The sequence below is a fragment of the Ruania alba genome (genome assembly GCF_900105765.1).
GTDB lineage: Bacteria > Actinomycetota > Actinomycetes > Actinomycetales > Beutenbergiaceae > Ruania > Ruania alba.
This window is the reverse complement of sequence record NZ_FNTX01000001.1, coordinates 1,599,940-1,712,655: the sequence shown is the minus strand read 5'-3', so window position 1 is coordinate 1,712,655 and position 112,716 is coordinate 1,599,940. Positions and strand designations below refer to the sequence as shown.

Genomic DNA, 112,716 nt, shown 5'->3' with positions numbered 1-112,716 from the left:
GCACGATTGACGGCTTGATCCAGTCCGGATCCACCAACCATTGAGGACCGGAGATTCCGAAGAAGCGCAGGAACTGGTTGATCGCACCTGAGTTGCCGTTCAGCAGGAGGAAGAAGATCGCAGCGGTCGCCACCATCGGCGTCATCTTCGGCAGGTAGAAGACGGTCCGGAAGAACCCGGCTCCCCGCCCGAGCCGGTTCAGCAGCGTGGCGAGGAACAGGGCGAAAGCGATCTCGAGCGGCACCGAGAGGAACGCGAAGAAGAGTGTGTTCCCGAGCGAGGTAGCCACCCGAGGGTCGGTGAAGAGCGACTCGTAGTTGGCCAACCCCACCGGGCTTTGGGCATTGGTCGCCAGGTTGTACCGGCTGAAGGAGAGCACCAGGCTCCAGATCATCGCGCCTGCGGTGAAGATGCAGAACCCGAGGATCCAGGGCGAGATGAACAGGTACCCGGCGATGGCCTCGCGCCGGTTGTACTTGCGCGCTTTGAGGGGTTTCGAAGGTGGTCCCTTCGTCCCTCCGGCGGTGTCCGCCGTGGTCTGTGTCATCGCGTCCTCCTGGGCGTCGACGTATCCGGTGCCCTTGAACACAACCACGATGTCGAGGGCCTGGTCCGGGCATGTGGCATCGTTACCACAACGCGGCGACTATAGCCGCGCTGCCCAGTTTGTGCAATAGCGAACATGGTGTGTCTGTCCTGCCGGTATCGAGGGTGTACACGTGGCTGCGCGGTGGCCGTCATTCGGCCACGACCACGTGACCGGCAGCGTCCCGCCAGCGGCGCACGGTGAGTTCGTCGATGCCACGGTCAGTGACCACGACATCGACCTGGTCCCAGCGCAGGAATCGCAGCGGTGCGCGGGCACTGGCCTTGGAGTGGTCCACCAGGAGGATGGTGCGTTCAGCCCGTTCGGTGAGGATCTGCTTCACCTCGGCATCCCATGCGGCTGTGCAGTACAGTCCATCGCTCGCCACGGCGACCGCAGAGAGGAGCGCCACGTCTGCGGCCAGGTCGTCGGCTCCGGCGCGCGTCGCCGGCCCGCCGAAGGATCGGGTCGGTGGGTGGTAGGTGCCGCCCAGTCCGATCACCTCCAGGTCGGTCCGGTGCTCACAGGCGCTCAGGACGGGCATGGAGTGCGAGATCACGCGCGTCCCGCCAGGCAAGAGTGGCGCTGCGGCGGCCACGGTGGTGCCGGCGTCCAGGGCCACCGTGTCTGCATCGTCGAGCAGCGCGACGGCGGCCCGTGCGATGGCCAGCTTGGGTGCCTGGGAGCGACGTTCTCGCCGATCGAAGGACTCCAGTCCGGTGTTGTCCTGGGCGGTGGCGCCGCCAGGAACGCGTCGGGCGAGGCCGTCGGTGTCGAGCTGGGTCAGATCGCGCCGGATCGTCATCTCGGAGACACCGAGCTCAGCGGCTACGTCCTTGGACGAGAGGTAGCCGCGGTCGCGCAGGCGGCGGAGCAGTTCGTCGCGTCTTGTCGGGGCGTCGGTGTAGCGCACAGGGACATTCGAGCCCGTCGCACACAATGTTGTCAATACCTGAACATTCTTGACGGATGTGTTCACAAGCAAACACGATGGCCTCGTGACTACACCGACGTTGAATGCCATCGCCCGTCCCAGCGGTGCTCTCGCCATGGTCGCCATGGATCAGCGGGAGAGTCTGCGCACCATGTTCGCCGACGCCGGAGCCGGCCATGTCGGCGACCAGGTGCTCGTGGACTTCAAGCTCGCGGTCGCCGACGCCCTCGGCACGCACGCCTCCGGCTTCCTGATCGATCGCCAGTTCGGCCACGACCAGGCGCGTGACCTGCTCGGCGGGCGCACCGGGTTCATCCTCGCCGCCGACGCGCTCACCCAGGTGCCCGGTGGACCGGTCGAGGAGACCGAGCTCGACGATGTCGTCCTCGCCCCGGAGTTCGACCTCGCCGGTGTAGACGCGATCAAGCTGTTGATCATCTGGCGCCGGGACGACAAGCGCGAGGCGAGGGTGCGGCTCGCCGAGCGGTTCATCGCCGCGGCGGCCGAACGGGGCATCCTCTCGGTGCTGGAGCCGGTGGTGCGCCAGTCGACCGAGTCGGATGCGGACTGGGATCAGACTGCTGCGATCCGGGAGGCCGCGCGGGAACTGTCGCCGCTGAGGCCCAGCCTGTACAAGGTTCAGGTCCCGATGGCGGGTGCAGGGGAGCCGGCTGCGCTCCGGGCGGCCTGCGAGGACCTGGCTCGCGACATCACCGGGCCCTGGGTGGTCCTGTCCCAGGGAGTGGCGCTGCACCACTTCCACGACGCCGTCGCAACCGCCTGTGCGGCCGGAGCCAGCGGGTTCCTTGCCGGCCGAGCGCTCTGGAGCGACGTGGTCGGCAGCGACGACGTACCCGGTCGGCTGCGGGAGGTCTCCGTGCCCCGACTGGAGCGCCTCATCGAGACCGTCGACACGACCGCTCGCCCGTGGACCGAGGCATGAGCGCCGTGCCGGCGCGTGCACTGCGTATCGGGTTCGTGCACACCGCCCCCGCGCTGACCCCCACCTTCGAGGACCTGCTCGCCGAATACACCACGCCGGAGCCGGCCGAGGCGCTGCACGTGGCGGACGCCTGGCTGCTGCGCACCGCCATGGCGACGGGCGTGGACGAAGGCGTGCACGAGCGGGTCAGCCGGCACGTGCAGCACCTGGCAGACCTCGGTGCGGACGCCGTCCTCATCACCTGCTCCTCGATCGGGGAGACCATCGCCTCGGCCGCCGAGCAGGTCGCCATCCCGGTGCTGCGGGTGGATGCGGCCATGGCCGAGCAGGCCCGCGACCTCGCGGCGTCCGGCACCCATCAGCGCATCGCGGCCCTGGCTACCTTCGAGTCGACGCTCGGGCCCACTCAGCGCCTGCTGGAGACGGCCGCCGGTGCGGGGATCGAGGTGACCGCAGAGGTGGTCGCCGGTGCCGCGGACGCCAAGGCATCCGGCGACGTCGCGGGGCACGACGCCGCCATCAGAGCAGCCGCGGAACGCGTGGCGGCCACGGCGGACGTGATCGTGATCGCCCAGGCATCGATGGCCCCGGCGGTGGCAGATGCCGACCTGCCCGTGCCGGCGCTCACCTCCCCACGTGGCGGGGTGCAAGCCGTGCTGGCCGCCGCACGCCGCGCCGGCGCCTCCTGAACCACCCGCACCGACCGCACGCCCGCCCGACCCGGAAGAGCCCATGCACCGCACCATCACCGACCTCGGGGCGCGGGTGGACCGCGCCCTGACCGAGCGCGTCACACCCGCCGTGCACTCCTACCGCACCCCCGTCGTCGTCGCCGCGCACGTGCTGGCCGGCGAGCCCGTCCCGTTCGCCGAGGCTGTGGCCGGGGAGTTCACGCCCTTCGCAGTCGGCACGGACTGGGGCCGCCCCTGGGGTACTACCTGGTTCCGGTTCACCGGGACTGTCGGCGAGGCGATACGTGCCCACGCCGAGGAGCAACGGATCGAGCTGCTCGTGGACCTCGGCTTCGGCCCGGGCGGACCTGGCTTCCGTTCGGAGGGACTGGCCTACACCGCCGACGGCACCATCCTCAAGGCGGTCGAGCCACGGACGGCGTACGTGCCGGTGGGCGGGGAGCGTGGTGCCCCGATCGCGGCGGACGGCACCTTCGAGGTCTACCTCGAGGCGGCGTCCAACCCCCGCTTCGACGGCACCGTGTCCAGTCTCGGCGACCTCGACACCGCCGGGGACACCCCGCTGTACCGGCTGGAGCGCGCTGAGCTCGCGTTGCGCGAACCCGAGGTGCACCACCTGCTGATCGAGGCACGGTTGCTGCACCAGATCGCGGCCACCACCCCCGAGTCGGACCCGCGCCACCATGAGCTGCGCTACGCCCTGGACCGGATGGTCGACGAGCTCGACGCCGGCGGGTTCGACCGGGTGGCCTCCTCCGCTCCTGCCGCCCGGGCTCAGCTGGCCGGCGTGCTCGCCGATCGCGCCCGCACGAGCGCCCACACGGTCAGCGCCGTCGGACACGCACACATCGACTCCGCCTGGCTGTGGCCGGTGCGGGAGACGATCCGGAAGTGCTCACGCACCTTCTCCAACGTGATCGCCCTGGCGCAGGAGTACCCGGAGTTCATCTTCGCCTGCTCGTCCGCGCAGCAGTATGCGTGGATGCGGGACCACCATCCGCAGGTGTGGGAGCGGGTCCGGGAAGCCGTCGCGGCCGGCACCTTCGTCCCGGTCGGCGGCATGTGGGTGGAGTCGGACACGAACCTGCCCGGTGGGGAGGCGCTGGTGCGCCAGTTCACCGCAGGCAAGCGCTTCTTCGCCGAGCATTTCGGCACCGAGGCCCGGGAGGTGTGGCTGCCGGACTCGTTCGGCTATTCCGGCTCCCTGCCGCAGTTGGCCCGCCTGGCCGGGTTCGACTGGTTCCTCTCCCAGAAGATGTCCTGGAACTCCACCAACCCGTTCCCGCACCACACATTCTGGTGGGAGGGGATCGACGGCACCCGCGTGTTCACGCACTTCCCGCCGTCGGACACCTATTCCTCGGAGTTCAACGGCCCCGAGCTCGCCCGATCCACTACGCAGTTCCGGGAGAACGGCCGCGCCACCCGGTCGCTGCTGCCTTTCGGGTACGGCGACGGCGGTGGCGGCCCCACCCGGGAGATGCTGGAGACGGCACGCCGGCTGGCCGATCTGGACGGCGCCCCGAAGGTGCACATCGAGACCCCGGAGGAGTTCTTCACCGCCGCGCACGCCGAGTACGGCGAGCACGCTCCGGTGTGGTCGGGGGAGATGTACCTCGAGTTCCACCGCGGCACCTACACCAGCCAGCGGGCGATGAAGGAGGGCAACCGCCGCACCGAGCACCTGCTGCACGAGGCCGAGCTGTGGTCCGCCACCGCCACGGTGCGCCACGGCACGCCGTACCCGGCCGACGAGCTGGACCGGATCTGGGAAGAGGTGCTGCTGCTGCAGTTCCACGACATCCTGCCTGGCTCGTCCATCGCCTGGGTGCACCGGGAGGCACGGGAGCGCTACGCCGCGCTGACCGCCCGGCTGGAGGCGCTCATCGACGGCGCCCTGGAGGTGCTGGCCGGCACCGGTGAGGTGCCGCTCGCGTTCAACGCCACTCCGCACCCCCACGACGGCGTCCCTCCCCTCGGAGGCGCCGCCCCCCGGCGGGACGCGACCGCCGTCCAGACCCACCAGGCCGACGGCGAGGTGCACCTGGACAACGGCCTGCTGCGGGTACGGATCGGTACCGACGGCACCGTCGTCTCGGTGTGGGACCACGGCGCCGACCGGGAGGTGCTCGCCGGCCCGGGCAACGCCCTCTGGCTGCATCCGGACACACCCAACCGGTTCGACGCCTGGGATCTGGACGAGTTCTACCGGCACACCGGGCACGCGCTCACCGCGGTGGACCGGATCGAGGTGGACAGTTCCGACCCCGCCCGTCCGGTCGTGCGGATCACCCGCACCGACGGCGGATCGACCTACCGGCAGGAGGTCGCCCTGGCCGCCGGATCGATCGCCCTCGAGTGCACCACCGAGGTGGACTGGCACGAGCGAGAACGCATCCTCAAGGTGGCCTTCCCTCTGGACGTCCATGCACGCGAGTCCACCGCTGAGACCCAGTTCGGCTACGTGCAGCGCCCCACCCACACGAACACCTCCTGGGACGCCGCCAAGTTCGAGATCCCGGCGCACAAGTGGCTGCACGTGGGCGAGCCCGGCTACGGCGTGGCGGTGACGAACGAGGCCACCTACGGGCACGAGGCCACCCGACCCGGACCCGGTGAGGCGCGCGGCGCCGGCGCCACCACCGTGCGGCTGTCGCTGCTGCGTGCACCCCGCTATCCGGACCCGCAGACCGACCAGGGCCGGCACGTGCTCCGCTACCAGCTCGTCTGCGGGGCCGACCTGCCGGAGGCGATCCGGGCGGGTTACCGTACCGGCCGGCCGCTGCGGGAACGTCGCGGTGCCGGAGGAGTGGAGCCGCTGGTCGCCATCGAGGACGGCCCCGTGCTGCTGGAGACCGTCAAGCTCGCCGATGACGGGTCCGGTGACCTGGTGCTGCGGCTGTACGAGTCCCGCGGCGGCCGCGGCCGGGCCGAGCTCACCGTGGCCGAAGACGTGCAGATGCGCGATGCGGTGGTCACCGACCTGCTCGAGCGGCCGGACGAGCAGATCGCCGCGCTGGCTCCGCTGGAGCGCGACGGCGACCGCCTCACCCTCGACCTGACCCCGTTCCAGGTGGTCACGGTCCGCATCACCCGATCGTCGGCCGGGAGGCAGTCATGAACGTCGAGACCCGCGACGGCGTGATCACCGTCGAGACCGCTGCCTACCGGCTCGAGGTGCACCCGGTGGGGGTGACCCCGCCGCGGGCGCTGCTGTTCGCACCGGACGGCGCCGAGGTTGCCCAACTCTCCCTGTTCGCCTCCCTGGACCGGGTGGGTGCCGCGGACGAGACCTATCAGGTGCAGGCGCCCGAGGTCCGCGGGCGGGCAGGTGCCGATGTCGATGAGTCTGTGGAGATCGAGGTGCGCCGGTCCTCGACCGCCTGGGACACCGCCGCCGTGGTGCTCAGCGCCGACGGCGACAGTGTGCGCCTTCGCGCCGAGGTCACCGGGACCGGAACGCTCACCACCGCCCGGGTGCTCGGCGGCTCCGCCGTGCTGCCCAGCGGGGCGTGCGGCGACTTCTTCTCCCGCTGCGCCGGAGAGTCGGTTTTCACCCCGAACCCGAGCGAACCGGTGCAGTGGGCGCGGCCCGCCACCTCGCCGTCGGTGCTCGGCATCCTGGGCGACGCCCACCCGGGCCGACTGCATGCGGTGTTCTCCCCACCGCCGTTGGCCGTGGCGATCGGCGTGCGGGACCGGTGGATGAGCGCCTGGGTGCGCGCCGGGATCGGCGAGTGCACCTTCACCGAGTGGCGCTACGAGCCGCTGGACTCTGGCTTCCGGTTCGCCTTCGACTATGACGCGCACACCGAGGTGGAGGGCGCCTTCCACACACCGGAGATCGCGCTACGCCTCACCGACGACCCGTGGGACTGCGTCACCGCATCCCGGGACGATCTGGTCGCCTCCGGCCTCGCGCCGCAGGTCCGCAGCCAGGACACACCCGCCTGGTGGCACGAACCGATCTTCTGTGGCTGGGGCGCCCAGGTCGCCCGCGCCCGCTGGGGCCGCCCCGGGGAGGAGCCCACCGGCGGAGTGAGCGCAGCGGACCTGGCCCGCCAGGACGTCTACGACGAGCTGCTCGGCACCCTCGCCGCCCACGACATCACCCCGGGCACCGTGGTGATCGACGACAAATGGCAGTCGGCGTACGGCACCGGCGCGGTGGACACCACCAAATGGCCGGACCTGACGGGATGGATCGCACAGCGGCACGCTTCCGGGCAGCGGGTGCTGCTGTGGTGGAAGGCATGGGACCCCGAGGGTCTACCGGCCGACGAGTGCATCCTCGACCCGGCCGGGCGCCCGGTGGCCGCCGACCCGTCCAACCCCGCCTACCGGGAGCGGCTGCGCCGGACGGTCGCCCATCTGCTCACCCCGGTGGCCGACGGCGGGCTCGGGGCGGACGGGTTCAAGGTGGACTTCACCCAGCGCGCCCCGGCCGGGAACCACCTGCGCGGCACCGATGGGGCACCGTGGGGGATCGCCGCCTTGCACGCCCTGCTGGCCGAGCTGTACGCGGCTACCAAGGCCGTCCGCGCCGAAGCCCTGGTCGTCACGCACACCCCGAACCCGCTGTTCGCCGACGCGACCGACATGGTGCGGCTCAACGACGTGCTCGAGCGCGACCCCGCCGGTACCTTCGTCCCGGTCGCGGACCAGGTGCGCACGAGAGCCCGGATCGCCGCCGCGGCGTTGCCCGGGCTCCCGCTGGACACCGACCAGTGGCCGATGCCGGACCGGGACCAGTGGCGTGACTACACCGAGGCCCAGCCCGCCCTCGGGGTGCCGGCCCTGTACTATGCCGAACGGATCGACGGCAGCGGCGAGCCGTTCACCGACGACGACTACGCCCTGATCCGGGACACCTGGAGCGCCTACCAGCGCCGTCGGGGGACGGACGAACCGCGATGACCGATGTGCTCGTCTACGGCGCCACCTCGGCGGGGGTGTGCGCGGCCGTCGCCGCGGCCCGCGCCGGTGCGCAGGTAGTGCTGGCCGAACCCGGCCGGCACATCGGCGGGATGACCTCCGGCGGCCTCGGCTACACCGATGTCGGGGACGTCCGCGCCCTGGGCGGCCCGGCCGCCCGGCTCCGCCAGGCGATCGCGGACCACTACGACGTCGGTGTCGGCCACTTCGCCGGTCCGGAGCCGCACGTGGCCGAGCAGATCTTCACCCAGTGGCTGGAGCAGGCCGGTGTGGACGTGCGACTCGGCCGCGGCCTCGCCGCGGCCACCACGGGCGAGGGCACGATCACCGAGGTCACCTTCGATCTCGCCCCCGATGACACTCACCTGGGCACCCACCCGCCGCAGGGGAGTGACCAGGTGCGCCCCGCCGTCGTGATCGACGCCTCCTACGAAGGTGACCTGCTCGCTGCGGCCGGGGTGAGCTACGCCGTCGGGCGGGACGCGGTGAGCACCTACGGGGAGGCGCATGCGGGCCGGCAGGAGCTGCTCCCCGGCCGGCACACCATGCCGGCCTGGATCTCCCCGTTCGCCGACGACCCCACCGGGCACGTCGAGAGCCCGCTGCTGGCGCAGATCAAGCCCGAGCCGATGGTCGGCGTGGGGGAGGCCGACTGCGGGGTGATGGCCTACGGATACCGGGTGTGCCTGTCCACGGCCGCCGACCGGGTGCCGTTCACCCCGAGCCCGGACTACGACAACGCCCACTGGGAGCTGTACCGGCGGGTCTTCGCGTACTGGGAGGCGCACGGTGGCGCTCCTCCGGCGGGCAAGTTGCTCGGGCTGGAGCCGAACCTGCCCGGCGGGATGGCCGACGGCAACTCCCTCGGCCCGATCTCGCTGAACGTGCTCGACGGCACCGCCTGGGAGTACCCGGACGCCACACCGCAGCGCCGAGAGCAGATCCGCCGCCATCATCTGCACCACGCCCGGGACTTCCTGCACTTCCTCAGCACCGACCCGGGCGTGCCGCAGCACGTGCGCACCGAGATGCAGCGCTGGGGCCTGCCGGCGGGGGAGTTCACCGACACCGAGCACCTGCCGCACCAGCTCTACGTGCGCGAGGCGCGGCGGATGCTCGGCGAGCATGTGCTCACCGCCCACGACCTGCTGGAGGCCCGCCCCGCTGAGGACGTGATCGCCCTGGGGTCCTACCACCTCGACGTGCGCGAGGTGCAGCGCAGTTGGCGGTGGGCGTATGAGCACCCCGACCCGGTGGCGATGACGGTCACCGAGGGGTACCTCTCCATCGGGGTGCCGGCCTACCCGATCCCGTACCGGAGCCTGGTGCCGAAGCGCGCCGAGTGCACCAACCTGATCGCCGCCGTGTGCATCTCCGCCTCCCACCTGGCGTTCAGCTCGGTACGGATGGAGCCCCAATACCAGATGCTCGGGGAGGCCGCTGGGCTCGCCGCCGCGGCCGCGGCGCGGGATGCTGTGCCTGTGCAGGACGTGCCGGTGCCCGCTCTGCAGGACCAGTTGCGCGCGGCCGGTGCCGTGCTTGCCCGCCCACGATGAGGAGCCAGAAGATGGCCGACGGCGTCCCGTCCGTTTCCGAGGCAGAGGTCACCGAGGTGGCGCCCGGGGTGTTCCGGGTGCGCGACACGTGCCACGTGTACGTGATCCGTGCCGAGGGTTCGGATCCGGGCCACCGCACCGGGATCGCGATCGACTTCGGCTCCGGCCGGGTGCTGGACCTGCTGGACGAGCTGGGACTGGACGCGATCACCGACGTGCTGATGACGCACCACCATCGGGACCAGGCGCAGGGACTGCCGCGCGCGGTCGAGGCGGGGATCGCGGTGCACGTGCCGCCGGTGGAGGCCGAGCTGTTCTCCGATGTGGAGGCGATGTGGGCGGCGCGGGAGGTGGGGAACAACTACAACCTGCGCACTGACCGGTTCTCCCTGCTGGAGTCGGTGCCGATCACGTCGACCGTGCCCGAGTATCGCAGCGCGAACTACGGCGGCATCGAGGTCCGCACCCTGCCCACGCCCGGGCACACCCCCGGGTCGGTGACCTACCTCCTTCAGAAGGGCCGCCGTCTGGCGTTCACCGGTGACCTGCTCTACGCACCGGGCAAGGTGTGGTCGCTGCTGTCCACGCAGTGGTCCTACACCGAGAACGAGGGCCCGACGATGGCGGTGCTCGCGTGCGACATCCTCGCCGCCGAGGAGCCGGACGTGCTGCTGCCCTCGCACGGGGAGGTGATGGATCCGGGTGCCGCGGCGCTGAAGCTCACCGGGGACCGGCTGCTGGAGTACGTGAACCAGCGCCGCCCTGAGCCGACGCGGATCCGGGAGAAGCTCGCCGACCCGTACCGGAACCTCACCGAGCACCTGCTCGTCAATGAGTCGAGCGAGTCCCGCAGCTATGTGCTGATCTCGGAGACCGGGGCCGCCCTGGTGATGGACTACGGCTATGACATGACCACCGGTCTGCCGCCCGGTCACGAGCGGGCCGCCCGCCGTCCCTGGCTGGCGAGCCTGCCGGGCCTGAAGGCGCATCACCCGGTCACCCACGTGGAGGTGGCACTGCCCACGCACTACCACGACGACCATGTGGCCGGGCTGAACCTGCTCCGGGAGGTGGAGGGCACGCAGGTGTGGAGCCCGGCGAACGTGGCCCCGATCCTGGCCGACCCGGCGCGCTACGACCTGCCCTGCCTGTGGCACGACCCGATCCCGAGTGACCGGGAGCTACCGATCGGCGAGGCGTTCACCTGGCACGAGTACGAGATCACCGTGCATGAGCTGCCTGGGCACACGCTGTTTGCCGCCGCCTTCGAGTTCGCGGTGGACGGGGTGCGGGTGCTGGTGACCGGTGACCAGCAGGACGGCCAGGGCGTCCCCGGGAAGACGCGGGAGACGCGCAACTACCAGTACCACAACAGGTTCCGGATCACCGACTACCGGGACAGCGCCGCCCTCTACCAGCGGGTGGAACCAGGGCTGATGATCACCGGGCACTGGCAGGAGAGGTGGGTCACCGACGACTACCTGCAGATGCTCGCTGACGAGGCCGAGGAGCTCGTGCAGATCCACCACGACCTGCTGCCGCTCGAGGACCTGGACACCGGCGCGGACGGCGTGTTCGCCCGGATCGAGCCGTACCGGTCCACCGTCTCCTCCGGTGGGACGGTCGCTTATCAGGTGTGGGTGCGCAACCCCCTGCGGGAGCCGGCCACGGCCCTCGTGACGCCGGTGCTCCCGGACGGGTGGACCGCCGTCGGGCCCGACCAGGTGACGCTCGAACCAGGTGGCACCGCGCGGGTGCCGTTCACTGTGACTGCGGCCGGTCCGCCGCGCCGGCGGGGGCGAATCGCTGTGGACCTCACCGTGGGTGACCTGCGGTTGGGCCAGCATGCGGAGGCACTGATCGATGTGCATACGTAGCCCGTACCGAGCTGACGGACATCCGGCAAGCCTCGCACCATGTAGCGAGCTCTGACGTATACCCGTCAGTTCGGCGCGATCCTGACTAGCAAGCCGCGTTGCCATGGCTGTACCGATCGCGTACCGTCGGATGTGGGAACGATGCCACGTTCGATGACGCACCCCGATGACCGCCCACTCTTCCCAGGAGCTGCTCTCCATGAGCGACGTCGCTGACCACGCGAGTCCCGCTACTGCACCGATCGCGAACGCACCCTCCGGCCCCCAGCCGGACGGTCTGAACGGTCGGCGCCCGCCTGCCACCCTCGACCGCACCCTGTATATGGTCGGTGCCACGCACCTGGACCCGGTGTGGCTGTGGCCCTGGCAGGAGGGCTACCAGGAGGCACGTGCCACCTTTCGCTCCGCACTGGACCGGATGGAGGAGTACCCCGACTTCGTCTTCACCTGCGACCAGGTGGTGCTGCTCGCTTGGGTGGAGGAACAGGACCCGGAGCTGTTCGAGCGGATTCAGGCCCGGGTGGCCGAGGGCCGGTGGGTGAACGCCGGCGGCTGGTGGGTCGAGCCGGACTGCAACATGCCCACGGGGGAGTCCTTCGCGCGGCAGGGTCTCCTCGGGCAGCGGTACCTTGCCGAGAAGTTCGGGAAGACGGCCACGGTCGGGATGAACGTGGACCCGTTCGGGCACAACGCGATGATCCCGGCGATCCTACGCGGGCAGGGGATGGACTCCTACACCTTCCTGCGCCCGGGACCGGCCGAGGACGGCCGCCTCGGCACGGCGTTCTGGTGGGAGGCACCGGACGGCTCACGGGTGCTCGGCTACCGCATCCCGCACGAGTACTGCAGCCCGCCCGGCGACGTCTCCGGGCACACCGACAAGGCGCTGGCGGCGCTGGACCGCTCGCTGGGCGACCTCATGGTGCTCTTCGGGGTCGGGAACCACGGCGGCGGCCCGACCAAGGCGAACATCGACTCCATCCACCGCTTCGACCGCATGGGATCCTTCGGAAGGCTGGTCATGAGCTCACCGCGGCAGTACTTCGACGAGTTCATCGCTCGCCGAGGGGGGATCGACAGCGAGGAGATGGCGCAGCTGCCGGTCTGGACGGACGATCTACAGCACCACTCGCCGGGCTGCTACTCCGCGCACTCGGGCATCAAGGCCTGGCAACGTCGCGCGCAGAACGCGGTGCTCTCAGCCGAGCGGTGGGCGGCCGTGGGCACCCGGTTGCACGGGCTGGAGCACCCGGGTGAGGACCTGCACCGCGCGTGGCAGCAGGTGCTCTTCAACCAGTTCCACGACATCCTGCCCGGCTCGGCGATCGAACCCTCCTACGACGACTCCCGCGACCAGCTCGGTGAGGCGATCGCGATCTCCAAGCGGATCATCACCAAGGTGCAGAACGTGATCGCCCGGAAGGTCGACGTGCCCTTTGCCGACGGCACGCAGCCGGTGCTCGTCTTCAACCCGCACCCGTGGCCGGTGCGCCAGGTGGTGGAGCTGCAGTACGGCGCCCAGCCGCTCGGTGTGCACGTGGTGGATGCGGCGGACCGTCCGGTGGCGTGCCAGAAGGTGCAGTCCGTGGCGACCACCGACGACAAGGGACGGGCCGCGTGCGCCTTCGAGACGGAGATCCCGGCGTTCGGGTACCGGCTCTACCGGCTGCTGCGCGGGCCGAAGGAGATCGACGACGCCGGCCTCACCGTGGCCGAGCACGCGGGCGCCACCGTGGTGGAGAACCAGCACCTGAGGCTCGAGATCGACCAGGCGGGTGGCTGGGTGCGCTCCCTGCTGGACAAGCGCACCGGTGCCGACGTCTTCGGCGGCGCGACCGGGCCGCACACCCAGGTGTGCGACGACCCCACCGACACCTGGGGCCACCGGGTCGTCTCCTACGCCTGGCCGGGCGAGGAGATGCCGGTGGTGCGCGCCCTGGTGCGGGAGAGCGGTCCGGTGCGGGCCCGGATCCGGGTGGAACGTGCGTGGGGTCGCTCCACGCTGGTGGAGGAGTTCATCCTCACCCGGGACTCCGACCACGTAGAGGTGCGCACGACCCTCGACTGGCGTGAGGAGCACCACCTGCTCAAGCTGCGCTTCCCGGTGGCCCTGGACGAGACCGAGGCCACCTACGAGATCCCGTACGCCGCGATCGACCGTCCGGTGGATGGTGCCGAGGAGCCCGCCCAGCAGTGGGTGAGCGTGAGTGGGACCCTGCGGCGGGGGGACCACCGCCGGGCCGGGCTCGCCGTGGTGACCACCACCAAGCACGGCTACGACGTGTCCCCGGCCGAGAACGGCGCGGACCCGAGCATCGGCGTGACGGCGGTGCGCAGCCCTGTCTACTCCTGGCACGACCCGCGGCTGCTCGACCCGGAGGGCTTCTACTCCTTCCAGGATCAGGGGATGCAGTCCTTCAGCTATCTGCTGGTTCCGCATGCCGGGGACTGGCGCGAGGCGAACCTGACCCGCCGTGGCAACGAGCTGAGCGCGCCGGTGCGGGCGATGCTGGAGTCCTTCCACGACGGCGAGCTGGCCCCGGTCGGCTCCTTCGCCGCCGACGGTGGCGAGCAGGTGATGATCACCGCGATCAAGATCACCGAGGCCGCCCGCGGCGGTGGCGCACCGGATCTGATCGTGCGGGCGGTGGAGACCACCGGCCGCCCGGCACGGGCGCGGCTGGAGCTGCCGCTCACCGGTCAGGTGCTGGAGACCGACTTCGGCGCGCACCAGATCCGCACCTTCCGGATCACCGCCGACGGGGCGGTGACCGAGACCGACCTGATCGAGTGGCCGCTCGCCGACGGTCCGGTCGCCGAGATCAGTACGCAGCCGCTGGGGGAGTGATGGCCGGCCCGCACCTGGAGGCGATCGTCGAGACTGCCGACGGCGTCCCGTCCGACGCATTCGAGGTGACGGTGGCCGTGGGGGAGCCGGGCGTGGCCGGGTTGCGTCCGGTGCGCCTGGACGTTCGGTACCTCGGCCCCGAGCCGGTGACCGCCAGCGTGCGACTGGTCGCTGAGATCCCCGGAGGGCCGGCAACCGAGGAGTCCAGCGAGACAGGCGACGCGGCAGGCAGTGAGGGAGGCAGTCAGGCCGGCAAGCGGGGAGGCGTCGTTAAGGAATGGCCGTGGTGGCTGATCCCGGGCGCCTTCTACGGAGAGAACCGGCCCGAGGCGTGCGACCGGATCTTCCCGCGTTTCGCCGTCGGGGAGGCGGACCCGCAGGCCATGGTGAGCTCGGCCTGGGAGTTCCGCGCCGACCGGGCCGCCACCCCGGCCGTGTTCGGGTGGAGCGACACCGGCGGTGTGGTGCTCGTGGCGCAGGAGTCCTCAACGCTGGGGATGACCGGACCGGGGCTCTCCGCCGGCGAGACGGGCGCCCGCGTGCACCTGCGGTTCCCCTACGCCGAGCACCCAGTCTCCTATGACGGCACCCAGGTAGCGGCGCCCGCCCTCCGGGAGGAACACACGTGGCAGCCCGCCGAGGAGCACACGCTCACTGCGTGGGTTGCCGAGCTCGACGGCGACCGGCACGGCTACGCCGAGGTGCTGCGCGCCGTGCACGAGCTGTGGGCGGACGAGGCGCCGGTCGAGCCGTGGGTGAGCGTGCCTGAGGCCGCCGACATCGCCGCCGAAGGACTGGTGCGCTGGCACTACGACCCCGACCCGGGCGTGCTGCTGGAGACGATCGGCTTCGACCGTGGCATCGGCGGCACCGACCGGCAGGCCATGCACATCGGCTGGGTCAGCGGCATCCCGTGGGCCCAGGCGCTACTCGGATACGGGCACAGGACCGGTGATGAGGCCGCGGTGGCCGCGGCGGAGCGGGTGATCGACTTCTGCACCGCAGAGCTGGCACCTTCGGGCACCTTCTGGGGCACCTGGTACCGGGCGACCGGCTGGGCGCAGTCCTGGTCACCGATCAAGGGGGCGTTGCACGCCCGCACGCTCGGGGAAGCGGCGCTGTTCCTGGTGCGTGCCCTGGGCACCCCCTCCGGGGTGCGTCACCCGCGGTGGCGAGCAGCCGCCGTCAGCAATCTCGACGTGATGGCGGGCCGGCAGCGGGATGACGGCAATCTCGGCACCCTGCACCACGCGCAGACCGGGCACGTGATGAGTTGGTCCGGCGCGGCCGGGCTCACCTGGGTGGCGGCACTGTGCGAAGCGGGGGAGCAGGGGCTCGATGGTGACGGGCGCTACCTGGCGGCTGCCCAGCGCGCGGGGGAGTACTACGCACGATTCGTGGACGAGGAATTCCTCTACGGCGCCCCCGAGGACGTGGACCTGGCGCCGAGCTCGGAGGACGGATACGCCGCCGTGCTCGCCTACATGGCGCTGCACCGGCGCACCGGCGAGGCACGCTGGCTGGACCTGGCCCGCCGGGCCGCGGACTGGATGCTCACCTTCCGGTACACCTACAACACCGGTTTCGATCCGCGCACCCCACTCGGGATGTACGGCTTCGCCAGCCGGGGCGCGGACAACGCCTCGCCCTCGAACCCGCACCTGCACGCCTACGGCATGGTGTGCACCGCGGAGATGCTGCAGCTCGCCGAGGCGCTCGGAGACGACTATTACGCCGACCGGGCGCTCGAGCACCTGGCCTGCTTCCGGCAGTGCGTGCCGCGGGTGGACGGGGAGATGAACGCCTACCGCGGCATGATCACCGAGCGGTATTACCAGACGGCCGCGTTCCAGCCGAAGGGGATGATCCTCGGGCTCTCGCACGCCTGGAGCGTCGGTGTGCTGCTGCTGGGTGCCGAGCAGGCGCTGGCCGCCGGGCGGGCGTGAGGTGCACCGCGGCGGGACGACCGGCCGGGTAGGTGCCGGTGGTTGTCGGTCTGGCGGCGGGGTGGCGACGGCGAGTGGCGCCTACCGAGTCGGTGGGTGCCGAGTGGGTGCCGGTGGTTGTCGGTCTGGCCGCGAGCAGACGACGAGGAGTGGCACCTACCGGGCGGTGGTGGCCGGCACCGACGTGGACATCGCCGACGGTGAATGGGCAGGAACGAGGGAGCACAGATGAGCAAGAGCACGACATTCCCGGACGACTTCCTCTGGGGCGCCGCCACCAGTGCGCACCAGATCGAGGGTGCCCTGGAGGCGGACGGGCGCGGGCGAAGCGTATGGGAGGACTTCGCTGCCCGGCCCGGAGCCATCGAGGGCGGGGTGGACGCGGCGATCGCATGCCGCTCCTACGAGCGGTGGTCGGAGGACGTGGCGCTGCTGCGCCGGCTCGGGCTGAGCGCGTATCGGTTCTCGGTCGCCTGGTCGCGGGTCATGCCCGAGGGCACCGGACGGGTGGAATCCCGGGCGCTCGACCACTATGAGCGGGTGGTCGACTCGTTGTTGGACGCCGGGATCGCCCCGGTGCTCACCCTGAACCACTGGGACATGCCCTCGGCGCTGATGGCCCACGAGGGCTGGGTCGGCCGGGAGAGCGTGGCCGCATTCGCCGAGTACGCGTCCGCCGTCGGGGAGCGCCTGGGCGACCGGGTGCCCTGGTGGATCACCCAGAACGAGCCGTGGATCATCCAGCTGCTCGGCTACCAGCTGGGCCTGCACGCCCCGGGGATCGCCGACCTCGGTAAGGCGGTGCGCGCCGGGCACCACGTGCTGCTCGGGCACGGCGCCGCTTATGACGTACTCCGTGAACTGACCGACGGCAGGATCGGTGCCGCCCCGAATCTGCTGCCGTGTGTGCCCGCGAGCGAGGACCCGGCCGACGTGGCCGCAGCAGAGGGCTCGGACGGGTACGTGAACCGGTGGTTCCTCGAGCCGTTGCTCGGTTCGGGGTATCCGGCGGACATGCGCGAGCACTGGGAGCGAGCCACGGGTGCGCCCCTGGACTTCATCCGCGACGGAGACGAGGCCGCGATCGGCGGGCGCAGCGACTTCCTCGCGGTGAACTACTACACGCACCGGGTGATGGCGGCTGCCGAACCGGGGCCGGGCACCCCATTCCCGTGGAAGGTGATCGGCAGCCGGGGCGAGGTGTCCCGTACCGACGAGGGCACCGAGATCGCGCCAGGTGCGTTCCGCGACCTGCTGCTCCGGCTGAGCGCCGACTACCCGGGGACGCCGCTCATGATCACCGAGAACGGTGCCATCTACGGTGACGGACCGGGACCGGACGGTCGAGTGCATGACGTGCGCCGGATCCGCTACCTGCGCGCGCACGTGGCGGCGATGGCCGAGGCGATCGAGGCCGGTGCCCCCGTGGTCGGGTACATGCACTGGTCCTTGCTGGACAACTTCGAGTGGGCCCTCGGGTACCGGCCGCGGTTCGGGCTCGTCTACGTGGACTATCGCACGGGGGAGCGCACCCCTAAGGACAGCGCGTGGCATTACGCACAGATCGCCCGGGCGAACGCCCTGGTTCCGTGGGACGAGAACGCGCCGGAGTCCGTCGTGGATGCCTCCGGCGAGTTCGGCTGAGGATCGGGCCCAGCCGGCCGATCAGCCGACCAGGTAGACGACGAGCAGCACCAGCCCCAGCGAGCCACCCAGGACGCTCAACAGGAACGTGCCCCGCTGCCAGCCCTTCGGCGGCCCGACCCCGGGCCCGGGGGTGCTGTGGTCCATCGACCCGTTCAGCGCCACCACACCGAAGACGAAGGCGGCAGTCCGCAAGTCGGCGAGGTCCAAGGTGAAGATGGCAAACCCGTCCGGGGAGGTGAGCCGGACGACCAGGCCGGCGACCCCGGCGCACGCACTGAGGATCGCGAGAGCGGTCACCAGCCATCGCGACCGGATGACGACGCCGAGCATGCCCGGCACGCGGCCGGCACGGCGGTCGCGGCCACCGGATCGCTCGGAACTCATGCCAGCGAGACTACCGGCGCTGCGCACCTCAGCCGCCCAGGTTGACCACCTCGAACGTCGAACCGTACGTCACGCCGAGGCGGGTGCCTTCGGCCGTGCAGATCTCGGTGAGGAACGCCTCCGGGTCGAACTCCCAGTTCAGCCCATCGATGTAGGCCGCGTGTTCCTTCAAGGAGGCGACGCCCTCGTCGAAGGTGTCGGTGACATCGACGCCGTGGGTGGGCGCGGGGGAGCCGGCCACCCAGACCTGGCGGACCCCGTTCCAGGGCTCGACGCCATCGGTGATCTGGTCGGGGAAGATCCACCGGTTCCCGGCGTCACGGACGGCGTCGATAGTGGCGCGGCCGGTGGCGATGTGGTCGGCCTGGTTGAGGAACCCGCCGGCGAAGGTGTCCCGGTGGTTGCCGGTGATGACGATCTCGGGTCGATGCTTGCGCACCTGGGCGGTGATCGCCTGACGCAGCGGCACGCCGTACTCCAGCACGCCGTCGGGCAGGCGGAGGAACTCCACGAGGTCGACGCCGACCGCGCGGGCCGAGGCGATCTCTTCCTGTTCCCGCAGCGGCCCGGACTGTTCCGGCGGGAGTGCGTCGATTCCGGCCTCGCCGGAGGTGACCATGCAGTAGACGACGGTCTTGCCCTGCGCGGTCCAGCGGGCCACGGCCGCGGCGGTGCCGAACTCCATGTCGTCCGGGTGGGCGACCACGGCGAGAGCCGTGGTCCAGTCCTCGTCGACGGTGGGCAGGGTGGGCTGGTCGGTCATCGTTGCTCCTGAGGGTCGAGGGCGGAGTCTGCGGTGAGCGGTTCATGATGGTTCGGTCCGCCGTCGACGGAAGGGCCGCCGTCGTGCGGGGCAAGCGGGGGAGGAGTGCTGATCCAGCGGATCAGCTCGGTACCCACCCGGCCGGCCAGCAGGGCCGGGCGAGCGGTCACCTGGGCGGGCAGGCCCAGCATGGTCCGTGCCCGAGCGGGCAGGCTGGCGACGGCGGCCCTCGCCAACAGCGCATAGCCCGGTGTGGCCAAGGGAGGCACGGGCGGATGGTGCACCAGGAACTCTGCCACCTCCCGCGCCTCGGGGGAGCCCGACAGCTCCGGCTGGTAGCGGTCGAGGGCCGCCCGCAGCCCGGTGGCCGTGGTGGGCACGTCGGCGGCGCCGAGACGGCGGGCGACCGATGCGGTCTGGTCGACGTAGGTGTCGGCGTCGGTGGGCGAGAGGGGGCGCCGGCCGAGCACCTGGTGCGCGGTGAGGAAGGAGTCGATCTCGGCGAGGTGCACCCACGTGAGCAGCTGCGGGTCGTCGGCGCGGTAGGGCCGGCCGTCAGGGGCTGTGCCGTGGATCCTCGTATGCACCGCATGAACGACGGCGATCGCCTGTTCGGCATCCTCGATGGTGGCGTAGGTGGTGGTGGCGATATAGGTGGCGGTACGGGCCAGACGCCCCCAGACGTCCTCGCGGTAGCGCGAGTGCTGTGCGATCGCGGCCATCGCGAGCGGGTGCAACGACTGCAGGAGGAGGGCACGGATCCCGCCCACGTACATGGACGCGTCCCCGTGCACGATCCCGATCGGGGAGTCCGGTGCGAACCAGCGCGGCCCCGGGGTCGCGTGGATGCGACGTTGGATGCCCACCGGGTCCGGCCCCGCGACGCGTAGCATCAGGGCCGCGTTGAGGCGCAGCCGGAGCGAGGTGAGCGGAGTCACGACGCCATTGTGACCCATGGTGCGGGGATGGGCTCTGCTGCCCATGGTTATCCGGCCCGTGGTGCTCGACGATGACTGCATGAGGACGCAGGTGACGGGCGCGGCGGTGGCCGGGCTGCTGGTGGTGATCGCAGCCGGCTGTGACCGGGGCGACGAGCTGCTGGTCGTCGAGGCGGACCATCTGCAGGAATATGCGGCCGGCGACTTCGAGGGCACGTGGGAAACACAGACCGATCCGGAGGAGCTGGAGCGGCTCGCCGAGGTGCAGCATGCGCACGGCATCACCGGTGATCGCCAGCTCACCTCGGACGAGATGGGTGACGGTGCGCTCACCACGACGGTGGTGTAGACGACGGAGGACGAGGCGTTCATGGTGACCGTGGGTCTGTACGACTCGAGCGGCGCAGGAATCGCGATCACGGAACTGGTGCAGGAGTGGCGGGCATGAGAGGGGATACAGCGATGCGACGTGTGGTTGGTGTGGTGGCGGCCGGGGTGCTGGCGGTCTCGGTGGCGGCCTGCGCCGAGGAGGAGACCGGTCCGGTGACGATCGTGGAGGCGACGCACACGCAGTCGCAGGCGATCGAGGACTTCGACACCTCCGAGCAGGTGCAGACCGATCCGGCCGAGCTCGAACGGCTCGCGGACGTGCTGGATGAGCACGACATCCGCGGCGATGCCGAGTTCGGTGAGGGCTGCCCGGGCGGGAAAACGACGCACCTGGAGTACGCGACCGAGGATGACCGGGCCACGATCGTGGTGGAGGGCTGCGACGCCGGAGCGACGGGCGAGGCGATCGAGGATCTGGTGACAAGCTGGCGGTAGTGCGAGCGCGTCTCGATTGGGAGGATCGGGCTCGGCTGCGGTACTCTCGTCGCGGCCCGTTCGCGGGCCCTCGGGCTGTGGCGCAGTTTGGTAGCGCACTTGACTGGGGGTCAAGGGGTCGCAGGTTCAAATCCTGTCAGCCCGACCGAGAGATGTCTGAAGGACATCGCCGACGGCCGAACCCGAGAGTGATGGGTTCGGCCGTCCTTGGCTCTCGTCGGGTTGCTCCGATGGTGTGGATGTACCAGCGAGCTACGCAGCCCCGCGGTCCTTCTTCCGGGCGAACCACGCGGGCAGGTCGGGACCGTCCCACACCTGGATCGCCGCCCAGATCGATGCCGCGATCGGGACCGCCAGCACGGCACCGGTCAGGCCGACGAGAACGGTGCCTGCGGTCAGTGCGATCAGGATGACGAGGGGGTGCAGGCTCAGCGTGCGCGCCATCACCACCGGCTGGAGGAAATTGCCTTCGAGCTGATTCACCAGCACGACGATCCCGATCACCACGAGCGCCTCGAGCGGGCCCAGGGCGACGAGTGCGACGAGTGCCGCGAGCGCCCCGGCGAGCGTGGCACCCACGAGCGGGATGAAGGCCAGCAGGAACACCAGCACCGCCAGCGGGATCACGAGCGGAACGCCGACGATGGCCAGCCCGATCCCGATGAAGATCGCGTCGGCCGCAGCGACGATGGCGGTTCCGCGCACGTAGCCACCGAGGGTGCGGACCGTGGATTCGCCGATGCGTCGGCCACGCTCGTAGCGCGCTCCCTCGAGCGGGCGCAGCATGAACTCCCAGATCTGTGGGCCGTCCTTGAGGAAGAAGAACAGCACCACCACGAAGATCGCCAGACCGGCGACGAAGTCGACCGTCTGTGAGGCTCCAGCGAGCGCACCCGAGCCGACGGCGTCGGATTGCAGCAGCTCCAGGGCGGAGTCCTGCAATGACTGGATCTGCTCGTCGGTGATGTCGAAGGGGAGGCGCTGGACGTACTCCTGGAGCTGGGCAAACCCGTCGAGGGCCTGGTCGCGCAGCATCTGCCACTGGCTCGCCACCGCCACGGTGACCAACCACACGACCCCGGCTAACACCGCAACGACCGTGAGCAGTGAGATGACGGTGGCCAGCACGGAGGGAACACCGCGGCGGCGCAGCAGACCCACGAGCGGTGAGATCGCCGCGGCGAGTACCAATGCAATCAGCACCGGGATGACCACGAGGGTGAGCCGAGTCAGCGCCAACACGGCCACGGTCACCACGGCCAGGATTGCCAGGACCTGCAGAGAGCGGGTCCCCACCCGGCCGACGCCGTCCGTCCAGAGAGCGGGGACGCTCGTCTTTTCGGTGTCGTCAGACGTCGCAGCCGACGCCTCGGCCGGGCGTGAGCGCGTTCCCCGTCGACGTGTGAACAACCCCATGGTGCCCCTTCTGGTCCGTTCGCTGGCGCCAGACTCCGTGCGTGGCCAGCGTTCCTACCAGCCTAATGGGAGTGCAGTCGCCGATTAGAGGTGAGGTCTTTCCTCGGGTGGGAGGCTGTTGGCCGAGCCGTCGGCCGGTGAGCACCGTCCTCAGCCTGAGGCATTGACCTCTATGGCTAGATCGTGCCCCGGTCGGCGGATAGGTCGCCCGTCGAGTGCTGATGGGGTGTCGTGCCCCGGCCGGTCCACCTGTGGTCGCGTGGTGAGCACTGATCCATTAGGTCGCTGCCTGGGCGGTCTCGGCTCCGCAAGAATGAACCGACACGAGGAGAGGAGGTGGTGGACATGATCTTCGTCGGGGACGACTGGGCTGAGGATCACCACGACGTGCACCTGATGGACGAGACGGGCAAGAAGCTGGCTACCAGGAGGCTGCCGGAGGGCATCACCGGGATCGGGGCCCTCCATGCCATGGTCGGTGCCCACACCGAGGACCCCGAGCAGGTGGCCATCGCGATCGAGACTGACCGCGGACTGTGGGTGCAGGCGCTCGTCGCGGCCGGGTATGTGGTCTACGCGATCAACCCCAAGGCCGCCGCCCGGTATCGGGAGCGTCACCACGTCGGCGGCGGCAAGTCCGACCCGGCCGACGCCAAGATGCTGGCCGACCTGGTCCGCACCGACGCCCACAACCACCGCCCGGTCGCCGGGGACAGCTCCCAGGTGGAGGGCATCAAGGTCTTGGCCCGGGCCCACCAGAACATGATCTGGTCACGCACCCGGGAGACCAACCGGCTGCGCAACGCCCTGCGCGAGTATTACCCGGCCGCGGTGGACGCCTTCGAGGACCTGGACGACCGCGACACCCTGGCCGTGCTGGGCCGCGCTCCCGACCCGGCCACCGGGGCCCGGCTGAGCATCACCCAGCTCAAGGCCGCGCTGCGCGCAGGCGGGCGCCGCCGCTACCTGGACGCCACCGCCGAACGGATCCAGGCCAGCCTGCGCACCGAGCAGCTGCGCGCGCCGCAGGAGATCGCCGACGCCTACGCGACCACCACCAGGTCCGCCGTGGCACTGCTGGTCACCCTCAACACACAGATCGACCAGCTCGAAAACCAGCTGGACCAGTCTTTTGAGCAGCACCCGGACGCCGACATCTACCTCTCGCTGCCAGGCCTGGGTGACGTCCTCGGCGCCCGGGTACTCGGCGAGTTCGGGGACGACCCCGAACGCTTCGCCGGCGCCAAGTCTCGCAGGAACTACGCCGGCACCTCACCCCTGACCAAGGCCTCGGGCAAGAAACGGGCCGTGGTGGCCAGGCTCGTGCGCAACAAGCGCCTCTACGACGCGATCGACCAGTGGGCCTTCTGCGCCCTGACCCACAGCCCCGGAGCCCGCGACTACTACGACGAACGCCGCGCCGCCGACTACAAGCACCACGAAGCCCTACGGGCCCTGGGCAACCGCCTCATCGCCATCCTCCACGGCTGCCTCAAACACGCCACCCCCTACGACGAGCACACCGCCTGGGCACACCGCCAGAGCACAGCCGCTTGACACGTTAGACCCCTGGGGTATCTAGCCAGCACGACGTCGCTCAGGGACCAGTATCTGCCGAGCACCACGTCGGCCTCGCCCACCGCTTGGTCGTCTCGGGGCGCTCCAGACGGAAGCTTAGTGAGTAGACACAGGTTCGTACTGGGTCTCGAACGCGGCGGGGCCGGCGACGAAGAAGGAGCCGTCGCGCGTCCGGTACACGTAGTCGCCGGGCATGGCTCTGATCGTGCCGTGGATCTGACCGAAGATGGTCAGCACCGGCGTCCTTGTGCGGGCGCTGCGCCGAGTGCCACCCAGGACGCCATCGCACCACCGTGCGACATCCTCGGCAGTGTCCGTCGTGAAGCGCATTGCCTCGATCCGGACGGGCTTCTGCTGGTGCAACGAGGGCTGGTGCATCGTTCATCTCCGCGGATGTAGGAGAGTGCGGGAAATAGTTGAGGTCGCACAGGTCACGGTGGTCTCGTATCTGGGGTAGGTGTGCCGGCTCGTCATCGCCACGCTGCGGTAACGCGCCAGGGAGGAGAGGGCGTCCGGGGGATTCGGACGACGCTCCCGCGGATCCACGTCCCGTGCCGTTCGGGTGCCTGAGGATCCGTCGTGCCCGCACCTGGGAGGGTGACGGGCCGTCTCACGTCGGCGGTTGGGCACCGGTACAGGGTGCAGGTCAGTCGGGGGTCGTCGGAGGCGGCGCGGTACGACAACCGACCGCGATGAGCACCATCCATGACGCGCCCCTTCCGTCGACCGTCGCACGGTCGCCGACCCGTGCCGTGGCCGACGCTTCTCGTCAGTGCTTCTGACCTCATCCCCAGTCTGCTTCTCGCAGTGCATCGTGCGGTGAAAGTTCCTGGGTGATCTGCGGGTGAATCGAGAACGGTATGACGAGGGTGAGGAGGAGGTGATGGCTCAGGCGAGGCTCCGACGCCATGACTCCAGATATCCGGTCAGGTCGTCGAACACGCTGATCTCGGAACCTGCGTGGACGACCCGCGGTTCCGAGATGTCGAACACGAAGTACGCCCGCTCGAACGGGGACTCCCGGTTGTCGAGCGCGAACAGTACGGCCGTTGACGGCGCCAGGCCAGGTATCTGCAGATCCTGGTGCGCGATGTCCGCGGTGATCATCTGCCGAACGGGGGGTTGGGCGACAAGTTCCGCGGAGTGCTGTGGGTCGCACCACTCCAACTCCACCGAGCAGTGCTTCCACCACAGAGCGTAGGCGTAGAACTCCGCGACCTGTGGTGATGTCGCCACCCTCGAGCGCCCGTCCACGCACAGCAGCTCGTGCACGGTGATGCCGCGCGGCCCCAGTTCGAGCGGTCCGAACTCCATGGCAGCGTCCAGATCGTCGCGATTGATCAGCTCGATCTGTTCCAGGAGGGTGACGAGACGCATGCCTCAATCCTGCCTCGGCTGGCGGAAATGCTGTCGCTAGACTGGCAGCAGTGCCGGTCCGAGGGTGCTTCTCGTCGGTGCGTCGCAGGCCTAGAGGAGGGGGAGGCATGAGGGGAATCGGGGCAGGGACACTCACCCTCGGACTGCTGGGAGTCGCGCTCTGCGCGCTGACCTTGTGGCGCGGTTGGTCGCCGGTGGCGTGGTGGTTCGGCGTCGCGATGCTGGCCGTAGCGATGATCACCACGGCGTGGCGCCGGGAGGAACGTCGTGCCTGGTGGGCGGGCGGTGCCGTGGCTGTCGCGCTGCTCATGGCGGCCGTACCGGTCGTCGAGCCGCTGGTGCGCCCCCAGGCGGAGGTGGCGTGGTCGCTGCAGGGGACCGAAGAACCTGTGGGTGCCACCGAGTCCCTCATCCTCACCGTGGACGGCGATCGACTGTTACGCGCTCGAGCAGCGGATGACGGTTCGGTGGCGTGGGACCACCCTGTTCCGATGTCCGAGGCGCACGACGATGCTCCGGTTGACGTCGTCGGTGATGTCGTTCTGATCGGGGCACACAGCATCGCCGATATGGATGAGGAAATGCTCGCCGTCGATGCTGGCACTGGAGCGGAGCTGTGGACCGGCCCGGCACGGATCGCACCGTTCGTCCACGACGGAACGGTGCTTGCAGCCTGGGCATACGACGACGGCGATGTGCACCGCGGTATCGACCTGAACACGGGCGAGGTCCTGTGGAGCAACCCCGGCTCGCGTGGGGCGTATCGGAGTGTTCCTGCCAGGACTCCCGGCGGCGGTGTTCCCGCCATGGGATGGTTGGTTGAGGTGCAGTCCATCGACGGTGACCGCAGTCATGTCGTCACCGATGTACGGACCGGGGACCAGATGACTGTTCCAGGATCCGAGCTGCCGACGGCGTTCGGCATCGTGGGCGACCAGCTCATCGTCCACGCTCTGGAGGACTCGCTGGAGGAACTGCGTGACGCCGAGATCCTGCCCTCGGAGGTCACTGCCTACGACCTCACCACCGGAGACAGGACGTGGAGCGCGCCGCTCCAGCTGGGCCGGCACGCATGGGGCCTCTTCGCGGACAGCACTCAGCTCACCACGGTCGACGGAACGACACTCCTCAGTTCTGCGGACGGTCTGCGGCTGGACGTGCTGCACCTCACCGACGGCGGCCAGGTCAGTGTCCCCTCGCCGTCAGGGCAGCCCTTCCTGCAGTTCCCGCAGAGCACGCGGATGATCTACGAGACCTGGGTGCACGGGAACACGGCCGTGGGTCTGATGGGTTCGCTCGAGCTTGCTGTCGTCGACCTCGAGGCCGGCACGGCCGCCCTCGTCCCGGATCCACCGTTCGGTTCGGTGGCTGGAACGACATGGATCAACGGCCGGCCGGCACCCGTCTGGGAGGAACCGACGCTGGCGCCCTTCGGGCGCGAGTATGACCAGTTGACGGCGGTGGATGTGCACGATCCGCAATCACCCGAGCGTGTGGACCTGGGTGCCCTTCCCGACGGAACCGTGGCAGGGACGTTCGCCGAGCGAGTCGTGGTGGTGGCATCGACCGACGAGGGATCTGCCGCGACGGCGATGCACGTGCTTGCGCCGTCGGAGCACGCACGCTGATCGGTCCGTGGTGCAGACTGGTGCCTGGTCGATCACCAGCACCGCCTGCTCGGCACGGTGCGTGGGAGATCCGTGACGTCGAACGGAGAAGTGATGCAGCACCGCCCACTCGGCCGCATCGGTCGAGAGATCTCGGCCATCGGCCTCGGAACCTGGCAGCTCGGCGGCAACTGGGGCGAGGTCAGCGAGTCCGCCGCCCTGGCAGTGCTGTCCGCCTCCGCCGACGCGGGTGTCACTCTGTTCGACACCGCTGATGTCTACGGCGACGGACGCAGCGAGCAGATCATCGGCCGCTTCCTTGCCGACCGGCCCGGTCACGAGATCACCGTAGCCACCAAGATGGGCCGGCGCGCCGACCAGGTCCCGGAGAACTACACCCCGGAGAACTTCCGTACCTGGACCGACCGCTCCCGCGCGAACCTGGGCGTCGACACGCTCGACCTGGTGCAACTGCACTGCCCGCCATCGCCTGTGATCGAGGCGGCCGCCACCTACGACGCCCTCGACGCCCTGGTGGCCGACGGCACGATCGCCGCCTACGGCGTCTCCGTGGAGACCTGCCAGCAGGCCCTCGACGCGATCGCCCGCCCGAACGTGACCAACGTGCAGATCATCGTCAACCCGTTCCGGCTCAAGCCGCTCGATGAGGTGCTCCCGGCCGCCGAGGCCGCCGGTGTGGCGATCTTCGCGCGAGTTCCGCTCGCCTCCGGTCTCCTCTCCGGAAAATACACGACGGCCACCACCTTCGCCGCGGACGACCACCGCACCTTCAACCGGCACGGGGAAGCCTTCGACAAGGGGGAGACCTTCTCCGGGGTCGACTTCGACGAAGGACTCACCGCAGCGCTCGAGCTCGCCGATGCGCTTCCCGACGGCGTCCCTCTCCCGGCCGCGTCCCTCGCCTGGATCGCCTCGCGCCCCGGAGTGACGAGCGTAATCCCAGGAGCACGCAACGTCGCCCAGGCCGCGTCCAACGCGCGCGCGGGTGCGCTCCTGGACGGCGGGTTCGATCTCGACGCCTTCGACGGCGCGGTCCGGGACGTGTATGACCGCCGCCTGCGGGCAGCGGTCCACCCGCAGTGGTGACCGTCGCTCTCTGACGCGACCACGAGACACCGTCGCGCTGGCGGCGACCGTGGCGGCGTCACGTGCCGTTCATCGAGTGTTCCAATCAGGTACTAGCGGTCTCGTAATTGCTGGTTACCTCGCCTCGCCACGATGAGTGAGTCCTCACCCGGGAATCCTGACCCGAAAGGCTCCACTCATGCGAATGAGCGCTCCACTGGCTGCGTGCGCCCTCGCCGCGGCGTCCGCCCTTGCTCTCGCGAGCTGCACCACCAGCTCCTCCGGCACCACTAGCGATGACGACGTCATCCGATTCGCCACCCTTCCGCTGACCGACGATCCGAGCGTCGAGACACCTGTCGACGCCATGCAGGAGCTCCTCGAGCAGGAGACCGGCATGCAGGTCGAGATCACCGACGTGCCGAACTACTCCGCCGTGATCGAGGCGATCCGGGCCGGTCACGAGGACATCGGCATCATGAGCGGCTTCCCCTCCGCACTGGCCGTCAACACCGGTGAGGTCGACTCGCTCGTGGCCTGGCCCGGCACCGACGAGCCGGTCTCGACCTGCCTCGTGCTCGATGACTCGCCCCTGCAGTCGCTGGCGGACATCACTCCGGAGACCACGATCGCGTTCGCCGATCCGGCCTCGAGCTCCGGCTTCTTCATGCCGACGCACATGCTGCACGAAGCCGGGCTCACGGCGGGGGAGGACTTCCAGGAGCTCTTCTCCGGCGGTCACGATCGCAGCTTCATCGCCCTCCAGGAAGGGCAGGCCGATGTGGCGTGCACGTCGACGATCTTCCCGACCATGGCCGGTCAGGGCGACCCGATGTTCCCCTTCGACGAGGGCGAGACCCGTTCGATCGGGGAGAGCATCGGGATGCCGATCTCACTCACCTTCCTCGGCAGCCAGTCAATGAGCGCGGAGAAGCGCGAGGCGCTTCTGGCGGCGATCCCCGCGGTGTTCTCGGACGAGAACCGTGACGTGCTCGGCCTCTACATGGAAGCCATGCCCGAGGGCCTCGAACCGATCGTGGAACCCGACCGCGAGCTGTTCCAGCCATTCGTCGACATCGCCGCGATCGCCGACGTCGACATCTCGGACCTCGAGTGATGAGCGCCGCCCCGGTGTCCGCCGCGGCCTCGATCACCACCGAGCGACGGGTCAGCATCCGCGACCTCCGCGTGCGTTACACCCCCGAGTCCCCCCTGGTGCTCGACGGTGTCGATCTCGACCTGCACCGCGGTGAGATGGTGGCGCTTCTCGGGTCCTCCGGATCCGGGAAGTCCACCCTGATGAAGGCCCTCACGGGCTTCGCGCCGATCACATCGGGCAGCGTGCGCGCGGACGAGTTCGACGTCGCACACCTGGGGCGGGGTGAGCTGCGCCAACTGAGATCCCGCGTCGGTCAGATTTTCCAACAGTTCAACCTCATCGGCCGTCTGAGCGTGCTGACGAACGTGCTCACCGGATCGCTGTACGCGGCCGGACCGGTGAACATGCTGGGCACCTTCCGCAGCGCCGATCGCAAGCGGGCGCTCGAGCTGCTCGACCGGGTCGGCATCGCACACAAGGCGGGCGACGAGGCGCGGACCCTCTCTGGCGGTCAGCAACAGCGCGTGGCCATCGCACGTGCACTGATGCAGAGCCCGACGCTGATCCTCGCCGATGAGCCCGTGGCCTCGCTCGACCCCACCATGAGCCGTGTCGTCCTGGAGCTGCTGCAGTCCATCGCCCGGGACGAGCAGATTCCGGTGCTGGTGAGCCTGCACGTGCTCCCGCTCGCGCTCGCCCACTCGGACCGGATCATCGGTCTGCGCCATGGCGAGATCGTGGTCGAGGGCACGACCGGCGAGCTCGATGCTGAGCGGCTCGCCCCGGTCTACGACACGCGCGACGGCGAGGAGGACAGCTGATGGCACTGCTGGACACGCGGACGCCGGACGAGGCCCGCAGATCGGGCTCGGCCTCCGCCCACCAGACCACGCTCGATCCGCAGGCGCGCGAGCGCATGGAGCGCGCGTTCCGGATCCCGCGTACACGGTTCGTGATCGGCGTGACCGTTGCCGTTGCGCTCTTCATCTGGTCGGCCAACGGGGCCCAGTTCGACTTCCTCAAGCTCGGCGACGGTGCGGCCAACATGGGGGAGTTCATCTCCCGCATGTTCCCGCCGGACTTCTCCAAGCTCGGCACGATCGTCCTGCTGCTGGTGGAGACGCTGCAGATGGCGATCGTGGGCACTGCCCTCGGCTCGATCCTCTCGCTGATCATGGCGTTCGGCGCGGCGAGCACGATCGCCCCGCGATGGCTGTACTACGCCTGCCGCTGGACGATGAACATCATCCGCGCGCTGCCCGATCTCGTCATCGCCCTCATGTTCGTCTCCGCCGTCGGACTCGGCCCGTTCGCCGGCATCCTGGCCATGACGATCGGATCCATCGGCACGATCGGCAAGATCTTCGCCGAGGCGATGGAAGCGGTCGACCGTGGCCCCATCGTCGCGATGGAGTCGGTCGGCGCCTCTCGGCGGCAGATCGTGCAGTACGCCATCGTTCCGCAGGCGCTCCCGATGCTCACCAGCTACACGCTGTTGCTGTTCGAGGGCAACGTGCGCGGAGCAACGATCCTCGGACTCGTGGGCGCCGGGGGCATCGGTCTCGAGCTCACCACCGCCATGAACCGCTACGAGTACGGCCACCTGTGCGCCATGGTCCTGTGCATCATCGTGCTCGTCACGATCATCGACCAGGCCAGCGCCATCATCCGGAAGAAGATCACATGACACTCGACATCATCGACCTGCCGCTCACCGCTCCAGTCAACCTTCGCGACCTGGGAGGTATCCCGATCGCCGGCGGCACGCTACGCACGGGATTCGCCCTCCGCGCCGACGACCTCTCGACCACAGATCACGCGAGCGCGACTGACCTCGTCGACACGGGTGTGGCCGCCATCATCGATCTGCGTTCGCACACCGAGGCCCAGTTCACCGGTCGTGGCCCCTTCGGCTCTCTGCCGGTCACCTATCACCACGTGCCCTTCCTGACTTCGCTCGACGACGCGTCGAACCAGGCCACCGGCGCAGACCTCACCGATCAGTCGCAGTTCGAGAGCCTCTACATCCGGATGTTCGAGACGGCGGCACCGAGGATCGTCACGGCGCTCGGCATCATCGCGACCACCCCCGGAGCAACGGTCTTCCACTGCGCCGCCGGCCAAGATCGCACCGGTGTACTGGCCGCCTCGCTGCTGCTGGCCCTCGGTGCCGAACCGGAGGCGATCGTCGAGGACTACGCGCGGACCGGTCCCAACTCGCCCGCGATCATGGAACGGCTTGCCCCAGTGATGGGTCCCGTGCTGGCCCAGCACGGGATCAGCCTCGAGGACGCGGCCCGCGCCGCCACCCGGCAGACATTCACCCCCGCACCCATGCGAGGCTTGCTCGCCTACCTCAGGCGCACCTATGCCGACCCGATCGACACCTTGCGAGCAGCGGGCCTGAGCGATGGTCTGGTTGCCACCCTCCGCGAGCGCGCCCTGGCATGATGGAGCAGGCGACAGCTGTCCGCCGGCCGGGACGCCCACGTGCCGAGGGCCTTGACGAACGGATCCTCGATGCGGTCCTGGAGTTGATCGACCGCGGCGGCGACGTCACGGTGAACGCGGTCGTCGCCGGTTCGGGGGTTTCCCGCGCAGCGCTGTACCGCCGTTGGCCGAGCATGACCGAACTGATGGCGGCCGCGCTCGACCGTGGCCGGGCGGCGATCGAGGTGGACCTCTCCGGTGACATCAAGGACGCCATCGTTCAGGTCATGTTCGGTGATCCGCGCACCGCACGCGGGCAGGGGTACACCGAGCGGCGATTCCGCACGCGCGTGGCATTGGTGATGGAGAACCCGGAGCTGCAACGGGCGTACTGGACCTCGCACGTCCACCGCCGCCGGGAGGCGATCCACGCGGCCCTGCAGGAAGCGGTCCGCCGCGGCGATCTGCGGCCGGACCTGGATATCGACGCGTGCATCGACCTCATCAACGGCGTCTTCTACTACCAGGTGGTGGTGCGTGGTGCCTCCGTCGACGCTCCCACCACGATCGCCCGCTGCCGGGAGGCGTTCGAGGTGGCCTGGCGCGGGATGAGCCGCTGACCACCACTCACACCGACAGGTCGGTGGCCCGGGTTGGGGCAACCAGCACGCGTCGTTCCTCCCGTACCCACCAGCAGTGCTGTGCCTTGAGCTCGGCCCAGGTGCTGTACCGGTAGCGGAACACCCGCGCCCGCACCCAGACCGGCCGGACGCCGTCGAACGGATCGCGGGCGAGCAGGCGGAGCGTGGCTCGATCCGCCTCCAGGAGCCGGCCCAGGAACGCGAGAAACCAGCGGTGCTGAGCGGACGAACCGAGGGCGAGGAACCACATGCCCCAGTCGAGCCGTAGGTGGTAGGGCGCTACCTGCCGTGGCCAGCGATCGACGGGGCCGGGCTTACCGCGGAAGACGTACTCCCGCCAACCCGAGCGACCCTCCGGGTCCGTCGTGCCCTCCACCACGACCTCGTCGCGTCGGCGCGTGACCGACCCGAACGCGCCATAGGACCCGCCCAGGTGCCAGCGGTTGTAGGAGGCGTTCATGGCCTGGTTCGGCGACAGCAGGTTGCGCGCCGGCCGCACGGCCAGCACCACGGTGACGGCGGCCATCACCCCCACGAGGATCACCCACCACAGGCTTCCGGTCGCCTCCGGGCCGGCCAGCACCGGTGCCAGCGCCGGGAGCACGGCCGTGAGCTGGTCGTCCCCGACGGCGGAGAACGCCAGCAACAACGTCAACGAGTTCAGCCAGGCGAAGTTCCCGGACAGCACCAGCCACAGCTGGGTGGCGATCACCAGGGCGGCGGCGATCGACGCCACCGGCTGGGGGAGGAACAGCAGGAACGGCACTACCAGCTGCACCACATGGTTGGCGGCCACCTCCACCCGATGCAGCGGGCGCGGCAGGTGGTGGAAGAACCAGCTCAACGGCCCCGGCATCGGCTGCGTCTCGTGGTGGTAGTACAGGGCGGTGAGGTCGCGCCACACCCGGTCCCCACGCATCTTGATCATCCCGGCCCCGAACTCCACCCGGAACAGCAGCCAACGGAAGGCGAGCAGCACCAGGAACGGGGGAGCGACGTCGTCCGAGCCCAGGAACGCGGCCAGGAAGCCGGCCTCCAGCAGCAGCGTCTCCCACCCGAACCCGTAGAACACCTGCCCGACGTTCACCACGGACAGGTACAGCCCGAACAGCACCCCGAACGCGGCGAACGGCACCCACGGCGGTCCCGTCTGCGGGAGCCCGGCCATGAGCGATGCCGCGACCAGGACCCCCACCCAGCCGAGCACCAGCACCAGGGCGTCCGAGTAGCGCCACCGGAAGATCGTCGGACCTGCCCAGGCGCCGACCCGTTCGAGGTAGCGGGGAACCGGCAACAGCCCGCGGGACCCGAGCAACGGCTGGAACTGGCGCAGCACGGCCACGAACGCCACCAGGTACATGAGCGCGATCCCGCGCTGCAGCACGAACCGGGCCGTGTGGTAGTTCTCTGCAGCGAACCACTCCACTGCGGTCCTCCCTCACGGTCCAGCAGACTGACCGTCCCAGTGTGCCGAGAGTGTTGGGCGTACGCAGCGCGGACCGGGCTCGCCCACGCTCTGGCGCGGACAACCTGCCTGGGCAGTCAGGGCAAGATGGTATGTGTCCTCCGTCGCGGTCGGCAGGAGACACTCCCGACCTTGGCGACCAGCTCTATGACGGGCCGTGCCTCATTCGCATCCGACTCCGTCGCGATCTCGGTCGAGGTGCGTGCCATACCCGGGGTCGCCGACACGAACTGGTGCCGCTCCAGCGGCACGCGCCGCATCGCAATTACGGTAGTAGACACTTGATGGTGCTTGAGCTGTTGGCTCCTCGGTTGCCCTCGCCTGGGAGTCGGCCTGACGGTTAGCCACCGCTTCGCGCTGTTCGATTTCTGTCTCACGCTCGTCAAGTGTTTCCGCCAGTGCCGTGACTTCGTCCTCCCGATCACTGACGGCTGCCTCCAGCGCTGTGACTTCGTCCTCGCGTTCCGCGATCGCCTCTACCTGCGCTTCGTGCTCGTCGAGCGCTTCCTGGGCGGACTGGGCTTCAACCTCCGCCGCGTCCATGGCCGAGACGACATCGTCCACACGTACCTCTAGCGCCGATACCTCCGAGGAAAGAGAGTCGCGGTCCGACAGGAGCGTCCGGTACTCGTTGCTGGTGGTCGGGTCTGTTCCACAGCCGGCGGCGAGACCCAAGAAAAACACGGCCGCGATTCCGAGAATCTTGAGAATGGTCCGACCCGGCGATGACCGCTGTCGCTGGGGGCCGACGGGCGTCCCCGTCTGGGGAGCGGCCGTGGCGGGTGATGACTCGCCGTGCCAAGGTGGGGTAGGCGCATGGCCCGGTTCAGGCCCAGTTGGTCCCATGGTCATCGCACTGACCTTCCTGTCGTACGGATGTCGTTTGCCAACCGCGCTGTATGGTCGTTCGGCAGGCAACGCGCCTGGCCAGTGCGATTCCTTGTACGACTGTGCAGCATAGCGGGTGGTGGCCGCTGTGTCACGGTTCGGGTGCCGGTCGACGGCGCAGCGCTGGTGGAGTTTGCCTCCTTACCCGAGCGTCGTCAGCACCGCCGTCGACGCGATCGTGTTGATGGTGACGTGCAGCACCAGCGGCCCCCAGATGGAGCGGTGGAAGATCCGCAGCAGACTCAGCGCGAACCCGAGCGTGACGTAGTAGGGGAGCAGGATCGGGATGCCGTGCGCGATCGCGAAGAGCAGGGCGGTCACCGCGGTCGCCACGCCAGTGCCCCACCGGGCACGCGTGCTGGTGAAGATCAGGCCCCGGAACAGGGTCTCCTCCCAGAACGGCACCAGCACTGCGAGCGTCACCACCAGCACCACCACCGTGGTCCCTGACGTGCCGGTGAGCAGCGAATCGATCGAGCCACCGGCATCTTCCGACGCTCCGGAGGTGAGGACAGACGTAGCGACCTGCACGAGCACCGCGACCGTGATGATGACCGGCACCTGCCAGAGCAGGTGCCACAACCGGGCGGTGGGCTTGGTGAACCCGATCGACCGGAACGTCGTGGGCGAACGCCGGACGATCACGATCAGGGCGGTGCCGGCGAGCACTGTGTGCACGAGCAGCGCCGGCACGACCACGATCGGGAGCCGCGCAGCCGGGTCGCCGGCGGTGAGCAGCAGCGCCAGAGCCGCACCGAACACCACCACGGTGATCGCGAGGATCACCACGACCCCCTGCACCGCCGTCCTCAGGCGAGGTGGCAGGTCCATAGGCGGCACCGGGGGAGAGGTCACCCGGTCACTGTGCCACGCGCCCCCGAGCGTTCCGTGACGCTTTGGTCAGGCGGGCGCAGGCGCCGTCGCTGCCGGCACCTCCGCGAGCACCTCCTGCATCACTACACCCTCAGCGTCGGGCAGCTCGATCCCGAGCACGGCGGCCAAGGTCGGCGCCTCGTCGAGCATGCTGCGCCGCCCGGCATCCACCCCGGGCGCGAAGTCCGGACCGGTCGCGATGAACACCGGCTGGCCACCGTGCCGCGGTGCGTGCCCGTGGCTGCCCTTGAGTGGCGGGAAGTCCTCGTCCCCGGCGCGCACCACGGTGCGACGATCCCACAGCATCCCCACGATCACACCCGGCTCGGACTCGACCACCCAGGTGAACGGCCCGTCCAGGCCGTAGTCACGCCTGGTCTCCTCCGCCGTCCAGATCTTCTCGATCCGGTACTGCGGGTCCGACTCGATCTCCACCAGCAGCGCCTCGATCTCCCGGCGCCGCTGCACCGGCAGGTCCTCGGCCAGGAAGAGCTGCCCGGACAGCCCGGCGCCCAGGCAGAAGACGTCCCAGTCGAGCAGCTCACCGTCGGCGCCGGTCCGGATGAACCCGCGCTCCACGAACAGGGTGTTCAGGTTGGTGTGCTGCTCCACGTCGAGGTGACCATGGTCGGAGACCAGGACGATGTTGGTCTGCTCCAGGTCGCCGTTGTCTTCCAGCGCCGTCAGGTAGGTGGCCAGGGTGGCATCGACTTCTCGCAACGCCTCCTCCACGTGCGGGCCGTACGACCCACCCGCGTGCCGGGCTGTGTCCACCTCCACCAGGTGGACGAACATCACGTCCGGGCGCTCGTGCCGCAGGATCAGCTCCGACACATGGTTGACGAAGTCGAAGTACTTCCCCTTGCGCCGGTCGGTGTGGATCATCGACAGGTGCGGGGCGATGTAGGTCTCGAAGGACCTGGCGTCGGTGGTGCTCAGGTACTGGTCCTCCAGCCCGTCGAACACCTGCGGGCAGGCGATCTCCGGGACGAGCCAGTCCACCCCGGGAGCGTTTCCGGTGACCGGCCACTGCACCGCCGCCGTCGTCAGGCCGGCCTGCTGCGCCGCCTCGAAGATCGTCGGCACCCGGAGCGCCCGCGCGTCCCAGAACCACTCCGAGGCATCACCGCCGCCGGGCTGGAACTGCAGGTTGTTGAAGATGCCGGTCCGGGCCGGCGGGCACCCCGTGGTCTGCGCCGTGTGGTTCGGGTAGGTCACCGAGGGGTAGATGCCCTCAATCTCAGCGACGGACGCCCGCTCCAGGATGCGAGCGAACGCCGGGAGGGTGCGAGCGAACGGGATGTCGTCGGTGTGCATCGCATCGACGGAGACGACCAGGAGCTTGTGAGCAGTGGAGAGTGGCACAGGGTGTCCTTCAGGGTCTCAGGCGGATCGGGTAGCGAGTCGGTGCAGTTCGTCGCGGCACCAACCCGGATCATCGGCAGTCATCATTGCCACCCCGGCCTCCAGGGCGGTACGCACGTCGTCGGTGGTGAGCACGGGCCACCCACACACGTCGACACCAGCCGCCTGCAGGCGCTGCACGAGTGCGGGGTCCAGGTGGCGCACCTGGAGGGCGAGGGAGACGGCGTCCAGCTGCCCGACGGCGTCCGTCGCCTCTGCCGTCGGAGCGGGGGAGATGACCCCGACCGCCACGGTCGGGGCCACCTCACGCACCTCCCGGAGAGCGCCGATGTCGAAACTGGTCATCGTCACCCGGTCGCCGAGGCCCGCATCGAGCACGAGCTCGGTGGCCGGTCGGGCAGCGGCTGGCGCCTTGATCTCCACGTGCACGTCCACGCCGATGGCCGTGAGTGCCTGGGCGAGCGAGGGGATGTGCTGCCCGTCCGGCAGCTCCACCTCCTGCAGCTGCGGCCAGGTCAGCTCGGCCACCGCACCGGTGGTGCGGCCGCCGACGGCCGTCCGGTCGACGCGAGCGTCGTGGATCACCGCCAGCTCACCATCCGCCGTCAGGTGCACATCCAGCTCGATGGCCGCTGCCCCGTCGGTCTCGCCGCGGGCGAACGAGGCGAGGGTGTTCTCCGGGCTGACGGCGGCTGCGCCGCGGTGACCGACGACGGTCGGGAGCGAGTCGGTCACGAGATACCCAGGGCCTCGAGGTCCTCGCGGTTGTCCTCAAGGACACCCTCGTACTCCCCGCGGAGGGTGTCGATGGCTTCCTGCACATCGCCGTTGTCCCCGGTGATGGTGTCGAATGCCTGCCCGAGTGCGGTCACCCCGGAGTGGAACCAGTTCACCGGCGCGACCGTCTCGGCGTTCTCGAGCTGATCGATCGCCACGGTGAAGTTCGGGTCGGTGGCGTGCAGCTCGACCACCTCCGGCTCGTCCGCGGCCGCCTGCACGATCGGCACGTACCCGGAGTCGATGTGCCACTTGCCGGACATTGCCGGGGTGGCGAGGAACTTCATCAGTTCGGCAGTCGCATCCTGGCGCTCCTGGGACTCGGTGCGGACCATCGAGAAGCCGGACCCACCCGTGGGCACGGTCGGGGGCTGGTTCACCTCACCCGGCATGAACGCGGCGCCGAGCTCGAAGTCGACCGCCTCGGTCAGCCCGCGCATCGAAGCTGTCGACCCGTGCACGGCGGCTGCCAGGCCCGTCTGGAAGTCGGTGTGCGAGGCCTGCGCCATGTACGCGTGCCCGTCCACGTGCACCCACTCGTTCGCGAAAGTCATCAGCTCGTGAACCTTGCCCTCGTCCGGCATCACGGTGAAGCCGTCGGACCACTCGCCGTCGAACGCCCACAGCCACGAGTTGGCGTACCAGGCGGGACCGGCGGCGTAGGCGAACGTCTTGATGTCCTGGCCGGCGTTCTGCACGGACGCGATCTCCGGCCCGAACTCCCGCAGCTGGGACCAGGTGTACTGCGTGTCCACCGGGAGACCGAGATCGTTGAACAGCGTTTTGTTGTAGTAGAAGAGCGGCGTCGATCGGGCGAACGGCACCACGAAGGTCTCGTCGCCTGCCGTGCTCTCACCGACGAAGTTCTGGCGGTAGATGTCCAGGTTCCAGTCGTCGTTGAAGTGCGGGTCGAGCGGGGCGAGTGCACCGGCGAAGTAGAACTGCAGCCACTGCATCTCTGGGAAGCAGACCATGTCCGGCACAGCCCTGGCCTGCAGCGCTGCCGTGAATGCGGTGTTCAGATCCGCATAGCTGCCCACCGACTCGAGGGCGGCGTAGATCTCGGTCTGGGACTCGTTGAACATGGCGAACTGCTCGGTGATGGCATCGAACAGCCCACCGGTCCACGGCGCCCAGAACAGGATGTTGGTCCGCCCCTGATACTCCGAGGGGATGTCGCCGAGGGCGGCCTGGCTGAAACCGCTGCGCAGGTTGCTCTCCGCGCCGCCGCCCCCGCCGTCGGCAGACACGGGGCCGGTGCACGCGGCCAGGGCCGCGGTGCCGGCGCCCAGGCCCACAGCGGAGAGCAGATGACGGCGGGTCAGGTGGAAGTTCTGCACGGAAGGTGCTCCTTGGAGGGTTGTGAATCGGGTGGGTTCAGGGAGGAAACAGATGGGCCGGCCGGCGCGCGGGCTGCCGTCAGCCCTTGATGGCACCGGCGGTGATTCCGCCGATGATGCGGCGCTGGGCGATGAAGAAGACGATCAGCATCGGGGCCGCGACGATGACGGTTCCGGCCATCACCGGACCCCAGGCGTCATAGCCCTCCTGGCTGCGCAGGAACATCAGCCCGATCGGGAGGGTGCGCATGTCCGAGGTGGAGGTGACGATCAGCGGCCACACGAAGTCGTTCCACTTCGTGATCAGCACGATCAGCGTGGCCGTCAGGATCATCGGCCGGCAGATCGGGATCACCACGGTGCTAAGCCGGCGCAGGTGCCCGGCACCGTCCATCTTGGCCGCGTCCACCAGCTCCTCCGGCACCTGCCGCATCTGCTGGTAGACGAGGAACATCGCGAAGGCTGAACCGATCCCCGGCAGGATCAGGCCTTGGTAGGTGTTCAGCCAGCCCAGGTTCGAGATGGTGATGTAGTTGACCAGCAGGGTGATGTGACCGGGCAGCATGAGCGAGCCGACCATCAGCGCAAAGACGAGCATCTTGCCGCGGAAATACACGAAGGCGAAGGCGTAGGCAGACAGCAGGGCGACGCCGATCTCCAGGCCGGTACCGACCACGGTGGTGATGATCGAGTTCTTCAGGAAGGCACCGAACGGGGCCGAGGTCCATGCGTCGGCGAAGTTGCTCCACTCCAGTTCGGTGGGCACCCAGGTGAGCGGGTAGGTGTAAATCTCGTGCTCGGGCTTGAGCGCGGAGCTGAACAACCAGTACAACGGGATCGCGAACAGGGCGAACGTGGCGGTGATCAGCACGTACAGCCCCATGGTGGCCGGCAGCGGCCGGCGGGGGCCCCGACGGCGGCCCTTCCGTTCGCCGTCCGAGGCGCCCTGGCCCCAGGATCGGGGTGGTTCCTCCGGTGGGGTGGTGGGAGCCGGGGTCGCCGGGTCGTCCTTGCGGTCGAGAGTGAGGCTCATGAGTAGTGCACCTGCTTGCTCGCGTACTTGGTCTGGACGAGGGTCACCAGCAGGAGCAGCGCGAACATCACGGTGGCCGTGGCAGCAGAGGTGCCGATGTTGAAGTCCACGAACGCCTGGTCGTAGATCATCCACGGCAGCGTGGTGCTCGAGGTGCCCGGGCCACCGTTGGTGAGGGTGGCGATGATGTCGAACGTCTGCGCGGCGGCGATGATGCCGGTGACGGTGAGGAAGAACGTCACCGGGCTGAGCAGCGGGAGCGTGATGTAACGGAACAGTCCCCAGCCTCGGGCACCGTCCAGCGCGGCCGCCTCGTAGATGTCCTTCGGCAGGTCGAGGATCGCGGTGTAGTAGATGATCGCGACGAAGCCCAGGCGCTGCCAGGCATAGGCGATGGTGATCGCCCAGAGCGAGAAGTCCGAGGTGGTGGTCCAAGAGGGCGATTCCATCCCCACCATCGAGAACAACCACCGGCTCAGGCCGTAGTTCGGGTCGAACATGAACAGCCACAGCACACCGATCGCGGCACCGGGCAGCATGTGCGGAGCGAACGCAATGGTGCGTACCAGTCCGGAGAATCGCAGCCGCTGCGCGAGCAGTGCGCCGATCGCCATCCCGCCGAAGAGGGTGCCGATCACCGCCACCAGAACGAAGATCGCCGTGTTCCGCAACGCCTCCATCAGCATCGAACCGGACTGGAACAGCTCCTCGTAGTTGTCCAGCCCGACGACCACTGGGGCCGGCTGCACGAAGTCCCAGTCGGTGAAGCTGAGGACGAAGTTGTAGACGGTGGGGTAGTAACCGAAGACCACGATCGCCACCAGGTTCGGCAGGATCAACGCCCAGAAGAGCAGTCCTTCGTTGCGGTTGCGGCGGCGGATCTGCGGTGACGTGCGCTGCGGGACTGCGGTTCGGGATCTTCGAGGACGCAGACCCTCGATGGGTTGGAGCAGCGTGGTCATCGTTCTCAGTTCTGTCGTCGGGGACGTGCATGGTCGAGCCCGCGAACGGCGCTCGAGCGCGTGACGGCTCTAGCCAAGCGAATCGGATTGACCCTTCGCCCATCAGTGCATGACGTGCGGGCGTCAGTCAGATGAACGCCGTTCGGGGCGGCACCCACCCGTTCAGCAGGTCGAACGCGACCGAAGATGACGAACGAGTGAACGATCAACACGCACGAACGCCCGCCGCCGGCTGGTTCCCGGCGACGGGCGTGTCGTGATTGCTGAATGCAGCGCTAGCTGGTCTTCCTGCGGTAGATGACCGTTGCAGCGGTGGAGGCGACGGCGAGGATCCCGACGAGCCAGGCAAGGGCGATCCAGATCTCGTTCCCGACCGCCTGCTGGGTGAAGAGCGCGCGGAGCGTGTCCACGATGGCGGTCACTGGCTGGTGCTCAGCGAACCAGGCCACCGGTCCTGGCATCGAGGTGGTCGGGACGAACGCCGAACTGATGAACGGCAGAAAGATCAGCGGGTAGCTGAACGCGCTCGCACCGTCCACGGTCTTCGCGGAGAGCCCGGCGATCACGGCGACCCAGGTGACGGCAACAGTGAACAGCACGAGGATGCCGGCGACGGCGAGCCACGCACCCACTGAGGCTCCGGTGCGGAACCCCATCAGCAGGGCCACACCGGTGACGATCACGATCGAGAGACCGATCGCGGCTACCGAGGTGAGCACGTGTGCCCAGAGCACGCTCGACCGGGCGATCGGCATCGACTGGAAGCGCTCGACGATGCCCCCTTGCATATCGAGGAACAGTCGATATGCCGTATAGGCGATCCCGGAGGCGATCGTGATGAGCAGGATGCCGGGGAGGAGGTAGGTGACGTAGGACTCCTCGGATCCGGTGGTGATCGCGCCGCCGAACACGTACACGAACAGCAGCATCATGGCGATCGGCATCACCGCGGTCGTGATGATCGTGTCGGGGCTGCGGAGAATGTGGCGGAGCGACCGGCCGGTGAGCGCGCGGGTGTCGCTCAAGGCATGGGTGGTCATCGGAGTTCCTTTCCTGCGGTCGCGCTGTTGTCGGCGGGTGTCTCGGCGCGGGCACCAACCAGGGCGAGAAACACATCCTCGAGAGAGGGCTGCTTCTCGACGTACTCCACCTCAGTGGCCGGGAGCAGCTGCTTCAGCTCGGAGAGGGTGCCGTTGGAGATGATCGTGCCCTGGTGCAAGATCGCGATGCGGTCGGCGAGCTGCTCGGCCTCGTCGAGGTACTGCGTGGTCAGCAGGACGGTGGTGCCATCGGCGGCCAGCTTCCTGATCGTCTGCCACACCTCGATGCGGGCTTGTGGGTCAAGGCCCGTGGTGGGCTCGTCCAGGACGATGATCGGCGGGCTTCCGATCAGGCTCATCGCGATGTCCAGACGGCGCCGCATCCCTCCGGAGTACGTCCCTGCCCTGCGAGCACCGGCGTCGGTCAGCGAGAAACGAGCAAGCATGTCGTTCGCGATCTTCCCGGGGTTTCGCAGGTGGCGCAGGCGTGCGACCAGTTCGAGGTTCTCCCGGCCAGTGAGCACCTCGTCGACGGCGGCGAACTGCCCGGTCAGGCTGATCGACTCCCGCACCTGGTTCGGTGCGGACGTGACGTCGAATCCGTGCACCGTGGCGGTCCCGGAATCTGCCTTCAGCAGGGTCGAGAGTATCCGCACGAGTGTGGTCTTGCCGGCACCGTTGGAGCCCAGGAGGGCGAAGATGTTCCCCGCCTGGACGTCGAAGTCGACGCCACTCAGCACCTGCACGTCCGTGAACGCCTTCGTGATGCCCCGCACCTGGATCGCGGGTTCGCGGGCAGTATCGGAACTCATGCGCCCGTCCCCTCGTCAGCACGAGCGGCGTCGTCGATCGCCTTCGTCAGGCGGGTACGCTCCTTGTCCAGCCATTGCTTGCCCGAGTAAGCCCGTGCGAACGTCTCCGCAAAGTCCACCGGATCGGCTCCCACCACGTCACGCACAGGAGTGCCGTCCACTGCTGCGCGCTCCCAGAGGTCAGCGTGATCGCCGATCATGGTGATCAGTGTGTCGCCGTCGGTGAATCCGCCGTAGTACGTGAAGTACCGGTTGAGCGCTTTCGCGGCACTGCTGTACGGCTCCGGCAGCGCCTCGACGCGCGCCATGTGCTGCTTGTACTGCTTCTTCTGCTCGAGAGAGCCGGTGAGGGCTTCGATCCACTTCGCTGCCATCGTCATTCTCCTTCGTCTTGCTGATCGTCGATGTGGTGGAGCTGTTCGATGCGCTCCGAGAGGAACGTCCAGGTGGACCAGAACTCGTCGAGCTGCTGGCGACCGTGGGCATTGAGCGAGTAGACCTTGCGCGGCGGGCCCTTCTCGGAAGGCACCTTCTCCACGTCCACGAAGCCCCTCTGCTCGATCCGTACGAGCAATGCGTAGACGGTGCCCTCGACGAGGTCCGAGAATCCCTGCTCGCGCAGCCGCGCCGTGATCTCGTACCCGTAGGCAGGGCGTCCCGCCAGCGTGGCCAGCACGATCCCGACCAACGTGCCCTTGAGCATCTCCGTCATCTGGTTGCCCATCGAGGCCGCCTCTCTACTCAGTACTGCTGACTACCACTAGATAGTAGCGGTATGTACCGGTAGATAGCAACAGTGAGTACCGCGCTAGTCGGCTGCGGGCATAGCAGCGTCCACGCCAGGGCGCCCTGGCGTGAATCTGTGGGGGAGCGCGGCTCTAGCGCTCGAGAAGTCGGGCGAGATTGTCCAGGGACGATGCCAGACCTGCGGCGTGATCGTCGGCCGAGATGCCGGCTGGGACGTCCTCCGCTCGGATCTCCACGAGCGTGCCGTCCTGCTCGGTCGTGACCGACCACGTCATGGTCATGGTGCCGGAGTAGGCCGGATCGTCGGAGACGAAGTCGATCGCCTGCACCACGAACGACCCAGGAACGAGGTCCACGAACCGGGCTTCGACCACGTCTTCCTCGGCCGAGGTCTTGCCGTGTGCTGCGTGGCTTGGGTAACGGAGCACGAGTCGGTACGTCCCGCCGGGCTGGGCGTCGAAGTGCTCGAAGTGGCCCGTCATCCCGTCCGGGGGCAACCATGCCAACAGGTCGTCCGGATTGACGAAGGCGGTGTACACCCGTTCCGGTGCCGCGGCGATCGTGCGGGAAGCGCTGTCAGTTCGTCCCATACCTGCTGAGCGTAGAACATCCCGCGCGCGAGTGTCGTCAGCGTTCCAGCCAGGTGAGGTACGCCGCGCCCCGCGGCGAGAGCTCGTACCCGACATCGTGACTGATCGTCAGGCCGAGGCCCTTGAGCGTGCGGATGTCCGCCTTCATGGGCAGCAGCTCCACGTCCCGCAAGGCAGCCAGCTCCTTGGAGACCACCCGCGGGTTGTCTCGGATCCACGTGAGGATCTCCTGGGTCCACGGACCCGTGGGGCGGGCGTCCAGGCGGGACAGCCGCTGCGCGATCGTGGCGAGCTCATCGGCGTCCGGAAGCCGTTCGCGCAGGGCGAGCCGTGGATCCTCACCGATCCAACGCACGTGCACCCGATAGACATGCGCCCCTCCGGCCGACCCGCGTGGTCCGCGAGGGCGCTCTCGGGGGCGGAGAGCTCGCCGGAGTGTGTTGGCATCCTTCATCCCCGCGGCACGTGCCGCGCGATCGGTGAGCCGCTGCAGATCGTTCACCCGGGTCACCCGCGTGAACTCGATCACTCCTGCCGCCGTGACCTGTTGCCGACCGGCGCGGACCCGTGGCACGTCCCATCGCCGGTACTGGGTGGTGATCCGACCGGCCCGAATTCCCTCGGCCACGGCACGCGAGATGAGCATGGGTCACATCCTGGCAGAACGTGTCGACCTCACCACCGGGGGTCTGGATGAGCTCACAGCGCCCGCAGGATCACCCGCAACGAACCCTCGACCGCCGTTTCCCTGGGCCGGAGCACCAACCGAGCGATCTGGTCTCCCCACACTGCCGTCAGGATCGGGTCGGTCAGGTCGATCGGCTCGACGGCGGCCTCGACATGGTCGCCTATCTCCAGCCTGGCACGCCCGCGCCCGTCGGCGTCACGCAGGTCGAACGAGCCGTCTCCGTTGTCCTGCGGTGCGTGGGCGAGCATCAGATGCACCCGGGCGTCGGACGTGGCCGGGATCCAGGACTCGGTCAGCTCGAGCACGGCGCCCGGGCGGACCTCGCGCTGCCACGAGGTGATTCCCACCGAGGGGGGATACGCCCCGGCGAGCTCCATGCGCACGTGATCGGCGGACTGCTCGAGCACAGCGGCGCGGAACCGTTCCCCGACGCCCTGCTCTGCGCCGTCGGGGGCCGGGACCGTGTGAAAACCGGACTGGGTGAACCAGGCTGAGTACCGATCGGGCCCGAAGCTGGCGGCGGTGTACTGGCCGGCGCCGACGTCGATGAGCACCGGCGCGCCGTCGACGGCCACCACGACAGACCCGACGTCGAGATGGTTGTGCGGTTCGTCGTTGTGCCCGCCCTTGGCCACGACGCGCACCCGGGCGTCGTCGGTCGACGCCGCGAAGACCTGGGTCTGATCCAACCAGTGAGTGGTGGCTGCAGGCTCAGCGGTGCGAGCACTGCGGGTCCATCCCGGGTCGAACAGGGTGACCAGGCTCCGGTACATGGCCTGATACGGCACATAGGATCGGTCGAACGAGGCGGCCAGCGCCGCGACCTCCGGTACCTGCGCGGCGGTGGCGAACCGGTGCAGCAACGCCGGCGGGTGCTGGTCCTTGTCGATCTCCAGGTCTGGGCCGGGTACTCGGGCGATCCCGTCAGCGAGGCTCGCCGACCACGCTCCGCCCAGGTGCACCACGAGGGGATAGCGGGCCATCCGCTGGACCAGCGGGTGGGTCAGGACGGCGGCTGAGCCCTCCGGAGACAGCCAGCCGAGCACGTCCAACGCCTCGTACAAGCGGGCTGCCGAGAGCCACCAGTACATGAGCCCCTCGGCGCAGCCGCCGTCCGACGGCGTCCGGTCCAGGTAGCCGTCCAGGCTCTCCAATGCAGCCGCATAGGTCGCTCGCGTGACGTCCTCGCTCGGTGCCAGGAGCGCGGTGGCCGTGAGCACGTTCGAGACGATCCATGGATTCCAGTTCATCCCCGCACCGAACCACCAGCTATTCGGCCCGTCGGCCACGAATGGACGGAACACCCGGTCGAGCACCGCATTCCGGACCTGGGCGAGGAGTTCGGGGGTGTCCGCGAGACGATCGGCGTGCAACCAGGTCACCCAGGTCAGGGTCGCTGCGGTCTCGGCGGCGAACAGATCCAGCACAGGTCGGTCGGGATCGGGGAGACGTCGCAACGCCCCACCGGGCGGGCTGTCGTGTGCCGGCAGGCACCAGCTGGTCTCCTCCAGGAGTACCCCGAGCCCGTCGAGCACGGCGTCGGCGTACTCCTCATCACCGAGCGCTAGCGCCAGGGCGGACATCATCAGGCGTCGCCGCCGGGCGAAGTACGGCGCCTCGAACGCCCGCCGTGACCCGCTCCGGGAGAGCTCGAGCCGCGCCGAGACGGTGAGCGGCGGCCATGGTTGCCCGCTCAGCGCCGCGGCACGCTCCAGAATTGAGGCACGGCTGACCGCGTCCACCCCGTCCCACGCCCGTCGATCGCTCGCCGGCGGGAACGGAACATCGACGCCACGTGCCGTCCGGCGGACGAGGTGATCGATGTCGAAGGCACGGCGCGTGCTCGGGCGAGGGACGTCGTCGGACATCTGGGCTCAGATCACGCCAAGGTCGAGCATCGTGTCGGCGACGCGGATGAAGCCGGAGATGTTCGCTCCGGTGACCAGATCGCCAGGGCGATCGTAGTCATCGGCAGTGACCACGCAGCGGTGATGAACGCCCTGCATGATCTCCTCGAGCCGCTGCTCGGTGTACCCGAACGACCAGGAGTCCCGCTCGGCGTTCTGCTGCATCTCCAACGCGCTGGTGGCAACGCCACCTGCGTTCGCCGCCTTCCCGGGGGCAAAGGCGACTCCGGCCTCGGTGAGGGCGTCCACAGCCTCGGGAGTGCACGGCATGTTCGCTCCTTCGGCCACCAGCATCGTGCCGTTGGTGATCAGCCGACGGGCCGCCACGGCGTCGAGCTCGTTCTGGGTGGCACACGGGAGGGCGATGTCGCACGGCACGTCCCAGATGCTTCCCTCAGAGACGAAGCGGACCGAGCCCCCGCGTTCCTCGGCGTACTCCGAGATGCGTCCGCGGCGCACCTCCTTGATCTCCTGGAGCAACGGCAGGTCGATTCCGGCCTCGTCCACCACGTACCCGCTCGAGTCGGACACCGCCACCACGGTGGCACCCAGGGCCTGCAGCTTCTCGGTCGCGTACTGCGCCACATTCCCGCTGCCGGAGACCACCACGCGGCGCCCGTCGAGATCCTGCCCTGCGGCGCGCAGCATCTCCCGGACGAAGAAGATCAGCCCGTAACCCGTGGCCTCGGTGCGAGCGTGCGAACCGCCCCAGGTGAGCCCCTTCCCGGTGATGACACCGGCCTCGTAGCGGTTCGTGATCCGCTTGTACTGGCCGAACATGTAGCCGATCTCACGTCCACCCACGCCGATGTCACCGGCCGGGACGTCGGTGTACTCACCGATGTGCCGGGCGAGCTCGGTCATGAACGACTGGCAGAACCGCATCACCTCGGCATCGCTGCGACCCTTGGGGTCGAAGTCGGACCCACCCTTGCCACCGCCGATCGGGAGACCGGTGAGCGCGTTCTTGAAGATCTGCTCGAATCCGAGGAACTTCACGATGCCCAGATACACGCTGGGGTGGAACCGCAGCCCACCCTTGTAGGGGCCGAGTGCGGAGTTGAACTCCACCCGGAATCCCCGGTTCACGTGCACACGTCCGCCGTCGTCGGTCCACGGCACCCGGAAGATCAACTGACGCTCCGGCTCGCACATCCGCTGCACGACCCCCGCATCGAGGTACTCGGGCCGACGCTTGATCGCCGGGGCGATCGACTCGAAGACCTCGCGGGCCGCCTGGTGGAACTCCGGCTCGTGCCGGTTCCGGGCAATGACGTCGTCCAGGACGGGGCGGAGATGATCGTCGAGCATCGCGGTTCCTCTCGTTGGGTAAGTGCTGCGCGCCAGGGAACATCGTGCCAGGTGCGCGGGCTTCCCCGGGCACGATGGGGGAGCGCGGAGCATCCCGATGGGCAGTTCTGCCCTTCGGACGAGGGCGTCTGGGCCGGTATGCTCGCGTGCGAACGCGATGAGATCGAGATGGCGCGATGCGCCTGGGGGAGCTTGCATGACCGTGCCCGCCGGCTGGTATCCGGACCCGCAGGACCAGAACACCCTCCGCTACTGGGACGGCGGGACGTGGACCGAGCATCGCGCGCCGGCCCAGCCCGACGGCGGTGCGCAGCCGAGTGCTGGCGACCAACCTGGTCAGACCGGACCGGCCCAGGCAGACGCGACGACCCCGTTCGGTGCACCCGGGCAGTTCGGAGCAAACTCCCAGGCAGGGCAGCAGGCCAGTCCCTACGGCAGCGCTCCCGCGCCGGGGACGTCGGACCAGACGGCGGCCTACGACCCTACCCAGGTGGCGCCTCAGGCCGGTGGCACCCCCACAGGTGAGCAGCCGTGGAGCCCATCCGGTACCGGTGGGCCGGGCGGGTACGGGGCTGCCTCCGGAGGTGGGTACGGCGCCCCCTCCACCGGTGGCTACGGTGCCCCGTCCGCTGGTGGCTACGGCGCCCCCTCAGCTGGTGGCTATGGAGCCTACGGACAGGCGGTGCCTCCTCCGACGAACAACTCCAAGACCGGACTCTTCATCGGACTGGGAATTGCTGCGCTGGTGCTGGTGGTGGTGATCTACTTCGCGGTGAAGCTGATCTCCGGTCTGGGCGGCTCCGACCCGGACCCGGATCCCACGGCCGACCCGACGACGCAGAGCGACCCGACCCCCACGCAGAGCGACCCCACTCCGACCCAGGATGACCCGACGGATCCACCGCCGGCCGGTGGCGAGACCTTCGTCTGGGGGGACACCGTCCAGGTCGAGGTCCCGGAAGGCGGGGAAGCGGTCTACACCTTCGTCGTCGAGCAGCCGGGTGTGTACTGGCTGAGCACGTTCAGCGAGCGCGGTGAGGCCGATCCCATCCTCCAGGTCACCGGCCCGGACGGGACCGAGTGGCGCGACGACGACGGATCCACCGAATCGGACAACACCTTCGACGCGAGCCTGACGATCGGGCTCGCCCCGGGGGAGTACCAGGTGCGGGTGACCGACTACGACGACGTCGCATCGTCCTTCGAGCTCCGATCCGGTGGTCAGGAGGCGGAGACCGTGCAGCCGGGTGAGCACGACTTCAGCGCGGCGGACGACGGCGCGTGGGTCGTGCTCGTGCCGGTCACGGACGGTCAGACGATCGCCGTCGACGTCACCGACGCGAACGAGGACGCCGTCGCCGGAATCACCACGCCGGACGGCGGCTATGAGGAGAACGACGACCGGCGGTCCTCGGCCCCCGACGGGGACAGGTTCGCCCCCTACGTGGAGGCGACTGCAGCGGGCGACGGTGAGGCCATCGTGATCGTGTGGGGCTACTCCAACGCGGCCGTCGAGGGCACAGTCAACATCACGGTGGAGTAGGAGTTCATCTCCCGTTCATCTCCGTGTGGTGCCGGCTGCGAGAGGCTCGTGGGCGGCACCACATAGAGTGAGGCCTCGTGCCGAGCCTTGCCCGACGCCTGACCACCACCGATGCGGTGGTGATCGGCCTGGCCTCGATGATCGGGGCAGGTATCTTCAGTGCCTTTGCCCCCGCCGCTGCCGCGGCCGGGTCGGGACTGCTCGTCGGTCTGGTCATCGCAGCCGTGGTGGCGTACGCGAACGCCACCAGTTCGGCCCAGCTCGCCGCTCAGTACCCCACCTCCGGCGGCACCTACGTCTACGGACGGGAACGACTCGGCCCCTGGTGGGGCTACGGTGCCGGCTGGTGCTTTCTCATCGGCAAAACGGCCAGCTGCGGGGCGATGGCACTCACCTTCGCCAGTTACGCCGTCCCGGAGCCGTGGCGGCGCCCGATCGCCGTGCTGGCCACCGTGGCGCTGGTGAGCGTGAACTGGCACGGTGTGACGCGAACCGCCCGGGTGGCCCGCGTGATCGTGACCGCCGTGCTCGCGGCCCTGGTGCTCCTGATCGCGGTGACATTCGGACGTGACTGGACCGCACCGTCACTGACCGGTGACGGACTGTGGGGGCATGCCGGAGCGCTCGGTGTGCTCCAGGCCGCAGGATTGCTGTTCTTCGCCTTCGCCGGGTACGCCCGGGTGGCGACCCTGGGGGAAGAGGTGCGTGATCCGGTACGGGCCATCCCACGGGCGATCCAGCTCGCCCTGCTGATCACGGTGGTGCTCTACGGAGTGGTCGCACTGGCGGTGCTGGGTGCGCTCGGCCCCGAGCGGTTGTCTGCTGCCGATGCACCCCTTGCGGCTGCGATGGAGCTGAGCCTGCCGGCCCTGACCCCGGTGGTCCGGGTGGCGGCCAGCCTCGCCTCCCTCGGTGCGCTGCTCGCTCTCGTCGCGGGGGTGAGCCGCACCGCACTGGCGATGTCACGCACCGGTGACCTCCCGCGATGGTTCGCCGCTGTGCACCCGCGGCATCACGTACCGCACCGTGCCGAAGCAGCATTGGGAGTGGTGGTGTGCGTATTGGTGCTCACCGTTGATCTGCACGCCGTGATCGGCTTCTCCTCGTTCGGAGTCTTGCTCTACTACCTGGTGGCGAACATGGCCGCGTGGACCCAGCACGGGCAGTACCGGCGCTTTCCACGCGTGCTGCAAGGGATCGGTGTGATCGGTTGCGGCGTGCTGGCGATCACGTTGCCCGCTAATGCCGCCCTCGCGGGTGCGGCAGTACTTGCGCTGGGACTCATCGTCCGCCTGATCCGGATCAGGCGGACGTGAGGGAGCTGCAGGGCCCAGGGCACCCGTGCGCTAGTGCATGATCAGTCCCCGTCGGCTGCGGTCTCGTTGAACCGCGCCAGCAACCCGGCCAGTTGGCGCACGTCCTCGGCGGGCCATGTTCCGAGCCGTTCGTGCAGGTGCGCACGTTGGTGGGCAGAGATCATCTCGAAACGGGACTGACCGTCGTCGGTCACAGCGATCTGCTGGGCGCGCCGGTCCCGCGGGTCCTGGCTGCGGTCGGCCAGACCCAGGTCAACGAGGTGGGTCACTGTTCGGCTCATCGCAGCCTTGTCCACGGACAACCAATCGGCGAGGTGGGACTGCTGCTGCGGCCCGCGACGCACCAGTGTGGAGAGCGTGTGGAAGCCGAGCACGGTGAGGTCAGGGTGGATGAGGGCGGCACGCTCCCGGATCGCCCGGCGCGCCTGGACGAACAGCGCGGCGAACTGCCGTTCCATCTCGGATACGGCCGCCGCGTGGTCGTTCTCGGTCGTGGGGGAGGGTGTCACCTGGTCGAGGTTACCGGCGCACATCGTCGCCCACCCGCTGCGGGTCCAGTTCAGGGCCCTGCGGAGGCGAACCCGCACGTTCGGCACTGGTCTGGCGGCTGAGCGGAAGGTTCGGCAAGAGGGCGGTGGCCACGATGGAGACCAGTCCCAGCGGGGCGGCAACCAGGAAGACGTGGGCCACCGCGTCACCGTAGATCGACTCGACCACGCCCCGGAGCGCCTCTGGCAGATCGCGCACAGCTGGGACTGTCCCATCGCTGAGCCGCTGCATTGCCGCGGCGCCGCCGCTGCCATCAGTGGCCACGGCGGCGAGTAGCTCGCTCTGTCGGCGCTCCATCTCGTTGACGACCGTATCTGCGAGGACAGAACCGAGGACGGCGATACCGACAGTTCCGCCCAGACTGCGGAAGAAGGTCACCCCGGAGCTTGCTGCACCGAGACGGGACGGCTCAGCCGTGTTCTGCACCACGAGCACCATGTTCTGCATCACCATGCCGACCCCACCGCCAAGCATGGCCATGTACACCGACACCAGGGCGAACGGAGTGTCGTAGTGGATGGTGCTCATCAGCACCAGGCCCACGGTGAGCAGCACCGAACCGCCCACCACATACCGCTTCCACGCGCCGGTGCGGCTGATCAGCCCGCCCACGATGGTCGAGACGACGAACAGCCCCGTCATCATCGGGATCGTCATCAACCCGGACTCCGTGGCGGTGGCTCCGCGGGCGAGCTGCATGTACTGGGAGAGGAAGACCGACGTGCCGAACATCGCGACGCCGACCGAGACGCTCGCGAGTACGGCCAGACTGAAGGTGCGGTCGCGGAACATCGACATCGGCACGATCGGCTCCGCTGCCCGCAGCTCGACCGCGATCAGGACAGCCAGGCAGATCACGGCACCACCGACCATGGCGAGGGTGGTCACGCTGGCCCACGCGAAACTGTCCCCGGCCAGGCTCACCCAGATGAGCAGCAACGACACGCCTATCGCGAGCAGCACCATCCCGAGGTAGTCGATCCGTACCCGGTCGCGTCGGACGGTGGACGTCCGGAGGGTCATCTGCAGCATGATGATGGCCGCGACGGCGAACGGGATGCCGATGAAGAAGTTCCACCTCCAGTCGATCGTGTCGGTGAGGAAGCCGCCCACGAGCGGTCCCGCCACAGTTCCCAGGGCCATCACCCCACCGAAGAGACCCATGTAGCGGCCCCGATCACGCGGAGAGATGATGTCAGCGATGATGATCTGGCTCAGCGCGGCAAGTCCGCCAGCGCCCAGGCCCTGGAAGACCCTGAGCGTGATCAGCATCGTGGTGTCCTGGGAGAACCCGGCGATTGCCGACGAGACCACGAAGATCACCAGCGCGAGCTGGACCAGGAGCTTGCGGTTGAACAGGTCGGCGAGCTTGCCCCAGATGGGTGTCGAGACTGCGGTGGCGAGCAGGGTGGCCGTGACCACCCAGGTGTAGGCAGTCTGGTCCCCGCCGAGGTCCGCGACGATCACGGGCAGGGAGGTGCTGACGACCGTGCCTGCCAGGATCGCGACGAACATCCCCATCAGGAGTCCAGTGAGGGCTTGGAGCACCTCGCGGTGGCTCATCGACCGGGTTGGTGTCGAGGCGCTGGGCGGTGCGGTGGTCATCAGGCTCCCGTCAGATAGTTGCTCGACGTCAACTATAGCCATCAGTTGACTTCGAGCAACTAAAACCGGGGTGGTCTCGACCACACGGCGACCGCGGCAGGTGTCGTCCGAACGTGACGACCTAGCTCTCCAGCCGGAACGCTTGCCGCCAGGTGAGAGCCGTCCCGCCCTGCATCACCGCGCGTTGGTAGATCCGTTCGCCGACCCGGAGCATGCCCCACGCCGCTGCACCAGTGAGCAGGAGAGACACGATCGGCTGCCAGAGGGGGACGTCCTCGGAGAGCATCCGGACCGGCATCGCCACCGAACTCATCACCGGGACGAAACTGGCAACCTGCAGAGCGGTTCCGGTGGCGAACAGGCCCACGAACAGCACGGCCATAATCACCATGATGATCGGTCCGGTGTTGGTCTGCAGATCCTCCGTGCGACTGGCCAACGAGCCGAGAACGGCCCAGACAGATGCGAGGGCGAGGAAGCCCAGCGCGAAGAACGCGATGAACCATCCGGAGGCGGCGAGGATCCAGCCGACGTCCGGGGCCAGGTCGGCGACGTTCACCGCGATCAGGCCCACGACGCCGTAAAGAACGATCTGCCCGAACGCGAGGATCGAGTTGCCGAGCACCTTGCCGTAGAGGATCTGTCGGATCGGGATGGCCGTGGCGAGGATCTCCACCACGCGGTTCTGCTTCTCCTCCAGCACCGAGTTCGCGATCGTCATTCCGTACATCAGTGCGGCCATGTAGAACAGGAAGGCGAACACGAAACCCGCGACGTATGCGGCGGCACCCCGGTCGGCGTCGGTGGCCAGCAGCTCGGTCGTCACGGTGCTGCCGGCCTCGAGCTCGGCGAGGGTGGTGCCTGCCGCACGGGCATTCTCGTTGAGCACCACTGTACGGACCGCGTCGTCGATGGCGCGCTGTAGATCGCTGTCGATCTCTTCTCCGCCGAGCAGCACGTACCCGTCCGAGGTCTGCAGCAGTGCGGAGTCCAGCTCACCCTCGACGACGGCGGTACGCAGCTCCTGCTCGGACTCCAGCTCAGTGATGAGCACGCTGTCTCCTGCGCTCTCGATGGTCTGGCTCGCGGAGCCGAGTACGTCGTCGACCGTTGCCTCGGCGGTCGCGACCGTCCCTACCTCGTGCTCGGTGGTACGGGCCGAGAAGAAAGCGGAGACCGCGACCGCTCCGATCAGTAGCAGCGAGGTGAAGAGCGTCGAGAGCACGAAGCTGCGGTCGGTGACCTTGACGAGGATCTCCCGCACGGTGACGGTGATCCATGGTCGCCGCAGCAGGGCGCTGTCCCGCTCGCTGTCAGCGGTGGCGCGGGGTTCTGTGGTGAGGGTACTCATGCGGTGACCTCGCGGTAGATGTCGGAAAGAGAGGGGACCAGGGGACTGAACTCCGCCAGTCCGCGTTCGACCGCACGGGCGAGCAGACCGTCCGGTGGCCCGGACGGCAGCTCGAGGATCGCCGTCGGGCCGTCCACATCGAGCACAGTGACGCCAGGCTCCTCGCGCACCCACCCGGCGTCCGGAGCAGTGGTCATCCGATAGCGCGCCGGTCCGGAACGGCGCAGCTCCTCGGCAGAACCGGATGCCATCACCACCCCGCCGGAGAGCACCACCAGGGAGTCGCAGAGCCGATCGACCAGGTCGAGCTGGTGGCTGGAGAAGAGCACCGGCACACCCTCGCGAAGACGGTCCGAGAGAAGGTCGACCATCGAGTCCACCGCCACCGGGTCCAGACCGGAGAACGGTTCGTCGAGCACGAGTGCCCGCGGCCCGTGCAGCAGGGAGGCGGCCACCTGGACTCGCTGCTGATTGCCGAGTGAGAGCGACTCGAGCTTGTCCTTGGCGCGGTCGGCGAGCTCGAACCGGTCCAGCAGGCGGGTGGCTTCGCGGGCGGCGTCGCCGCGGCGCATCCCACGGAGCTGCCCGAGATAGCAGAGCTGGTCGAGGATTCCCTGCTTCGGGTACAGGCCCCGCTCCTCGGGCATGTACCCGAACGAGGCGCGGTCGGCGCGCGTGATCGGACGGCCGTCCCAGAGGACCTCACCCTCGTGGATCGCCAGCACGCCCATGATCATCCGCATCGTGGAGGTCTTGCCCGCACCGTTCGCACCCACGAATCCGGTCAGGGTGCCTGGCTCGACCACGAACGAGACGTCATCGACGGCGGTCTTCTCACCGAACCTGCGGGTGAGGTTCCGGACCTCCAGGGCTGGTGCGTGGGACATGCGGTTCCTTCCGGGCGATGGATTGTCTGCCTCGAGCCTAGGAAGTTCGACTCGTCCGCGCCTCGCCCGTACGGGTGATTCGCCCTCCTCCCTCTCACGGGGGAGGGCTCCGCTCAGTCTGTCGGGGGCCGCACCAGACCGGCCCGATGGGCGTACACCACGGCCTGCACGCGGTCCCGCGCACCGATCTTGGCGAGCACGTGCGAGACGTGGGTCTTCACGGTCGACTCACCGACGAACAGCTCGGCGGCGATCTCCGCGTTGGACATTCCCTCCGCCACCAGCACCAGGACGTCCCGCTCACGCGCGGTGAGCGGTTCGACCGGCTCCGGTACGGCCGGCCACGCCGGCATCCCGTTCGGGGACGGCGCCTGGCCGGTGCCGGGGGAGACCAGTCGCGAGATCACCTTCACGGTCATCTCGGGTGCGAGCAGGGCGTGACCGCCCGCGACGGCACGGATCGCGCCGACCAGGTCGTCCGGGTCGGCGTTCTTGAGCAGGAACCCGCTCGCGCCGGCCTCGAGCGCGGCGAACAGGTAGTCCTCCCGGTCGAAGGTGGTCAGGATGACCACCCGGGCCAGGTCCTCGGCGACGATCTGCCGGGTGGCCTCGATACCATCGGTGCCCGGCATCTGGACGTCCATGAGGACGACGTCCGTGGGCGTGCGCCGGACGAGCTCCACGGCCGCTGCGCCGTCCGCAGCCTGGCCCGTGACCTGCACGTCCTGCTCCACGGACAGCACCATGGCGAAGCCGGATCGGACCAGGGCCTGGTCGTCCACGAGCGCTACTCGGATGGTCACGCGGTGCTCCTCTCGCCGGTGGCCCCGGCGGCCTCCCGGTAGGGGAACCGTACCCGGACGCGCCACCCGCTCGCGGTGGCTCGCGGCCCAGCCTCCACCTCACCGTGGTGCAGCGCGGCCCGCTCGGCGATCCCGCGCAGCCCGTAGCCGCTCCCGGACGTGCCCGGGCGGGGACGGCCGCCGTCGACCACCTCCACCTCGAGCCACGACGACGCCCCCTCGCCCCCGGTGCGTATCGTCACCGAGGCGCGTCGCGCCGTGGAGTGGGTACGCACGTTGGTCAGGGACTCCTGGATGCACCGGTACGCGGAGAGCGCGAGCGGGGCAGAGAGCCGGGACAGATCCCCGTCCCGCGCCTCCACCCGATCCAGATCCACGGTCAGGCCGGCGTCTGCGTGCGTGCGCGCGAGGGCGTCGAGATCGTCCAGCCCGGGTTCCGGATGGCGCCCCTCGTCCCCAGAGTCCTCGCTGCGGAGCACCTGAAGCAGGGCGCGCATCTCGCCGACCGCTTCGCGGCTGGTCTCCTCGATCGTGCGCAATGCCTCGGCGCTGCTCTCCGGTGAGACCGTCAGGACCCGGCGCGCGGCACCGGCCTGGACACCGATCACCGAGACATGGTGGGCGACCACGTCGTGCAGCTCGCGGGCGATCCGTACGCGTTCGTCCACCACGGCCCGACGAGCGAGCTCATCGGCCTGCTGGGCGATCTGCTGGGCTTGCTCGCGCACGCGGACGCGGTCCAGCGCGGTGCGCCACGAGGCACGACCGATGAGCACGGCACCACCGAAATAGGCGACGTTCAGCACCGCGGTGTACAGCAGGTAGGCCAGCAACGGGGGCAGCGGCCCGGCGGCGTCCTCGAACACCCGGGACATCTCGTCAGCCGCGTTCGTGATGGTCACCGAGATAACGATCCACAGGGACATCTCGGCGAGCACGACCGCGACCAGGATCCACAGCATCCGGCGATCCCTGGCCCACGCGATCGCCGTGTACAGCGCGGCGAAGTAGGCCACCTGGAACGGGACGGAGACGGACGCCTCCGGACTGAGGTAGCTGAGCAGCAGGAACAGGGCGGAGGCCGTGAGCAGCGTGATCACCGGGAACCGGCGCCGCACCGCCAGCGGGAGGGCCATCAGGGCGACGGCGAGATAGGCACGCCACCACTGCTCGCCCTCGAACACGAGGCCGTAGGACTTTGATGTCAGCACGACGCCGAGCGCCACCAGGATGTACGCGACCGTCCCGAGGACGTCCCGCCGCTGCTGAGCCCGGCTGGGTGCCGGTCGCTCCCACCACGGGTCGTCGGGATCGTTCAACCAGCCGAACAACCTGCGGACCGGGGGAGAGGCAGGGGACAGGGCAGGCATGGGGCCCGAGCGTAGCCGCCGTCGGGCGTGGAATGCCTCCCTCGCACGACGGATCTGTGTGGTCGTCCGGGCTCGTCGGTCCTCCCGGCGCACCGGTTGAATACATCACACCGGGCTCACGAAAGTGCGTCGACGTGGTTGACTAAGGCAATGCTCACCTCACCCTCGCTCCGTGACGCCGTGGTCAAGGACGACCGGCCGGCCTATCGCCCCTTCTCCGCACGGGTGCAGGGGATGGAACGGTTGGGACCGCACATCGTGCGCGTGACGTTCACCGGACCGCAGCTGCACTGGTTCGGTACCGACGGGGACGACCAACGCATCAAGATCGTGCTTCCCGAGGAGAGCACCGGGCAGGTCAGCGACATCGGGGCAGATGACGAGGAAACCTGCCTGGCCGGAACCTGGTACGAGCAGTGGCGCGCCTTGCCGGAGGCCTCGCGTAGCCCGATCCGGACCTACACGGTGCGGGCGGTGCGGCCGCAGGCAGCGGAGATTGATGTCGACATGGTCGCGCACGGCGACGCCGGTCCTGCATCGCGGTGGCTCGCGCGAGCGAGGGTTGGAGACTGGCTGGTCATTGCTGGACCGGACGAACGCTCGTCAGCGTCCGCCGGCGGTCGTGACTGGCACCCTGGCACCGCCGAAACCGTGCTTCTCGCCGGAGATGAGACTGCAGCCCCGGCGATCTGCGCAATCCTGGAGGGACTGCGCCCGGAATGTCGGGCGCGGGCATTCATCGAGATCCCGGAGGCCGCCGACGCCATCGATGTCGATCTCCCTGCGGGTGCGGAGATCACCTGGCTCTCCCGGGATGACGCCGCACACGGTGACCTCCTGCTTCCTGCGGTCGTGGACTGGGCGCGCGAGCACACCGCATTGATCGGGGCCGGCCGCGCATCGAGTCCTGAGCTGGAGGACGTCGACGTGGACACGCAGCTGCTGTGGGACTCGCCCGTGCTCCGTGCCGCACCGGACACGTGTGGCCGTGGCGAACGGTGCGGTGGCGACTTCTACGCGTGGTTCGCCGGGGAGGCATCGGTGATCAAGACCCTGCGCCGTGTGCTGGTCTCCGAGCTCGGTGTTTGCCGACGCCGGGTCGCATTCATGGGGTACTGGCGTGCGGGCAGGGCCGAGCCCACCTGACAGGCACGACCCGCCCCGAACTCCCTTCTCGGGCACAGCCTCGCCTACGGCGGTGCCGCCGTGATCAGTAGTCTCGATCCGGCCATCCCTGTCGGTCAGCTGACGTCTGCGGGATCAGTCCGTGAACGCCGGTCCCGGACAAGCGTCGCGCGAGGTAGCATCGACGAAGCGGTGGCCGTGCGTTGTCACTGCACTGCATGACAGAAACTTCAGTGAGGCCGCCTGGCACGTGTGTGAGCACCGTGGCGGAAAGTAGGTCCCGGCCGTTCGGGGGAGCGGTCGGGACCTACTGTCTCTGACCCGACGGAGGCTCGATGTTCCCGCTAGGTCCCGGTGACATCCCGACGACCGGTGCCGAGCTCGAGACGCGTCTGACCCACGGTCTGCACGCGCTGCTTCGGCCGACGGCGGGCGAGGCACGCGTGCGTGCCCAGGCTTGGGCGCCGTCCGACGACGTCGCGCCCCAGGGGAGCAGGATCGCTCGCCTGGACGTGGACATCACCGACGTCCACCTGCGCATGCAGGACAAGGTCGAGTTGCCGGCCCCAGTGGGATCAGGAACACCTGCCGAGGTGGACCATCTGGCGGTGCGTGGAGCGCCCGTCCGGGTCCAGGACCTGCCGGTCACCACCACCGCGGAGGTGCGCGACCTCCCGGTGCGGTATCAGCCACGCTCCGACGGGCAGTACTGGATCGAGGTGGACGAGCGCGTCGGTCACCAGACCGCCGGCCGGGTGCAGGTCACCGCGACCATCACCGATATCGAGCAGGCCGTGGCCGCCGAGGCCGGTGCGCGGCTCAGCTCGACCGGATTCGCTCTCGCGGATCTGCGGCTCCAGGTCGCGGCCGCCGGCCCTCGAGAAGCCAGCATCCAGGTGGACGCCACGCTGCGACGGGGCCTCCTTCGGGCGGGCGTCAGCGGATCAGCCACCGCAAGAGTCGGTGCTGACATGGTGGTGACACTCAGTGACCTCGAGGTCTCCAGCTCGAGTCCACTGGTCGGCATGGCGCTGACGGCGGTCCGGGGCCGTCTGGCGCAGTGGGAGGGCCACCAGGTCGACTTGCGCAGCCTCACCTTCGGTGGCCTCGCCGTGAGCGACGTCGAGCTGACGGTGACCCGGGACGTGGTCGGCGTCCGTGCCGAGCTCGGGACAGCGCCGGAGAACGACTGACCTGGTTCACTCGCCTCAGGGACTGAGCACGCGCTCGTCCTCAGCCGGCTGCGGCGCCGCGCGGATGAAGAACGACGCGACGATCACGGCGAGGGAGATGACGGCGCCGCACAGGAAGGCGGCTCTGGTCCCTGCCGCGGTCGCGTGGACGACGTCGGCCCCAGCGTGCGACGCGGCCACCCGATTGATAGTGAGCAGCACGACGAACAACGCCGTCCCAGCCGCCCCGGCGAGCTGTTGCATCGCTCCGACGATCGCGCTGCCGTGGGAGTACAGGTGCGGCTCGATCGATCCGAGAGATGTGGTGAACAACGGGGTGAACAACAGACCCAGACCGAGGCTGAGGAACACGTGCACGCCGAGAACCATCAGGCCCGGCGTCTCAGCGGTCAGGGTGGTCATCGTCCATAGCGCGGCACTGACGATGATCGCTCCAGGAGTGACCAGGACACGCGGACCGAACCGGTCATAGATCCGTCCGGCAACCGGTCCGAGCAGCCCCATGGCCAGACCGCCCGGCAACAACATCGCACCCACGGCGAGCGGTTCGAGACCGAGCACGTTCTGCAGGTAGATCGGCAACAGGATGATGGTGCCGAACAACGACATCATCATCAATAGCATCATCGTCAGAGCCACCGTGAACGTGCGCGAGGAGAAAACGCGCAGATCGAGCAGTGCGCGGTCGTCCCGCTGCAACCGGATCTGCCGCACCACGAAGAGCCCGAGCATCACCACCCCGATGCCGAGCGGCACCGGAGCCGGGACCAGCGGCTCGCCGTGCGCTGCCTCCCCGAGTGTGCTCAGCCCGTAGATGAGGCCGCCGAAGGCGAGCGCAGAGAGCACCACCGAGAGGACGTCGAGAGGGACAGCGCGCGGTGTCGTGACATTCGGCACCTTCACCGCGCCCAGCACCAGCGCCGCGATCGCGATCGGTAGCACGAGCCAGAAGATCCCGGTCCAGGACATCACGGACAAGATGGCACCCGAGACCGTGGGACCGACGGCGGGAGCCACAGCCATCACGATGGAGACGTTGCCCATCGTCTTACCACGCAGCGCCGGAGGGACCACGGTCATCAGCGTGGTCATCAGCAGCGGGAGCATCATGGCGGTGCCGCTGGCCTGGATGACGCGCCCCAGGACCAGCATCCCGAACCCGGCCGAGACCGCCGCGGTGAATGTTCCTGCGGCGAAGAGCGTCATGGCGGTCAGGAAGATGGTGCGGGTGTGGAATCGCTGCAGCAGGTAGCCGGTGACCGGGATGACGACGGCCATCGTCAGCATGAACGCGGTGGACAGCCACTGACCGGTGGTCTCGGTGACGCCCAGGTCGTCCATGATGCTCGGGATCGCGACGCTCATGATGGTCTCGTTCAGGATGACCACGAAGGAGGAGACGAGCAGGAGCCCGATCACGAGCTTCGTCTGCGAGTCCAGATGGGTGGGTGCAGCGCGACCGGTCGGCGCGTAGGGGTGTGGTGGATCAGCAGGTTCATTCACAGACGCAGTCCTTGCGGTCGAGGCGAGTGGCGGTGCGGTGGGGCAGGGGCGAGGAGTGACGGCCCCCGATCGGTCGGTCACGCCTGCGGCGGCCCCGTCCGACGACGACCCGTCGAGTGTGCCCGGGCGCTGGGCGGCGGGGCCAGTCAATACTCGTGGCGTGCAACGCTTCGCCGATCGTGAACCTTCCCCGGCTCAGCACGCAGCGGGAAGAGGACAAGCGTGCGATGAAAGAATGCCACGAAGCACCGTCACTTCCGCCCGACGAGGAGCGCCGATGGATGAGCTGCACCGCGCGGCGAGCGAGATCTACGCCGTACCGCCCGAGGAGTTCGTCGCGACTCGCGACGGATGCGCCAGGCAGTTGGATGCCTCGGGATCCCACGACGCAGCGGCCCAGGTGCGTGGCCTAGCAAAGCCCGTCCGGGCCGCCTGGGCGGTGAACGTCCTGGTCCGCCGTATGCCGGAGCGGGTGGCGCAGCTGACCGACCTCGGCCGGGCACTCCGTGAGGCGCACGAGCGGATGGACGCCGTCGACCTGCGTGAGCTCACCGTCCGCCGTCGCACTCTCGTCACGACGATGGTGCGCGAGCTGCGCTCCCTGTGCCGCGAGCTCGGCCCCGACCTGAGTGGGGCCACGTGCACTCAGGTTGAGCAGACCCTGGTGGCTGGTGTCGCCGACGAGCAGATCGAAGCGGCGGTGCTCTCGGGCCTGCTGGTGCGACCGTTCGGACCAGGTGGCGCGAGCACGGCGCAGGTCCGGGACGCCACGGCCGTACCCGGAGCGACCGGGGTACGCCCGACGGCGCAACGTCCGGGATCACCGTTGGTGGTGGTGCCCGATCCAGAGCCACCAGCCCGGCGCGCGACCTCAGCGGATCGACGTGCCGCCGCGGCGGAAGTACGGGCCGCACAGCGGCGTGTGCAGCGCCTCGAATCAGCCGCCGAGCGTGCCCAGGAAGGTGTGGCGTCGTACCAGGCCGAGGCACTCCGGCTCCGGGCGGAGATCGAGGAGTTGCGCCGCAGAGCGTTCGACCTCGAGCACCAGGCCGAACGGGCCGACCGCGAGCTGCACCGGGCCGATCAGACCCGGTCGGACGCCGTCCGAACGCTGGAGGAAGCGCAGGACGCGCTGGCGGATGCGCGAGCACAGGAGCAGGCGCTCGGCTCGGACTAGCGCCGCGTCGCATCTCGCAGGGCGAGACCACCGTGGACGCTGTGCCCGTGGCGCACGCATATGGCTAGCGTGAATCCTGTGGCCGATCCTCTGACTCGCCTCACCGTGGTGCTGCTGGTGCTCGCGGTCGTCGCTGCTGCCTGGATCGCACTCGATCGCCGGCGCCGACGCCCCCGAGCCGCCCACAACGCCAGTGGAGTGGCGGCGATCGCTGCGGCGGTTCCGATCCCGCTGGACGCGCGGCACGTCGTGGTGCAGTTCTCCGGTCCGCACTGTTCCGCGTGCGGTCCGAGCGAACGGATGTGGCGATCGGTCGTGGCCGAACCGGACGCCTTCGTGACGGTGGACGTCACGGAGAACCTCGACCTGACCCGGACCTTCGGCGTGCTCAGCACGCCCACCTCGCTCGTCTTCGATGCCGATGGCGACCTGCGCACCCGGCTCACCGGCCCGCCGTCGGCCGCCCGTGCCCGCGAAGCACTCGCGTTGGCCGGCTCCTTCGACCGTTAGGACCTCGATGAGCTCTGCGACATCTCCCCGTGGCATCGACCCGCGTGGACCCCGCGTGGGGGCGGCACTGACCAGCGTGCTGCTGATCGCGGCGATCGTGCTCGGGGGCACTGCCGGGCTGGTCGTGCTCGCCGTCGTTGTCGCGTCCTTCGTGCTGGGCACCGCCGGGGGAGTGGGGCGCACCTGGCAAGCGCTGCTCTACAAACGCCTGGTCCGCCCGCGGCTCGGACCGCCGTCGGAGCTGGAGGATCCGGCCCCACCCCGCTTCGCGCAAGCGGTGGGTCTGCTGATCACCGGCATCGGACTGGTGCTCGCACTGCTCGGGGTGGCCTGGGCCCTCCCGGTGTTCGCCGGTCTCGCCCTGGTGGCGGCGTTCCTGAACGCAGTGTTCGGGCTGTGCCTGGGCTGCGAGATGTACCTGCTGGTGCTGCGTCTACGTGGCCCGCGCGCCACCTGAGGACCACGAGGCAGAGCGTCAGCGTTTCCTGCGGGACCACCAGGTGGCCACGAACGGCCACGAGAAGGCCACCACGGCGCACAGGATGATGCTGCCGGTCCATCCCAGGCGCAGTCGGTAGGCGACCAGGTTGATCAGCACGATCAGCACGAGGGTGATGATCATCTGCCGGGTGCCGAGCCGCCACAGGCGCCGGTCCCGGTGCACGCGCGGCCGATCCTGGGCACTCATCGATGCTCCTTCGTGTCAGCGTGGTGGGCCACGGGGTGCCACTGCGTCATCGGTCGAGCTCCGGGATGACCTCGCGAGCGAACAGATCCAGGCCGGACCTGTCATAGGCAGCCTCCGGAAAGTAGCAGATGGCGTAGGTCATTCCTGCTTCCTCCATCCTCCGAAGCCGCTCGACGACCTGTTCCGGCGTCCCGGTGGTCAAGGACGAACGATAGTTAGCCACGATGGCAGAGGTGCGCTCGGCGCCGATCGAGGCGGTCATCCGATCCTCGATCGTGCGGATGCGGTCGTCCACCTCCGCTTCCGTGGCGCCGATCGCGGTGTTGTAGTTCGACGAGCGGACGATCGCGCCGAAGTCGGTGCCGACCGCGTCGCAGTGCTCGCGCAGGACGGCACTCTTGTGCGCGAAGCCGTCCGGCGAACCGTCGAAGTTGGTGTGGGTGGCGTATCTCGCGGCGATCTTCAGGGTGACCTTCTCACCGCCGCCGGCGATCCACATCGGGATACCGCCGTCTTGCAGCGGCCTCGGCTGCACGATCGCGCCGTCCACCTGGTAGTGCTGCCCGTCGAGGGTGGCGATCCCCTCGGTCCACGCCTGCCGCATGATCTGCACCCCCTCGTCGAGCATCTGCAGGCGGATCCCAGCGCGTGGGAAGCCGTAGCCGTAGGCTCGCCATTCGTGCTCGTACCAGCCTCCACCAATGCCCATCTGCACGCGTCCGCCGGAGATCACGTCCACCGTGGCGGCCACCTTGGCGAGATAGGCCGGGTTGCGATACGCCATGCACGTGCACATCTGGCCCAGCTTGATGCGCCTTGTGGAGGCCGCGAACGCCGCCATCAGCGTCCATGCCTCGTGCGTCGCCTCCGCGCTCGGCACCGGGGTGGTGTGGAAATGGTCGTAGACCCACATCGAGTCCCACGGCCCGTCGTCGACATGCTGGGCGATCCCGTTCATCGCCTCCCACTGGTCTGCGGGAGAGATCCCGACCAGGTCGTAGCGCCATCCTTGGGGCACGAAGAGTCCGAACTTCATGAGACCAACCTATGGCGTCGCAGCCGCTTGCGCCGCATCTGGATCACCACCACCACGGCGGCCGCGACGAAGACCAGCACCAGCACCGGAAGCACCAGGGCGAGCGCCGTGAGGGCGACGGCGGAGATGTCCTCCACGGTCGAGGCCACCGGTGCACCCACGCCGGCCGTGGAGAGGTTCACCCCTGCGCGAACCCCCGCCTTTCCGAGGTGGGTGAGCAAGGCCAGGATCGCGCCGCAGACGAACGGCACCATGGCGGCGCTGGTGAAGAACTCACCCGGGTCGGTGGTGGCCGGCGTGACGGCGCCCGAGCCAGCCGCGAACACGATGCCACCGGCTGTGGGACGCACGAGCGTCTGCAGGATGTCGTTCACGTGGTCCACGGCCGGTACCTTGTCCGCCACCACTTCGATGACGAGCAGAACGGCGAGCACGATGAGCACCCAGTCGTTGGTGAGCCACACCCAACTGGGTGGGAGCGTGACGAGGGTGGTGAAACGGGCGAGAAGCCCCATCACCAGCATCGGCACATAAGCGTTCAGCCCCGCCGAGAGGGCGAGTCCACTCCCCGTGAGCAGCTCCACCGGTCAGCCGTCGGCGGGCTCGGCGGGATCTGACCGGCGGGTCAGCTCCTCCTCGAGCCGGGTCACCTTGCCGTCGAGCTCGTCGGTGCGGCCAGGGCGGATGTCTGCCTTCATCACCAGCGAGACGCGGTGCCCATGTGCAGCCACGGCGTCAGTGGCACGGCGGACCACGTCGAAGATCTCGTCCCACTCACCTTCGATCGTGGTGAACATCGCGTCAGTCCGGTGCGGCAACCCGCTGGCGCGCACCACCGCCACAGCGTCGGCGACAGCGTCAGTGACAGACTCGCCCGTACCGAGGGGTGCGACCGAGAAGGCGAGCAGCATGACCCCAGTCTTCCAGATTGCCCGGCGTCCACGCAGATGAGGGGTGTCCGATCACATAGAGTCCGGGGTGTGGGCAGTACCTCCGGGGAGAGCGACGGCGAGTCGAGGCCGTCAGAGCCGGTCTTCAGCGACCGGATCTTCACCGTGCCGAACATCATCTCGTTGGCTCGGCTCCTGCTGGTCCCGGTGGTCGGTGGTCTGATCCTGACGGGCCACCTGGTGGCGGCCTTCGTGGTGCTCGTCGGTGCTGGATTCAGCGACTGGCTCGATGGAGTGATCGCCCGGCGGTTCAACCAGACGTCCCGCCTGGGTCGGTTCCTCGACCCGTCCGCCGACCGGCTGTTCATTCTCGTGACCATCGTGGGACTGGCGGTGCAGCAGATCATTCCGTGGTGGCTGGTGGTGGTGCTGCTCGCCCGTGAGATCGCGGTCGGACTGTGCCTACCGGCGATGGCACGTCGCGGGTATCCCGGGTTCCCTGTACATGTGGCGGGGAAGGCGGGCACCTTTGCGCTGATGTACGCCTTCCCCTTGCTGCTGCTCTCCCACCTGTCCGGTCTGTGGGGCGAGGTCGCCTGGGTGATCGGCTGGGCTGCTGCCTTGTGGGGCGTGTTCCTGTACTGGGCCGCCGGTCTGCTCTATCTCAACCAGTTCCGAGAAATTGTGACGGGTCGGGTGCAGCCGACATGACCCGCTACCCGACTCCACGCGGCAGCACCGCTCGTCCCGGCACCGGTGCTGGGCGCCGACCGGACGCGTCGATGACGCTGCTGAACGAGGTGATGGAGCGCCCGTTGGATCTCGGCTATGCCGCAGCGAGCGACGCACGCCGGCGGGGAACGGCAGCACCGCAGACGCCGTTCCGACGCGCGCTCACCTTCCTGCTCGCGGTACTGCTCGGTCTGACGGCCGTCTGGGCCGCCCGCGAGCTTCGTGCACCGGTCGGGGTGGAGAACGCCTCGGACGTGCTCGTCACGGAGATCCGGGATCGGACCGTGGTGGGTGAACGTCTGGCGGCCGAGAACGAAGCATTGCGCCAAGAGATCACCTCGCTCCAGGAGGAGGCGCTCGACGAGGAGGCGAGCGCGCTGCTCGCCGAGTCAGCCCGACTGGGTTTATGGGCGGGCGCCACGGCTGTGCAGGGCCCCGGCGTGGTGGTCACCCTCGAGGATTCGGTCAGAGCTCGCAGCGGGGAACCGGGTACGGATTTCCAGCGCGTGCAGGACCAGGATCTGCAGCTCGTGGTCAACGGCCTCTGGGCGGCGGGCGCAGAGGCGATCGCGGTGAACGGGCACCGCCTCACCGGGCAGACCGCCATCCGCACCGCGGGCGACGCCGTCCTGGTGGACCTGCAGCCGCTGGTCTCACCCTATGCGATCGAGGTGATTGGCGATCCGGACGGCCTGCGCACCGAGTTCGCCCGCACCCAGGCATCGGCCTGGCTGAACCTGCTCGCCGCCCAGTTCTCGATCTCATCCACGATCGAGACGTCCGATGATCTTGTGCTCCCGGCGGGCACAGCTGGCGCACCCGAGCTTGTGACGGAATCGTCATGAGAAGGAGCGTCAGCACCTGCCACGCCCGTGCCAGACTGAGGCCTGACGGCGAAGGGAGGGCGCGATGATCGCGGTGGCTGGCCTCGTCGTAGGTGTGGTGCTCGGGCTCATTCTGCAGCCGTCGGTTCCGGTGGAGCTGCAGCCGTATCTACCGATCGCCGTGGTGGCCGCCCTGGACGCGCTGTTCGGAGCGGTACGCGCGCGTCTGGAAGACGTCTTCGATGAGCGAGTGTTCGTCACCTCGTTCCTGTTCAACGTGGTCATTGCCGCTGTACTCGTCTTTCTCGGCGACCAGCTCGGCGTCGGCTCACAGATGAGTACCGCGGTCGTGGTGGTTCTCGGGATCCGCATCTTCTCCAACGCCGCATCGATCCGCCGCCACGTGTTCAAGGCATGAGCATGAGGAGCCCCCGCGTAGGAACGCCGAGGCACGAGGTGTGCCGGAGTGAGGCACCGCAGTGTTCATTCAGGTGTGGTGGAGCGTGAACCCATGAAGGAACCGCACCCGCACCGAGCCGAGAAGGTCACCCTGTCGGATTCAGGCCGACGGGGCTACACGCTGCGTGCGCGTCTGCTGATCGCGGCGATGTGTGTGCTGCTCGGGTTCGCGATCGTTGCCCAGGTCCGGCAGACGCAGGACGATCAGTTCAACGGCCTGCGTCAGGACGACCTGGTGCGCTTGCTCGACGAAGTGACCCAGCGCAATGAGCAACTTACCGAGGAGTCGGAGCAGCTCGCCCGGAACCGTGATGGTCTGCTCTCCGGATCTGATGCGCGCGCCGTGCAGGAAGATGTGGCGGACCTACTGGGCATCCTGGCCGGGACCGTGCCGGTCGAGGGCCCCGGCGTGGTGGTCGAGATCGAGGACCCGGAGGGTTCGGTCACCGCAGAGTTGATGGTGCACATGCTCCAGGAGCTGCGCAATGCCGGCGCAGAGGCCGTGGCAGTGTCGGGTGAGCGCCTGACGGCGTCGTCAGACTTCGTGAACACGGTGGACGGTGTGACCGTGAATGGCAGGTTGATCGAAGCGCCGTACGAGTGGCGCGCGATCGGCAACGGCGCCACCATCACCGTCGCCCTGGATATCCCGGGCGGTGCCTTCGCCAGGATGCGCAATGCCGGGGCAACCATCACGATGTCCGAACGGGACCTTGTCCAGATCACGGCTGTCCGGGAAGCCCCGGAACCTGAGCACGCCAGCCCTGTGGAGACCGAGGACTGACGTTCCCACCGCCGTCGTGGGCAACTAGAGTAGGACGGGTAGAGTCAACGCTCACAGTTCACGCGCACCCACCCGTCCCCCCGGGGGGGTGCCGACAGTCCGGTACGGGGAGGCACACAGATGACCGAGCAGGAGAACCGGCCGGCCGGCCCCGAGTCGACCGACAGAGGTCCCGCGCCGCATACCACGGCAGCCCTCGGCCGCATCGTGCCCCCAGAGAGTGACGAACGGGCACCCGGCGCGATAGACGCGTCAGATCGATCCGCCGTGGAGGCGCTGCCGCCATCGTCGGCATTGCTCATCGTGCAGCACGGTCCGAACGCCGGCGCCCGGTTCCTGCTGGATGCCGATCGCGTGACGGCCGGCCGCGACACCGCAGCCGACATCTTCCTCGACGATGTGACGGTCTCCAGGAAGCATGCCGAGTTCCTCGCCGCCGACGGGGTCTTCACCGTGCGTGACGTGGGCAGCCTCAACGGCACGTATGTGAATCGCACACGCATCGATGAGGCAGTCCTACAAGCGGGCGATGAGGTACAGATCGGCAAGTACCGGCTCACCTTCCACCCGAGCCCGCGCCGGCATTCATCGACCCAGAGCGAGGCCGGGGCAGGTGAGCTGGGCCAGTGAACGGCTCCGCCGCATCTGCACGTGAGGACGGCGACGAACAGAGATGGCCGTTCGGCGTCTCCCGGACGCCGAGCATGAACATCAGCGGTGCGCTGTCAGTGCTCAAGCGCGAGTTCCCGGCGATCTCCGTCTCCAAGGTCCGATTCCTCGAGGATCAGGGATTGGTGAGTCCGCACCGGACGCCGTCGGGCTATCGGCGATACTCACTCGCGGACGTCGAGCGGTTGAGGTTCTCCCTCGCCGCGCAGCGTGATTCATTCCTGCCATGGAAAGTGATCCGGGAACGGCTCGCCGAGCTGGATGCCGGGGGAGCGGACCTTCCGGCACCGGGTGCCCGGGTCGTCTCCGAGGACGGTGAGCTGCTGGCCGCACCGTCGGTCTCGGGACGGTTGACCATCGAGCAGGTGGCCGAACAGGCGGACTGTTCGACCGATCGAGTCGCTGCGCTGGCCGGTGCCGGCCTGCTCATTGCCGACGCGTCCCGCAAGTTCCCGGCGAGCACAGTGCAGATCGTGCGCTTGGCTGACGAGCTCGCCCAGCATGGCATCGACGACCGGCACTTGCGGACCTTGCGCAGCGCCGCTGACCGCCAGCTCGATCTGGTGGAGCAGATCGTGGCGCCGGTGCGCTCTCAGCGCACCGGCCCCTCCGCGAGTGGTTCGCGGGCGAAGGCGCACTCCATGGCTGCCGAGCTCGCCCAGACGCTGACCGCGCTGCACACAGCCCTGCTCAAGGCAGGGATCGACCGGCTGGAGTGAACAACCCGCACCGGCGCCACGCGGGCGCCGGTGCGTCGCGCATCCTGCTCGCGCGCGGCGTAGCGTGGAGTTGTGCGACGGATGCGATTGCTCGGAGTGCGGGTGCGGTTGAACGCCCCGGAGCACGAGGTGCTCGTGATCTTGGACGAGGACGCGGGTGAGCGATCCCTTCCGATCGTGATCGGACCGCACGAGGCGGTCGCGATCGCGACCGTGCAGGCGGGAATGCCGATGCCCCGACCCGGCACGCACGACCTGCTCGTGGCCTGCGTGGATGCCGCCGGATCCGGTATCCGTCAGGTGGAGATCACCGAGGTCCGGGGCGGGACCTTCATTGCCGAGGTGGTGCTGCAGAATGGGACGAGGGTGGACTCGCGCGCGTCGGACGCGATCGCGGTAGCGCTGCGTGCGAAGGTGGACGTCTGGTGCGCCGAGGACGTGCTCGACGACGCTGCCGTGGTGCTGGACGTGGATGAGGATGATCGCGAGCACGTGCACCTGGCCGGCACGCTGGCCGACGACGAGGCAGACGAGCGCGTGTCGGAGTTCCGAGAGTTTCTCGAACGCGTGGAGCCCGAGGATTTCTCCGACCGTGACGAGTCAGGTTCATGACCATCTCTCAATCTCAACTTGAAGGTGAGACTCGCCGTCGCGACACGCCGACACGTTTCGTGGCGCATGTCGTTGACCCGCACCTGTTGCACCTCTAACGTCAGTGACACGGGGTTGAGCACGACCTCGTGGGCACTGCGGAGTACAGTGGTGTGAGTCCGGTTTGAGAATGGAGAAGGTGTGAGCGGCAGCGACGCAAAGGCAGACGCCACCCCGGGGGTTCCTCAGCGAGCTCAGGGCATGCTGTTCGGCGACACCTTGCCGGACCTCGACACCACGACCGGATATCGCGGTCCGACCGCGTGCCGCGCCGCTGGCATCACCTACCGGCAGCTCGATTACTGGGCCCGTACCGGCCTGGTGCAGCCGAGTATTCGTCCGGCCACCGGATCCGGGACGCAGCGTTTGTACAGCTTCCGCGACATCCTGGTGATCAAGGTCATCAAGCGTCTCCTCGACACCGGCGTCTCGCTCCAGCAGATTCGGTCCGCCGTCGAGCACCTGCGTGAGCGCGGGGTCGACGACCTGGCGCAGATCACACTGATGAGCGATGGCGCGAGCGTGTACGAGTGCACCTCTGCCGACGAGGTGTTCGATCTGGTCCAGGGTGGCCAGGGCGTGTTCGGTATTGCGGTGGGACGCGTGTGGCGCGAGGTGGAGGGCAGCCTTGCCGAGTTCCCCACGGAGAAGGCCGAGGACGACGCGCAGCCCAGCGTCGATGACGAGCTCGCCAAGCGGCGTGCCGCACGCAAGATCGGCTGACCGCGCACATCCCCGCCTCGGTACTACCGTGGGCGCCGTGCTTCGATGAGGAAGCGCGCCGAGTGTGACACGAACATGCCGTCCCGTTGGATCGTGCGGTGTACGGCGCGCAGCTGCTCGCGGTAGGCCGCCGACGTGAAATCCGGCACCGTCCAGATCACCTTGCGCAGGAAGTGCACCACCGCGCCGACGTCGTAGAACTCCACTCGACAGCGTGCCGTGCGCAGGTCCACCACCTCCAGGCCCGCGGCGCGTGCCTGCGCGGCGGCGTCCTCCGGCACGCGGGAGATCGGGGTGATGTGGTCGCCCATCATGGCGCGGGTGAGCTCGATGTTGGTCCCATTGCCGACCTGCTGGGACAGGAACGTCCCACCAGGGGCGAGCACCCGGGCCACCTCCGGCCAGGGCGTGGTGACCGGCAGCCGAGCGGTGATCAAGTCGAAGGAGGCGTCGGCGAAGGGGAGCGGACCGTCGTCGGGGGCGTGCACGACCTCTCCGCCGAGCGAGGCCAATCGCGCCCGGGCGACCTCGAGGTTCGGTTCCCAGGACTCGGTGGCCACGAGCCGCGGCGGGGGAGAGGCGATCTCCGCCAGCACCTCGCCGCCGCCAGTCTGCAGGTCCAGGCCGGCCGCGGCGGTACCCATGCGTTCGCTGAGCATCTGGGCATAGCGCCACGGAGGTCGTTCCTCAATGGCACGTCCGGCGAACCAGGAGAAGTCCCAGCCCGCCAGGTCCACGGCATCACCCTCGGCCACCAGATCATCGAAGGACGCAGTCATGAGACCAGGATGGTGGTCGAAGGGCCCTCGGGCGAGAGAATTTCGGCCATCCATGCTTAGGGTGGGGTATGGCGCGATACTTCGATGTGCACCCGGTCAACCCGCAGCCCCGATCGATTCGTCAGACGGTGGAGATCATCCGCGACGGTGGCCTCGTCGCCTATCCGACGGACTCGTGCTACGCCCTCGGTGCGCAGCTGGGGAACCAGCAGGCCAAGGATCGAATCCTCTCGCTGCGCCGGCTGGACGATCGGCACCACTTCACGCTCGTGTGCGCCGATTTCGCCCAGCTCGGGCAGTTCGTGCACGTGGACAACGCCGTGTTCCGAGCCGTGAAGGCGGCCACCCCGGGTCGATACACCTTCATCCTGCCGGCCACCAAGGAAGTGCCGCGGCGGTTGCTGCACCCGAAGAAGAAGACCGTCGGAGTGCGGATCCCGGACCACCCCGTGGTGCACGCCCTCCTCGCCGAACTCGGTGAGCCGTTGCTGTCCAGCACCCTGCTGCTCCCGGATCGTGACGAGCCGATGACGGATGGATGGCTGATCAAGGAGGAGCTGGAGCACCAGTTGGACGCCGTGATCGATGCGGGTGAGTGCGGCGAGGAGCCGACCACCGTGGTGGACCTGTCCGAGGGTGTGGCCGAGGTGGTGCGTCACGGCGCCGGCGACCCGGCACCGTTCGAGTGAGACAAGCCTGTCAGCGCGAGTACCGCTGCGTCGCCTGCTCGGCGACCGTCTCGAGCCGCGCGCGGTAGTCCGGCCACCAGGAGTCCTCCACGTCCGGCAGATTGCTCACTGTCGGGCGTAGACCCGCCTCGCCGTCGAGCGTCTCGCGCGCGATGTCGGCATGTCCAGCGTGCCGGGCCAGTTCGGCGATCACGTGCACCAGGATCTCACCGAGGGTGACGCGCTCGCCCCACCACGGCACGTCCCCCGGAGCATCCAGGTCGCGGGAGGTGATCGTCTCGTCCGCAAACACCCACACCTGGCGGTACATGTCCACGATCGACTCGCGAGACTCGTCCACGGTGGCCCACATGTCCGCGTTCGGCTCGGCGTCCTCGTCGGACCAGGGCATCGGGATCGGCATCTCCCGGCCGAACACCTCCCCGAAGTAGCCCTGCTCCACCGAGGCCATGTGCTTGACCAGCCCGAGCAGGTTCGTGCCGGTCGGCGTCACGGGCCAGCGCACCTGGCGCTCGTCCAGGCCGTCCAGCTTCCACAGCAGCGCCTCGCGGTGGGCCTGCAGGTAACGGTGCAACGTTGCTCGCATGTTCATCGGCTCACCGTAGCGCCGGCCCGAGGAGGTGACCCAGCTCTTTATCAGCCCGCGGCTGCGGCGCCGGACCCGGGCAGCGGGAGCCGGACCTCGAAGCGGCTCCCTCCACCGACGTTGGCCACGCTCACCTCGCCCCGGTGCGCTTGCACGATTCCTCGGACGATGGCGAGTCCCAGCCCGGCACCGGTGGATCGGCCCCATACCTGTTGCGGAGTGCGAGAGTCCGTGCCGCGCCACCCGGTGCGGAAGACCTCGGAGAGGTCCTCCTCGGCGATGCCACCCCCGGCATCGGCCACGCTCAGGATGGCATTCCCGGCTGTGTCACTAGCCGTCTCCAGGCACACCTCGGTGCCGGCGGGGGAGTGCTGGATGGCGTTCATCAGGAGGTTCTCCACCACCCGGGTCAGCTCGCGCGGGTCACCGAAGATCACCGGGCCGGGGCCGCCGAGCGCACGTAGCGTGACCTTCCTGGCCTCGGCGACGGGGCGCAGATCGGCCACGGCGTCGGAGACCATGTCGTAGAGCGAGATCTCCTCGGTGGTCAGGGTGAAGGTGCCCGATTCCAGCTTGGACAGCTCGAACAGGTCGTCGACCATGCTGGAGAGGTGATCCACCTGGGATCGGATCTGGCGGTAGTACCGGTCGGGGTCGGTGGCCATACCGTCCTCGAGCGCCTCGGCCATTACCCGCAGCCCCGCCAGCGGGGTACGCAGGTCGTGCGAGATCCAGGCGAACAACTCCCGGCGGGAGGCGTCCGAGGCAGCGAGCTCGGCACGTGCCTCATCGAGGCGGCGGCTGGTCTCGGCGAGGTCGTCGCCGAGCCGGGCCAGCTCGGAGTGGTCCCGGGGGCCGCCAGCATGCTCCACGCGTTCGCCCGCGCCGATGGCGCGGGCCATCCGGCGCAACTCGGCTGCTTCCTTCGCGAACAGTCGGCTGAGCACGAGGGCAATACCGAACGAACTCAGCGCGGCGGTTCCGGCCACATAGAGCAGCACGGTCAGGTCGTGCTCGGAGATGTACATTCCTTGCGCGATGGCGACCATGGCGGCCACAACGGCCAACATGCCGGTGGCGGCGACCACGATGATCCGCACCCCCATGGAGGAGTTCCGGGTCAGGCGGAGGCCGAGCAGCCCGAGCAGGCCGGCGCCGAGCGCGCACGCGAGCGAGACGGCGATGATGATGGCGAGATCGGCGACCGGGATCATGCGTCCGGCTCCACGTCCAGCCGGTATCCCACGCCCCAGACGGTCGCCAACGTGGTGGGGTTCGAGGGGTCGTCCTCGATCTTCTCCCGTAGACGGCGGACCGTCACCGTGATGGTGGACAGGTCGCCGAAGTCCCAGCCCCAGACGGCGCGCAGCAGGGCGTCGCGGCTAAACGCCTGACGTGGGTGCTTGAGCAGGTAGGCGAGCAGGTCGAACTCCCGGGTGGACAGCGCCAGCGCGGTGCCGCGCTTCGTGGCGATCCGGGCGGCAGCGTCTAGATGGAACGGACCGAGGTCGAAGGGAGCCTCCGGGGCCGTCTCGTCGATCGTGCGGCGCAGGATGGAACGCACCCGCAGGACCAGTTCGCGGGGTGAGAAGGGCTTGGCGAGGTAGTCGTCGGCTCCGGCCTCGAGCCCGTCGATCCGGTCGTCAGTGGAGCCGAGGGCGGTCAGCATGAGCACCGGGGTGGAGCGCTCGGCACGGATCCGACGGCACACCTCGAGGCCGTCGATCCCGGGCAGCATCCGGTCCAGGACGACCAGGTCGGGTCGGCGCTTGGAGACCTCCCGCACGGCGGCGATCCCGTCGGTGGCCTGGTTCACGAGGAAGCCCGCGGATTCGAGATAGGTGGTGGCCACCTCGAGCACGGTCGGGTCGTCCTCGACCACCAGTACGCGACGGTCGGTCAGGACGTCATCGGGATCGGACACCTCTGCAGGATAAGTCCCGCATGGCAGCACGGCCGCCCAGAACGGGTAGGTTCGATGGTCTCGTCCGCGTTCTGTAAGGCTTGAGGTGCCGGTCAACGCGTGGCCCGTGGACGCGGCAGATTGCGAATGGACTTGAACACTGACTGTCCGGTGAATGCTCGGCCACGCAGTCCACGAGCGGCCGCCAGATACATGGCAGAGATCAGGTTCCAGCGCGGTGGTGGCGTTCCACCTGGTCTGGGCTCAGGGCTGAGTCGTAGACCGCGAGGAACTGGAGTTGACCGGTGAAGTATTTGGCCGGGCGAGAAACCGGGGACCCTCCTCTGGTGTTCGAGCAGCCGGCGTTCCAGTACCACGTCGAGTAGCCGTGATACGGCTCTTGGTTCCAGGTGCCGGTTCGGACGTTCTCGCCATCGACATAGAACGTCCACGTTGTCTCGGTGGCGACAGAGTCGTAGTCGACAGTCACCACGACGTGATGCCACTGAGAGTCGTTGTACGACTGACCACTCGGTGTGATGGGCCATGTCACGGCGCCGTTGTCACGGCTCTGTGGGAAGAGGTAGAGCATGATTCGACCATCTTGTGTGAGAAACAGTGTGCGTTCGAAGGAATTGGCGTTTACTGTCCCGGTGCTGCTGGCGCCGATGATGGGCCCCGAGGCATTCGGTTCGGCTTTTATCCATGCCTCGTAGCTGAAGCTACTCGGTGCCGTGCCCTGGGCCCGAGTGGCGAGGCAGGTGCTGCCGGTGAATGCGACTGATTGTTGCGGCGTATCCCGCGCGCACGCGGCATCGTCGACGATGTTGTATGACGTGTTGTCGTACGTGCCGGTATTGCCCTGGCCGGTGAGGTCATGCTCGCTCGTCGCTGTGGCCGGAGACATGCGCCAGGCGAAGAGCGCGCCGGGGTCCTCGGCAGTCTGGGCTTGAGCGCAGGTGAAGAACGATCTGGTCCCCGAACTCGCGGCGTTCGTGATCGAGGCTGTGAACGCTGCTTGAGAGGTCTGGCTGAGCAAAGTTGCGACGACAAGGACTGTGGCGAGAGCAGCAATCGCAACCGGTGCGCCGCGCAATCCTGACCGCGCTTGCTCCGAGCCTCTTGTTGCCAGCCGCCATTTCAGCAGCACGACCAGGAACGGGAGGAGACAGAAGCCGCCGACGAGCACCCACTGCCAGGGAGTGAGTGCTGGTAGCGGTGTGAGCACGAAACGACCAGCGGACTGGGTGGTCGTCTCGATCGTTGAGTCCTCACCGCTGCCAAGGACCGTCCCGCCCGCATCGAGGGGGAACAGGCCGGTGTTGACGACCCGCATGAGCACCCCGGTGCCATCGGCGTTGGGTGTCCACCCGAGGAGGACCATGTTGAACCAGATGCGGAACCACAGGCTGACTACCGTGAAGGCGACGGCGGCACTCCCCAGCCGGATCCACCAGCGGTTGCGTGGATCGGTACGCGTCAGGCGCAGGGCTGTCTCCACGAGCATCGCTATCACGAGGAGCCAGGGGGCCACCAGAACGAGCCAGCCGAGTCCTGGAGCGGACCAGGTCGCGGCTCCGATGATCTGGGACGATTCGACGAGCCAGCCATCGGGTGCGCCGTTGAGGTCGCCCTGGGTCCGTAGACCACCTGGTTCGGCGCCGACCACGCGATGGGTGTACACACGGTCGTCGATAGCGAAGGTGATGATCTCGCCTGGCGCGTACGACGATTGCGCCTGTGTCACGACGACGGAACCTACGGGTAGTTCCGTCCCCATGCTCGGGCTCGAGATGGTGAACGCCCGGTAGCCGTTCAAGAACCCGATCAGGGTGAGAATGCCGACGAGGACCACAAGGCCCGCAACTACCCAGGCGATCGCATAGCGCCGCCTAGGCGCCCCCTTCATTGAACTCAGGCTCCGAATGTCCAGGTGATTGGCTGACTGACCTGCAAGCCCGCGTAGCTGTTGTCCGCCGTCGAATCCAGTGTGACGGCGAAGGTGAACGGCACGTCGGTTCCGGCGGCCACCTCGGTGTCGCCGAGAAGCGTGAGGAGGTCCAGCTGAGTGTCGAAGTCAGCGAGCGATCCGTCGTAGATGGTCGTTCCGCCCGATGTCACCGTCAGCGCCATCTGGGCACACAAGTCAGTGGCGTCGCCGTTGGCGTCGCCGTTCGTCGACTGCGTACAGGTACCCGGGGTGAGGCTGAACGAGGCCGCCGGCACGGTACCGGTGTTACTGATGGTGATGTCGGTCGACACGGTTTCCCCGGGCGCCATCGCCAGATCGCCCCCGTACTTGTTGATCGTCGAGCAGGTCGCCGAGTTCGTCGAGACACCACCCCCGTCTGTGCTGTTACACACAATGTCACCAGTGGAGTCGGTCTCCTGCATCGTCAACGTTCCAGCGCCAGCCGTATCGACCGTGTTCTGGATGCTGGCCGTGAATGCGGCGAGAGTCGGTGTGAAGCCGAGAGCAAGGACAATCGAGCCCAGTGCTCCCGCGATGAGTGCCGGAATGCCGACACCAGGTCGGCGTGCTCTGGTCTTTTCTGGCTGAGACATGGTGCTCCCTGTCTGTGATGGCAATCTTCGAGGCTACGGGTCGGTTGCCAGAGGTGCTAGTGGGCACCGCCGTATGGGCGGGTGAGTCTGGTCACTTGTGTGCCTTGGGTGGCTGCACCATCAACGTGCTGACGCCCTACCGGAGGGGTGTCCTGGGGCACGGGGCGTGTCATCAGCCGATGCGGTGCAGGCTTCCAGGGCCGAGGCGGTGGGGAGTGCTCACCATGCCTGGAGCTTGAGGCGCAGTCGGCCGTGATGTGGGATGGACATCATGCCAATCCGGAGGAGATGGGGACGTTCACTCTGCGCCTTGACGGCTGGGCTGGCGTTGCTCACAGGCTGCACGCCCGGCGGGGAAGTCGGGCCAGACGGCGGGAGAGGCGGCGATCCGAGTCCGAGTGAGCCCGCCACGCCGCCCCCGGAGACGCTCGACGAACTGGAGACGTCCCTCGTGGAGTCCGAGCTCGTGGCACGGGCGGAGCTCGAGGCCGAGGACGGCACGAGTGAGGTCGACGCGACGCTGGACGCCGGCTCCCTGACGGCCGCGGATGCCGTCACGCTGATACGCCAGGTGCGCTCCGCCGTCGGGAGCCTTCCGGTAGCGGACTACGCGGTGCGGACGATCACCCTGAACTTCCAGGGGCAGAACCCCGATGCGCGCCTCCGGTTCGAAATCGATCCAGACGACGAGCTGCTCGAAGAGACGGCGCGGATCGCAGCGGAGACTCCATGCGCAGATGCGAGGGTCACCGACGCCGAGACGGGCGATGGTGTGCTCGCAATCCTGGACTGCCGCGTTCCGGTTGCCGCCGAACCGGTGGCACTGGCGCAGACCTATTCGACGTTGGAGACCATGAAGCCTGCCGGCGCGGATACCACCTGGTGGCAGGTGCTGCCGGAGGGTCCGCACGTGTCGCCGATGCTGACCGTGCGCCACGCTCCGCAGGAGGGTCGGCAGGAGCTGATCACAGATCTGGCGGAGCTGGTGGAGGCTGCCGGTGCGGAGAACTTCTCCGTGTTGGATGACGACGATCGACTCGATGTGATGGCGACGATCGATGCCGACCAAGCGCAGGCACTGGGGGAGCAGCTGTGGGAGCGGCTGGAATCGGAGGAGCTGGGCTTGCGAACCGTCGCTCTCGATCATCCGGGCCAGACCGGCGACTATCCGTACTTCCGGCAGGAGTAGCCTCACCCACCCCGAGGCAACAGCCCGTGCGTCCACGCAACCACGACGGCGTTGGTGCGGTCGCGCGCGGAGAGCTTGCCGATCAGGTGGGCCACATGGGTGCGCACGGTCTCCACCCCGAGCACCAGGTGGGAGGCGATCTCGGCATTGGTCAACCCTTCGGCGACGAGTGCGAGCACCTCGAGCTCGCGGTCGGTCAGCCGGGGACCGTGCCAGGTGGACCCCGGACGGGTCGTCAGCAGCGCGCGTACCTGGTCGGGGAACACCAAGCTCTGCCCGTCGGCCACGGTGCGGACTGCGTTCACCACCTGCTCGGCGGTGCTCCGCTTAAGCAGGAAGCCGGAGGCGCCGGCACGTAGCGCCGCCTCCACATAGTCGTCGTGACCGAACGTGGTCAGCACCAGCACCTTCGGCGGATCGTCTTTGCGGAGCAGGAGCTCGGTGGCGCGCAGTCCGTCGACCCTGGGCATCCGGACATCCATCAGGATCACGTCGGGTCGGAGCCGGGCGGCGACCTCCACTGCCTCGGCACCGTCTCCGGCCTCGCCGACGACGTCGAGATCGGGCTCTGCGGCCAGGATCATCCGGATGCCCTGCCGGATCAGAGGCTCGTCGTCGACGAGCAGCACGGAGATCATGGTCGCTCCGTCCGGGTCGCTGGGCCAGGTGGTACCGGGAGGGTGGCGACCACCAGCCACTCCCATGTTGCTCCGTGGTTGCTTGGACCGGCGGTGACCACACCGTCCAGGAGTGCGGCGCGCTCCTGCATCCCGGTGATGCCGCGGCCAGTCCGGGTGATGCGTCGCCGGTCGGGGATCGGGTTGGCGACGTGCAGCTCGAGCGTGTCTGTGCTCTGCTCCAGGGTGACGACGACAGGGCCGGCGCCGTGCCGGTGGGCGTTGGTGAGGGCCTCGGCGAGGATGTCCAGGGTGACGCGCCAGACCAGCTGCGGCAGGTCTCCGCGGGTGTCGTGCACCTCGATGGCGAGGCCGGCGTCGCGGTGCTGGGCGAGCAGGTCGGAAAGCCCCTCCTCGGAGGCGGTAGGGGTGGTGCCGCGGGCGGGTGTGGCGTCCGGGTCGCGGAGCAGCCCCAGCAGATGGTCCAGCTCGTCCTGGGCATCGCGGGACGTCTGCGCGATCACCTCCAGGGCCGCGCCCGCCTGCTCCGGCCGGGTGCCGGCGACCCGCTGCGCGGCGGCGGCCTGGATACTGATGATGGACAGTGCGTGTCCGATTCCGTCGTGGAGTTCGCGGGCGAGGGCGGTGTGCCGGCGCTCGTCGGCGAGCCGGCTCTCGGCCAGGGCCAGCCGGTCCGTCGCGCTCGGGCCGAGCAGCAGGGGAGCCAGCCGGACGGCGGCCCATCCGCATGCCAGGACGCCTACCACCGCGCCGATGAGCAGGGCGACGCCGATCAGCACCAGCTGCCAGGCGGGCTGGTTCCAGCCGATGGTGGTGAGCAGGTGCTCGCGCCCGAGCGCGGTCCAGAGCAGGGTGAGGAACCCACCGGGGATGAGACCGAACACGCAGAACCCGCTCACCAGTCCGGCAGCGGTCTGTACGACGGTCCATCCCATGGTGCCCCAGCGGTGCCGGGCGAGCATCGGGTCCGGCACCACCAGCGGCGCGGGCACCCGGAGCAGGGTGCGGGCCGCCGTCACCTGGATCTCCCTGACCCCCGGGAGAAGGCCGACGCAGCAAGCCACGGCCACTGCCCCCACAACCCCACCGACGACGGTCGGTCGCGCGAGGCCGTCGGCGGCCGCGCCCCGTGCGAGGGTGCCGACCACCGTCCCGGCGAGCAGCGCCGCCGCGAGGCCGATCGCGGCGCCCAGCATCAGCCAGGCGCCGCGCAGCAGGAAGGTCCGGGTCACGGGACCATTGTCCCGGTCGGACCGGTGCCGCGGTGTGCGGCGTCGGGCGTGGCGCCGCCCGGGTGGGTCTCCAGCTCGGCGTCGTCGGCCCGGTGACCGGCGTAACCCCACACCGCGAGGGCCAGCATCGGCCCCCAGAACCAGACCGGCAGGATCCAGAAGTAGGCGTCGAGAGGACCAGCCAGCGCGATCCAGCCGACGGCCCCCAGGCAGACCAGGCCCGCCACGATCCCGCCAGGAACGATCGCGACCAGCGGCGGCACGGTGCGGCCACCGACTCGGGGGATCCAGTGGGGGAAGCGTTCGCCCCAGGGCCGGATCAGGCCGATCGTGAGACCTGCGCCCATCCAGGCGCCGAGCGAGAGCAGCATCCCCCAGGCAGTGATCGCGGGATCGCCGCTCGGGTGGGCGCCGATCGGCCACGGCGTGAGCCAGCTGAGGCGGACCACGGCGTAGGGGAGCGGTCCCAGCGCCGCCAGCACCGTGATCGGGACGCGGAACCGGACCACCTGGGCGGTGGCCGCCCGGCCGAGACGGCTGGTTCGTGCGGTGAGCGCAGCGCAGGCGATCCATAGACCGGTCGCGGTGAGCGTGAGTGCCACGATCCAGAGCATCCCGGCGCGATCGATCATCGCGCCGGCGGCGCTGGTGAATCCGGCGACCAGCGGTTCACGGAGGACGATGACGGTGGCCGCCGCCGCGACCAGCAGCACACCGAGCGGCGCGCGCATGCGGGGGAGGCGGACCATCGCAATGAGCGCGACGGCCACCGCGGCGAACGGGAGCACCATCGCGACCAGGTAGCCGGCCAGGGAGAGCCCGCTGAGGCCCGCGGTCGCGGTGGCGAGACCGGCTGCGACGACGGGTGCGGCGACCCGGATCGCACTGTCGCGATGGCGGGCCAGCACGGCGATCGCCGCGCAGATTGTGCCGCCCAGCGCAAGAGTCGTGAGCAGGGCGGTGAATGCCATCAGCGGCATCGCACGGCTGAGCAGGGACAGCTCGCCGTCGGCATACGGGTTCAGGTCGGGTTGGAGAAGCCATACCAGGCCGTGTCCCAGCAGAACTGTCGACGCGACGGCGGTGACGCCGATGAGGCGGCGGGGGAGTCGTGGGGTGGTGAGTGTGTTCATGACGCCAGCGTCGTCGTCGGCCGTGTGTGCGGGCTCCCCCACCTGGGGGATCATCGGGGGCGTGACGCCCCGATCGGGTGAGCTGACGCCGTCGGAACGTCTAGTCGACGGGTGGTGGGTCGAAGGTGCGGGCGCAGTAGGCGCGCACCTCGGAGAGGAAGGTGGCGCCCGCAGGGGAGAGGCGGCGCGTGGTGGCCCAGTGTGCGGCGATGTCCCGGTAGGCGTCCGGGTGTCGCACCGGGCGGGTGACCAGGCCGGGGACGTTGAGCATGCGGCCGGGCAGGTCGCCGATGAGGCCGAGGCCGAGCCCATGGCTGACGAAGGAGAACACCGTGGTCGGCTGCGTGACGGCCATGCTGCGGGCCTCGTCGACGTCGAACGGTGCCAGCAGGGTGCGGAACTCGGCGCCGACGCGGGCGTCCAGGCCCGCCTCACCGGTGGTGATCACGGACTCGCCCGCGAGTTCGGCGAGGTCGATCTGCTCGCGCCGGGCGAGCGGGTGTTCCTCGGGCAGCACCAGCACGAACGGGTCACGGACCAGCACGATCCGCTGCATGGTGGCGTCGTGCCGCTGCTCGATCACTGGCCGCAGCGCGATCTCGATGGTGCGGTGCGCGAGCGCCTCGTCCAGCCAGGAGTTCGGGCCCTCGTGCACCTCGAAGCGCACCTGCGGGTGCGTGGTGGCGAACGCGGCCAGCACGGGAGCGAGGATCTGGGTGCTCGCGCTCGGGACGCTTCCGACGGCGACCGTGCCGTGCACCTCCTCGCGGAGCATCCCCACGGAGGCGACGGCCGCCGTCCACTCGTCCACCATGCCGCGGGCATGAGGGAGGAACGCCTCGCCGGCCGCCGTGAGCGTGGGTGGGTGCACATCACGGTGGAAGAGCCGGTCCCCGACGTACTTCTCCAGGCCCGCCACGTGCGCGCTGATCCGGGACTGGGACCGGTGCAGCGAACGGGCAGCGGTGGAGAACCCGCCCGTCTCGTGGACGGCGATGAACGACTGGCACCAGGTCAGTTCCATGGCTCTACTGTGCCGTGTGCACTGCCTGCGCGTCGCGCGCTCGCGTCGGCGGCGCCGGCTCGGGAACGTCACCAGTGAGCACGGGATCACCGGTCCGTGCGAGGTGGTCGTCCAAACGGTGCGCCAAGGTGCGGCGTAGGGATTCGTGACGGCGGTCCTCGGCCAGGTTGTGCAGCTCGTCCAGGTCGTCGCCGAGGAGGTAGAGCTCCTCGGGGACGGTGGCATCCAGCTCGAGGGAACGCCGGGTGGGGCTCTCCTCGAGGTCGATCGCGAGCGGGTGGCGCGGTCCCGGTGCGTAGTTGCGGATGTACTTGGCCTCGCGGGTGCGCAGCGCGCGGATCGGGTCGTAGCGGTCGTGGAAGGTCTTCTCCAGGACCAGGTCGCGGTCTGTGATGTTCTCCTCACCGCGCAGGTCCTGGACGAGGCTGCGGCCCTCGAGGACGTCCGGGACGTCACCGCCGGCGAGCTCGATGCAGGTGGGCACCAGGTCGAGGTGGCTGACCAGTGCCTCGGACCGGCGCGGAGTCACGCCCCAGGTGCGCGGCGGACGCATCATGAGGGCCACCTGGACACCCGAGTCGTACAGGGTGCTCTTCGCGCGGGGGAAGGCAGCACCGTGGTCGGTGGTGAAGATGACGAGCGTGTTGTCCGCCAGGGGAGAGTCGTCGATGGCAGTGAGGATCCGGCCGACCGCCTCGTCGAGCTGGCGGATGGCGCCGTGGAAACCAGCGATGTCCTCCCGGGTGTCGGCGGTGTCCGGCAGGTAGCCCGGGACGTCGACAGCATCCGGATCAGCGTGCTCGTAGTCCTCCGTGGGCCACGGGCGGTGCGCCTCCCACATGCCAATGGTCAGCAGGTGGGGCTGCTCGCTCTGGGCACGCTCGGGCTGCTCCAGCCACCACTCCACGCGATGCGCGACTTCCAGTGCCCGGGGGAGGAAGCCGAGCCCGTGCACCTCGTCGTAGCCGAGGGCCCGGGCGTCGAAGTCCTCGTGCTGCAGGCCGATCAGCGTGGAGTGGTACCCGGACTCGCGCAGGTGCTCAGGCAATGTGGTCACGCCGTCGCGGTAGGACCAGCCAGCATGCGTGAGGCCCATCAGCCCGTTCTGGTGCGGGAGCAGTCCGGTGAAGATGCTCGAGCGTGCCGGCGTGCACAGCGGCGCTGCGGCGAAGGCCGACTCGAAGGTGACGCTCTCGTCCGCGAACCGATCCAGGTGCGGGCTCGGCACCGACGGCATGCCGTAGCAGGAGAGCCAGACACCGAGGTCGTGACCGTGGATGAGGACGATGTTCGGGGCAGTCATGATGGTTTCCTCCCGTGGGTGGGCGCGGCTCAGGGACGGACGGGGTCCGTTCGGTGGTGCGAGACCGTCAGCTGCGGGGAGCGTGGACTGCTCCCCGCAGCACAGCCGAACTACTCGGTGACGTATCCGCCCTCGGTGACGATCGCCGTCAGCTCCTCCTGCAGGGCCTCCAGGCCCTCCTCGGGCGTGACCTCACCGGCGGCGATGTTGGCCAGCGCCGGCTCGGTGACGGCGAGGAACTCGCCGATGAAGGGCAGGCGCAGGGTGCCGCGAGCCGTCTCGGCGGACTCGCCGACGGCGTCCAGGTACGCGAGTGCGCTCTCGTCGAGTCCCTCGGCATCCAGCACGTCGGAGCGGGTCGGGATACCCCCGTTCTGCACGAACACCTCCTGGCCCTCCTCGGACGTGACCCAGGTGATGAAGTCGAGCGCAGCCTGCTGCCGCTCCTCGGGGAGGTCGGCCGGGATCCCGAGGTTCCACGTACCGGTGGGGGAGGCGCCACCAGGCAACGGTGCGAAACCGACCGTGTCGACGACGTTGGAGTTGTTCTCGTCCAGGATGCCGCTGGCGGCGGCGCCGACCACGTTGAGCTGGGCCGCTTCGCCGGATTGCATCAGGGCGATCGCTTCCGCCTGGCCCACGCTCTGCGGGTCCGCCGGCCCGAGTGCGGCGAGGTCGCGGAGCATCGTCGCCGCTTCGAGCGCCTCGGGTGTGTCCAGGGCCGGCGTCCAGTCGGTACCCGGGTCGGTGAAGAACGAACCACCCATTCCGAACAGGATCCCGGAGAAGTCGTAGGTGACGCCCGGAGCGCCGGGGATGCCCTGGGTGCGCATCGTGTGCCCGTATCGGGTGGTCTCGGCGTCGACGATGGTCTCGGCGTTGCTGAGCGTGGCGGACCAGTCCTGCGGCACGTCCAGGCCGAGCTCGTCGTAGACATCGGTGCGGTAGACGAGGACCTGCAGGTTGCCGAGCAGGGGAACGCTCGTGAGGGCGCCGCCTTCGGCGAACGTCTCGGTCGCGGCGTCCCAGTACGGCAGGTTGTCGTAGGTGTGCATCGCCTCATCCAGCGTGAAACCGGAGTCGATGTCGGTGAGCGGCATCAACAGTTCGTTGCCGTTGAAGTAGGCGAGGTCGACCTCGTTCACCTGGTAGACGTCGAACGTGTGGTTGCCGGTCTGGGCGTCGTTGAGCATCTGCGACTTCACATCGTCGTTCGGGAAGGAACGCAGGTCCACATCGACACCGGTGGCCTCCTCGTAGGCAGCGACGACGGCGTCGTACGCCGGGTTCCACGGAGCCTGGGACGTGATCACGGTGAGCGACTCACCTGATCCCAGCGCTCCGCCGTCGGCGCCCCCGCCGCCGCAGGCGGCCAGGGTGAGGGCGAGCGAGGTGGTGACGGCGACGGTGCAGGTGGCACGGCGGCGATTCATGGGTACTCCTCGGGTAGGGGGATGAGGGTTCAGTTCTTGACGGCGCCGGCGGTCAGGCCGGCCACGATGTGCCGGTTGGCGACCGCGGCCATGAGGATGAGGGGGATGGCGGCGATGGTGCCTGCGGCAGCGAGCTCGCCCCAGGTGACGGCGTACGGCTGGAGCAGCTCGGCGATCCCCACCGTGACCGGTGAGGTGGATCCACCGGTGGTGAGCGTGAGGCCCATCATGAACTCGTTCCAAGCGAGGATCCCGACGAAGATCGCGGTAGCGGCCAGACCAGGGCGGACGACCGGGAGCATGATCGAGACGAAGGTGCGAAGCTCGGTGGCGCCGTCCATCAGACCCGCCTCACGCAGTTCCTCGGGCACTCCGGAGAAGTAGCTGGAGAGCATCAGTGCCGCGAACGGCAGGTTGAGGAAGGCGTTCACCAGGATCAGGCCGGTGATCGTGCCGAGCAGGCCCAGCTGGGAGAGCAGCACGTACAGGCCGGGGATGAGGGTCATCGGTGGGATCAACGGGATGAAACCGGCGATCACGAGGGCAGGGATCGTGATCCAGCGGGGCGGGTGCAGCCGGCTCAGTGCATATCCAGTGACCGCGCCGATCACGATGCACAGCAGGACCGCTCCGGCCACGATCTGCACACTGTTCGCGACCTGGGTGATGAACGCATTGTCGTCGAAGAGGGTGGTGAAGTTGCCGATCCAGAAGTCGAGCTGCCAGTCGGGGGAGACGATGGCGCGGTTTGGCAGGAACGCGAGCACCAGGGTCCAGGCGACCGGGATCAGGGTGAGGATGAGGATGATCGCTAGGGCGATCTCCACCCCGAGCGAGCGAGTTCGGGTGGTGGTCATCGCTGCACCGCCTTCCGGACGAGGAGAACCAGGGCGAGGACCAGGGCGGTGATGGCGACGGTGAAGAGGCTGAATGCGGCCGCTTCGCCCAGGTCGAGGTTGTCGAAGAAGAGAGTCTTGATGTGTTGGGAGACGAGTGTGGTGGCGCCGTTGGGGCCACCTCGCGTCATCAGGTACATCTCGTCGAAGGCCTTGACGCCCATGATGATGCGGACCAGGATCACGGCGCCGATCGCCGAGCTCATCGAGGGGACGATGATGTGGCGGATCACTTGCGGCTCGCGGGCACCATCGACGCGCGCGGCCTCGAGCACGCTGGCGTCGATGCCTTTCAGGGCCGTGTATAGGAACAGGAACACCACGGGTGTCCAGTGCCAGATGTCCACCACGATGACGGCGGCCATGGCAGTTGGTCCGTCACCGAGCCACCCCTGTTCGGACAGCCCGATCGTGCGCAGGAACTTGTTCAGCCCACCGGCGGTCGGGCTGAGGATGAGCAGCCACATCAGGCTCACCACCACCGGTGCGATGACGGCGGGCCAGATGAGGACGTTGCGGGCCAGCGGGAGGAGGGTGACGGCGCGATCGACGAGCAGGGCGAGGATGAAGCCCAGGACCAGGGTGCCGATCACCGTCGCCGCCACGAAGACGACCGTGTTGGTCAGGGCTTGAATGGAGGCGGCGTCTGCGAGGACGTCGCGCAGGTTCGTCAGGCCGGTCCATTCCCATTCGAACCGGCCGCTGCGGATCTGCACGTCGGACCCTGCCATGCGTGCGACCTGCAGCAGCGGATAGACGGCGAAGACGAGGCCGAAGAGGAGGAACGGTACGAGGGCGAGTAGCCGGAACAGGCTGCGGTTCGTGTGCGGCTTTCGCTGTGGCGGCCTTGTCCCGACCTGGGACGGGTCACGGGTGGGTGATTCAGTCGTCGTGCTCACTACCCAACCTCTCTGTTGTGGAGGAGTGCGTCTTCGTCGACGGTAGAGAGGGCGGCAGTGATCTGTCCAACGCGTACTTCGGAACACCAACATCCGTATGGCGGATAGGCGGCGAGCGATGGGACGGCGGGCGGTGCATTGCGAGTATCGAACACGCGTTCTTTGTCGGTGGGCGGCGGGAGGGTCGGGGCAGTGGTTGATCCGGGCCCAGCGGAGAGCTTGTGGCAGTCGAACGGATGTGCTATTATTGATAGTGAGGGAGGGGTTCTTGATGACGCTGACGACAATCTCGCGGGGGAGGGTGTTGGCGCGTGTCGAGGCTCTGGTGGCCGAGGCTCGTGAGTTGGCGTCGATTGATCTGGTGGACGAGGTCGAGTCGGCAGAGTTGCCACGGCTGATCAATGCGGTGGAAGAGCTCGGCCGGGTGCAGCAGGCGGTGTCGGTGAGCGCCGCGCGGGCGATGGAGGCCGACGGCGGATGGGCACTTTCTGGTGCGCGCACGTTCGCTTCGTGGTGGGCGATGCGGACGGGGCATCATCAGGTGGCGGCACGGGGTGAGGTGAAGACAGCGCGTGACGTGCGTGATCATCTGCCTGGTGCGGGTGTGGCGTTGGCTGCGGGGGAGATCAGTGGTGATCATCTGCAGGCGCTCTCGCGTCACGCGACGCGCACTCAGCGACTACGGGATCGGTTGCGTGATGAGGACATGGGGGAGGAGTTCCTGCTGACTCACGCGCGGGCGATGGATGCGACCAGTTTTGTGAAGGTGGTCAAGGCGTGGGCGGTGGCGGCTGATCCTGAGGCCGCGGATCGGGACTGGGTGGAGGACTCGACTGCCGAGCACATGTTCCTGTCGAAGACGATGGGTGGGTGGGCGTTCCGCGGATGGTTGGGGGACGCTAGCGGCGCCGCATTGGACGAGATGCTGACGGCGCGAATGGGGGTGCCGGCGGCGGGGGATGACCGGCTGCCTTCGCAGCGTCGGGCGGCGGCGTTGCTGGATGTGGCCCGGCAGATGTTGGACTCGGGGGAGTTGTCGCCGGGCGCGAGGGTGCGTCCGCATGTGGCGGTGACGGTGTCTTTGGAGACGATGGAGCGGTTGATCGAGTCCAGTGATCCTGCCCGGCAGGGGCTGGCGCCGGTGCCGAGCCTGCAGCCGGGGCCGTGTCGCGGTGGTTCAGGAGGGTCCGGCGCGACCGGTGGGCCCGGTGGTGTGCAGGGCGTGCTGGACGGAGTGTGCGGGACCGACGGCGAGGCGAACGCGGAGGATCCGCTCGAAGGTGTCGTGATCAGTACCGCGATCGATCCTGAGGTGATGCGCGGGGCGGAGCCGGCCACGTTGGCGGATGAGACGCCGATCGCGCCGGCCCTGTTGGCGCGGTTGGCGTGCGAGGGGGAGTTCCACCGGGTGATCTTCGGCCCGGAGTCCGAGGTACTGGATGCTGGCAGGACGAGGCGGCTGTTCTCCTCCGCGCAGGCACGTGCCGTGATCGCCCGAGATCGGCATTGTCAGTATCCGGGCTGCCACGCCCCGCCGGGTCGGGGAGAAGTTCATCACTCGATCTGGTGGCGCAAGCAGCACGGGAACACCGATGTCAGGGACGGGGTGTTGTTGTGCTGGCACCATCACGACTGGGTGCACCAGATGACCATCACCATCCGACGATCCGGCGGGCGATGGCGGTTCTACAAACCGAGCGGGCTCGAGATCACGGCGCAACCCCTCGCTGCATAGTGTGCTGGAGCGTGCCCTGATGACGACGCGCTCTCAGATGTTCGCGTAGGGAGACTCCGTGCACCTGGACAGGTAGCCATGTGTGCCGCTCGTGAGCAGAGGTAGCAGCCGGTCGAGTGGTCGAATGACCGCTCAAGCATAGGCGCGCTGCCGGTCGCCGTCGTAGGCAGTGGTCGATTCGAGCATGAGAGATCGCACCGGTCTGGGTGCGCCGCAGCGAACAGTTGCGCGAGGTGCACCGCCGCAGGTGAGCCCGAGCAAGCCGATCCGTCTGTCGCTCGCAGCCTCGACGACCGCACAGACGTCGTCCATGGCGCGATTGGGTTGACATGAGCCGCGTGGGAGACCTCTACTGCTTCCGCCACACCTCGGAGGTCCATCCCAAGCACCCTCCGTGTACCGGCGAGTCACCAGCTCGCGGATCACCCTAAACGTGCCGAAGCAAGTGCCTGAAGAGCGCGCACTCGGACGACTTCGGTTGACTCGCGGGGTTAGATTGCACCGCCTTGATGGCGGCCCCGTACCGTGGCCCGCATGTCTGTACGTGCTGCGACGCCTGGTGACGTGGAATGGATCGTTGCCGTCCTCAAGGAGCGGCGCGAGACGCTGGTGCAGCAGGCGCCGGTCTTTTGGCGACCGGCTCCGGATGCTGCAACCAAGTCCCGGGATTTCATCGAGTACTTGCTGGCCGACGGCGGAGCCAGGGGTTATCGCACCGACGACGGTGTCCTGATCGCCACACCGCGTGGGGATGGATGGCTCGTCGACGACATGTACGTGCGAAGTGACAGGTGGGCTGACGGCGACGGGAAGGATCTGTGGGACGCACTGACAAACGACGTTGGCGGGTCCGAGATTCGGTTCGTCTGTCCCACCTACGAACTGCACCGCGAAGATCTCGCGCGGGTCGCCGGCCTGACTATTGCCGAGTCGTGGTGGCTGCGAGAGCTTGATTCCTCGGGTGGCGAGTCGAACGTTCAGGTGCAGCTACCTGGCGCGAAAGCGGTCACCGTGCCGGCACCGCCCGTGTATGCCCCACCAGGGCCGATCCTGTTTCTGCCCAGCGCTCCGAGCGATCCGTCCGTAGCGATCCCAGCTGCGGTCGATAAGGCTGAGGAGCTCGGCTGCGCGAGCGTGGTCGTCAATGTCGTCCCTGGTGCCGACGAACTGGTCAGCACGCTGCGCGTTGCGAAATTCCGCCGGCACTGCGACTACTACACGCGTCCCGCTGGGCGGCCGGGCTAGCGTCATCGGATGCAGATGGATCAGCTCGGCTCGTGCGAGTGTCCGGACTGTAAGTGTGAGGACGTGGCTGAGGTCGACCTGGCCCGCGACGGCTGTGTGGCTGCTGCGTAGCGCACTGCCTTGACAAGCACGGAGTCAGAAGCCTGAACCACATGTTCAGTACGTCGGAAGCGGGAAAGCGGCCGAGCATTCACCTTTGCTGTAGTCGCTACTTTACTGGAAACCCTGCGTACAAAGATCAGTCGTATAGCTCAGCGATGCGCGCTGATCGCGGCAGATCCGGACGAATCTGCACTAACCTCTGAACCGTGTCCTATCCGCCACCATCAGACCCGGACTGGATGTATGTGCTTGACCACGTCCTGCCGCGCTTGGGCATGTGGACGGGTCGGGAGACGTACGAGCGGGCCGTCTGCTTCGTGGAGGGATTCGATCTTGCCCGCGGGAGCCGGGTCAACTCGCTGCTCAACGAGTGGGCGCGAAGCCGCTACGGCGAGACGAGCATCGGCTGGCCGTGGGTGTTACTCCGACTCAGTCTGGGGACTCCGCGAGACACACTCGACGGTCGCGACCTCGGCGACCTCACACCTGAGGAGGACGCTGCCGCAGTGGCCATGCTTCGTCAGGCCCTAAACGAAGTCGTGGCGGCTCGCTGAGCACGCTCATCGGCATGAGCGCGCGGTTCCTGAGCGCCGCGGAGGGGAGGGCTTAGAGGCGATACGCAAACAAGTAGGATGACATAATATACATTATCGGCTGAAGAGAATGGTTCGCTGAGTGTGCTGGGATGACCTTATGGAGTTCGATCGAGCACCCCGGCTTGAGATGCTGTGGGAAGCGCACAATCCTCACCATGCACTCGCAGAACGCTTCGGCTTCGATGATGCCGCGGCTGCCGACCGCTGGTTGCGCACGACACTGTCATCTCACTGGGGCGTGACGATCGAGTCCTGCCAGCGCATCGTGATGAGCGATCACAACGCGCTGGCGTGGATCTCGACCGACATGGGATCACTGCTCGCCAAGTGGTCGGCTGCACCGGAACGGTTTGCTCGCCTGTCACACGTCGCTGATGTGACGCAGTGGCTCGCCGATAACGGTTTGCCGGTGTCGGCGCCCGTGCCGTCGCTGGACGGTCGTCTACAACTCGAGGTCGACGGCGTCTCGATGGCGGTCCAGCACGTCGTCGAGGGCCAACTGCTCGACGTCGGCAATAACCGTCAGGTACACATGGCCGGCGCGACGTTGGCCGAGTTCCACGATGCGCTGGGTCGCTATCCGGCAGCAGACGAGACCGTCTCGCAGAATGGAACAGATGTTCCTCTGGCTACTCGGGTCACCGGTTGGCTGGATTCGACCGACTCCCCTGCGCCGTCAGCGGCTCTGCAGGCACTGCGCAGGATCGTTCGAGATGCGCCTCGTCTTGAGGGCGCGACCCAGCTCCTCCACGGTGACTTCCGCTCCGCCAACGTGCTGTGCTCAGGTATGTCCATCGCCGCGGTCCTCGATATGGAGGAAGTCAGGCGAGATCACTGCATCGACGAACTGGCACGGTCGACGGTGCTGCTCGGAACGCGATTCCACGACTGGGGCCCCGTGTCGGCTGAGGTTCATGCGCTGTTCCGCGCCGGATACGAATCGGTGCGGCCCCTGACGTTGCCCGAGCAGCATTGGTGGGACGTGCTCGTGCTCTGGTACACCCTGTTGTTCGTGCCCGCCGACGACGACCCGACAGGATGGGCGGCTTCGGCACTGGAGCAAGCGGCGGACATCTGAGCGGGCGACCACGGTCAGAGGCCGTGACGACGTCTCGCCGCATGGCGTGCTGCGGTGACGAGGCGATGAACGCGAGGTAACATCTTGGGTCCCTGGTGGCGACATGGGAGCTGATGATGACGGTGGACGAGCGTGTCCTGACACCGATGCCCGTGGCGCGGGACCGGACGACGAAACGCGGCGCCGTCGTGGTTGCGAGCCTGCGCGGCATGACGCCTGCTGTTGTCGGTGGCGCGGCCATCATCGCCACGGACTCGATCTTCAGTCCCGGCACCGCCGTGCACCAGTGGGTACTCGTTGGCTACTCGGTGCTGCTCTGGGTCTTCGTTCCTGCGATCGCCGCAGCCGCTGTCGTGGCCGGTGTGTCCGCGCATCGCACAGTGACGGTGACTCCTCCGCACGCCGCGTTGGTCTTTGGCGCCGCCGCCGCACTGTGGATGACGCTCGGCGTCAGCAACATCGAAGGTTCGGTCTACGGCATCGTCCTCGGCGCCGGCGCGGTCGTCGCCAGCGCGCTGCTCGTCCGAGGTGAAGACAAGAGCAGAGCGACCGGCCACGCAGCGGTCGCGATCGCCGTCACGGCCATCATGCTCAGCGTTGCTGTGCCACCGATCTCCTCGGTGGTGCAGGGCGCATTCGCGGAGCTGGGACTGCCCGTCGTCTGACCGCACGTTCGGGCGTTCGGGCCGCCTCATCTCGGAGCTAAGCCTCCGCCAGCCAGCTGAGCAGTCGACCGCGCGACCAGCAACGACCGACCGCCTCGGTCTGCCGGCTAGCGCCGTCGAGGATCGAGACCCCGATGATGCTGTGACCGGAGGCGTGCCTGTCCCCGAACGTCGGCACCGTCGGAGCGACCCCGACGCCCTCCACGGAGACCCATACCATGGGTCGGTGCGCCGCGATCTCGTCCAGCCCTCGCAGGAATCTCCACCTGGACTCCAGCAGAAGTTTCGCCAGACTCCACGTCGTGGTGATGACCGGAAGTGCCGAGGCTGGCACTCGTGCCAGGGCGTCGGGCAGGACGTCCAAGGTGTCGCCGTGCAACAGATCAGGCGGTTCCGTTGCGAGGAGTGTCATCTCGGTCTCGAGCTGAGCGATCCGGTCGGGGTGTTCTGGCGAGATGCAGGCCCTGAGCCACCGGGCGTCCACGGGGTCGGTCACGTAGATCGGGTCAGTGTCGATCCCGATACGCGTGGTGACGTGGGGAAGGGCCCGGGCGGGCAACCTCCTCTCCCCCACGATCGACGCCTCCATCTGCACGATGGACGCGTCGTCCCCGAGCCGCTGTCCATTGCTGTACGTCAGGCCGACTCGATCGACAGTGAGGTTGAGTGCAGCACCGCAGCCGACATCGATCAGGCCGACCGCCTCGGCACCGGCCCGTCGCGCCGCTTCGGCGATCGCCGGATACAGGACGGCGCATCGACCCGTCTCGTTCGCGTGCACCCGTCTGTGCACCGTGCCTGCCACGATCTCGTCGCTCATCCGCACCAGTACCTCGACAGCCACGCGAGCCGCCGCAGGTCCGTCCAGTGAGGCATGCGCGGCGGCGAGCCGGGGAGCACGTCCGGCAAGCGCGAGATCGTGCAGCGCGGCAAGGATCATGGCTGGGTTCCGCTTGCGAGCCGGCATGCCGGCCAGGGCATCAAGGGCGTCGTCGGACTCGCTCAGTGCGGTTGCGACGCGGGCGGACATCGGAGACTCCCCCGCGGCGGTCTCAGCGAAGCGCCGGTAACGCTGTGCGAGCCCGCAACTACTACCCACCGGACTGTCCCCCTTGGATCTGTGCCACGAGAAGACCGTAGCGACGTGACGCCAGGACGAGGGCATTCAGCGGCTCAGCCTTGCTCCATGTCTACCGGTATGCACGCTGCGACATCGCCGACGGCGACAGCCAGGTCGACAGAGATTGGGTCGCCGCCTGGTTGCAGGTCGGCGAGCAGGCCTGAGAACTCCGCGACCAACGTCTCGCCGTCGTCGAGCAGGTCAGGGGGGATTGTGGCGACGACGCCATTGTCGGTGTGCTCGACGTACTGGTTCGGGTCGACGCCAGCAGCCGAGTAACGCCCCTCTGCGCACACCTGGCCCATGGGTAGGACCGTGATGTCCGCAGCGAGCCCGTGCTCGGACAAAGCCGCCTCCAGGTCGTCGGCTGCGGTGGGTGTGAACAGGCTGAACGAGATCGTGCCGTCGGGTGTTTGCTCGACGGCGTACGCCGGATCGCTGGGCGCAGTCCACTGCCAGACGGCGAGACCGATCACGGCGGCTGCTGCGACCCCCGCAAGGGACACGGTGCGGCGGACCGGCTTTCGTCGAGTAGCCAGATGTTCGGGAGAGCAATCGGTAGACGCACGTTCCGAGACGACGTTCCGCAACTCGGTGAGGAGCTCCGTCTCGAACGTGTCCAACGGTGCTTCGGTTCGCGTGTTCACTGTGTGACCTCCACCTGTGAGTGCCCGATATCGACTGCACGAGCCAGATTTACCTTCAGGGCGCGTCGCGCTCGGTGAAGCCGAACGCGTGCCGTCACCGGCTGGATCCCTAGGACGTGTGCCGCATCCGAGACTGTGAGTCCGTCCAGGGCAACCAGTTCGAGCACGGCCCGCTCTGCTTCGGACACTCGCGCCAGCCCGATGTAGATCTGCCTTGCTCCCAGCTCAGCGTCGAGGCGTTCCTCGACGCGTGCCATGGAATCAGCATCCAGAAGGGCTCGGCCACTGACCCGCGAGACTGCCTTGAGCTCGCGAGCGGTGTTCCGAGCATCCCGAGCAATGACGTTGCGAGCAATGCCATAGAGCCAGCCGATCGGGCTCCCCCGGTTATCGCGATAGCTCGACGCTGATTCGATTGCTGCGAGAAAGATGTCGGCCGTCAAGTCTGCGGCTTTGTGTGGGTCCCGGACCCGACGGGCGACGAACCCCTCGATCGCTCGGACGTGGGTCCGGTAGAAGCGCTCGAAGGCGTCGGGATCTGTCCCGATGCTGCGGATGTCGTCCATACCCACACTTGGCTCGAGGGAGGTGCAGCGTTACAGGGTCGGCAAGCTCCCCGTCAGCTGGTGCCCGAGAGTTCCATGCCCAACACGGTCCGGGCACCATCACGCCCCGATTCGATGTCGTCGACGTACACCATCCCGATCTTCTCCGCCACCCGGCGCGACGGGAGGTTCTCCGGGTGGATGATCGCGACGAGTCGCCCTTCCCCAAGAACATCACGCGCAAAGTCGCGACACGCAGCCGCAGCCTCGCTCGCATAGCCCAGGCCCTGGTGCACCGTGCGTATGTGATAGCCGACCTCGAGCGCGGAGGCACCGTTGACCTGTTGCCAGGTCAGTCCGCAGTCTCCGACGAAGTCACCCTCGAGGGTTTCCACGATCCAGAGACCGTACCCGTGCTCGGCATAGTTGCGCTGGTTCCAGGAGATCCACGCGGCGGCCTGCCCACGGGGCATCGGCGCCGGGTAGTAGGCCATCACCTGGGGGTCGCCGAGGAGTTCCGCCATCGCATCCAGGTCACCATCGGTCATCTCCCGGAAGCGCAGCCGCGCCGTGGCATCGGGTGTCACGCGCCCTACTCCGGATTCATCGCGATGAGCTGGATGAGGTTCCCGCAGGTGTCGTCGAAGACCGCGATCCTGCCCGTGCCAATGTCCGTCGGCGGCTGCGTGAAGATCACACCCTTCTCGGTGAGCCGCGCGTGCTCGGCCTCCACGTCATCAACGGTGAGTTGGAGCAGCGGGATCCCGTCGGTGATCATCGCGTCCCGGTACGGCTTCACGGCCGGGTGCCCCGCCGGCTCCAGGAGCAGCTCCGGGCCGTCGGGCTGGTCGGGTGAGGTCACGGTGAGCCAGAAGTCGTCGCCCACGGGCACCTGGTGGCGCTTGGTGAAGCCGAGGACGTTCGTGTAGAAGTCCAGGGCCGCCCGCTGGTCATCGACGAAGATGGAGGTGAGGGTGAGCCTCATGTGTCATTCCTTTCGATCGGCCACCGTCGCGCGATCTCCGCGAGGGGCTCGGGAGTGAAGTAGTGGAACTTGGACCGGCCGCGGCGTTCCGTGGCCACGAGGCCCGCGTCTTCCAGCACGGCCAGATGCTGGGACACCGCCTGCCGCGTCAACGTCAGGTCGTGCCGCATCGTCAATGTGGCGCAGAGCTCGAACAGCGTCTTGCCGTCCCCTGCTGCGAGCTCGTCGAGCAGGATCCGCCGGGTGTCGTCGGCGAGTGCCTTGTACACATCGGCCATGCCCACACGATAGGCAAGTGGCTACTTGCATGTCAATGGCCTTAGCCACTCCCCCCAAATACGGGTGTGCCGCGTTTCCCGCAAGTGCGACAGTGAGCCCATGACTGAACCGCGCGTGGCGCCGAAGTTGCTCTCTGCTCTCAGTGCCCCCGACCGCGTGGAGGCCTTCGCCCGCATCCTCAGCGGTGCCGCGGACGCTTCCGATCCCACGCTGCGCAAGGCGCACGAGCGGCTCCGCGCCGCCGGGATCGACCCCACCGGAACCCACGACACAATCGCGGCCACGTTCGCCGCGGCGCTTGAGGAGGTTCGCACCGAGATGGCGGGCAGGCATCATCTGGTCGGCCAGGCGCGGGCGCCCCAACAGCTCCCATTCCGGCACGGCCGCCTCGTGGAGGTGCCGAGCAACAGGGACCACCTCCGCCTGCTGCTGGACTGGCTCGCGGGCGACTACCTACGCTCCACCAGCTACGACGAAGCGGAGCTGAACGCCGTGCTCGGACAGGTCGCCGACGATGTCGCCCTGCTCCGACGCCACCTGGTGGATTTCGGCTACTTCACCCGCGATCCCCACACGGCGGTCTACTTCCGCGCGGTCTCGGAGACCTCGGGCACTGGTAACGCCTGAGCCACCAGCTCCCGCCACAGGTGCGGGTGGGTGTCCCAGAAGTCGTGCGGTACGTCCGGGACGGTCACCAGTTCTGCCCGTGGGGCCAGCGCGGCGATCTGGTGCAGCGGCCACGGTGGGCGGATGTCGTCCCCGGCCACCGCGATGGTCATCGGCACGGTCGAGTCGGCGAGCCGCCGCCACAGATCGGGCTCATGGATCCACTCGGCGAAGGAGGCGTTCAGCGACCGCCACACGTTGACGTCATAGTCGATCGCCGGTGCCGGCTGGTCGTCCTTCCTCGCCTCGTAGATCGCGGACCAGGTGCGATCCTTGTGGAACCCGTGCCCCGCAACGCCCAGCACCCGCCGCACGGCGCGTGGATGGTCCAGGGCGTACCGGATGGCCAGGTCACTCCCCCACGAGTGCCCGACGACGTCCCACGCCGTCACGCCGACGCTCACCCTGATCTCCTCCAGGTCGGCGACCGCACGGGCCATGTCGTGTGGCCCACCTTCGGATCCACCCACGCCACGTGGGTCCGGGCACCACGCCCGCACACCCTGCGGCACCAGGGCTGGTTCCGCCAAGTAGTTCACGCACCCGGGACCACCGGAGAGCACCAGTACGTCCCGGCCGGTACGGAGCGACGACACGTGGAGTGCCGCGCCGTCGGAGGCGTGAACGATGTGGGTAGCGAACTCGCTCACCGAGCGATCCTCCTGAACTGGTGACCGGCCGCCGTCGTGCGCCGTGCCATCGCCGGTCGTGATGTAACTTTCGGTGCCTAGGGGGCACTACCCAGTATGAGCGCACCAGAGGAGCAGGCCGAGGGGCGGCGGCGCCTGACCGACCTATGGGAGCAGTACGCCCATCGCATCCACGCGTATGCGATGAGGCATGTCGGCCCCGATCGGGCCGAAGAAGTCGTCGCGGAGACGTTCCTCGTTGCGTGGCGCAGACTCGAAGACGTACCTGGCTCGGGTCTCCCGTGGCTCCTGGTGGTGGCTCGCAACACGATCCGGTCAGACCGGCGTTCGATGTATCGGCAACGCGCTCTGACGGCGGAGCTGGAGCGCCTGACCAAACTCACCGACCACGTGGCCAGCGCAGAAACGCTAGTCACCGAGCGTGATGCCCTGCTGCGCGGGCTCGCACAGCTGAGCAAGAACCAGCGCGAAGCTATCCTCCTCGTCGCCTGGGACGGTCTCACCACCACCGACGCGGCGGCCGTCGCCGGCTGTGCGCTGGGCACCTTCAAGGTTCGCCTGCATCGTGCGCGGCGGCGCATGTCGCGAGCGCTGGATCCCACCGCCGATCCTGATGCACCCAACGCCTCCGTCGCTGCCCTCTTCCCCGCAACCCCGGAACGGGAGCTCTCATGAGCAACCACGACCCAGAACAGTTGCTGCGCCGTCTCGCCGATCGACCGGCTGATGTCGAGGCAATCGAGCGAGCCCGCACCGACCTCGACCGCAGGATCGCCACGAACGCTACGGCCTCAAAGCGCTCGGGCGCGACCACCGTGCATCCCCGCCGACTGCCCGTGATGCTCGCCGCCGGGGTAGCAGCGCTGGTCGCGGCATTCGGAATCGCGAGTGTCTGGCCCACCGATACGTCCGACCCTGCTGCACCGAACGACTACTACGGTGAGGTGGTCGCTGCGGGGCCGGAGGGATTCCGTGTGCCCGCGGAGGTAGACGGCTCCGAGTGCAGTCCGTTCTCCAACGACATCCCAGCCGAGGATGCGGTGGCCGCGGGCGTCGGTTACCTGATCGAGGGACCGATGGAACCGCGCTTCGTGACTCCTCGCCGAGATGACACCTGCGCCGAAACCGCGAGAATCGAAGCGGCATTCATCCGGACAGATCCGGACGGCAATCTCACCGGAGCCCTCACCGTGTGGGGGCCCGACGCTGTCGATCCGACCCCCTGGATCGGCGGACCGGCGGACATCCGCGACGTGGACGTGTCCGGTGCCACGGGCACCATGTTCACCTCTGGCCCAGCAGCAGGGTCGGGCATCGTCACTTACGGGGTGAACGTGCTGAGCTGGACCGATGATGACCGGAGTTGGGTCTTGACCGCTAGCAACCTGACCAGCGATGAAGTCATTGGCGCCGCAGAAGTCCTCGCGGATCGCGGTCGAGAGGCCCTCCACGTGGCGCTTGCCGGTTTCGAGGAGATGACTCTGTCCCAGCCCCTGGAGAGTGACGGCACCCAATGGACCGCCGCCTACGGAAACACAAGCATCGTCGACCCCTCCTGCATTGAGGACTGCTATCCGCACGACGCCACCGAGATGCCCGACCACCTGACGCTGACGATCCGGATCTCCGATGTCCCGTGGTATGTGCGAGCAAGTACTCGTACGCTCATCAACCCGTATGAGGACACGACGGCGGTCTACCGAGTGATCGATGTCAACGGCCAGACGGCCTATTTCGAGACGGCCGGTGAACGCGGACTCGAAGGCTCGGTGTTCTGGGAGATCGCCCCCGGCATTCAAGCCCAAGTGCGGGGGACGTGGGACGGTGCGATCGAGGGGATCATTCCGTTCGCCAGGCAGCTCGAACCCGTGACGTCGGACGACCCTCGGTTGTCGGGCTCCACAGACGAGTAGGCGGCAGGCGCCGCCGCTTCAGCCCTCGTCGGTGATCGATGGATCGCTGACGAGGGCACGCCGCTCAGGCGAACGTGTCAGTACCGCGACGTTCTCACTCATCTGCTCCACACTCCCCCGCCCTTGCGGCAGCGCCCGCACCTCCGGATCGGCGATCCCAGCAACTAGCTCGGCGCCGATCTGCTCCCGGGCTACCAGGTACGGCCGATCCCAGAACCCCTCCGTCGCCGGTCCCGGTGCCGGAAGGCCTGCTGCAGCCTGCCGCGCCAGCAACAGGTCCAGAGCACGAGCCAGGCACGTCTGCCGCTCACGCCACTCCCCCGCCCGCAGCACGGCCGCCAGGTGTTCGTGCACACCGGCCATGCCCGGCAGTCGACCCAGCATCACCCCGCGCCACTTCGGATAGGGCATCCAGCGCCGGGACAGGGTGAAGGCGAGGTGCATCGCCACGTCCACCAGCCGGGCGGCGATCACCCGGGAGCCGAGGTCGTCGCCCAGGTCGCCCGCCCGGCTCATCAGCGGCATCTCCTCGGTGAGCCGGATCCAGTCGGTGGCCACGACGTACCGCCACACATCGTCCGGATACCACTCCAGCGCCCGACGGATCCGGGTGATCTCACCGTCCCCGTCATGGAACACCGGACCCGCCACCACCTCCAGCACTGCCTGACCGGTCACGGACAGCCAGCCCTGAACGCTCACGCTTTCCCGGGGGTCGAACCCCAACCTGCCGGAGACGAACCGGGCCGGACTGGCCACCTCCACGTGATGGGCCGGCTCCTCTTGTCCGGAGAACGCGAACCGCGTCGGCAGCCCCAGGAATGTCTCGGGAAGCTCCTTCGCCAGATGAGCATCCACCTCAGCCACTCGCGCCTCGTCCACCAGCAGGGTGAGCCGCAGACCCCAGTCGTGGTCGCGCGACATCGCGTCGTCCAACCCCAGCACGTCGGACCCGCTCCCCAGCCGCCCTGCCGCGTGCGGCAGGTCCGGCCACCGCCGCAGCAGCAGCGGTGTCACGAGCTCCTGGTAGTAACGCCGCGCCAGGGACCGACCGTTCATATGCGCGGTCTCAGCCGTAGGGGCAGGAGCGTGACCTTCCATGGCCAGCACGCTATCGGGCGTCGTCTTGACGGTCCCGTAGATTCTCTGGTTCTCTGACTCGGCCCCAAGACCTGCCGCCACCCACGCGTAGTGTGCGAGGAGTGAGCACTGCCTCCTCAGACCCAGACCCAGACGCGGCCGTCCGGGAGTGGGCTCGGACCGCCTGGCCGGAACAGGAGTGGGATCGGGCCACGCTGGCCCGCGGAGCGTTCCACGATGTCGTCATTCTCGAGGGTCACATCGTGGCACGAATCAGCTCCGGAGCCGCGGCCGGGATCCGCACACGCCGAGAAGTGATGGCACACCGGATCATCTCCTCACTCGGTCTCCCTTGGGCGACGCCCGAGCCGATCGGTGAGGAGCATTCCGCTTCCGGGCGGACCGGTCTTCGCCTGACATTCGTGGCTGGTGCGACCGGACAGGCCGGTTGGCCCGACGTCGGCAACCAACTCGTTCAGGCACTCACTGCGTTGCATCAGGTGCAGCCACGCCAGGTCGAGGCCTTATCGTCCCCACGAGCGTGGTGCGGTGGCCATGACTGGTCCGGGATCGTTCAGCAACGCCTCGTTCCCCGCCTGCCGCCCACAGCACGAACCCTGGCGGTCGCGGTGGTCGAGGATGTCCTTGCGGTCGAGACCGGTGCACCCGCCCGCCTGGTACACGGCGACTTCGGCATGCACAACATCCTGTGGGATGGCCAAGAGATCACTGGAGTCATCGATTGGGACCACGCGGCCTGGGGTGATCCCGCGATCGACATCGCCCCGCTGATCGGCACCTTCGGTGCGGCCGACCTACGATCGGCCTTTGAGCCGGCCATCCTCGAACGAGCGCTGGTTCATCGCGCCACACTTCCTCTACAGGTGGCCGCTGCAGCGACGATCGTCGGCAATCGAGCGCTGTGCGATCACGCCCTTCGGAACTTCTGCACTCGTTCCGAGGCAGGGACCCTCTACGACCCGGGAGGCCTGACGCCACCCGACGCACGTCCCAAGCGCGCCGCCAGGTCCATCGCCCGGTCGGCCAGGTCCGGCGGATCCAGCACCTCGAACTCATGACCCAGCAACGCCACGTGCAGCAGCACGAAGTCCAGGTCGTCCGAGCCGGCCCGCACCTCGCACCGCTGCTCGCGTTCGAGCACGACGGCGGCACTCGCCGGGATCTGCCCACGCACCACGGCCGCGGGAGCGTCCACGAGGAAACGCGCCTGCCGCCGGTACACCCGGTTCGTGACGCCCTCCTGCACGTAGCCCGCTGCGTCCGGCGCCGGCCGTGGGGTGAACCGCCATGTGCGGGCCGCGACCTCCGTCATCCGGTCCACCCGGAAGGTGCGCCAGTCGTCCCGGTCGAGGTCGTACGCGAACAGGTACCAGCGCCGGTCCGAGGTGACCAGACGGTACGGCTCCACCCGGCGCTCCGCTGAGCCCTCCACCGCCCCACGCGGCCCCGTGTACATGAAGCCCACCTGCACCGCATCCCGGCACGCGCGGGCCAGGACCATCAGCACAGCCGCATCGACTGGGTCGCGACCACTCGTGAAGGACTCCACCGACCGGCTCAGCGCCTGCACCTCCTGCCGCAGCCGGCCCGGCAGCACCCGGTCCAGCTTCGTCAATGCGCCCAGTGCGGCATCATCGGAATCGCTCACCCCCGCACCCGCCCCCGCGAGAAGAGAGACCGCGATGGCGATCGCCTCCGCGTCATCGAGCATCAGCGGCGGCAGTTCCTGCCCCGGTACCAGTCGGTATCCGCCTCCGATCCCCTGGGCCGCATCCACCCGGTACCCAAGCTCACGCAGCCGCTCCACATCCCGGCGCACCGTGCGCGTCGTGACGGCCAGTCGCCCGGCCAGCTCCGGGCCGGTCCAGACCTGCCGCCGTTGCAGCAGCCCGAGCAGGCTGAGCACCCGCTCGGTGGTCCCACGGTCCTCGGCCTCCATGGGAATCACTCTGCCAGAACTAGCGGACCCAACCTGTCCGCTATCAGCGCCAGACTTCATTCATGACCACCAACGACCTTGACTGGAACCACCACCTCCGCGAGCAGATCGAATGGCACTGGGCGCACCACCTCCTCCCCCGCTTCGAGGGCCTCACCGACAGCGAGTACCTCTGGTCACCTGTCCCGAATGCTTGGAGCGTTCGCGAACGGGGCACCTCCTCCGCGCCCGTCCAGGCAGGCGCGGGTACGTTCACCATCGACTACTCGTTCGAGCAACTCTCCCCTGATCCGTTCACCACGATCGCCTGGCGGTTCGGCCACGTGATCGTCGGCATCCTCGCGATGAGGAACGCCGCGCACTTCGGTGCGCCATCGGCGTCCTACGACACGTGGGAATACGCCGGGACCGCCGCCGAGGCGCTCGACCAGCTGCAGACCCAGCTGGACACCTGGCTCACCGGCGTGCGCAGCCTCAGCGCCGACGAGCTCACCGTTCCCGTGGGAGAGAAGGAGCCCTACCCTGAACTCCCCATGGCCGACCTGATCCTGCACATCCACCGAGAACTCATCCACCACCTGTCCGAGGTCTGCCTGATGCGCGACCTGTACCTGCACACCGAAGGAACAACCCGATGAGCCGCGAGTTCCAAGTCACCTTCGATGCCCACGACCCGGTGGCACTCTCCTACTTCTGGCGTGAGGCGCTGGTGGGCTACGTCCACCCCGCTCCCCCGGGCCGGGAGATCCCCGAAGGCACCGACCCGTTCAGCGTCTGGCAGGAATTCCTCGCAGAGATCGGCGTCCCCGAATCCGAGCGCCGCGCCAGCTCCGCGCTCGAGGACTCCGAGGGCACCGGACCACGCATCTTCTTCCAGCAGGTCCCCGAGGACAAGGTTGCGAAGAACCGGATCCACCTCGACCTGCGCGCCGCCCCCGGCCTCGAGGGCGACGAGCGCATGGCGGCCCTGGAAACCGAGTGCGAGCGGCTGGTCGCCGCCGGCGCCACCCGGGTGGAGCGGTTCGAGCCGGACCCGCCGATGAGTGGCGGCTTCATCGTGATGACGGACCCGGAGGGCAACGAGTTCTGCCTCGACTGAGTCGAACGAATCGGCCACTGTGGTGTGATTCCGACGCATGTCGTGCGCCGGAATCACACCACAACTCAGGCGCCCACGTACTCCGCCAGGTGCTGCGCCGTCAGCGTCTCCTTCCCGGCCACCAGCTCGGCCGGCGTGCCCTCGAAGACGACGCGACCGCCGTCGTGCCCGGCGCCGGGACCCATGTCGATGATCCAGTCGGCATGGGCCATCACGGCCTGGTGATGCTCGATCACGATCACCGACGTGCCCGAGTCCACCAGGCGGTCCAGCAGCCCCAAGAGCTGTTCCACATCCGCCAGGTGCAGCCCGGTGGTCGGCTCGTCCAGGATGTACGTGCCGCCCTTGGCCCCCATGTGCGTGGCCAGCTTGAGCCGCTGGCGCTCACCACCGCTCAGTGTGGTCAGCGGCTGGCCCAGGGTCAGGTAGCCCAGCCCCACATCGGCCATCCGGTCCAGGATCTTGTGCGCGGCGGGAACCTTCGCCGCACCCGCGCCGAAGAACTCCTCCGCCTGCGCCACTGACATCGCGAGCACCTCGCTGATGTCCTTGCCGCCGTCCTCCTTCGCACCCCCGAGGGTGTAGTCCAGCACCGCCGGCTGGAACCGCTTGCCCTCGCACTCCTCGCACGGGGACTCCACCGTGTCCATGAAGCCGAGCTCGGTGTAGATGACCCCGGCACCCTTGCACGCCGGGCACGCTCCCTCGGAGTTCGCGCTGAACAGGGCCGGCTTCACCCCGTTCGCCTTCGCGAACGCCTTTCGGATCGGATCCAGCAGACCCGTGTAGGTGGCCGGGTTGGACCGGCGCGACCCCTTGATGGCGCTCTGGTCGATCGCCACCACGCCCTCCCGGCCGGCCACCGACCCATGGATCAGTGAGCTCTTCCCGGAACCGGCCACCCCGGTGATCACCGTGAGCACCCCGGTGGGGATGTCCACGTCTACGCCGGTCAGGTTGTGCGCCCTCGCCCCGCGTACCTCGATCACGCCCGACGGCGACCTCACCTCGTCTTTCACGCTCACCCGATCGTCGAGGTGCTGCCCGGTGAGGGTGCTGCTCGCCCGCAGGCCCGCCACGGACCCCTCGAACACGATCTCGCCACCGGCGGTCCCGGCGCCCGGGCCGATATCGACCACGTGGTCGGCGATCGCGATCGACTCCGGCTTGTGCTCGACCACGAGCACGGTGTTCCCCTTGTCCCGCAACCGCTGCAGCAACGTGTTCATCCGGGCGATGTCGTGCGGGTGCAACCCGATCGTGGGCTCGTCGAAGACGTAGGTGACGTCAGTCAGCGAGGAGCCGAGGTGCCGGATCATCTTGGTGCGCTGCGCCTCACCACCGGAGAGCGTGCCGGCCGGGCGGTCCAGCGACAGATAGCCCAGCCCGATCTCCACGAACGAGTCCAGCGTCTCCCCGATGCCCGTGAGCAGCGGCGCCGCCGAGGGCTTGTCGAGGGTGCGGATCCAGTCAGCCAGATCGCTGATCTGCATGGCGCACGCCTCGGCGATGTTCACCCCGTCGATCCGGGCCGAGCGCGCGGTCTCGTTCAGCCGGGTGCCGTCACAGTCCGGGCAGGTCTGGAACACGATGGTGCGCTCCACGAATGCCCGGATGTGCGGCTGCATCGCCTCCACGTCCTTGCTCAGCATGGACTTCTGGATCTTCGGGATCAGGCCCTCGTAGGTGATGTTGATCCCATCCACCTTGATCTTCGTCGGTGGCTTGTGCAGCAGGGCGTCCCGCTCCTTCGTGGTGAAGTCCTTGATCGGCTTGTCCGGGTCGAAGAAGCCGCATCCGCGGAAGATCCGCCCGTACCAGCCGTCCATCGAGTACCCAGGGATGGTCAGGGCGCCCTCGTTCAACGACTTGGTCTCGTCGTAGAGCTGGCTGAGGTCGAAGTCGCTCACCGAGCCGCGACCCTCGCACCGGGCGCACATCCCGCCCTGGATCGCGAAGTCGCGGCGCTCGCGGATCTTCTCTCCCCCGCGCTCGATCTCCACCGCACCGGCACCACTGATCGAGGCCACGTTGAAGCTGAACGCCTGCGCGGACCCGATATGCGGCTCCCCCAACCGGGAGAACAGGATCCGCAACATCGCATTCGCGTCGGTGGCGGTGCCCACGGTGGAGCGCGGGTTCGCCCCCATCCGTTCCTGGTCCACGATGATCGCCGTGGTCAGACCGTCCAGCAGGTCCACCTCGGGCCGGTTCAGCGTGGGCATGAAACCTTGCAGGAACGCACTGTAGGTCTCGTTGATCATCCGCTGCGACTCGGCGGCGATCGTGCCGAACACCAGCGAGCTCTTCCCCGACCCGGACACCCCCGTGAACACGGTCAGCCGGCGTTTCGGGATCTCGACGTGGACGTCCTTGAGGTTGTTCACCCGGGCGCCCTGCACCCGGATCAGGTCATGGCTGTCGGCCGGGTGCGGCTCAGCGGAGGTGGCCATCGGTTCCTCGGTACTCCTCAGTGGGTCGGGTGGCCGCGACGAGCGGCCGACTCATGTCTACCTGACGGTGGGGACATTCGGGCCTCAGACGAGCCAGGCGCCGTCCCGCATCAACGTGCGCCCCACGGCCTCGGTGACCTCCCGCCACGCCTGCACGCGTTCCGGGCGCAGCACGAGATACACGTATCCGTCGTCCCCACGCGGATCCCAGTCGGCCTGGGCGGCATAGACCTGGGCCAGCTCCTCGTCGGTGCCCACGTCGACGACTCTGTCCACCACCACCTCCATCATCACCACGTCCCGGGTGGGGCCGATCCCCACCCGGGCTCGCGGCGAGGCGAGCAGATTGCGGGCGGTGCGGGAGCCGCCGTCGACGGCGATGATCACCCGCTCATCCGCCCAGACGATCGACAACGGCACCAGGTACGGGACGCCGTCAGGCGAGGCCGTGGCCACCCAGCCGTCCAGGGCCGGGGTGCGCAGCGTGGCCACGGTGTCCGACTTGCGCTGGGCCCCCGGGCGGGGTTCGGGGCGAGTCGGCTGGCTCATACCCGCTGGTTGATGCGCAGCAGGTTGCCGGACGGGTCCCGAAACGCGCAGTCGCGCACCCCGTAGGGTTGGTCGGTGGGCTCCTGCAGCACGTCCGCGCCGCTGGCTTGCAGCTTCTGGAACAACCCGTCCACGTCGTCGGTGGCGAGCGTGAGGGCGGCGAAGCTGCCCTTGGCGATCAGCTCGAGGATGGTCGCGCGCTCGTCGTCGGTGATACCAGGGTCCACCGCCGGCGGGGTGAGCACGATCGAGGTCTCCGGCTGGTTCGGCGGGCCGACCGTGATCCACCGCATCCCGTCGAAGCCGACGTCCTGGCGGACCTCGAAGCCGAGCGTGTCGCGGTAGAAGCCGAGGGCTGCCTCGGCGTCGGTGTGCGGGAGGAAGGCGTAATGAATGGTGATGGTGTCCATGGCTGGAACACTAGGCGCCCGTTCAGCGGAACGCTTCTCGATTCCTGACCGGTCGTGCCACCTGCTTCACGATGCACGTGGGCAGGTTCACCTCCTGCTCGAACGCCCGGCGGCGGTACTCGCTCGGCGGCATCCCCACCAGCTCGGTGAACCTCGTGCTGAACGTGCCCAACGAGGAACTCCCGACGGCGAAGCACACCTCGGTCACAGAGAGGTCCCCGCGCCGCAACAGCGCCATGGCCCGTTCGATCCGCCGGGTCATCAGGTAGGAGTACGGGGACTCCCCGAAGGTCCTTCTGAACTCGCGGCTCAGATGCCCCGCCGACATGTGCACGCCGGCAGCCAGGGCGGGAACGTCCAGCGGTTGGGCGTAGTCACGATCGATGCGGTCCCGCACGCGGCGCAGCAGGCGCAGGTCACGCAGGCGCTGCTCGAAGGCAGGATCGGTGCTCACCCGACGATCGTGCCATGCACCGTCGCGCTGGTCCGCTCTCGCAGGAACGGCAGGACGTCCACGACGGGGCGGCCGGCGATCAGGCTGCCGTCGCGGACGAAGCCCTCGGGGCGCCCCGAAAGGCTGGCCACCATGCGATCCCGCCACCGTCGGAGGTCGGGATGGTCGGGCCGGCCGGGGGCGAGGTCGTGCAGCTCGGTGGGATCGGAGACCAGGTCGAACAGTTGCTCACGGCCGGTGCCACTACACCAGATGTACTTCTGCCGGCCGTCGGTCAGGTAGTGGATCCCCTGGCCGAACTTGGTGTGCTCGCCGTGCAGATACTCGCGCCACGGCGGCGCGTCATCCTGGCTCCCGGCGTCGACCAGGGTGAGTGCGTCGCGGCCGTCGAGATCGTCGGGGACGGGTACCCCCGCCGCGCTGAGCAGGGTGGGCATGACGTCGCGCAGTTCCACGACGTCGTCGTCCACCACACCAGCTGGGATGCCGGGGCCGCTGATGATGAACGGCACACGAGCGGACCCCTCATAAGGAAGGGTCTTCTGGTAGAGGTGATGATCGCCCATCTGCTCACCGTGATCGGACACGAAGCAGACGATGGTGTTGTCGGCGCCGGTGGCGGACAGCTCGTGGAAGAGCCGGTTGAGCTGCTGATCGATGTGGGACATGTGGCCGTAGTAGCCGGCGCGGGCGCGCTGGAGCGTTCGGGGGTCGTACTCGGCGACCGGTGAGATCGGCGACCTCGCATCGGCGTGCTCGGCCCACAGGTCGGTCCAGTCGCCGACCGGAGGGGCCGGCATCTCCTGATGGAGATACTGCTCGAACGCCCATGCCGGCGGGTCGTACGGCGGGTGCGGCCGATGATAGGAGGCAAGCAGGAAGAACGGCCGGTCGGGATCACGTTCGCGCAGGAACTCGATGGAACGCTGCGTGACCCAGTTCGTCGGGTGCGTGGACTCGGGCTTGTCCCACGGGCGGGCCACGACGGAGTTGCAGTGCAGGCCGTGCTCGAAGTCGTCCGCCGGGTATCCGAGCCGCTGCTGCAGCCAGGGCAGGTAGTCGTCCGCATCGGCCATGTCGCCGTACCGCCGGCGGACGAAGTGCAGATACCCGTCGTGCAGATCCACGTCGTCGAACCCGAGCGTCTCCCGCTCCGGGAAGACGTGCATCTTGCCGACGGCCTGGGTCTGGTACCCGGCGCCGGCGAAGGTGGCCGGCAGGGTGTCCTGGTAGTCCCACGGCACGCCGTCCTCGTACCCGACCCGGCCGTGGCGCTCCTGGCCGAGACCGGTCATCAGCGACGCGCGCGCGGGGATGCAGGTGGGTGTGGCCGAGTACGCCCGCGCGAAACGGGTGCCGGTCTGCATCCACGCGTCCAGGTAGGGAGTCGTCACCACGGGGTGCCCGGTTCCGGAGAAACAGTCCCCGCGCCACTGGTCGACACAAATGAGCACCACGTTCGGTCGTCCCACGGATCTCTCCCTCTCGTTCGTTGACAAGCTCAGACTATCTTACGTACTGTACGTAAGTATGTACCGAGACGGTGGAGTCAACGCATCACGGCAGCGTGTCCGGAACCGGAGCCTGATTCTCCGGTCGCTTCTCGTGCACGGCCCGAGCACGCGTCAGGACCTGGCCGCTGCCACGGGTCTGACGGGAGCGACGATCAGCCGCATCGTCGACGAGAGCATGCGGTACGGACTGGTCGACGTCATCGAGGCCCGACAGGAATCGCAGGAGCCCCGGATGGGGCGGCCGACGACGCTCATCGACCTCGTCCCGGACCGTGTGTACGTCGGCAGCATCTACATCGCCGGCGAGAAGGCGCACCTCGGGGTGCACGATGCCCGGGGCCGCCTCGTCGCACAGCACCGGGTCGCGGTGTCGGAACCGGACCAGGCCGAGCGGACGCTCGTGGCACTCGCCGCCGAGCTGCGCCAGCTCGCCGAGCGATCGGGTGTGGCGGAGCGCATGATCCGCGTCGGCGCAAGCGTGCTCGGCGGTGTCGACGAGGCGGGATATGTGGTCGTCGCCCACCCGACCTGGCACGACGTCCCGGCGTCCGACATCCTCCACCGCGAGCTCGGTGTTCCGATCGCGATCGATCGCATGCAGCACGGGTTGGTGACTGCGGAAGCGTGGCTCGGCGCCGGGGTCGGTGTGCGCAGCGTCGCGACCATCGACGTCTCGGACGGTATCGGCGCTGCCATCTCGATCGACGGGCGCGTCATCACCGGCTTCGACCATCGCGAAGGCCAGCTCGGTCACTTCGTGGTCCCCGGTATCGAGAGGGAGTGCCGGCTGTGCGGGCGAGAAGGATGTCTGCAGGCGCAGATCCGGGACTCGGCGTTCGCGGTGGATGCACGCGCGGTCCTCGGCGACGGGGCGCACCCTGACGATCTGACCACGATCGATCGTCTCTACCAGGCCGCCCGGCAAGGCGACGCCGACGCCGTCGCACTCGTCGAGGCGAGATCGAGGCACATCGGGTACGCACTCGCCCTCGTCACCGCCGTCGTCGACCCGGAACTGATCGTCGTCTCGGGCCCCAGCCTCATCGCGGGCTGGGACCTGATCGAGCCGGTGGTCTCCCAGGAGCGCCACCAGCGCAGCCCGCTGCCGCACGAGAAGCGCCGCAGCCGCATCGTGCCGTCCTCCTTCGGCACCGATGCCGTGCTGGTCGGGACCGCGTCCCTGGCGCTCCAGCACTTCTACACCGAACCCGATACCTCGCTGGTGGGACTGCCTTCCGCCCGCGCACCCATCTACGCAGGAGCCCGCACCGAACAGAGGAGTTTGTGACATGGGCAAGACACGATCACGTGGGTTGAGCAGGCGACAGCTGCTGGCCCTGGGCGGCGCCACGGTCGGTGCTCCGCTGCTCTCCTCCTGTACCGGGTCCGGCGACCCGGACGCGCCGCCATCCGGTACCGACGGGGATTCCGGCGCCATCACCTGGTGGGACCACAAGAGTGGTCTGTGGATCACGCCGACGCTCGAGCGCGCGATGGAGGAGAACCCAGGACTCGCCGTCGAACGCGAGGAGTACCCGGCGAGCGAGCTCGTCACCGCTCTCCAGCTGGGGCGTCGCAGCGATCAGATGCCGGATGTGCACACCGCGCACCCCAATCTGGGTCCCGTGAGCGTGCTGGTCCAGGAAGGCTGGTTCCAGCCGCTCAGCGACCACGTCGACCTCGCTGGAACCGCTGTGGCGGACCGCTTGGTCGAGGGGATCCACGTCTTCGACGGCAAGGTGTACTCGTTCCCCCTCGACGACGGCCGATCGCACGAACAGACACCGTGGGTGGTCACCGACCGGCTGCCGGTGGACGTCGATCCGGACGATGCCCGCAGCTGGGACGGCTTCCGCAGGATCGCTCGGGACATCACCCGGGACGATATGTACGCGATCGCCTTCGCGGGCCAGGGCCCCAACTATTTGAACCTCAAACTCCATGAGCTCGCCTCGGCCGCCGGCGCGACCCATGTCGGCGGGGTCGACTATTCGACCGGCGAGTACGTCTTCGACTCGCAACCGTTCATCGATGCGATGGAGTTCCTGCTCGCGCTGCACAGCGACGGGGTCTTCCATCCCTCGCTCGGCTCGATGGGTCCCGAGGACGCCGCTCAGCGCTGGGCAGCCGGTGAGGCGCACATCCACTGGCACGGCCCGTGGGTGCCCGGCACTGTCACGAAGAACTACCCCGAGCTGCTGGAGCAGGGATTCGACTGCTGGCGGATGCCCGGACCCGACGGTGCGCCGTCGGCGGTGCACTTCCCGCCACCGGCAGGCGAGTTCTGGATCTCCAGCGCGTCCCAGCGCCCGGGCGATGCGGCGACGGCGATCGCCGCCTTCGCGTCTGAGGACACCTTCGTGGCGATGGTGAACGCGATGGCGGCACCGCCCGTCGACGAGACAGCCATCGAGGCCGCGGATGTCCTGGAGCCGTACCGGAGGAACCTGCAGAACCTGCTCGAGGAAGGCCGATACGCTCCCGCTCCGGAAGCGCGCAATCCCGCTGCGGTCCAGGTTGTCAGCCAGATGCAGGGCATCAACCCCAACCCGGGTGAGATCCTGCAGGGCGCACTGACCGGCACCATCGACGACTGGCGCGGTGCGTTGACCGAGTACACCTCAGCCATCAGCGCCGAGCGTGACCGGGCGATCGAGGCCGCCACCTCCGCGGGCGAGGAGGTCAGCGTGGAGGACTGGGTCTTCTCCAACTGGGCGCCGGCGAACGACTTCACCGCAGATGACTACGCCTGACGCCGGCCCCGCGGCGATCGCTGCCCCACCCCGGGGCAGCGAGGGACGCGGCGGCCGCTGGCGCCGGGTGCGGCGGGACTGGTGGATCTACCTCTTCCTGCTGCCCACCATCGTCGGCTACGGGCTTTACACGGTATATCCGCTCGTCGCGAGCTGGTGGTATTCGTTCCTGGACTGGCCCGGGTTCGCGTTGCGCGGGACGTTCATCGGCCTGGCGAACTACGAACGGCTCGTCGCCGACTCCCTGTTCTGGAACGCCTTCGTGAACAGCTTCATCTTCCTGCTGATCGGGGTCCCGCTGCGCGTCGGCCTCGGCCTGCTGCTCGCCTACCTGCTGAACAAGAAGACCATCAAGTTCCGCACCGGCTTCCGTACCCTCTTCTTCCTGCCCGTGGTCACCACGGGGGCCATCATCGGCATGGTCTACACCCTGGTGCTGGACGCGACCGGACCCGTCAACCTCTTCCTGACTGGTGTGGGGATCTTCGACCGGCCCGTCGACTTCCTCGGGAACCCCAGCACCTCCCTGTACGCCGGGATCGGCGTCTGGGTGTGGAAATGGGTCGGCATCACGATGATCTACTGGCTCGCCGCGCTCCAGACGATCCCCGAGGAGCTGTACGAGGCAGCACGCCTCGACGGCGCGAACGCGTGGCAGGAGTTCCGGCACATCACCATCCCGATGCTGGTGCCCTTCCTCATCATCATCACCCTGATCGACGCGGTGGCCGCGTTCAACGTGTTCGACCTGATGCTCACCATGACCGGCGGCGGACCGACCTTTTCCAGCGAAGTGATCGAGATCTTCATCTATCGGACGGCCTTCGAGGCGACTGTGCCGCAGCTCGGGTACGCGTCCGCAGCCGCAGTGCTGTTCGGCCTCACCACGGCCGTCATCGCGGTGCTCCAGGCCGTGGGTGCCCGTGCCGCACGACG

General features: G+C 68.4%; 113 protein-coding genes and 1 tRNA gene (2 of these 114 cut by a window edge). 51 read left to right on the top strand and 63 right to left on the bottom strand.

The features are described from left to right. Both BLU77_RS07915 and BLU77_RS07910 read right to left on the bottom strand, forming a co-directional pair. A protein-coding gene (locus BLU77_RS07915) for a carbohydrate ABC transporter permease (protein WP_089773067.1) crosses the window boundary here: on the bottom strand, positions 1–547 show its 5' portion. 416 nt of this gene lie to the left of the window's left edge; only the first 547 of its 963 coding nucleotides appear in the window; it begins with the start codon at positions 545–547; the stop codon falls past the left edge of the window. 190 nt (positions 548–737) lie between these two features. Next, positions 738–1,499 carry a DeoR/GlpR family DNA-binding transcription regulator gene (locus BLU77_RS07910; RefSeq protein ID WP_175476980.1) on the bottom strand — a complete coding sequence of 254 codons (762 nt, stop codon included), beginning with the start codon at positions 1,497–1,499 and terminating at the stop codon, positions 738–740. Positions 1,500–1,584: 85 nt separating this feature from the next. Between BLU77_RS07910 and BLU77_RS07905 the strand changes: the two genes are divergently transcribed. The 9 genes from BLU77_RS07905 (at position 1,585) to BLU77_RS07865 (ending at position 17,961) form a co-directional block, all read left to right on the top strand. Then, the gene (locus tag BLU77_RS07905) at positions 1,585–2,463 is read left to right on the top strand and encodes a hypothetical protein (RefSeq protein ID WP_245708723.1); all 879 of its coding nucleotides are present in this window, start codon (positions 1,585–1,587) and stop codon (positions 2,461–2,463) included. Further along, positions 2,460–3,152 (top strand): aspartate/glutamate racemase family protein, encoded by a 693-nt coding sequence (locus BLU77_RS07900; RefSeq protein ID WP_089772436.1) that lies wholly within the window; start codon positions 2,460–2,462, stop codon positions 3,150–3,152. Before BLU77_RS07905 ends, BLU77_RS07900 begins: the two co-directional genes overlap by 4 nt. Before the next feature lie 43 nt (positions 3,153–3,195). After that, positions 3,196–6,276, top strand: coding sequence for an alpha-mannosidase (locus BLU77_RS07895; RefSeq protein WP_089772435.1), 3,081 nt, complete (start codon positions 3,196–3,198; stop codon positions 6,274–6,276). Further along, positions 6,273–8,072, top strand: a complete 1,800-nt coding sequence (locus tag BLU77_RS22005; RefSeq protein WP_089772434.1) for an alpha-amylase family protein — start codon at positions 6,273–6,275, stop codon at positions 8,070–8,072. The genes BLU77_RS07895 and BLU77_RS22005 overlap by 4 nt, the downstream gene beginning before the upstream one ends. Further along, positions 8,069–9,646, top strand: a complete 1,578-nt coding sequence (locus BLU77_RS07885; protein ID WP_089772433.1) for an FAD-dependent oxidoreductase — start codon at positions 8,069–8,071, stop codon at positions 9,644–9,646. Before BLU77_RS22005 ends, BLU77_RS07885 begins: the two co-directional genes overlap by 4 nt. Before the next feature lie 11 nt (positions 9,647–9,657). Continuing rightward, complete coding sequence (locus BLU77_RS07880) at positions 9,658–11,523, top strand: MBL fold metallo-hydrolase (protein ID WP_089772432.1); 1,866 nt, start codon at positions 9,658–9,660, stop codon at positions 11,521–11,523. A gap of 199 nt (positions 11,524–11,722) precedes the next feature. Continuing rightward, complete coding sequence (locus tag BLU77_RS07875; protein ID WP_245708722.1) at positions 11,723–14,371, top strand: alpha-mannosidase; 2,649 nt, start codon at positions 11,723–11,725, stop codon at positions 14,369–14,371. After that, complete coding sequence (locus BLU77_RS07870) at positions 14,371–16,317, top strand: YyaL domain-containing protein (RefSeq protein WP_089772430.1); 1,947 nt, start codon at positions 14,371–14,373, stop codon at positions 16,315–16,317. The genes BLU77_RS07875 and BLU77_RS07870 overlap by 1 nt, the downstream gene beginning before the upstream one ends. A 228-nt stretch (positions 16,318–16,545) precedes the next feature. Further along, complete coding sequence (locus tag BLU77_RS07865; protein WP_089772429.1) at positions 16,546–17,961, top strand: GH1 family beta-glucosidase; 1,416 nt, start codon at positions 16,546–16,548, stop codon at positions 17,959–17,961. Between the two features lie 21 nt (positions 17,962–17,982). On the opposite strand, the gene BLU77_RS07860 is transcribed toward BLU77_RS07865, so the two are convergent. Genes BLU77_RS07860 through BLU77_RS07850 form a run of 3 tightly spaced genes read right to left on the bottom strand, consistent with a single transcriptional unit; the run spans position 17,983 to position 20,049 of the window. Beyond that, positions 17,983–18,348, bottom strand: coding sequence for a hypothetical protein (locus BLU77_RS07860; protein ID WP_089772428.1), 366 nt, complete (start codon positions 18,346–18,348; stop codon positions 17,983–17,985). 28 nt (positions 18,349–18,376) lie between these two features. Continuing rightward, a complete protein-coding gene (locus tag BLU77_RS07855) occupies positions 18,377–19,111 on the bottom strand; it encodes a PIG-L deacetylase family protein (protein ID WP_089772427.1) in 735 nt (244 codons plus the stop codon). Continuing rightward, positions 19,108–20,049: an oxygenase MpaB family protein gene (locus BLU77_RS07850; protein ID WP_245708721.1), complete on the bottom strand. Its 942-nt coding sequence runs from the start codon at positions 20,047–20,049 to the stop codon at positions 19,108–19,110. The genes BLU77_RS07855 and BLU77_RS07850 overlap by 4 nt, the downstream gene beginning before the upstream one ends. A 79-nt stretch (positions 20,050–20,128) precedes the next feature. Between BLU77_RS07850 and BLU77_RS07845 the strand changes: the two genes are divergently transcribed. From BLU77_RS07845 to BLU77_RS07835, 3 genes are all read left to right on the top strand, one after another. Then, on the top strand, positions 20,129–20,398 hold the full coding sequence (locus BLU77_RS07845) for a hypothetical protein (RefSeq protein ID WP_139177665.1): 270 nt from the start codon (positions 20,129–20,131) through the stop codon (positions 20,396–20,398). A gap of 95 nt (positions 20,399–20,493) precedes the next feature. Next, positions 20,494–20,874, top strand: a complete 381-nt coding sequence (locus BLU77_RS07840) for a hypothetical protein (RefSeq protein ID WP_139177664.1) — start codon at positions 20,494–20,496, stop codon at positions 20,872–20,874. A 71-nt stretch (positions 20,875–20,945) separates the two neighbouring features. Next, a tRNA-Pro gene (locus BLU77_RS07835) sits at positions 20,946–21,019 on the top strand. Positions 21,020–21,126: 107 nt separating this feature from the next. Here BLU77_RS07835 and BLU77_RS07830 read toward each other — a convergent pair. Continuing rightward, on the bottom strand, positions 21,127–22,290 hold the full coding sequence (locus BLU77_RS07830; protein WP_089772423.1) for an AI-2E family transporter: 1,164 nt from the start codon (positions 22,288–22,290) through the stop codon (positions 21,127–21,129). 345 nt (positions 22,291–22,635) lie between these two features. Between BLU77_RS07830 and BLU77_RS07825 the strand changes: the two genes are divergently transcribed. After that, complete coding sequence (locus BLU77_RS07825; RefSeq protein WP_089773066.1) at positions 22,636–23,847, top strand: IS110 family RNA-guided transposase; 1,212 nt, start codon at positions 22,636–22,638, stop codon at positions 23,845–23,847. 117 nt (positions 23,848–23,964) lie between these two features. Here the strand turns inward: BLU77_RS07825 and BLU77_RS07820 are convergent, their stop codons facing one another. Together BLU77_RS07820 and BLU77_RS07815 are read right to left on the bottom strand one after the other, a co-directional pair. Continuing rightward, positions 23,965–24,246 (bottom strand): hypothetical protein, encoded by a 282-nt coding sequence (locus tag BLU77_RS07820; RefSeq protein ID WP_089772422.1) that lies wholly within the window; start codon positions 24,244–24,246, stop codon positions 23,965–23,967. Positions 24,247–24,756: 510 nt separating this feature from the next. Continuing rightward, positions 24,757–25,245 carry a hypothetical protein gene (locus tag BLU77_RS07815; RefSeq protein WP_089772421.1) on the bottom strand — a complete coding sequence of 163 codons (489 nt, stop codon included), beginning with the start codon at positions 25,243–25,245 and terminating at the stop codon, positions 24,757–24,759. Between the two features lie 107 nt (positions 25,246–25,352). Between BLU77_RS07815 and BLU77_RS07810 the strand changes: the two genes are divergently transcribed. From BLU77_RS07810 to BLU77_RS07780, 7 genes are all read left to right on the top strand, one after another. After that, entirely contained in the window at positions 25,353–26,873 is a 1,521-nt protein-coding gene (locus BLU77_RS07810) for a PQQ-binding-like beta-propeller repeat protein (protein ID WP_089772420.1), read from the top strand. A 93-nt stretch (positions 26,874–26,966) separates the two neighbouring features. Beyond that, positions 26,967–27,959, top strand: coding sequence for an aldo/keto reductase (locus BLU77_RS07805; protein WP_089772419.1), 993 nt, complete (start codon positions 26,967–26,969; stop codon positions 27,957–27,959). Positions 27,960–28,143: 184 nt separating this feature from the next. Continuing rightward, positions 28,144–29,055, top strand: a complete 912-nt coding sequence (locus BLU77_RS07800) for a phosphate/phosphite/phosphonate ABC transporter substrate-binding protein (protein ID WP_089772418.1) — start codon at positions 28,144–28,146, stop codon at positions 29,053–29,055. Next, positions 29,055–29,858 (top strand): phosphonate ABC transporter ATP-binding protein, encoded by an 804-nt coding sequence (gene phnC, locus BLU77_RS07795; protein WP_089772417.1) that lies wholly within the window; start codon positions 29,055–29,057, stop codon positions 29,856–29,858. Before BLU77_RS07800 ends, phnC begins: the two co-directional genes overlap by 1 nt. After that, positions 29,858–30,724: a phosphonate ABC transporter, permease protein PhnE gene (phnE, locus tag BLU77_RS07790; RefSeq protein ID WP_089772416.1), complete on the top strand. Its 867-nt coding sequence runs from the start codon at positions 29,858–29,860 to the stop codon at positions 30,722–30,724. Before phnC ends, phnE begins: the two co-directional genes overlap by 1 nt. Then, the gene (locus BLU77_RS07785) at positions 30,721–31,488 is read left to right on the top strand and encodes a tyrosine-protein phosphatase (protein WP_089772415.1); all 768 of its coding nucleotides are present in this window, start codon (positions 30,721–30,723) and stop codon (positions 31,486–31,488) included. The genes phnE and BLU77_RS07785 overlap by 4 nt, the downstream gene beginning before the upstream one ends. Then, entirely contained in the window at positions 31,488–32,087 is a 600-nt protein-coding gene (locus tag BLU77_RS07780; protein WP_245708719.1) for a TetR/AcrR family transcriptional regulator, read from the top strand. Before BLU77_RS07785 ends, BLU77_RS07780 begins: the two co-directional genes overlap by 1 nt. A gap of 7 nt (positions 32,088–32,094) precedes the next feature. Here BLU77_RS07780 and BLU77_RS07775 read toward each other — a convergent pair whose 3' ends face one another. From BLU77_RS07775 to gdhA, 16 genes are all read right to left on the bottom strand, one after another. Further along, positions 32,095–33,534, bottom strand: coding sequence for a lipase maturation factor family protein (locus BLU77_RS07775; RefSeq protein ID WP_089772413.1), 1,440 nt, complete (start codon positions 33,532–33,534; stop codon positions 32,095–32,097). 201 nt (positions 33,535–33,735) lie between these two features. Then, positions 33,736–34,257 carry an excalibur calcium-binding domain-containing protein gene (locus BLU77_RS22325; RefSeq protein ID WP_245708718.1) on the bottom strand — a complete coding sequence of 174 codons (522 nt, stop codon included), beginning with the start codon at positions 34,255–34,257 and terminating at the stop codon, positions 33,736–33,738. Positions 34,258–34,602: 345 nt separating this feature from the next. After that, positions 34,603–35,316 carry a CPBP family intramembrane glutamic endopeptidase gene (locus BLU77_RS07765; protein ID WP_139177662.1) on the bottom strand — a complete coding sequence of 238 codons (714 nt, stop codon included), beginning with the start codon at positions 35,314–35,316 and terminating at the stop codon, positions 34,603–34,605. A gap of 45 nt (positions 35,317–35,361) precedes the next feature. Continuing rightward, positions 35,362–36,699: an alkaline phosphatase family protein gene (locus tag BLU77_RS07760; RefSeq protein ID WP_089772411.1), complete on the bottom strand. Its 1,338-nt coding sequence runs from the start codon at positions 36,697–36,699 to the stop codon at positions 35,362–35,364. A gap of 18 nt (positions 36,700–36,717) precedes the next feature. After that, complete coding sequence (locus BLU77_RS07755; RefSeq protein ID WP_089772410.1) at positions 36,718–37,434, bottom strand: glycerophosphodiester phosphodiesterase; 717 nt, start codon at positions 37,432–37,434, stop codon at positions 36,718–36,720. After that, entirely contained in the window at positions 37,431–38,816 is a 1,386-nt protein-coding gene (locus tag BLU77_RS07750) for an extracellular solute-binding protein (RefSeq protein WP_089772409.1), read from the bottom strand. The genes BLU77_RS07755 and BLU77_RS07750 overlap by 4 nt, the downstream gene beginning before the upstream one ends. 79 nt (positions 38,817–38,895) lie before the next feature. Continuing rightward, on the bottom strand, positions 38,896–39,849 hold the full coding sequence (locus BLU77_RS07745) for a carbohydrate ABC transporter permease (protein ID WP_089772408.1): 954 nt from the start codon (positions 39,847–39,849) through the stop codon (positions 38,896–38,898). Beyond that, the gene (locus BLU77_RS07740; protein WP_089772407.1) at positions 39,846–40,811 is read right to left on the bottom strand and encodes a carbohydrate ABC transporter permease; all 966 of its coding nucleotides are present in this window, start codon (positions 40,809–40,811) and stop codon (positions 39,846–39,848) included. The genes BLU77_RS07745 and BLU77_RS07740 overlap by 4 nt, the downstream gene beginning before the upstream one ends. 275 nt (positions 40,812–41,086) lie before the next feature. Beyond that, entirely contained in the window at positions 41,087–41,851 is a 765-nt protein-coding gene (locus BLU77_RS07735; RefSeq protein WP_089772406.1) for an ABC transporter permease, read from the bottom strand. Continuing rightward, positions 41,848–42,663 carry an ABC transporter ATP-binding protein gene (locus tag BLU77_RS07730; protein ID WP_089772405.1) on the bottom strand — a complete coding sequence of 272 codons (816 nt, stop codon included), beginning with the start codon at positions 42,661–42,663 and terminating at the stop codon, positions 41,848–41,850. The genes BLU77_RS07735 and BLU77_RS07730 overlap by 4 nt, the downstream gene beginning before the upstream one ends. After that, entirely contained in the window at positions 42,660–43,037 is a 378-nt protein-coding gene (locus BLU77_RS07725; RefSeq protein WP_089772404.1) for a DUF1048 domain-containing protein, read from the bottom strand. The genes BLU77_RS07730 and BLU77_RS07725 overlap by 4 nt, the downstream gene beginning before the upstream one ends. A 2-nt stretch (positions 43,038–43,039) precedes the next feature. After that, positions 43,040–43,387: a PadR family transcriptional regulator gene (locus BLU77_RS07720; protein ID WP_089772403.1), complete on the bottom strand. Its 348-nt coding sequence runs from the start codon at positions 43,385–43,387 to the stop codon at positions 43,040–43,042. A gap of 154 nt (positions 43,388–43,541) precedes the next feature. Further along, positions 43,542–44,000, bottom strand: coding sequence for an SRPBCC domain-containing protein (locus BLU77_RS07715; protein WP_089772402.1), 459 nt, complete (start codon positions 43,998–44,000; stop codon positions 43,542–43,544). 37 nt (positions 44,001–44,037) lie between these two features. Beyond that, entirely contained in the window at positions 44,038–44,646 is a 609-nt protein-coding gene (locus BLU77_RS07710) for an ASCH domain-containing protein (protein WP_089772401.1), read from the bottom strand. 53 nt (positions 44,647–44,699) lie between these two features. Further along, positions 44,700–46,556: a heparinase II/III family protein gene (locus BLU77_RS07705; RefSeq protein ID WP_089772400.1), complete on the bottom strand. Its 1,857-nt coding sequence runs from the start codon at positions 46,554–46,556 to the stop codon at positions 44,700–44,702. A gap of 6 nt (positions 46,557–46,562) precedes the next feature. After that, positions 46,563–47,906, bottom strand: coding sequence for an NADP-specific glutamate dehydrogenase (gene gdhA / locus BLU77_RS07700; protein WP_089772399.1), 1,344 nt, complete (start codon positions 47,904–47,906; stop codon positions 46,563–46,565). A 196-nt stretch (positions 47,907–48,102) separates the two neighbouring features. Between gdhA and BLU77_RS22570 the strand changes: the two genes are divergently transcribed. Next, positions 48,103–49,449, top strand: coding sequence for a DUF2510 domain-containing protein (locus tag BLU77_RS22570; RefSeq protein WP_175476979.1), 1,347 nt, complete (start codon positions 48,103–48,105; stop codon positions 49,447–49,449). Between the two features lie 77 nt (positions 49,450–49,526). Then, a complete protein-coding gene (locus BLU77_RS07690) occupies positions 49,527–50,765 on the top strand; it encodes an APC family permease (RefSeq protein WP_089772397.1) in 1,239 nt (412 codons plus the stop codon). A gap of 41 nt (positions 50,766–50,806) precedes the next feature. Here the strand turns inward: BLU77_RS07690 and BLU77_RS07685 are convergent, their stop codons facing one another. The 6 genes from BLU77_RS07685 to BLU77_RS07660 all read right to left on the bottom strand — a co-directional run bounded on the left by BLU77_RS07685 (position 50,807) and on the right by BLU77_RS07660 (position 57,330). After that, positions 50,807–51,274 (bottom strand): MarR family winged helix-turn-helix transcriptional regulator, encoded by a 468-nt coding sequence (locus BLU77_RS07685; RefSeq protein ID WP_175476978.1) that lies wholly within the window; start codon positions 51,272–51,274, stop codon positions 50,807–50,809. Positions 51,275–51,284: 10 nt separating this feature from the next. After that, positions 51,285–52,919 carry an MDR family MFS transporter gene (locus BLU77_RS07680; protein WP_245708717.1) on the bottom strand — a complete coding sequence of 545 codons (1,635 nt, stop codon included), beginning with the start codon at positions 52,917–52,919 and terminating at the stop codon, positions 51,285–51,287. Positions 52,920–53,040: 121 nt separating this feature from the next. Continuing rightward, positions 53,041–54,270 (bottom strand): ABC transporter permease, encoded by a 1,230-nt coding sequence (locus BLU77_RS07675; protein WP_089772395.1) that lies wholly within the window; start codon positions 54,268–54,270, stop codon positions 53,041–53,043. Next, complete coding sequence (locus tag BLU77_RS07670; protein ID WP_089772394.1) at positions 54,267–55,157, bottom strand: ABC transporter ATP-binding protein; 891 nt, start codon at positions 55,155–55,157, stop codon at positions 54,267–54,269. The genes BLU77_RS07675 and BLU77_RS07670 overlap by 4 nt, the downstream gene beginning before the upstream one ends. Before the next feature lie 113 nt (positions 55,158–55,270). After that, positions 55,271–55,903, bottom strand: coding sequence for a response regulator (locus BLU77_RS07665; RefSeq protein WP_089773064.1), 633 nt, complete (start codon positions 55,901–55,903; stop codon positions 55,271–55,273). A gap of 53 nt (positions 55,904–55,956) precedes the next feature. Beyond that, positions 55,957–57,330, bottom strand: coding sequence for a sensor histidine kinase (locus BLU77_RS07660; protein ID WP_089772393.1), 1,374 nt, complete (start codon positions 57,328–57,330; stop codon positions 55,957–55,959). A 150-nt stretch (positions 57,331–57,480) separates the two neighbouring features. On the opposite strand from BLU77_RS07660, the gene BLU77_RS07655 reads away from it, so the two are divergent. Together BLU77_RS07655 and BLU77_RS07650 are read left to right on the top strand one after the other, a co-directional pair. After that, entirely contained in the window at positions 57,481–58,476 is a 996-nt protein-coding gene (locus BLU77_RS07655; protein ID WP_089772392.1) for a siderophore-interacting protein, read from the top strand. Positions 58,477–58,790: 314 nt separating this feature from the next. Next, positions 58,791–59,648 (top strand): hypothetical protein, encoded by an 858-nt coding sequence (locus tag BLU77_RS07650; protein WP_089772391.1) that lies wholly within the window; start codon positions 58,791–58,793, stop codon positions 59,646–59,648. Positions 59,649–59,663: 15 nt separating this feature from the next. Here the strand turns inward: BLU77_RS07650 and BLU77_RS07645 are convergent, their stop codons facing one another. Then, positions 59,664–61,151, bottom strand: coding sequence for an MDR family MFS transporter (locus BLU77_RS07645; RefSeq protein WP_089772390.1), 1,488 nt, complete (start codon positions 61,149–61,151; stop codon positions 59,664–59,666). 277 nt (positions 61,152–61,428) lie between these two features. On the opposite strand from BLU77_RS07645, the gene BLU77_RS07640 reads away from it, so the two are divergent. The 3 genes from BLU77_RS07640 (at position 61,429) to BLU77_RS07630 (ending at position 63,295) form a co-directional block, all read left to right on the top strand. Next, positions 61,429–62,328, top strand: a complete 900-nt coding sequence (locus BLU77_RS07640; protein WP_089772389.1) for a hypothetical protein — start codon at positions 61,429–61,431, stop codon at positions 62,326–62,328. 78 nt (positions 62,329–62,406) lie between these two features. Continuing rightward, on the top strand, positions 62,407–62,838 hold the full coding sequence (locus tag BLU77_RS07635; protein ID WP_089772388.1) for a thioredoxin family protein: 432 nt from the start codon (positions 62,407–62,409) through the stop codon (positions 62,836–62,838). A gap of 7 nt (positions 62,839–62,845) precedes the next feature. Beyond that, positions 62,846–63,295, top strand: coding sequence for a DUF4395 domain-containing protein (locus BLU77_RS07630; protein WP_089772387.1), 450 nt, complete (start codon positions 62,846–62,848; stop codon positions 63,293–63,295). An 18-nt stretch (positions 63,296–63,313) separates the two neighbouring features. On the opposite strand, the gene BLU77_RS07625 is transcribed toward BLU77_RS07630, so the two are convergent. Genes BLU77_RS07625 through BLU77_RS07610 form a run of 4 tightly spaced genes read right to left on the bottom strand, consistent with a single transcriptional unit; the run spans position 63,314 to position 65,473 of the window. Then, a complete protein-coding gene (locus BLU77_RS07625; RefSeq protein ID WP_089772386.1) occupies positions 63,314–63,526 on the bottom strand; it encodes a hypothetical protein in 213 nt (70 codons plus the stop codon). A 46-nt stretch (positions 63,527–63,572) separates the two neighbouring features. Beyond that, positions 63,573–64,562, bottom strand: coding sequence for an LLM class F420-dependent oxidoreductase (locus BLU77_RS07620; protein WP_089772385.1), 990 nt, complete (start codon positions 64,560–64,562; stop codon positions 63,573–63,575). Continuing rightward, a complete protein-coding gene (locus tag BLU77_RS07615) occupies positions 64,559–65,146 on the bottom strand; it encodes a DUF4126 domain-containing protein (RefSeq protein WP_089772384.1) in 588 nt (195 codons plus the stop codon). Before BLU77_RS07615 ends, BLU77_RS07620 begins: the two co-directional genes overlap by 4 nt. 3 nt (positions 65,147–65,149) lie before the next feature. Next, on the bottom strand, positions 65,150–65,473 hold the full coding sequence (locus tag BLU77_RS07610; protein ID WP_089772383.1) for an MTH1187 family thiamine-binding protein: 324 nt from the start codon (positions 65,471–65,473) through the stop codon (positions 65,150–65,152). A 69-nt stretch (positions 65,474–65,542) separates the two neighbouring features. Between BLU77_RS07610 and BLU77_RS07605 the strand changes: the two genes are divergently transcribed. The 8 genes from BLU77_RS07605 to BLU77_RS07570 all read left to right on the top strand — a co-directional run bounded on the left by BLU77_RS07605 (position 65,543) and on the right by BLU77_RS07570 (position 71,013). Continuing rightward, the gene (locus BLU77_RS07605; RefSeq protein WP_245708716.1) at positions 65,543–66,163 is read left to right on the top strand and encodes a CDP-alcohol phosphatidyltransferase family protein; all 621 of its coding nucleotides are present in this window, start codon (positions 65,543–65,545) and stop codon (positions 66,161–66,163) included. Then, positions 66,160–67,029, top strand: a complete 870-nt coding sequence (locus tag BLU77_RS07600; RefSeq protein ID WP_089772381.1) for a DUF881 domain-containing protein — start codon at positions 66,160–66,162, stop codon at positions 67,027–67,029. The genes BLU77_RS07605 and BLU77_RS07600 overlap by 4 nt, the downstream gene beginning before the upstream one ends. Before the next feature lie 64 nt (positions 67,030–67,093). Continuing rightward, a complete protein-coding gene (locus BLU77_RS07595) occupies positions 67,094–67,426 on the top strand; it encodes a small basic family protein (protein ID WP_089772380.1) in 333 nt (110 codons plus the stop codon). Positions 67,427–67,519: 93 nt separating this feature from the next. Beyond that, positions 67,520–68,251 carry a DUF881 domain-containing protein gene (locus tag BLU77_RS07590; protein WP_089772379.1) on the top strand — a complete coding sequence of 244 codons (732 nt, stop codon included), beginning with the start codon at positions 67,520–67,522 and terminating at the stop codon, positions 68,249–68,251. Positions 68,252–68,371: 120 nt separating this feature from the next. After that, entirely contained in the window at positions 68,372–68,881 is a 510-nt protein-coding gene (locus tag BLU77_RS07585; RefSeq protein ID WP_089772378.1) for an FHA domain-containing protein, read from the top strand. A gap of 74 nt (positions 68,882–68,955) precedes the next feature. Then, the gene (gene ftsR, locus BLU77_RS07580) at positions 68,956–69,639 is read left to right on the top strand and encodes a transcriptional regulator FtsR (protein WP_089773063.1); all 684 of its coding nucleotides are present in this window, start codon (positions 68,956–68,958) and stop codon (positions 69,637–69,639) included. 81 nt (positions 69,640–69,720) lie between these two features. Continuing rightward, the gene (locus tag BLU77_RS07575; RefSeq protein WP_089772377.1) at positions 69,721–70,251 is read left to right on the top strand and encodes a bifunctional nuclease family protein; all 531 of its coding nucleotides are present in this window, start codon (positions 69,721–69,723) and stop codon (positions 70,249–70,251) included. A 240-nt stretch (positions 70,252–70,491) separates the two neighbouring features. Further along, on the top strand, positions 70,492–71,013 hold the full coding sequence (locus tag BLU77_RS07570) for a MerR family transcriptional regulator (RefSeq protein ID WP_245708793.1): 522 nt from the start codon (positions 70,492–70,494) through the stop codon (positions 71,011–71,013). 23 nt (positions 71,014–71,036) lie between these two features. On the opposite strand, the gene BLU77_RS07565 is transcribed toward BLU77_RS07570, so the two are convergent. Next, the gene (locus BLU77_RS07565) at positions 71,037–71,792 is read right to left on the bottom strand and encodes a class I SAM-dependent methyltransferase (RefSeq protein WP_089772375.1); all 756 of its coding nucleotides are present in this window, start codon (positions 71,790–71,792) and stop codon (positions 71,037–71,039) included. A gap of 68 nt (positions 71,793–71,860) precedes the next feature. Between BLU77_RS07565 and BLU77_RS07560 the strand changes: the two genes are divergently transcribed. Then, the gene (locus tag BLU77_RS07560) at positions 71,861–72,481 is read left to right on the top strand and encodes an L-threonylcarbamoyladenylate synthase (RefSeq protein WP_089772374.1); all 621 of its coding nucleotides are present in this window, start codon (positions 71,861–71,863) and stop codon (positions 72,479–72,481) included. A 10-nt stretch (positions 72,482–72,491) separates the two neighbouring features. Here the strand turns inward: BLU77_RS07560 and BLU77_RS07555 are convergent, their stop codons facing one another. From BLU77_RS07555 to BLU77_RS07535, 5 genes are all read right to left on the bottom strand, one after another. Beyond that, the gene (locus BLU77_RS07555) at positions 72,492–73,073 is read right to left on the bottom strand and encodes a DinB family protein (RefSeq protein ID WP_089772373.1); all 582 of its coding nucleotides are present in this window, start codon (positions 73,071–73,073) and stop codon (positions 72,492–72,494) included. Between the two features lie 44 nt (positions 73,074–73,117). Continuing rightward, positions 73,118–74,281, bottom strand: a complete 1,164-nt coding sequence (locus tag BLU77_RS07550; RefSeq protein ID WP_089772372.1) for a sensor histidine kinase — start codon at positions 74,279–74,281, stop codon at positions 73,118–73,120. Then, a complete protein-coding gene (locus tag BLU77_RS07545) occupies positions 74,278–74,991 on the bottom strand; it encodes a response regulator transcription factor (RefSeq protein ID WP_217632375.1) in 714 nt (237 codons plus the stop codon). The genes BLU77_RS07550 and BLU77_RS07545 overlap by 4 nt, the downstream gene beginning before the upstream one ends. A gap of 202 nt (positions 74,992–75,193) precedes the next feature. Further along, entirely contained in the window at positions 75,194–76,879 is a 1,686-nt protein-coding gene (locus BLU77_RS07540; RefSeq protein WP_089772370.1) for a LamG-like jellyroll fold domain-containing protein, read from the bottom strand. 5 nt (positions 76,880–76,884) lie between these two features. Next, positions 76,885–77,535, bottom strand: a complete 651-nt coding sequence (locus tag BLU77_RS07535; RefSeq protein WP_089772369.1) for a hypothetical protein — start codon at positions 77,533–77,535, stop codon at positions 76,885–76,887. 310 nt (positions 77,536–77,845) lie between these two features. On the opposite strand from BLU77_RS07535, the gene BLU77_RS07530 reads away from it, so the two are divergent. Beyond that, positions 77,846–78,724 carry a hypothetical protein gene (locus BLU77_RS07530; protein ID WP_139177659.1) on the top strand — a complete coding sequence of 293 codons (879 nt, stop codon included), beginning with the start codon at positions 77,846–77,848 and terminating at the stop codon, positions 78,722–78,724. 2 nt (positions 78,725–78,726) lie between these two features. Here BLU77_RS07530 and BLU77_RS07525 read toward each other — a convergent pair whose 3' ends face one another. From BLU77_RS07525 to BLU77_RS07490, 8 genes are all read right to left on the bottom strand, one after another. Beyond that, positions 78,727–79,362 (bottom strand): response regulator transcription factor, encoded by a 636-nt coding sequence (locus tag BLU77_RS07525; RefSeq protein WP_089772367.1) that lies wholly within the window; start codon positions 79,360–79,362, stop codon positions 78,727–78,729. Then, positions 79,359–80,594 (bottom strand): sensor histidine kinase, encoded by a 1,236-nt coding sequence (locus BLU77_RS07520; RefSeq protein ID WP_089772366.1) that lies wholly within the window; start codon positions 80,592–80,594, stop codon positions 79,359–79,361. The genes BLU77_RS07525 and BLU77_RS07520 overlap by 4 nt, the downstream gene beginning before the upstream one ends. Then, the gene (locus tag BLU77_RS07515) at positions 80,591–81,727 is read right to left on the bottom strand and encodes a hypothetical protein (protein ID WP_139177657.1); all 1,137 of its coding nucleotides are present in this window, start codon (positions 81,725–81,727) and stop codon (positions 80,591–80,593) included. The genes BLU77_RS07520 and BLU77_RS07515 overlap by 4 nt, the downstream gene beginning before the upstream one ends. Before the next feature lie 100 nt (positions 81,728–81,827). Further along, a complete protein-coding gene (locus BLU77_RS07510) occupies positions 81,828–82,751 on the bottom strand; it encodes a LysR family transcriptional regulator (RefSeq protein WP_175476976.1) in 924 nt (307 codons plus the stop codon). A 4-nt stretch (positions 82,752–82,755) separates the two neighbouring features. Beyond that, positions 82,756–84,054: a sulfatase family protein gene (locus BLU77_RS07505; protein WP_089772363.1), complete on the bottom strand. Its 1,299-nt coding sequence runs from the start codon at positions 84,052–84,054 to the stop codon at positions 82,756–82,758. Between the two features lie 110 nt (positions 84,055–84,164). Next, on the bottom strand, positions 84,165–85,487 hold the full coding sequence (locus BLU77_RS07500; RefSeq protein WP_089772362.1) for an extracellular solute-binding protein: 1,323 nt from the start codon (positions 85,485–85,487) through the stop codon (positions 84,165–84,167). Between the two features lie 29 nt (positions 85,488–85,516). Further along, positions 85,517–86,344 (bottom strand): carbohydrate ABC transporter permease, encoded by an 828-nt coding sequence (locus BLU77_RS07495; protein WP_089772361.1) that lies wholly within the window; start codon positions 86,342–86,344, stop codon positions 85,517–85,519. Continuing rightward, the gene (locus BLU77_RS07490; protein ID WP_175476975.1) at positions 86,341–87,282 is read right to left on the bottom strand and encodes a carbohydrate ABC transporter permease; all 942 of its coding nucleotides are present in this window, start codon (positions 87,280–87,282) and stop codon (positions 86,341–86,343) included. The genes BLU77_RS07495 and BLU77_RS07490 overlap by 4 nt, the downstream gene beginning before the upstream one ends. 271 nt (positions 87,283–87,553) lie before the next feature. Between BLU77_RS07490 and BLU77_RS07485 the strand changes: the two genes are divergently transcribed. From BLU77_RS07485 to BLU77_RS07465, 5 genes are all read left to right on the top strand, one after another. Beyond that, entirely contained in the window at positions 87,554–89,017 is a 1,464-nt protein-coding gene (locus tag BLU77_RS07485) for an HNH endonuclease signature motif containing protein (RefSeq protein WP_175476974.1), read from the top strand. Positions 89,018–89,551: 534 nt separating this feature from the next. After that, positions 89,552–90,262 (top strand): hypothetical protein, encoded by a 711-nt coding sequence (locus tag BLU77_RS07480; protein ID WP_089772358.1) that lies wholly within the window; start codon positions 89,552–89,554, stop codon positions 90,260–90,262. Positions 90,263–90,570: 308 nt separating this feature from the next. After that, positions 90,571–90,918, top strand: coding sequence for a hypothetical protein (locus BLU77_RS07475; protein WP_139177655.1), 348 nt, complete (start codon positions 90,571–90,573; stop codon positions 90,916–90,918). A gap of 121 nt (positions 90,919–91,039) precedes the next feature. Further along, positions 91,040–92,038: a phosphotransferase enzyme family protein gene (locus BLU77_RS07470; RefSeq protein ID WP_217632374.1), complete on the top strand. Its 999-nt coding sequence runs from the start codon at positions 91,040–91,042 to the stop codon at positions 92,036–92,038. 116 nt (positions 92,039–92,154) lie between these two features. Then, positions 92,155–92,703, top strand: coding sequence for a hypothetical protein (locus BLU77_RS07465; protein WP_175476973.1), 549 nt, complete (start codon positions 92,155–92,157; stop codon positions 92,701–92,703). Between the two features lie 37 nt (positions 92,704–92,740). Here BLU77_RS07465 and BLU77_RS07460 read toward each other — a convergent pair whose 3' ends face one another. Genes BLU77_RS07460 through BLU77_RS07435 form a run of 6 tightly spaced genes read right to left on the bottom strand, consistent with a single transcriptional unit; the run spans position 92,741 to position 96,278 of the window. Beyond that, on the bottom strand, positions 92,741–93,868 hold the full coding sequence (locus BLU77_RS07460; RefSeq protein ID WP_089772354.1) for a DUF2332 domain-containing protein: 1,128 nt from the start codon (positions 93,866–93,868) through the stop codon (positions 92,741–92,743). A gap of 8 nt (positions 93,869–93,876) precedes the next feature. After that, entirely contained in the window at positions 93,877–94,470 is a 594-nt protein-coding gene (locus BLU77_RS07455; RefSeq protein WP_089772353.1) for a lipase chaperone, read from the bottom strand. Further along, positions 94,467–95,036, bottom strand: a complete 570-nt coding sequence (locus BLU77_RS07450) for an RNA polymerase sigma factor (RefSeq protein WP_089772352.1) — start codon at positions 95,034–95,036, stop codon at positions 94,467–94,469. Before BLU77_RS07450 ends, BLU77_RS07455 begins: the two co-directional genes overlap by 4 nt. 53 nt (positions 95,037–95,089) lie before the next feature. Next, entirely contained in the window at positions 95,090–95,602 is a 513-nt protein-coding gene (locus BLU77_RS07445) for a GNAT family N-acetyltransferase (RefSeq protein WP_089772351.1), read from the bottom strand. A gap of 5 nt (positions 95,603–95,607) precedes the next feature. After that, positions 95,608–96,000 carry a VOC family protein gene (locus BLU77_RS07440; protein WP_089772350.1) on the bottom strand — a complete coding sequence of 131 codons (393 nt, stop codon included), beginning with the start codon at positions 95,998–96,000 and terminating at the stop codon, positions 95,608–95,610. Continuing rightward, positions 95,997–96,278 carry an ArsR/SmtB family transcription factor gene (locus tag BLU77_RS07435; protein ID WP_175476972.1) on the bottom strand — a complete coding sequence of 94 codons (282 nt, stop codon included), beginning with the start codon at positions 96,276–96,278 and terminating at the stop codon, positions 95,997–95,999. The genes BLU77_RS07440 and BLU77_RS07435 overlap by 4 nt, the downstream gene beginning before the upstream one ends. A gap of 100 nt (positions 96,279–96,378) precedes the next feature. On the opposite strand from BLU77_RS07435, the gene BLU77_RS07430 reads away from it, so the two are divergent. Then, positions 96,379–96,906 (top strand): DUF2087 domain-containing protein, encoded by a 528-nt coding sequence (locus BLU77_RS07430; RefSeq protein WP_089772349.1) that lies wholly within the window; start codon positions 96,379–96,381, stop codon positions 96,904–96,906. Here BLU77_RS07430 and BLU77_RS07425 read toward each other — a convergent pair. Beyond that, on the bottom strand, positions 96,861–97,595 hold the full coding sequence (locus BLU77_RS07425; RefSeq protein ID WP_217632372.1) for an alpha/beta fold hydrolase: 735 nt from the start codon (positions 97,593–97,595) through the stop codon (positions 96,861–96,863). The two genes, BLU77_RS07430 and BLU77_RS07425, sit on opposite strands and share 46 nt — an antisense overlap. A 96-nt stretch (positions 97,596–97,691) precedes the next feature. Between BLU77_RS07425 and BLU77_RS07420 the strand changes: the two genes are divergently transcribed. Together BLU77_RS07420 and BLU77_RS07415 are read left to right on the top strand one after the other, a co-directional pair. Next, positions 97,692–98,270 carry an RNA polymerase sigma factor gene (locus BLU77_RS07420; RefSeq protein WP_089772348.1) on the top strand — a complete coding sequence of 193 codons (579 nt, stop codon included), beginning with the start codon at positions 97,692–97,694 and terminating at the stop codon, positions 98,268–98,270. Then, positions 98,267–99,508 carry a hypothetical protein gene (locus tag BLU77_RS07415; protein WP_089772347.1) on the top strand — a complete coding sequence of 414 codons (1,242 nt, stop codon included), beginning with the start codon at positions 98,267–98,269 and terminating at the stop codon, positions 99,506–99,508. Before BLU77_RS07420 ends, BLU77_RS07415 begins: the two co-directional genes overlap by 4 nt. An 18-nt stretch (positions 99,509–99,526) precedes the next feature. On the opposite strand, the gene BLU77_RS07410 is transcribed toward BLU77_RS07415, so the two are convergent. After that, the gene (locus BLU77_RS07410; RefSeq protein WP_089772346.1) at positions 99,527–100,567 is read right to left on the bottom strand and encodes a DUF4037 domain-containing protein; all 1,041 of its coding nucleotides are present in this window, start codon (positions 100,565–100,567) and stop codon (positions 99,527–99,529) included. Positions 100,568–100,710: 143 nt separating this feature from the next. On the opposite strand from BLU77_RS07410, the gene BLU77_RS07405 reads away from it, so the two are divergent. After that, the gene (locus tag BLU77_RS07405) at positions 100,711–101,667 is read left to right on the top strand and encodes a phosphotransferase family protein (RefSeq protein WP_175476971.1); all 957 of its coding nucleotides are present in this window, start codon (positions 100,711–100,713) and stop codon (positions 101,665–101,667) included. Here the strand turns inward: BLU77_RS07405 and BLU77_RS07400 are convergent. Continuing rightward, positions 101,562–102,548 carry a helix-turn-helix transcriptional regulator gene (locus tag BLU77_RS07400; protein ID WP_089772344.1) on the bottom strand — a complete coding sequence of 329 codons (987 nt, stop codon included), beginning with the start codon at positions 102,546–102,548 and terminating at the stop codon, positions 101,562–101,564. The two genes, BLU77_RS07405 and BLU77_RS07400, sit on opposite strands and share 106 nt — an antisense overlap. Before the next feature lie 62 nt (positions 102,549–102,610). Here BLU77_RS07400 and BLU77_RS07395 point away from each other — a divergent pair, with 62 nt between their 5' ends. Then, a complete protein-coding gene (locus BLU77_RS07395) occupies positions 102,611–103,186 on the top strand; it encodes a DinB family protein (RefSeq protein ID WP_089772343.1) in 576 nt (191 codons plus the stop codon). After that, the gene (locus BLU77_RS07390) at positions 103,183–103,647 is read left to right on the top strand and encodes a VOC family protein (RefSeq protein WP_089772342.1); all 465 of its coding nucleotides are present in this window, start codon (positions 103,183–103,185) and stop codon (positions 103,645–103,647) included. Before BLU77_RS07395 ends, BLU77_RS07390 begins: the two co-directional genes overlap by 4 nt. Positions 103,648–103,712: 65 nt before the next feature. On the opposite strand, the gene BLU77_RS07385 is transcribed toward BLU77_RS07390, so the two are convergent. From BLU77_RS07385 to BLU77_RS07365, 5 genes are all read right to left on the bottom strand, one after another. Then, positions 103,713–106,100 (bottom strand): ATP-binding cassette domain-containing protein, encoded by a 2,388-nt coding sequence (locus BLU77_RS07385; protein ID WP_089772341.1) that lies wholly within the window; start codon positions 106,098–106,100, stop codon positions 103,713–103,715. 84 nt (positions 106,101–106,184) lie between these two features. Continuing rightward, a complete protein-coding gene (locus tag BLU77_RS07380) occupies positions 106,185–106,649 on the bottom strand; it encodes a pyridoxamine 5'-phosphate oxidase family protein (protein WP_089772340.1) in 465 nt (154 codons plus the stop codon). After that, on the bottom strand, positions 106,646–107,059 hold the full coding sequence (locus tag BLU77_RS07375) for a VOC family protein (RefSeq protein ID WP_089772339.1): 414 nt from the start codon (positions 107,057–107,059) through the stop codon (positions 106,646–106,648). Before BLU77_RS07375 ends, BLU77_RS07380 begins: the two co-directional genes overlap by 4 nt. A 22-nt stretch (positions 107,060–107,081) precedes the next feature. Next, positions 107,082–107,513, bottom strand: coding sequence for a helix-turn-helix transcriptional regulator (locus BLU77_RS07370; RefSeq protein WP_089772338.1), 432 nt, complete (start codon positions 107,511–107,513; stop codon positions 107,082–107,084). Continuing rightward, entirely contained in the window at positions 107,510–108,985 is a 1,476-nt protein-coding gene (locus BLU77_RS07365) for an arylsulfatase (RefSeq protein ID WP_089772337.1), read from the bottom strand. Before BLU77_RS07365 ends, BLU77_RS07370 begins: the two co-directional genes overlap by 4 nt. A gap of 133 nt (positions 108,986–109,118) precedes the next feature. Here BLU77_RS07365 and BLU77_RS07360 point away from each other — a divergent pair, with 133 nt between their 5' ends. The 3 genes in view from BLU77_RS07360 to BLU77_RS07350 are tightly spaced (at most 1 nt apart) and all read left to right on the top strand, a layout consistent with a single transcriptional unit that may run on beyond the window. After that, entirely contained in the window at positions 109,119–110,315 is a 1,197-nt protein-coding gene (locus tag BLU77_RS07360) for an ROK family protein (RefSeq protein WP_175476970.1), read from the top strand. A gap of 1 nt (position 110,316) precedes the next feature. Continuing rightward, on the top strand, positions 110,317–111,780 hold the full coding sequence (locus BLU77_RS07355; RefSeq protein ID WP_175476969.1) for an ABC transporter substrate-binding protein: 1,464 nt from the start codon (positions 110,317–110,319) through the stop codon (positions 111,778–111,780). Further along, positions 111,767–112,716, top strand: partial view of a carbohydrate ABC transporter permease gene (locus BLU77_RS07350; RefSeq protein ID WP_089772334.1) — the 5' portion only. The gene runs 16 nt beyond the window's last position; the window shows 950 of its 966 coding nt (coding positions 1–950); its start codon is at positions 111,767–111,769; its stop codon lies off the right edge, out of view. The genes BLU77_RS07355 and BLU77_RS07350 overlap by 14 nt, the downstream gene beginning before the upstream one ends.

Excerpts from the sequence above, each read along its gene's own strand:
- BLU77_RS07900 (WP_089772436.1), top strand. The coding sequence starts at position 2,460 with ATGAGCGCCGTGCCGGCGCGTGCACTGCGTATCGGGTTCGTGCACACC.
- BLU77_RS07895 (WP_089772435.1), top strand. The coding sequence starts at position 3,196 with ATGCACCGCACCATCACCGACCTCGGGGCGCGGGTGGACCGCGCCCTG.
- BLU77_RS22005 (WP_089772434.1), top strand. The coding sequence starts at position 6,273 with ATGAACGTCGAGACCCGCGACGGCGTGATCACCGTCGAGACCGCTGCC.
- BLU77_RS07885 (WP_089772433.1), top strand. The coding sequence starts at position 8,069 with ATGACCGATGTGCTCGTCTACGGCGCCACCTCGGCGGGGGTGTGCGCG.
- BLU77_RS07880 (WP_089772432.1), top strand. The coding sequence starts at position 9,658 with ATGGCCGACGGCGTCCCGTCCGTTTCCGAGGCAGAGGTCACCGAGGTG.
- BLU77_RS07875 (WP_245708722.1), top strand. The coding sequence starts at position 11,723 with ATGAGCGACGTCGCTGACCACGCGAGTCCCGCTACTGCACCGATCGCG.
- BLU77_RS07870 (WP_089772430.1), top strand. The coding sequence starts at position 14,371 with ATGGCCGGCCCGCACCTGGAGGCGATCGTCGAGACTGCCGACGGCGTC.
- BLU77_RS07865 (WP_089772429.1), top strand. The coding sequence starts at position 16,546 with ATGAGCAAGAGCACGACATTCCCGGACGACTTCCTCTGGGGCGCCGCC.
- BLU77_RS07860 (WP_089772428.1), bottom strand. The coding sequence starts at position 18,348 with ATGAGTTCCGAGCGATCCGGTGGCCGCGACCGCCGTGCCGGCCGCGTG.
- BLU77_RS07855 (WP_089772427.1), bottom strand. The coding sequence starts at position 19,111 with ATGACCGACCAGCCCACCCTGCCCACCGTCGACGAGGACTGGACCACG.
- BLU77_RS07845 (WP_139177665.1), top strand. The coding sequence starts at position 20,129 with ATGAGGACGCAGGTGACGGGCGCGGCGGTGGCCGGGCTGCTGGTGGTG.
- BLU77_RS07840 (WP_139177664.1), top strand. The coding sequence starts at position 20,494 with ATGAGAGGGGATACAGCGATGCGACGTGTGGTTGGTGTGGTGGCGGCC.
- BLU77_RS07830 (WP_089772423.1), bottom strand. The coding sequence starts at position 22,290 with ATGGGGTTGTTCACACGTCGACGGGGAACGCGCTCACGCCCGGCCGAG.
- BLU77_RS07825 (WP_089773066.1), top strand. The coding sequence starts at position 22,636 with ATGATCTTCGTCGGGGACGACTGGGCTGAGGATCACCACGACGTGCAC.
- BLU77_RS07820 (WP_089772422.1), bottom strand. The coding sequence starts at position 24,246 with ATGCACCAGCCCTCGTTGCACCAGCAGAAGCCCGTCCGGATCGAGGCA.
- BLU77_RS07815 (WP_089772421.1), bottom strand. The coding sequence starts at position 25,245 with ATGCGTCTCGTCACCCTCCTGGAACAGATCGAGCTGATCAATCGCGAC.
- BLU77_RS07810 (WP_089772420.1), top strand. The coding sequence starts at position 25,353 with ATGAGGGGAATCGGGGCAGGGACACTCACCCTCGGACTGCTGGGAGTC.
- BLU77_RS07805 (WP_089772419.1), top strand. The coding sequence starts at position 26,967 with ATGCAGCACCGCCCACTCGGCCGCATCGGTCGAGAGATCTCGGCCATC.
- BLU77_RS07800 (WP_089772418.1), top strand. The coding sequence starts at position 28,144 with ATGAGCGCTCCACTGGCTGCGTGCGCCCTCGCCGCGGCGTCCGCCCTT.
- phnC (WP_089772417.1), top strand. The coding sequence starts at position 29,055 with ATGAGCGCCGCCCCGGTGTCCGCCGCGGCCTCGATCACCACCGAGCGA.
- phnE (WP_089772416.1), top strand. The coding sequence starts at position 29,858 with ATGGCACTGCTGGACACGCGGACGCCGGACGAGGCCCGCAGATCGGGC.
- BLU77_RS07785 (WP_089772415.1), top strand. The coding sequence starts at position 30,721 with ATGACACTCGACATCATCGACCTGCCGCTCACCGCTCCAGTCAACCTT.
- BLU77_RS07780 (WP_245708719.1), top strand. The coding sequence starts at position 31,488 with ATGGAGCAGGCGACAGCTGTCCGCCGGCCGGGACGCCCACGTGCCGAG.
- BLU77_RS07745 (WP_089772408.1), bottom strand. The coding sequence starts at position 39,849 with ATGAGCCTCACTCTCGACCGCAAGGACGACCCGGCGACCCCGGCTCCC.
- BLU77_RS07740 (WP_089772407.1), bottom strand. The coding sequence starts at position 40,811 with ATGACCACGCTGCTCCAACCCATCGAGGGTCTGCGTCCTCGAAGATCC.
- BLU77_RS07735 (WP_089772406.1), bottom strand. The coding sequence starts at position 41,851 with ATGACCACCCATGCCTTGAGCGACACCCGCGCGCTCACCGGCCGGTCG.
- BLU77_RS07730 (WP_089772405.1), bottom strand. The coding sequence starts at position 42,663 with ATGAGTTCCGATACTGCCCGCGAACCCGCGATCCAGGTGCGGGGCATC.
- BLU77_RS07725 (WP_089772404.1), bottom strand. The coding sequence starts at position 43,037 with ATGGCAGCGAAGTGGATCGAAGCCCTCACCGGCTCTCTCGAGCAGAAG.
- BLU77_RS07720 (WP_089772403.1), bottom strand. The coding sequence starts at position 43,387 with ATGGGCAACCAGATGACGGAGATGCTCAAGGGCACGTTGGTCGGGATC.
- BLU77_RS07715 (WP_089772402.1), bottom strand. The coding sequence starts at position 44,000 with ATGGGACGAACTGACAGCGCTTCCCGCACGATCGCCGCGGCACCGGAA.
- BLU77_RS07710 (WP_089772401.1), bottom strand. The coding sequence starts at position 44,646 with ATGCTCATCTCGCGTGCCGTGGCCGAGGGAATTCGGGCCGGTCGGATC.
- BLU77_RS07705 (WP_089772400.1), bottom strand. The coding sequence starts at position 46,556 with ATGTCCGACGACGTCCCTCGCCCGAGCACGCGCCGTGCCTTCGACATC.
- gdhA (WP_089772399.1), bottom strand. The coding sequence starts at position 47,906 with ATGCTCGACGATCATCTCCGCCCCGTCCTGGACGACGTCATTGCCCGG.
- BLU77_RS22570 (WP_175476979.1), top strand. The coding sequence starts at position 48,103 with ATGACCGTGCCCGCCGGCTGGTATCCGGACCCGCAGGACCAGAACACC.
- BLU77_RS07680 (WP_245708717.1), bottom strand. The coding sequence starts at position 52,919 with ATGACCACCGCACCGCCCAGCGCCTCGACACCAACCCGGTCGATGAGC.
- BLU77_RS07675 (WP_089772395.1), bottom strand. The coding sequence starts at position 54,270 with ATGAGTACCCTCACCACAGAACCCCGCGCCACCGCTGACAGCGAGCGG.
- BLU77_RS07670 (WP_089772394.1), bottom strand. The coding sequence starts at position 55,157 with ATGTCCCACGCACCAGCCCTGGAGGTCCGGAACCTCACCCGCAGGTTC.
- BLU77_RS07665 (WP_089773064.1), bottom strand. The coding sequence starts at position 55,903 with ATGGTGCTGTCCGTGGAGCAGGACGTGCAGGTCACGGGCCAGGCTGCG.
- BLU77_RS07660 (WP_089772393.1), bottom strand. The coding sequence starts at position 57,330 with ATGCCTGCCCTGTCCCCTGCCTCTCCCCCGGTCCGCAGGTTGTTCGGC.
- BLU77_RS07655 (WP_089772392.1), top strand. The coding sequence starts at position 57,481 with ATGCTCACCTCACCCTCGCTCCGTGACGCCGTGGTCAAGGACGACCGG.
- BLU77_RS07650 (WP_089772391.1), top strand. The coding sequence starts at position 58,791 with ATGTTCCCGCTAGGTCCCGGTGACATCCCGACGACCGGTGCCGAGCTC.
- BLU77_RS07640 (WP_089772389.1), top strand. The coding sequence starts at position 61,429 with ATGGATGAGCTGCACCGCGCGGCGAGCGAGATCTACGCCGTACCGCCC.
- BLU77_RS07630 (WP_089772387.1), top strand. The coding sequence starts at position 62,846 with ATGAGCTCTGCGACATCTCCCCGTGGCATCGACCCGCGTGGACCCCGC.
- BLU77_RS07625 (WP_089772386.1), bottom strand. The coding sequence starts at position 63,526 with ATGAGTGCCCAGGATCGGCCGCGCGTGCACCGGGACCGGCGCCTGTGG.
- BLU77_RS07620 (WP_089772385.1), bottom strand. The coding sequence starts at position 64,562 with ATGAAGTTCGGACTCTTCGTGCCCCAAGGATGGCGCTACGACCTGGTC.
- BLU77_RS07610 (WP_089772383.1), bottom strand. The coding sequence starts at position 65,473 with ATGCTGCTCGCCTTCTCGGTCGCACCCCTCGGTACGGGCGAGTCTGTC.
- BLU77_RS07600 (WP_089772381.1), top strand. The coding sequence starts at position 66,160 with ATGACCCGCTACCCGACTCCACGCGGCAGCACCGCTCGTCCCGGCACC.
- BLU77_RS07595 (WP_089772380.1), top strand. The coding sequence starts at position 67,094 with ATGATCGCGGTGGCTGGCCTCGTCGTAGGTGTGGTGCTCGGGCTCATT.
- BLU77_RS07590 (WP_089772379.1), top strand. The coding sequence starts at position 67,520 with ATGAAGGAACCGCACCCGCACCGAGCCGAGAAGGTCACCCTGTCGGAT.
- BLU77_RS07585 (WP_089772378.1), top strand. The coding sequence starts at position 68,372 with ATGACCGAGCAGGAGAACCGGCCGGCCGGCCCCGAGTCGACCGACAGA.
- ftsR (WP_089773063.1), top strand. The coding sequence starts at position 68,956 with ATGAACATCAGCGGTGCGCTGTCAGTGCTCAAGCGCGAGTTCCCGGCG.
- BLU77_RS07575 (WP_089772377.1), top strand. The coding sequence starts at position 69,721 with ATGCGATTGCTCGGAGTGCGGGTGCGGTTGAACGCCCCGGAGCACGAG.
- BLU77_RS07570 (WP_245708793.1), top strand. The coding sequence starts at position 70,492 with ATGCTGTTCGGCGACACCTTGCCGGACCTCGACACCACGACCGGATAT.
- BLU77_RS07565 (WP_089772375.1), bottom strand. The coding sequence starts at position 71,792 with ATGACTGCGTCCTTCGATGATCTGGTGGCCGAGGGTGATGCCGTGGAC.
- BLU77_RS07560 (WP_089772374.1), top strand. The coding sequence starts at position 71,861 with ATGGCGCGATACTTCGATGTGCACCCGGTCAACCCGCAGCCCCGATCG.
- BLU77_RS07555 (WP_089772373.1), bottom strand. The coding sequence starts at position 73,073 with ATGAACATGCGAGCAACGTTGCACCGTTACCTGCAGGCCCACCGCGAG.
- BLU77_RS07550 (WP_089772372.1), bottom strand. The coding sequence starts at position 74,281 with ATGATCCCGGTCGCCGATCTCGCCATCATCATCGCCGTCTCGCTCGCG.
- BLU77_RS07540 (WP_089772370.1), bottom strand. The coding sequence starts at position 76,879 with ATGAAGGGGGCGCCTAGGCGGCGCTATGCGATCGCCTGGGTAGTTGCG.
- BLU77_RS07535 (WP_089772369.1), bottom strand. The coding sequence starts at position 77,535 with ATGTCTCAGCCAGAAAAGACCAGAGCACGCCGACCTGGTGTCGGCATT.
- BLU77_RS07525 (WP_089772367.1), bottom strand. The coding sequence starts at position 79,362 with ATGATCTCCGTGCTGCTCGTCGACGACGAGCCTCTGATCCGGCAGGGC.
- BLU77_RS07515 (WP_139177657.1), bottom strand. The coding sequence starts at position 81,727 with ATGAACACACTCACCACCCCACGACTCCCCCGCCGCCTCATCGGCGTC.
- BLU77_RS07510 (WP_175476976.1), bottom strand. The coding sequence starts at position 82,751 with ATGGAACTGACCTGGTGCCAGTCGTTCATCGCCGTCCACGAGACGGGC.
- BLU77_RS07505 (WP_089772363.1), bottom strand. The coding sequence starts at position 84,054 with ATGACTGCCCCGAACATCGTCCTCATCCACGGTCACGACCTCGGTGTC.
- BLU77_RS07500 (WP_089772362.1), bottom strand. The coding sequence starts at position 85,487 with ATGAATCGCCGCCGTGCCACCTGCACCGTCGCCGTCACCACCTCGCTC.
- BLU77_RS07495 (WP_089772361.1), bottom strand. The coding sequence starts at position 86,344 with ATGACCACCACCCGAACTCGCTCGCTCGGGGTGGAGATCGCCCTAGCG.
- BLU77_RS07485 (WP_175476974.1), top strand. The coding sequence starts at position 87,554 with ATGACGCTGACGACAATCTCGCGGGGGAGGGTGTTGGCGCGTGTCGAG.
- BLU77_RS07480 (WP_089772358.1), top strand. The coding sequence starts at position 89,552 with ATGTCTGTACGTGCTGCGACGCCTGGTGACGTGGAATGGATCGTTGCC.
- BLU77_RS07465 (WP_175476973.1), top strand. The coding sequence starts at position 92,155 with ATGACGGTGGACGAGCGTGTCCTGACACCGATGCCCGTGGCGCGGGAC.
- BLU77_RS07460 (WP_089772354.1), bottom strand. The coding sequence starts at position 93,868 with ATGCCCTCGTCCTGGCGTCACGTCGCTACGGTCTTCTCGTGGCACAGA.
- BLU77_RS07450 (WP_089772352.1), bottom strand. The coding sequence starts at position 95,036 with ATGGACGACATCCGCAGCATCGGGACAGATCCCGACGCCTTCGAGCGC.
- BLU77_RS07440 (WP_089772350.1), bottom strand. The coding sequence starts at position 96,000 with ATGAGGCTCACCCTCACCTCCATCTTCGTCGATGACCAGCGGGCGGCC.
- BLU77_RS07435 (WP_175476972.1), bottom strand. The coding sequence starts at position 96,278 with ATGGCCGATGTGTACAAGGCACTCGCCGACGACACCCGGCGGATCCTG.
- BLU77_RS07430 (WP_089772349.1), top strand. The coding sequence starts at position 96,379 with ATGACTGAACCGCGCGTGGCGCCGAAGTTGCTCTCTGCTCTCAGTGCC.
- BLU77_RS07420 (WP_089772348.1), top strand. The coding sequence starts at position 97,692 with ATGAGCGCACCAGAGGAGCAGGCCGAGGGGCGGCGGCGCCTGACCGAC.
- BLU77_RS07415 (WP_089772347.1), top strand. The coding sequence starts at position 98,267 with ATGAGCAACCACGACCCAGAACAGTTGCTGCGCCGTCTCGCCGATCGA.
- BLU77_RS07410 (WP_089772346.1), bottom strand. The coding sequence starts at position 100,567 with ATGAACGGTCGGTCCCTGGCGCGGCGTTACTACCAGGAGCTCGTGACA.
- BLU77_RS07400 (WP_089772344.1), bottom strand. The coding sequence starts at position 102,548 with ATGGAGGCCGAGGACCGTGGGACCACCGAGCGGGTGCTCAGCCTGCTC.
- BLU77_RS07395 (WP_089772343.1), top strand. The coding sequence starts at position 102,611 with ATGACCACCAACGACCTTGACTGGAACCACCACCTCCGCGAGCAGATC.
- BLU77_RS07390 (WP_089772342.1), top strand. The coding sequence starts at position 103,183 with ATGAGCCGCGAGTTCCAAGTCACCTTCGATGCCCACGACCCGGTGGCA.
- BLU77_RS07385 (WP_089772341.1), bottom strand. The coding sequence starts at position 106,100 with ATGGCCACCTCCGCTGAGCCGCACCCGGCCGACAGCCATGACCTGATC.
- BLU77_RS07380 (WP_089772340.1), bottom strand. The coding sequence starts at position 106,649 with ATGAGCCAGCCGACTCGCCCCGAACCCCGCCCGGGGGCCCAGCGCAAG.
- BLU77_RS07375 (WP_089772339.1), bottom strand. The coding sequence starts at position 107,059 with ATGGACACCATCACCATTCATTACGCCTTCCTCCCGCACACCGACGCC.
- BLU77_RS07355 (WP_175476969.1), top strand. The coding sequence starts at position 110,317 with ATGGGCAAGACACGATCACGTGGGTTGAGCAGGCGACAGCTGCTGGCC.